Origin of the sequence: Nostoc sp. LEGE 12447, assembly GCF_015206985.1 — a bacterium.
Classification (GTDB): Bacteria; Cyanobacteriota; Cyanobacteriia; order Cyanobacteriales; family Nostocaceae; genus Nostoc.
This window is the reverse complement of record NZ_JADEXT010000004.1, coordinates 115,343-230,685: the sequence shown is the minus strand read 5'-3', so window position 1 is coordinate 230,685 and position 115,343 is coordinate 115,343. Positions and strand designations below refer to the sequence as shown.

Here is a 115,343-nt window from a genome sequence, read left to right as displayed (position 1 = left end):
AATTCGCTTGAATTAGAAATATTATCTTTTCGTAATGTGCTATCAAATATAACTTTGCGAGATACAGAAATAATCCTGGATTTCGTTTGATCCCTAAACAGAAGTTCAGCATCAATTAATTCCTGACTAAGTTCTGAACTTGATTTAAAATTATTCGCACCAAGGTAATAATCAACGATCGCCATCTGTGCTGGTGTAGTCTGAGGTTGAGGCTCGGCGAAAAGCGACTTTAAAGCTAATTCTCTATCAGGAGGTGTGTATGCAATGTCATGCTTTAGTAGAGCTTCACTTTCTGCTGTGTAAGTACTCTCAATTGAATTTAGGTGGAAGTAAGAACAACCAGATTTGATGGAATAAAATATGTGTGTTCCTAGCTCATTGCCACAAGCATAGCGATACATGGAACAAAGATGATAAAAACGGAATAAAAAATTGGGGTCAAAAACATGTCCAGCAGAAACTATTTGTATTCCTCTTTTTTGAAATGGAATATGCCTACCTAAGTTAAAATCTTTCCAGTACAGACATACTGTCACAGGTTGATATTCATCATCAAGATGTATTAGTTTTTCTGCAAGGGCTTCAAAGTCCATTTGAACTGTAACATAACCAGTAGAGTGAGAAGGAAAAAATATAGTTCCACTTCGCTTAGGTTTTGGTTCTTTTTTCAGAATTTCTGTTGCATATAAAAATGGTGATGCTGCTGGGATAATCTTTTTTGTAGTTTCACAGTTTTTAACTGCGTTAATATATACATCTTCTCGATAACTTGGATAACAATATATATTAAGCAAAGGAGATTCTATCTCTGCTTGCCATAGATGGTTGTTGCTCAGATCCGGTCCATGTACCAATAAAACTTTTAGTGGATATTTTTCAGAAAAATTTACATATTTCTTAATAGTAAAGTCCATACCATAGAAAGAATTTCCGAAAAATACTTCATGAGTTTGTAATGGTCTTTCAGCACATAGCCGATTTAGGTCTTTTTGACTGGCAAGTACATCTTCTATAGTTAACATTTTAAACTTCCGTATTTTAGTATTCAATTAATTGAAAAAGTCCTAGTTTGCTAATATATATAAAAAAGTTTTGTTCTCATATTTACAACAAAGTAGGGCAATTTTCCTAGCTTATAACTAACTTACCCAATCCCATCTGGCTGGTGTTCCCTTTTTGACATCTTGTTTGATTTGTTTGCCAAGGAGAAAGTCATAATACTTTGGTGGTAAACCAAGACCAGGACGTATTGCTTTCAGATTCTCCGAGGTAAATATATCTCCCTTCTTCATGTCTTGGGTAATGTAGAGTGATCGCCTAAAAGCCAAAGATGCTTTCTCAGCTTCCGTCGGCCCGTAATTTATCTTGCCCAGCGCTTGCCAGGCTTTTTCAGTTTCAACAACTAATTGATGCATTTCTTCTGGCTCCATTGAAAAAGCAGAATCAACGCCACCATCAGCCCGACAAAGGGTAAAGTGTTTTTCAATGAATGTAGCTCCTAAAGCAACACCCGCAACAGCAACACCAATCCCCATTGTGTGATCCGATAACCCCACCTGTAGATTGAACAAATCGCGTAGATGGGGGATGGTCAGCAAGTTAGTATCCTTTGGTATAGCTGGATAAGTACTGGTGCATTTGAGTAGTATCAAATCCTGACAACCAGCTTCCCGTGCTGTACGCACTGTTTCGTCTAACTCTGAAATTGTCGCCATACCAGTAGAAATAATCATCGGTTTACCAGTGCTGGCAACTTTGCGAATTAGAGGTAAATCAGTATTTTCAAAAGAAGCAATTTTATAACAAGGTACTTCTAGAGATTCGAGAAAATCTACAGCAGTAGTATCAAAAGGAGTACTAAAACCAATTATTCCCAATTCTTTACAGCGAGCAAATATAGGTTTATGCCATTCCCAAGGTGTATGAGCTTCTTGGTATAACTGATATAGTGATTTCCCAAGCCATAAACTCTGAGGATCTTTAATATAAAATTCACCCTCGTCTATATCTAAAGTCATTGTGTCGGCAGTATAAGTCTGGATTTTTAGACCATCTACCCCAGCTTTTGCCGCTGCTTCAACAATTTTTAGAGCTACTTCTAATGATTGGTTGTGATTTCCAGACATTTCTGCAATCACAAAGGGTAGATGGTTAGCACCGACTTTTTTCCCTGCAATGTTAATTTCTCGCATTTTATTTTGCAACTGGAGTTTTATTTGTATTTGACTAAATCAACTACCTCATGTTCTCCTAATTTGGTTTTTCCCATATTTTTAAAACCAGCTTTTAAAAAAGCTTTTATTGATATTTTATTATCAAGTTTAGTATAAGCATGAATTACATTAGTCTCTGAATCTAAAAATAATTTTTCACATCCTAGATTAATTAGGTAGATACCATATCCTTGATAACGAAATTTTCTATCAATACTAATGGAAATAATGGCTTTATCGCCCTCTAGTTCATATCGAATTTGACCAATAGGCACATCATTTCTATCAAGGCCGATGTAGACAATAGAAGTAGGAGAGTACAGTCGTGATTGGAACCATTGAGCATGATGTTCCCAAGGTATAAGTTCTGTAGAAAAGGAAACAGCCCGTACTTCTGGGTCATTTGACCATTCCCACAACAAACGACAATCTTCTTGGTACGCCAAGCGTAATTTTAACAACTTGGCCTCTAGATGCTTTAATACGCGCTTACTTCCTTCGCCATCTACTAACTCTTGACCGCATCTAGTCATTTTTACTCGTGTATGTACAGCTCTTAATAAATGAGCAACCGCCGACGCTATTTCAGCAGCAGAAACATCCTCATGCCAACCAAGATGAATAGATACCCCCATTTCATTTAATTTTTGTGCGATCGCTCGTTGGTTTTCAGCTAAAATTAAAATCAAACTGGGTAAACCCATAAAAGCCAGTTCCCAACAAGTGCTACCACCAGCAGTTACCGCCAAATCAGCCCAAGCCATTAACTCAGGCATATTTGTAACATTTCTTTCTATCTGAATTGGAAACTGCAATGCTTGTGATGCTAATTTCAGTTGTTCATAATGGGGATTATTTCCTCCGACAACAACCACAACCTCCAGCTCTTTAACTGATAGTAGCTGTAAGCCTTCAATCACTTTGAAAGTTACATTATCTGAGTCAGCACCTCCCATTGTAATTAATAGCTTACTGGCTATAGTTGGGTTTATTCGTTGCCATCCTTGCCACTGCCAAAACTCCTGCCGTAATAATGTGTAACACGTGCCAAGTAATAATTGGGTATAAGGTTCTCGATTTATATACAAACTCTCATGAGCAGAAATATTTTGATTTAAGACAATATCAGCATAGTAATGTTTTGCTTGTCCATAATCATCAATAAATAATAAATTCAAACCATAGTATTTAATAATACGTTGATATTCCGCGTTAAAGTGATAGCCATCTATTACAATCCATTGACAATTAAACTGCTGTGCCAGATTTGATACTTTGTGAGCATCTTCATTACTTCCCGGCAAGGAATTTAAGTAAACAACTTGTATGGATTGTGATATTAATCGAGACGCTAAAACTGATGCTTGATCATTTATATAGAAAACAACTTGCCCTTGATTTTTTTGCCAGGACTGAGCTAAAGCAAAACAGCGCATTAAATGACCTGTACCAATTTCACTTGAAGCATCTGTACGAATTACCAAATTCATTTAAGGCTTCCTTGCTACCAGCAACATATTCGATGAAAGTTGATTTTCTGATAAAAAGTTCTGGAAAGCTTCGCCTTTGCTTTCCCACTCATCTATTAATATTTGTTGTAAAAAAGGTTGATTAGTTACATCAAACTCACCAGAAATAATTTTGTTGCGTACTAATTCAGCATCCAGCTGACCTGGAGTTTGTTTCTCAATAACTTCAAAACCATAAGATTCTAACAAAATAGTTAAAGATTGAAGATTGAACAAATTAATATGTTCATTATCTATAGCACTAGAGATATTGCCTAAAGTTGCTATATCAAAACCCTTGACATTTGGACAAGTTAAAATAAATATTCCTCCTTCAACTAGAAATTCATAACACTTCAATACAAATTCTTTAGGCGAGAATAGATGCTCGATTACTTCAAAATTAACAATTACATTAATTCGATTATTCCCAAAATCAATTTGTTCTATGGGTTTTTCAATTACCTCTATACCACGGTGACGACAAGTTTCAGCTAGATCCGGAGTAGGTTCTACTCCTAACACTCTTTGGAAAACACCAGTTTTTTTCATCTCTTCGCAAAAAATACCAAATCCTGTCCCAACCTCTAATATCGTGTCTGTTAATACATTAAATCTGTGGCAAATATCAATAACTTTTTGTACTCTTGGCTTGAAAATTCTTTCTCTTCTTGTTACTTCAGAAGCTGGAAATATATATTTATTCCAATAAGCATAATTTTTTGAGTATTTATAATACTCCTCTAGATGTTCCGGTCTAGGTCTTGGATTAGCGTAAACTGTTTCACATTCTCGGCAAGTCACAAACTGAATACCGTACTTTTCATAAATGCGATCGCTGTTTATTGAACAGCAAGCAGGACAAGTGACAGAGATAAAATCATTTTTGTGTTTTAGTAAAAGATTTATATCATGAGCTAATAGTTCAGCTTGTCCTGCTAATAATTCTTTTGGGCGAATGTCTGCTTCTTTAAACATAACTATTTAACTTTATTAATTAAGCAAGTATTAGTCCGTTATCTTTAACTAATTTAAAAAAATCTTCTTGATATTGATAATCTTTCAAATAGTAATATGTTGGTCGGCTATAAATAAATTTTTTGTAACTAAGAACATGCTCATTATTGGTACTACAAGCAATAAAAATTGCAAATTTCTGCTTTGAATCTGGTATTGAATCTACAGCACATTTGGTTGGTAAAGAGGCTTTATGGTTAATACGAAAATCAAATAAAACCAAATCACCAGCCTTACTTGGAATTGAATGAATATAAGGCGGTGGCGTGATTTTTGACCAAAAATCATGCGCTGTACTATTTGTTGATAGATCAGGATATAAATGAGAACCTGGAATAACATCAAGTCCACCACCATACTCATCATTATCTTGAAGATATATGGCTGCTTCTAACATTAAGTAATTAGGTTCCCATTGAAACTGAAGTCCTTGAGCTTCTTGTGATGTTGTATCTTTATGCCAAGTTGAATAAAATGATTTTTGCGCTGCAATTTCAGGAAGATAAACGAAGTTTGTTCCTAATAAAGACTTTAAAGCAGAGACTATAGATTGATGTATAAGTAGCCATCTAAATTCTTGATATCTATTACAAATATCATTGCGTACATTATTGTTATCTCCTTCAAACTTGATTTTCGAGTTAAACAATTTGATCAGAGAAGTTCTTAATTCCCTTACTTGCTCTTCTTTTAAAACAGATGGTATGAGTAGAAATCCATCGTTATGAAACTGTTCTATCTGACTGTTATTAAGCATATTTAACTTTGTATACCCTGTATATAAGTAATCACTATTTTTTACACGCTTTTTTTAGAGTTTTTAACTCTGATGAACAGGCTCATAAGCTGATGGTTCTCCCCAAATATTATCTTTTACCCACTGTCCGTTTTCAATGCGCCACACACGGCGATCGCGGAAGGTATCACAAATCTGGTCAAATTCTTCTTCAGTCATATTCACATATTTCAGCCACCTCTCTAAGTCTCGATATGGCTTAACACGATCGTATTTACGTACCATTTCAATACCTTGTTCACGAGTCATAAGGCCTGCTCTGATATCCTTGCAAGCATGATCAGAACCACGTCCGTAGCCAAACTTAATGAATTTTAGGTAATCATGAATACCGTTTTCATGCATATCATCCAGGTTGGAGATTGTTCGATATGTACGCTCAAAAGGCTGCTGTGCTGAACGCCATCCATAAAATTCCATAACTGTTTTGGTGTGTTCGTTTGCCTCCCAGTTGACGAAGTTACTGAGATAAATACCCCGTGCACCTACTTCATCAATCTCTTCATCCGATGGATATTTTGCCCACAATAAGTCTTTGCCTCTTAAACCTTCTTTTAGTTCTGGATGCCCAAGCTTTTCCAAACCTTCATCTGTGAAATCATACCAGTCATACCCCCGCAAGGCGTGCTCTAAGCGAAACTTTGCTGTAAATTCCACAAGATCATTGTAAGAATACATCCCTCCTAAATCCATGAAGCCATGCTCACCCCACAAAATTAATGGCACTTTATAGCGAACTGCTACTTGAATAGGTACTGTAAAAATGCCGCAGTGCCCATGCCAATTCATATCACCCTGTAGCTTAAAACCAATTCGATTCATTTTAATCAGAGTATCTACACTGGGGCGAACAATTATGTGATCGCAATCAAATACCTCCCGCATACGGTAAAGATTGTATTCACCTTCAGGTAAATAATTGTTGCCGTGATAAGTTACTAAAAGCGGCTTTAGACCTAATTCCTTAACAGCAATGTGAGTCTGAAAGTAACTATCTTTGCCTCCACTAACTGGGATAACAATGTCATAGTTACTATCACTACGATACTCATTAGTAAGTTCTTTTAACCATTGCCAGCGTTGCTCCCAATCTATACTCTTTTTCTGATCGTGGACACGACATCCAGAACAAACACCATATTCATCAAAAGTTAAAGGACTAGCGCTAAGTGCGGGATAAACGCATTTTGTACAATATTGAATTGCCATAATTTCTTTAACCTTCTGCTTTTTTATAACCGAACTTCAACACCAGCCTTAGCTAATGTCCGCTTTCCTTCTCGATCTGACAATTCCTTAAAATGCCAGATATTAGCGGCAGCAACCGCAGAAGCACCAGCTTTTATGCCTTCGACATAATGCTCATATCGACCAACGCCACCACAAGCAATCACCGGAATTCTAGTGGCAGAAGTAACTGTATTGATGAGTTCTAGATCGTAACCTCGCCCGGTACCATCTCTGTCGATACTATTAAGTAAAATCTCACCTGCTCCCAGTCTTTCTACTTGCCTAGACCAATCTTCAGGTTTCATACCTGTAGCTTCACGACCACCATTAATAAAAACCTCTGTTTCTCTATTAGTATGCCGCAGCACATCAATGCTAATTACTATTGCCTGACTACCAAATATCTTTGCGCCTTCGGTAATCAATTCTGGATTCCGCACTGCTGCCGTGTTAATCACAACTTTATCAGCGCCTCTACTAATGGCTTGGCGCATCTGCTCAACCGTACAAATTCTTCCCCCCCATGTCAGAGGCATAAAACAAGTTTTGCTTACTTCGTCTAAGATTTGTAGAGGTTCTGTTAATCCTTTTACTTTGTGGTCATCCCGACGCAAGTCGTATTGATCATGCCTACTAATATCTAAATAAATTAACTCATCAACATTCCATTCATTAAAGCGTTGGACTTCATATGTAGGATTGCCGATAATTTGATGAATTTTAAATAACTCACTGCGAACCAATAAACCATTTTTCAATAGTAAAATAGGTATAAGACGTTTCTTAAGCATTGTTTATAAATTTTCCATAAACAAAATTTCTTAAAACTTCCAGCCCAGCCTTTTGGCTTTTTTCAGGATGAAATTGAGTTGCATAAATGTTACCCATTTCAATACTAGAAATAAACTCTGATCCATGAGAAGTAAGTGCACTGCATATATCCATCTTTTCTGGAATAAATACATAACTATGTACAAAATAAAACACTTGAGAATTTCCTAACCCCCTATAAAGACCATTTTTATTTAAAAAATAAACATCATTCCATCCAATATGAGGCACTCTAATGCTACGTTCATTACTTTTTAGGCGATTAACGGTACCTGGAATCCAGTTTAACCCTTTGTGATAACCATGCTCTGTTCCAGCGGTAGCTAATAATTGCATACCCAGACAAATTCCTAAAAAGGATTTCTTCTTTTCTATTACTTCAGTTTCTAAAAATTTTATCCATCCACCAGATTGAAGATTTTTGATACCATCACTAAAAGCACCAACACCAGGCAAAATTATATGGCTGGCTTCGCATAAATCCTCTGGATTATTGGTAACAAATGCATGACATTCAATACTATTAAAAGCATTAGCAACCGAACTTAAATTGCCCATTCCATAATCAATTATTGCAATTTTACTTTGATTCATAAAATAATCTATAATACTTTTTCCATTAAGAACCAATTTGTATCATCCCAATATAAATTCATTTTTTTCCAAAGAAAACCATAATCTAAAACTAATAGTTTGTTTCTGTGATATTCCATAATTTCACTGGCAAAATCACGTTTAAATAGCTTACCTGTATTACCTCGGTAATTGATCTCTACAGGTAAAGTACTATAATACTCATTAATCAAAATATATCTACAAGAAATATCATATATTTTTTGATAAACTAGTGGAAGTTCATCAGGATTAATATGAATTAAAACACCACAGGTGAATACTAAATCAAATTGTTTATCTGTCTCAAATTCTTGAATTGAACCTTGTCTAGCTTGTACACCTGGGATTCTACCTAACTCAGCAATTGCTGTCTCATTTAACTCAACTCCAGTTAGTTGAAAATTACGGCTCAGATTAGCAATAGCCTGAAGATTATGACCTTGGTTAGCACCCAGTTCACAAATTGTTTGGACACCGTAAGTTTTCTGTAAAACTTGAGCAAAGAATGCTTGACGTTGTTCTGGCAATATTTGGTTTCTTGCGGTGTACTCAGTCCCAAATTCTCCTTCCCAGAATAATTCCTGTTCTGTCTTATATCTCATAATTTAGTTCTATTCACTACCTGTAATTGTTTCTGCTGTACATGAGCATTGAGTTTTACTAACTCTGGTTTTGCTCTTAAAAGACTCAGTACTTCATTAGTTGAAAAAATTTTTCCTTCCTGATATAAATCTGTATAAACTGCTTCTATTAATTTCCAATCTTCTTCGGTATCCAAAGTCCAGCGATAATTAGATATATCTTCATAGTTTGTCTGGTTATGTAAAGTACATCTTTCGAGTTGCTCGTATATGTAAGGCGTAACATGTTCCCTTTGGTATGGTTTTTGTGCTTCTAAAAATGCTTTTTCTAAAGACTCAAACATAAAAATTTCTGCGTCTAAACCACGAGGATAGCTACGATTTAAACAATTACTCAAGTACTCTATTTGTAATCCTTCAAGTGTTTTATTGTTGAAGTATTCCAACATTTGTGATAGCAGTTCAGAGTCAAACAATGGACAGTCAGAAGTTACCCTCACTACCACGTCAGCGTTATATTGTTTAGCTGCTAGATAATAACGCTCTAAAACATCTTCTTCACTTCCCCGAAACCACTTTGCCCCCCATTTTTCTGCTTCTTCCACAATCACGTCATCTGCTAAAGATGTAGTTGTTGCCACAATCACTTCATTAACTAACAAACAAGCTTGAACCCGATAAATTACATGTGCCAAAATAGTCTTGCCACAAAGTTCTTTCATCACCTTCCCAGGTAGACGAGTAGATCCCATACGAGCTTGAATAATTGCAACAGTTTTCATAGAAAAATCCTTTGCAGTGTCCTTACCACCCTATCTTGGTCTTCCTGGGTCAAGCTGTAGTACAAAGGAAGGGAAATTGCTTCCTGGTAATACTTCTCAACTTGGGGAAAGTCACCCCAGCGGAAACCTAATTTTTGGTAATAAGGCTGTATATGAACGGGAATATAATGCAAATTAACGCCAATCTCTTGTTGACGAAGTTCTTGGAATACCTGCTGATGAGTTTTACTAATCTTATCCAGCTTCAGCCGAATCACATAAAGATGCCTGCTAGACTCAGTATCTGGATGTTGCCACGGCAGCATCAATGGCAAATCTTGTAGTAGTTGATTATAGCGGTTGGCTAAAAACCAGCGACGTTCTACAAACTCATTCAGTCGTTGTATCTGACTAGCGCCCAATGCTGCTTGGATATCGGTCATGCGATAGTTGAAGCCTAATTCCAATTGTTGATAATACCAAGCTCCATGAGATTCTCCTTGCATCAAATCTGAATTGCGAGTTATTCCATGCGATCGCAATCTAATCAATCTCTGATATAACTCCTCCTGATTTGTTAAGACCATACCGCCTTCACCAGTTGTAATAATTTTTACCGGATGAAAGCTAAAAACCGCGATATCGGAAAATTGGCAGGAACCAATAGGTTGTGTCTGATAGCTTCCGCCAATTGCATGAGAAGCATCTTCGATAATTTTGAAACCATAACGCTGTGATAAAGCAGCAATTTGTTCCATTTCACAAGATTGCCCTGCAAAATGCACGGGTATTAATACTGTAGGCAAACAACCTTGCTTTTCTGCCGAAGTCAACTTACGTTCTAATTCATCTATGCTCAAATTGTAAGTATTTGGGTCAATATCAACAAAGTCAACTTTTGCACCACAGTAAAGTCCACAATTAGCTGAGGCAACAAAGGTATTTGGTGATGTCCAAAGAATATCTCCTTGCTCCAAACCAGCAGCAAGACAAGCAATGTGTAATGCAGCTGTTGCACTAGAAACCGCTACGGCATATTTCACTCCACAGTAGTTAGCAACAGCTTGCTCAAATCTCTCTATCGCTGGACCTTGAGTAATCCAGTCTGAGCGCAAAATTTCAATTACAGCATCAATATCTTGTTGACTGATATCTTGCTTTCCATAAGGAATGTAGTCACTCATTGCTTCAGCATATCGAGTAGTTGGAAACCTTTTAGCCATTCTGTATTTATCTCTGAGCTATACTCAAACTCTTCTGGAACAGGGATTCCTTTTTCACTTAAAGCATTGCAAGCGTAATCTACAGTATGAGCATATTCAATAGTTGGTCTAATTACATAATGATCGGTAAACTCAAATACTAAATGTGAAACTTCAGAAGAAAACATTGCCTCATGTAGCTTTTCCCCTGGTCTAATACCAACAATTTTAATTGGAACTCCCGGTGCAAGTGTTTCAGCTAAATCAGTAATTTTCATTGAAGGAATTTTTGGAACAAATATTTCTCCACCATGCATTCTTTCAAAACTGTTAATTACTAAATCTACACACTGTTGGAGGGTAATCCAAAAGCGAGTCATCCGTGGATCTGTAATAGGAATCTCTGTGGCTTTTTCTTGAATCAGTTTTTGAAAAAAAGGCACTACTGAGCCTCTGGACCCAACAACATTACCGTAACGAACAACAGCAAATCTGGTTTTCATTGTTCCAACAATATTATTCGCTGCAACAAAGAGTTTATCAGCAGCTAGCTTGGTTGCACCATAGAGATTAATTGGATTAACTGCCTTATCTGTTGAAAGGGCAATCACCTTTTCTACTTCTTGATCAAGAGCAATATCAATAACATTATTTGCTCCATGAATATTAGTTTTAATACATTCCATTGGGTTGTACTCAGCAGCAGGGATATGCTTGAGTGCCGCAGCATGAATAACATAATCAACACCCCGCATTGCCAGACGTAACCGATCGCGATCGCGCACATCTCCAATGAAATAGCGCATCGCTGGTGCGTTAAACTCCTGCGCCATCTCATACTGCTTCAGCTCATCACGTGAATAAACTATGACTTTCTGAGGCTGATATCGGCTGAGAATCGTTTTCACAAATTGCTTGCCGAAGGAGCCTGTACCACCAGTGATTAGAATCGATTTGCCATTAAACATCTTGTATTTCTTTGTAATCTCAAAATTATTATTTTCCAAAAATATTTAAGTGAAATTGTTACTTAGATTTTGGTTGTTTATTTGTGCTGCGATCGCCATTACCCTGTTGCTTCTTAATCTGCTCTAATACAACTTTGTAATCTTGTCGTTCAGGGTGCAACTTCACCAGCTTCTCCAAAGATTCCATTGCACCCTTAGCATCCTTCAATTGCAACCGCAGCAAAGACAGTTTCTCTAAAGCAAGTTGGTTTTCTGGTTCCCGTTGTAAAACTAACTCGTAACCCTGCGCCTGTTGCTGTAATACTGACTCAGCAGAAACAGACGCAGTTGCTGGCTTAGGTTGGCTAGCCTGTTGGATTGCTGGAATCACTGCAAATACCGTAGACCCAAAAAACGAGAAGATAGATACTATTGTTAAAATCTTCTGTCGCCGCTCAATCTGCTTTTTGCGAGCGATTAGGTATTCTTCCCCTGAACCAGGCATGTATTAATTATTGCTGTGGTAAATAGTTAGGTATCAGCAACCCTCCCGTTTTGAGGATACCCATCTGCTCAATAGAAACTAACATCTTGGCTAAAAATTTTTTACACAAACTTTAAACGCTGACTCTGAAGACGAGTGAATTTTATGGTAAGCCCATGCTGTACAAACAATTTTGCTATGCCGTCGCTCCCATCGTTCAAGCAAAAACCTCTCCCACGCCTAAACAGAGCCAAACCTCCAGGTCTTATTCTTTAGTCGAAAAATTAAAATTATATAAATATTTGCGATGATTCTGCCTAATGTTCAGATGTTTGCGATATTCTAAATAACATTTAAATAAACAGAAACAGAGGACATTTCTACTAAACTGCAAATTTCCCTTGTCAGGCAAAAACTTTCAAACTACCCCGTGTCATTGTGGGCTGTTCAAAAAGCAAACATATTATAGAATTTTCCCAGCCGTCCTCAGTCTCGGTCTCACTACTTAGCGCAACTTCCAAAGGGACTAATTATTTTCGCAGGTGTTCACAACAGATATCTTACAAAAGGTACTGTTGCACTCTAGTGCTTAAAGGGTAGAAGTTAAGGGGAAAAATAACACGGGGAAAGGTTAAAGGGAAAACAGAAGCATCCTTTATCTTTTAACCTTACCCTGAACTTTTGTCTGGTTTCTGCAAAAAGTTTTAGGACTACTTGGTAGAATTGGAGTTTTGTGGTGGTAATTACCGTACAAAACCGAATTTACCAGTAATTTAGTAGAGTTTGTTATGGTATAGTTAAAAAGTTAAGACTGGCTTTACCAAAATTACATCACTCTACGACCCGGCAACAATTGCAGAATGGGAAGCAGTTTTAATTAAGTATTTACCAACAAAATCTGAATTCAATCGAGGTTATGACTCAGCAAGTGATTCACCCGATGGTGAAATTGCAGCGCAACGTGCAATCACTCATAGAATCGAATATTATCAAGCCAAGTGATAGCATCTGGAAAATCGCTTTGCTCTATGGTAATGAATGGCAGCACTGGAAACAGGAACTGCTAGACTTTGGCTTTAGTATGCAAGACCCAGTTAGTGAACTGCTAGCTGTAGAAACTTGGGATGAAGAATAGGCAATAGGCAATAGGGAGTAGAGATTTTTAATATTCACCACTCACCGTTTCCCATTCCCCATTCCTCATTCCTCATTCACCATTCCCTAAACTTTACAACCAGCTAAGGCCGCAGCTAATTCCTTTGCAGTTTGATAACGATCGCGTGGCAATGGTTCTGTAACGCGATCAATCACATCTCTTAATTGGGAACTGATGGTGGGAACTTTTGCCACATCAAACCTGAAGTTGCGCCCCTTTTGGCGGTAATACTTAAACGGGTTTTCGCCTGTGAGCAGAAAAATCAGCGTTGGCCCAATTGCATACAAATCAGATTGAGTCAAAGGTTGTCCTCGTTCTTGTTCAGGAGCGCAATAACCTTCTGCACCAATCCGGGTACCGGGCGCTGTGCCAATTTCCTTAACTGCGCCAAAATCCAGTACTACTATGCGATTTAGTGAACTTCGCACCATTAAGTTGGCGGGTTTAATATCGCGGTGAATTAGTGGAGGCTCTTGGCTATGAAGATATTCTAAGATATCGCAGGTTTGGATCATCCAAGCGATCGCTTGGCTTGGCGTAACTGGCCCATTTGTATAGACACGTTTCTCTAAATCTTGTCCGTGGATTAATTCCATTGCCAAGTATTTTTTTCCGCCTTCGACAAAGAAGTCGTAATACTTGGGTATTCCCGGATGGTTAAGGGATTTGAGAGTATGCGCCTCCCGCTCAAATAATTCTTGAGCTTTGGCAATTTTTGCCATATCAGCATTCATTTGCTTCAACACCAGCAGTTGTGGGATACTCCCAATCTGACCAGCCCCATCCCAAGCGAGATAAGTAGTACCCATACCTCCTTGTCCGAGAGTTCGCAACACCTGATAATGGCGAATTTTCTGTTGTACTGAAAGAGGTTGACCGCAGTGGATGCAAAACAGATTGTTTGGGGAGTTACCTTCATGCGTACAAGTGTATTGACCTTGGGCTGAATAGACTGTTGCAACGGCGTTTTCTTCTGTTCCTTGTATTTGTTGTGGCGATCGCAAACCAGTTTCCAGTACTGTTACCTCCTGAATTTGGAATTGCAGTATTGGGCCTCCTTGTGCTAGTTGCAAAAGGGAATTATCTGGTAACGGACTCTGAATCACAAGGACACCGTTAAGGAAAGTCCCATTTGTACCCTGACTAATCAGCCGCCAACCACTGCCATTGTCGGCAGAATCAACGTGTCTCAGTTCTAAATGATGCCGCGAAACTAAACTGTCAGTTAAAACAACGTGATTATCTGTTGCTCGACCAATCCGAATTATGGAAGAGTTCTCAAAGCACCACTGCTGGAGGGGCGTTTTCTGTTGCGGTTCTAAGAGAGTCAGACTAACCACAATACAACCTACAAGGTAAATGGATTAGGGAGTGGGCATTGGGAATGGGGTATTGGGCAAAACAGTTCCGTTAGCGGTAGCGGGGCGTTTAGCCCGTGAAGAGTTAGGAGTTACGAATTTTCCCCCTGCTCCCCATGCCCTATGCGCCATTCCCCATTCCCAATACCAATTTATTTTTAACTTTCCAAATTTGGGCGTACTTTTGCCCGAATAAGTATACCAGTAATGTTGTCGTGACCATTGTATTGGTTTCCTAAATCAATTAATTTTGTAACACCTTGTTCTAAGTTAGCGCCGGAACTAAGTAAGGGTTCTAAATGAGTCTGCCAATGGGTTTCTAGTAAATCATTATCTGATAGACCGTCCGATGCCAAAAGCAGAAGAGTATCTTCATTAATCTCAAAAAAGCCTACATCAGGATTAATCGAATTTTCATCACGAGGCCCCAAAGCTTGGGTTAGTTGGTAGGCATCCGGACGGGCGTAAGCTATGCTTGCTTCCACTCCTCTGGTAATTTCTCGTTGCCCAACTTCATGATCTACCGTGACTTGTTCTAGTCCCCTCTTACGCGTCAAGCGATAGAGACGGCTATCTCCCACATGAGCAACTGCTGCTTGAGTATCTTGAATTAAGAGCATTACCAAAGTTGTACCCATACGCCCTACTCCAGAACGGGCATCTTGTTGATTGAGCTTGTAAATCGCCTCATTAGCTAAATACACAGCCTCACGAATGCTATCTTCTGTTGGCAGTTGATTGGCAATCCAGTGTTCTTGAAAGTATTGCCGTAGGGTGTTGACTGCTAACTCACTGGCTATCTCACCGCCAGCATGTCCACCCATACCATCGCAGAGAATATACAAACCATGCCCTTCCAGAACTCGACTTTTAGGGAACTCCAACTTTTGGATTTTGGTTTCAATACCAAAGTAGTCTTCATTATGATGACGTTGACGACCTACATCTGTGCGTCCTGCATCTTCCAAGCTACTTAACTGCATCGCCAGCACAACAGTTGGCATATCATCTTTGCTAATGATGATATCTTCTGGTTCATCTGATTGTGGCATAGTGGGCACAGTAGTATTGTTCTCCTTTATTGGGGGCAAAGTTGCGGTTCCTAGTGCTTCTAATTCAATAGAGATTTCCTCCAAACGCGATCGCAATTGTGCGGTGGTGTGAATCTTACCTACATCTAAATCTCCCAACATCTGGACTACAGAGCCAAATTGAGTGCGTTGAGACTGCCTAAATAGTGCTTGCCAAACTCGCCCCAAAGCTTGAATGGTTAACGGCTCTTGTGGAATAGCAGATGTTTGGGCTTCGGCATCTTCTGGCGACTCGCTGACAGACAGAGAACTTGATGATTCCACATACAATCTTTGTAGCGCCAGCGTTTGGTCTTCATCCAATCGCAAATTTGATAAATCTAAAAGGCTTTGACGACAATTTACTGGTTCCAAAAATGCCCAAAGTTGGGTCATTTGATAACACCAGTGCAAAATTTTTAACGAACTTGTTGTCTCTTCTTGCCATAAGTCAACTAAAGGCTGCCAATTTGAGCGGTCTTCAATTATTACTACCTGCATATCCCCTTGCTGCCATGCATCGTGAATCAGTGGGATCTCGCGCCCACTTTGGGAGTGTAAGGCAATATAAGGTTTCGCAAGGTCAGGAATTCCACTTGCATCTACTGATGGCGTTAGTAAATCTGATTGCTGACTTGCTAGTATTGCCTCAATTGGTGATATTTGATACGGCTGGCAGTCTAGAACTCTCACACCTGTAACAGTAATGCTGGTAGTTTCCGTTTGGGTAGGTAGCGGATCTAACAATTGATAGCGCTCTTGAGAGTCTAAATAAGAGCCTAATGCATGAGAACTAAGGGATAGAGGAGATGACGAGGATATTGCTTCTTCATCTTCCTCTAATCCCACATCTTCCTCATCTGTCTCTACTCCCAAAGCTTCCCCAATCGTTTTTTTAGCAATAATTGCCCAAAACACTGTTCCACATTCCGTGCCACAGTTGTGACAAAGTAGTGCATTTACAGGTACATCTTCGGCGCTGCATTCAGGACAAACTTTGTGGGTCAGGGATGTGCCACAGCTTTGACAGAATTTATTGCTTTTGGGGTTTTCAAATTTACACTGAGGGCAAATCAGCATAGTGGAAGTTCCTTTATTCGCGCTCCAAGGTGCTTCTAGCCACTAAGATCAAAGGTGCCACAATTGGCTGTCCCTGACTAAAGTAGACCTACAAGAGATTGTAGTTTATCAATGAATTTTGGTGGCAGTATTAATTGTGACGCATATTAGATAAATATTTAATATATTGGCAACCAATTGCTTATGAATGGGGAATGGGGAATGGGGAATGGGAAATGGGAAATGGGAAATGGGGAATGGGGAATGGGGTCAGAGGGAGACAAGGGGGACAAGGAAAATAACCATATCCAATTCCCTATTCCCTATTGTCAAGAGTTTGGCAATTGAGGGGGTTCAGCGTTAAACCATTTTTGATAAATTTGCTTGTAAGTTCCATTGGATAACAAAGTCTCTATACCTTTGTTTATTGCATCTAAATGGGGAGAGTCTTTAGGTGTAGCAATCCCGTAGTATTCTTCAGTAAGGAGATCGGCAACAACTCTGATGCCTTTGAGGTTGCCATTTTTAATCGCATACAAAGTTGCAAAAGCATCGCTAACCACAGCGTCAACGTTGCCATTGAGCAAGTCTTGGAAAAATTCTGGCCCAGAATTAAAAGTACTAATTTTGGCATTGGGGATGGTTTTGGCAAAATCTGCCCCAGTGGAACCAATTTGTACAGCGATTTTTTTACCTTTGAGACTGTTGAAGTCTCTGATATTTTGGTTGTCTTCGCGGACAGCGATCGCTAGTCCGGCTTTAAAATAAGGTCGTGAAAAAGCAATTGTTTTCAGGCGTTCGGCGGTAATGGTGATTCCGCTAATTGCCGCATCAACTCTTTTAGCTTGCAAAGTCGAGATCATGCCATCAAAAGGTAGACTTTCAAACTTGACTGCAAAACCTGCTACTTTAGCGATTGCATTCATCAAATCAATATCAAAACCTTCCAAGTCCCCGTTAGCCTTTTGGATTTCAAAAGGGACAAAGGTGGGATCTGTCGCCACTCTAAGAGGTATAGCATCTGAGTTATTAGTAGGATAGAAATTTTTACAGGCAATAATCAGTAGCAGACAGCCTAAGCTTAAAATTAGCTGCTTCCACTTGAGGTTAAATAATTTCACTGTAGTAATTCCGTTCTATCAGTCAAGATTCACGATAGTTGTCATGATGTTATAAGAAAGAATACATCCGTCAGCAGCCACAATCCACCATGAATGCTGGGCGACTAACGAAAGTTTCAGACCCCCACTCTCGTTAAAAGTTGAGATCAGAGGAAGCTTCCAATCTCGGTTTTCGCCAATTACCTTCTTGTGTGTTCTGTACTCTGACTTCCAATTTTTAACTACTTATGGTTTCTACAACCCCTGCTTACCGAATTACTGATTTGTTCGCCGAACGCGCAAAGAACCTTGCACCACCAACTTACGGTACAGAGTTAAGCAAAATCGTCACCGTCAGCTTTGCCTACGGTCTAGCCGATCCAATTCTCTTTCCTCACACTGACTTGGCTGCTGCAAGCGCCGTTGTGCTGGCAGAAGAGGCTCCGATCGCTCTCAATTACGGCCCACCTTCTGCTCAACTGTATGAGCAAATTATCCTCCGCTTGCAGGCGAAGGGAATTGCCGCCGATCGCGATCGCCTAATCATTGGCTACGGTTCTGGTCAAATTCTCGGCTTGCTACCAGATGTGTTTGTGGAACCTGGTGATGTAGTAATTGTGGAAGGGCCAACCTTCTTGGGAGTAGTTACCAGATTTGTCCACGCTGGCGCACGCATAATTACCATTCCTGTGGATGAGTTAGGGATGGATGTAGATGCACTAGAAGTAACATTGAACGATTTAAAGAAACAGGGTATCCGACCCCGATTTATTTATACTATTCCCACCTTTCATAATCCCACAGGTGCTACTATGCCGTTATTTCGCCGCCAAAAACTGGTAGCATTAGCGGCTGAGTATGGCGTTCTAATCGTGGAAGACGATGCTTATAGCGATTTGCGCTTTCGAGGAGAAACTATGCCCACCTTGGCAACTCTCGACCAAGAAGGGTGGGTATTATATGTGAGTACCTTCTCGAAAATTATTGCGCCCGGTATCAGGTTGGGATGGGCTTGCGGCGACCCAACGATTATTGAGCGGCTGGCGATGTTCAAAAGTGAGGGGCCTGTGGGGCCATTTGTCAGCCATGTGGTCGCTCGCTATTGTGCTACAGGGAAACTAGAGAATCACATTCAAGAGCTAATTGCCTGTTATAAACATAAGTGCAATTTGTTATTAGAAGCGATCGCTCAAGAGTTTCCCAGTGATGTCGTTGCTCTGCGTCCTGATGGTGGCTTCTTCGTTTGGTGTAAATTGCCACCAGATATCAGCGCTAAAGCACTTCTGATGGCTGCCAGTGAACACGGCATCAGTTTTCTGCCAGGGACTCGCTGCTACGCCAATGGACAAGGGGATGATGCCATCAGGTTAGCTTTTAGCTTTCAGCCAACACAGAAGATTGTTGAGGGAATCGCTACATTAGGATCGGTATTGCGAGGATTGAGGTAATTCGTAATGACGCTCTCTATGAGATGCTCTTGCTAGCTTGCTTCTCCCAAAAATCGAGATTTGGGACTTGTTAAATATCAACCCAAATCTCAACTACAAGAGACTTTGGACTTATCTCCACACCCCAATACTTTTCGGTTAAGGGGGAAAGGGTTTGAATTTCCCTTTCCCCATTACCCTTTAACCTTTCCCCAGACCAAAAGAGAGATTATTGGGTTTAACCGAAAAGTATTGCTCCACACCCCACTTGACATTTTAGCGATCGCTTTAAGTTGTCACCAATCTAGGCAGTATAAGAACGAGGAGATTAGCCCTTTTAAGGTGGGTAAAAATATTGGTCAACCAATTCTTTTTTAACCTCTTTTCTCTGTGTTCTCTGCGTCTCTGTGGTAGATAAATTACTTTTAAACCGCAGAGACACAGAGAGCGCAGAGAGAAGAAAAGAGATTTTACAAGTCACCTTGAAAGGGCTAGAACTAGGAGATTTAGTTATTGACCAAATACCAATTTTGTAGCGCCAACCGTTGAATTTCGCGCCAGGGGATATTATGTTTTCTGGCTAATTCTGCACAATCTTCATATTCTGGCTGCACATTGGCAATAACTTTCTCTGGTGATTGTCCATTCCATGCTACCTTGACACGTACTTTGCCATATTCAATTTCCACTTGTTGAATTTCCCGTTGTAAAATGGCGCGTTGCTGAGTTGTTCGCCGAATACCCAAAGTTGTAGTTTCACGGAATATAACCGATTCACAACTGAGTAAATTTTCTGGATGACAAATTACAGTCAGCAAAATCCCTGGACGGGACTTTTTCATACCGATCGCTTGGGTAAAAACATCCACTGCACCAGCAGCAAACAAAGCCTCAAAAACATAGCCGATCGCTTGCGGATTTAAATCATCAATTTGGGTTTCTAGTACCGAGATAGTTTCTAAATTTGAGCTAGTATCTTCACAATTGCTGAAATTTGACTGTAAACTTGCGCTTTCGCCCAGCCAGAGGCGTAAAATATTGGGAATTGGTAAATTTATGGTTCCTGCTCCCAATCCTACCTGCTTGATAGCGATCGCGGGTGGTGAACCAAAATCTCTTACCAAAGTAGTAGCGATCGCAGCTCCTGTGGGTGTCACCAGTTCTCTATCAATGCCATTGCTATAAACTGGACAACCCCGCATTTCCCAAAGTTTTAATACTGCTGGTACTGGTACTGCCATTTGACCATGTGCAGCCCGAACAGTACCGCCACCAGTGGGAAACGCCGAGCAGTAAAGCAGGGGCCATCCTTCGTCATTACTCTCAATCCCCAACCAATCTAGCCCCAGGCAAGTACCCACAATATCTATGATCGCATCTATCGCACCCACTTCATGAAAATGAACTTTTTCAGGGGAAATCCCATGCACCGCTCCTTCTGCGACTGCTAGCTGTCGGAATACTGCCAAACTCCAAGCTTCTGCCCGTGATGGCAACCCCGCTTTGAGAATCATCTGCTCTATTTCTGGCAAGTGGCGTGTGTGATGGTGATTGTGTTCGTGGTCATGGTGGTCATGGTGATGGCGATCGTGTACTAAATCCACATGAACTTTAGTCGCCTGCTGACCATTCCGTTGGACAAGTTCTGCTCTTAACTGATATTCCTGTTCAATTCCCAATCCATTGAGCTTTTCAATTAAATACTCCACAGGAACACCCAAACTTACCAAAGCACCCAGGCACATATCACCAGAAATTCCTGTCGGACATTGAAGATAAGCAATTTTATTCATAATAAATTAGTCATTAATCATTAATCATTAATCATTAGTCATTAGTCATTAGTCATTAGTCATTAGTCATTAGTCATTCTTTCCTATCCCCAGTCCCTAGTCCCCAATCCCTCTATGGCAAAAATTTTCTCAGTTCATCCGGATAATCCTCAAGTTCGCCGAATAGAGGAAATAAAGTCGGCGCTTTCTAGTGGCGCAGTCATGCTTTACCCTACTGATACAGTTTATGCGATTGGTTGTGATTTGAATGCTAAGTCGGCGGTAGAACGAGTGCGGCAAATTAAACAGCTAGCAAATGATAAACCACTGACATTTTTATGTCCCTCACTTTCAAATGTGGCAACTTATGCCTTCGTAAGTGACACAGCCTATCGGATTATGAAACGCTTGATTCCAGGGCCATACACGTTTTTGCTCCCAGCAACTAAATTAGTACCGCGATTGGTGCAAAGCCCCAAGCGGAAAAGTACTGGAATTAGAGTACCAAACCATACTGTGTGTTTGGAGTTGCTGGCAGCTTTGGGCAATCCGATTATTTCAACTTCAGCACATCTGCCACCAGATGAAGCAGATAACGGCATGATTCGGATAGATCCAGAAATTGTTCAGTCGCGGGTAGAGCTATTTGACCGTTTGGACAAGTTGGTAGACATAATTGTAGACACTGGTGAAGAACCTACTTATGAAGTCTCTACCATCTTAGATATGACCGGAGACGAAGCAGCAATTATACGGAGGGGTTTAGGTTGGGAAGCAGCAGCAGCATGGGTATAAGAATGAGACTTCACACGCACACCTCTCCGTTTCGGAAATTGTGATAAAAGCAACTCCAGTTTTTAAATTGTCATATTTAAACGTGATGTCTACGACGGGCACAGATGCAATAACAGGATGGTGGTAATAGTAGGTACAGCAAGGGATTTGACAACTTTGAGAAAATGGTGGGTACTCATGTACTCGCGTCAATGTGGTGGCTTGTGAAAAAACCGACACATTGGCATAACTGTAACTCTCTCGTATTTCCTACAGTTTTATATATGAGCTTTAGATGTGAGCATTATATGGGGCAAGTCTTAATTGATAAATGCCCAAAGATTCACAAGCCTTGGCCTGCCTTAATTGCTGTGTCTGCGTTGTAATTACGGTGCAATACTACTCCCTGGAAAAGTCATGAAAGCTAACGTCATCAATCTACCAAACTCTACACCCATTTTTGAAAACCACCTTTCGACCGAAGAATTTTCAGACAGCAGCGAAACCTTGATTGAATTGCTGTGTCAAGAAATGCAAGCACAAGTGAAAGCAGCACCCAGGTGCGTAGAAGCTTTAGCAAACCGCATAGCCGTAGAAGTAGAACGCATTTGCGATAAAAGCTCGCGTATCCAAACATCTGGGCAAATCAAATCCTGGCAGATTACGCTGGGAAGGCATCGGATGCAAAAGTGCTTACGTTACTACCAACTAGGTTCCAAACAAGGGCGGGTGGAATTACATAGTAATTTGGGTGCTATGGTTTACCGCCATGTAACTTTATCTGGCTCAGAGTTGGGCTTTGATGCTCGTTACAGCCTAATTGAAGATTTTTTACAAGCATTTTATATCGAAGCTATCAAAGCTTTCCGCAGAGAAAACGAACTACCTGACGATCACACACCGCGTACTCAGCTGCAATTAGCTGAATATATGGCGTTTACAGAACAGTACGCCAAACGTCGCATCAATTTACCTGGTGGTGCAAATCAGCAATTAATTATCTTGCGGGCCCAAGGTTTTGCTCGTCGTCAGCCGCAAGAAACTACCGTGGATATTGAAATGGCGGTGGAGTCTGCTAAAGGTGAAGAAGCAGAATCTTACCAGCGTAACTCGGCGGTGCAACAGTTGCGATCGCAGATGATTGCCCAAACTAATTTCGATCCATCTGAAGAGTCAGAACGTGATCGCGTCATCACTGAATTGATGAAATACCTGGAGTCTCAAGGTCAATCTGACTGTATGAACTACCTCAGCCTGAAACTTCAAGACCTCTCAGCCCCAGAAATTGACCAAATTCTCGGTTTAACCAGCCGTCAGCGCGATTATCTCCAACAACGCTTTAAATACCACGTAGAAAAGTTTGCCAAACAACATCACTGGCAATTGGTACATCAATGGTTAGGCGCGGGTTTAGAGCAAAAGTTGGGTTTATCTTCCCAACAGTGGGAAATCTTTGTGAATCAACTCACAGAACAACAACAGCAAATATTACAGTTAAAAACTGCAAGGCAAACTGACCAAGCGATCGCTAAAACCATCAAATGCACCCCCAAACAGTTACAAAAGCGCTGGACTCAACTGTTAGAACTAGCATGGTCTATCCGCAACGGTCATACTGAAGCACAAACAGGTTGAAGCTAAGGTGAAATAACCAAAAAACATTATCTAAGCTTATGACTGGGACGAGGAGCGCGAATTTAGCTTATACACTAAGTACAAAATCTCATTAATTCGTAGTGAATTCTTTGCGTGCCTCTGCGCTTCCCTCTGCGCCCCTATGCGTTTAAATTTCACCTTCAATTCGCCACGATCTTCCACAAATAACTCTTATCTGAATTACTAACTTGTACCTCATCCAAATTATTAATACATTTGTATTTCTTTAGTACAAAAATACCAATAATTTCCGATTTTTTACCCATTAATCCAACCTTGTTTACGTCATAATCAAAAATTCATATTAAGAAACTGACCCTTTTTTACTACTTCTGTGAAATCCTATAATTAGTAGGACTTTTGGCAGAGGGATTTAGGATGGCTCTGACTCAAGGCGGACGGGCAAATAAGTCGGGGAATATTTTAGAAGGAAATGTTGAAGCAATCTTAAATGGACATAATTATTTCCAAGTAGGGAACTATGTTCCAAAAGAATTTATACTAAATGCTGCTTTATTACCAAAGCGCTATGGAAAAGAAGTTTATATTGGAACTGGGATTTATCATACCGATTTGAAGGTTGATTTTTATGTTGTTGGCTCACCTGCAATGCCATCTGGTTTAATTTTCGAGTGCAAATGGCAAGAAAGCCCCGGTTCTGTCGATGAAAAGTTTCCTTACTTGAACATGAACATCCAGAACTATTACCCTGCACCAACTATCGTCATTTTAGGCGGTGAAGGTATGCGAGAAGGTGCCAGCAAATGGCTAAAAGCAAGAGTTAATGATAACCATAATTTATTAGCAGTTTATAGCTTAGACAGATTTATTGCTTGGGCAAATAAAAATCTTTAAAAGATGTAATTAATAGTTCGTCAATCATGCCTCTATTTTTTATATTGGAGTTAATTGATCGGGCTGCTTTGATTTTGTAGGTTTCAAAATTGATATCTGTATAAATATTACTAATAAATTCGCTATCAGAATTACAGACCATAACTTTAACACCACGACTTGCCAACTCTGCACAAGTATCTCTTAAAAGTTCTTGGTCTTTTTTACTAAAACAATTTTGACTATAAGCGGTGAAATAGCTAGTATCACTTATAGGATGATAGGGTGGGTCAAAAAATACAAAGTCATCACTGCTAGTTGCATGATTTAGGACTTCTGTAAAATCTGCTTGTTTAATTTCTGCATGAGAAAGCGCTTCTGATGCAGCTTGTAGTAAAACCTCAGAGCAAATATTGGGATTTTCATATCTGCCTAAAGGCACATTGAATTTTCCCTGTGAATTGACTCGATAAAGACCATTAAAACAAGTCTTATTCAGATAAATTAGACGAGCTGCTTTTTCTAGATCAGTGCCACCAGAGTTGTTTCTGACACTATAATAATAATCTTTATTATGTCGAATTTTATGCTCTTTCAATAGAGAAATTAATTCTTCAACACGATCTCTAACACAACAATAAGTGTTAATTAATTCGGCATTAATATCAGTTAAAGTTGCTGTCTTTGGTTGGAGATAGAAAAAAACAGCACCACCACCTAAAAATGGTTCATAGTAATTTTTATAACTTTTGGGAAAATAAGGAATGTATTGCTGTATCAACCTACTTTTACCCCCTGCCCACTTCAAAAATGGACGCGGGCTAGTTTCCTTGGGGATTTGAATTACCATTTACTTGCGATTTAACTGAAAATAATCGTGACTAAATAAAGCCAATATAACCGACGAGGCATATTTTATATTAGCTGGCTAATTTTCCGGCTGCATAGATTACAATTGAGTTGATAAAGCATATCAAAACAAACGTAAGTATATAACAAGGCAGTTTAGATTCAGATGTTTGACGGATTTTGGGATAACGTCTTTCGCTACCCCCGGTACTTAATTACTATCGTCTTAGGGCTGTTTTTGAACACCTTTGCGCCATTAGTGCCACTGTTGAAGCGCCCTGTTACCTTAATCGCCCTCTTAGGTTTATTTGTGAGCAGCCTAGTCTTTCTTACTTTCACCCTACGGGCAATGCTGGGCTTGAGTGCAATCTAGACTAGCGCTATATCGGGGCTATGCCCTACAGACGGTTGCTCTTGGCGTTGCTTTCGCTAAGTACTGTCTACCCAAATTGCATCTATTTTTGTCGTACAACCTCTGTCAGGAGGCGAAATTTTTATGGCTACAAATCGCCGGGTTTCCCGCGTTGCAGAATTGATCAAACGGGAAGTTAGCCAAATGCTGCTCAACGGCATTAAGGATGACCGTGTGGGTACAGGAATGGTAAGTGTGACTGATGTTGATGTTTCTGGCGATCTCCAACACGCCAAAATCTACGTCAGTATCTATGGTACAGATGAAGCTAAGGTAGAAACAATGGCAGGCTTAAAGTCAGCCACAGGTTACGTCCGCAGTGAACTTGGGGCGCGGGTACGGCTACGTCGTACACCAGAGGTCATCTTTCTCGAAGATCGTTCCATAGAACGCGGTAACAAGGTACTGGCACTACTAAGCCAACTCAATCACGATCGTCCGCCAGAAAATCTGTTAGCAGTAGAAGACAGCACAGATGAAGATGATGAATCATTTAGTGAATAAGTAACTTAAATAACAATGTAACTTCAGAACAATTAATCTCAGCAAATCCGCCAAACAGTTTACAGACGTGACTAGATCGCGTCTGTTTTAATGTAACCATAACCAACTTCAGCGGTCGGTAGTTGCATCTATACGCTTTATCAAGAAGGGGAAGGGGGAAAGGTAAAAACCTCGCCCGCAAGTGGCGCGAAATAATCCAAATTTTATGAGGAAGGTAAAAACCTCGCCCCTTGTGGGCGACCTGTTCATCCCTTTCCCCTTGCCCCTTTTCTCCTTTTTTTTGTTTGCCTTGGCTTTCGTCTTGACTCTGTTAGGACTTATGCAAAACTACACGCGCTAGAGGCAATACTCTGCAGTTACTCCATTGGAGAATTCGTAAAGTAGCCGCTTCTCTAGAGATGCTCCGCGTAGCTAGTAGTCTGCCAACCCAAAAATGCGCTTGTGAGGACTGGGAAAGGGGAAAGGGAAAAGGGTAAGGGAATTTAAACCCTTTCCCCCTGCCTCCTTCCCCTTTACCCCGCCAAGTTCCCTTGGCGTACTACTAGGAGCATGCGTCTACATAAATTGCCACTAACTGAAAATTATGGTTTTGGCTGTACCCTGCGAGAAGCTAACGCAATGGTGGCTTCAAATCTTAGGGATTGAATCCCCAACTGATTTGCTCCTCCTGCCTTTACTCCACCCTTCTACAGATGTTGATCAAAAGAAAACTGTGTAATATTAGTGCTGAAAATAACTAAGCAATTGCAATTTTACTTAAGAAATTGTTAACAGATGATAGGGTAAAAGCCTTCGTAGTGTATTTTAGCCGTTATGTTTTGCAACAGTTTATACCGTAGTATCTGACAAATATTCTTGTGTTGTTTACCCTTAGATAAATACCAGCAGTTCTAGATCCGGCTTTAAGGTGATTATTTGATATGTAAGCGATTGCAATATGAATTCTTACCACCCAGCGAATCTTGCCTAAATACAGTAATGGCAATACTTTCAGACTTGTTGCATAAAAACCATACAACCGCCATAGCAGGTTAAGTTAACTACTCGGAATTTTTTTTGTAAAGCAGATTTTTGATAAATGTCAGGATTCGTTGACTTTCTTAACATTTCTTGAGATAATTTCAGGATATCTAGCGTCAAAATAAAAATAGTTCCGTATAGCAAACTACAAAATACTAGCCACAAGTCTAATTTCTGTAATGTTTGTTCCTAATTATTAACGGGAACACTATCGTAAGTGTTAATTTGTGAGTAAAAACCATGAGTGTGAATACGGTGCCTTCTATCAATTACTACTCTCTCGATTTGATTCAAGACGAAGCACGTCGACTGGTGCAAAAGGGAATGATTAGCCGACAACAGCCAATATATACCCTCTGCCAATACATTCCAGCGAGAGAGTGGGTTTGTGTTGAATGTGAATTAGAGAAATGTGACTTTTTATTGCGCGATCGCATTGGCGACCTAATTGGTCGTGAACAGTGGGACAACGACTAAATCAATGTTTGATTTCGGGTTTGGGGTTGGGGGTTAATTTTCGATGTGTGGATGTCACAGTCAACGATCCTACGCCCAATTTGGGGGATAATCTCTGGTTTTTAATGAGCATTGCCCCATACAAAATCTTGCGTTTTTCATTAACACAGAAGCATTGGAGTCTTAATTTATATAAGTTTTCAAGTTAAAGAAAGCATCAGAACTATTTTTTCTATATATCTGGTGCTACAGCTTGAGTTTAATATGTAAATTCGGTGAAGCTCCTACATTGATCCGATAGAAGTGTAGGAACTTCACTTTTGACTCGCAATTGACAGCATCGCTTACTTTAGGGAAGCGATCGCTTGCTGTTCAAAGGTAGAATCCGTCTGGAAAAGTTTGCTCAGTCGGGCTAACCAACACCAGTTGCGACAATAGAGGAAGCCTCCGCAAGTAACTGGCTCAATTTTCGCAAAATCCCAAATTTGTATAGGATTATTTGTTAAAAAATCTCTAAAAGCAGAGAAAAATTATATAAACGATTATCCGACCTGCTCTAAATATTGATTAATGTCTTCAATAATACGGGTAAGTTCAGCTTCAGTAGTCAAGCGGATGTTGACGTTGCGGACAGTGAGCAAAACTTTGGCTGAGAAAGGCGTTGGCCAGATATTAGGATTACAGAAAATTTCTAAAAATACTTCACCCGTATAACGATATTCCATTGGAGGCTGGGGAGTGACTTTACCACCGCCAGGAGTGGGTTTAGCGGCGATAGCTTTCAGGCGCTCCATCAGTTTATCTGTCGCTGTCTTTAATTCTCGTGCTGCTTGGGGTGAAAAACTGAAGGAGACAGAACCTTCAATTAGGTTCAATGTTAGAGGAATTGAAGACATAAGTTTTTATTAAAGCTTATTGATAAGTACTAATCTTACCGGAAGAAGAGACGAAGCCGCCGAGATCGACGGCGGCGAAGCCCAATTTTTTGAGGATGCACCCCAGCGCTGATATTGTCGCCAGACAGATTTACACGATCGGATTTTTCTTGGTTCTGCTTTATCAGGCTGAAAAGCCACCATCAATCTTCAGGCTTGCACCGGTAATGAAACCAGCTTCTGCACTGGCGAGATAGGAAACCATCTCGGCGACTTCTTCTGTTCGACCATACCGTTGGAGGGCAATCATACTTTTCATAGTGTCGGCAAAGGGCCCTTCCGCCGGATTCATGTCAGTGTCTATCGGGCCGGGTTGAATATTGTTCACCGTGATGCCACGAGGACCGAGATCGCGGGCAAGACCGCGTGTGAAGCTTGCAATCGCACCCTTGGTTAAAGCGTAAACGGAGCCGCCAGCAAAAGGCATTATGTCACTGTTGACGCTGCCAATCATAACGATCCGTCCGCCCTCACCCATGTGGCGGACAGCCTCCTGAGTTGCAACAAAGACACCCTTGATGTTAACCGCGATCAGCCGATCAAAATCATCCATTGAGAATTGATCGATTGGGGCTAAAGTGGCGACCCCCGCATTGTTCACAAGGATGTCAAGACGACCAAAGGCTTTCACTGTATCGGCAACAGCGTTTTTTACGGCTTCGACATTGGCACTGTCGGCGCGAAGAGCCTTGGCTTGACCACCTGCCGTTTCGATGGCAAGCACCACCTCGTCGGCTTTTTGCGGCGAGCTAGTGTAGGTGAGGGCGACTGCTGCACCATCGTTTGCGAGACGTTTGGCGATCGCTGCTCCCAGACCGCGTGAGCCGCCTGTTACCAATGCCACCTTACCTGTAAGTTTTTTGGTACTCATAATATTCGTGATTGAAACTTGCCGTCTGAGGAAAATTGGCCTTTGGAATTATATGGCTCAAGTTCTCACTCAAACTCGTAAGAGGATTAAATTTTTACTCATCCCTCTGGCTTGTTAATTTATTTTTAGCGAGGGGAACGCGAAATCTTACCTCTAGGTTTACTAATTATTCCAAAACCTGTAAATATTTTTCGATTTTGCTGCTCAAATTTTGATCATTTTTTGAATGAAGCACAGGCTTCTTTATCCTTGTAAGGTAGTAAATAAAACTCATTCACTCATCAGTTATCCTAAGTAAGTACACACCACTGATGGTCGTTATAGTATCTCTGGATACAATTTTGTTTGGAGTAACTAGATGTAGAAATAACAAAATTAATTAAAATATTTCTGGAATTAATGCTAAAAATATGCTGTTATTTATAAAGGCAATTACTAATAGCTATAAAGCTTGTAGCTGCTGTTAATTATAAAGAATCTCAACAGAATAGTATAAAAAATAGAGTCTATAGAGAGACTTAATTCTTACTGCGTAAGACTTTGATACATTTTATTTGTGTTTATTTATGTTTTGAGTTCTACATTAGAAGTCATAGAACTTGATGTGATAAATTATCTATGCTTTACGATAACCGCGCCGAAGTGCGAAAGGTTTTAATTATTACCCTACTGCTCAACCTGTTTGTAATGGGATTGAAAGCACTTGTGGGTTACTGGACAGGTTCGTTGAGTTTGCTAGCTGATGCCTTGCATAGTGTGACAGATAGCGCCAACAACGTTTTAGGATTAATTGCAAGTAAATTTTCTTCTCCACAACCCGATCGCGAACATCCCTATGGACACAGCAAGTTTGAAGCTGTGGGGGCTTTAGGAATAGCCTCATTTTTAGGAATAGCCTGTTTTGAAATTCTGCAAGGAGCAATTGAACGAATTCTCAAAGGTGGTGGTGAACCTGTGAGAATATCGCCACCGGAGTTGTGGTTATTACTAATTGTGCTGGGCGTGAATATTTTTGTGGCGTTTTACGAACGTTCTGTGGGTAGGCGGGTAGGTAGCTCAATCCTCATAGCTGACGCGACACATACCATGAGCGATATTTGGGTGACAATCTCTGTAATTGGCGGCTTGATCGGAGTTTGGCTAGGTTATCAATGGATGGATTTGGTGTTAGCTTTTCCTGTCGCCTTGTTGGTATTTTGGAGTGGCTGGTCAGTTTTAAAAGAAAATTTGCCTTGGCTTGTGGATCAAATGGCGATCGCACCAGAAGCAATTCATGCGATCGCTACTTCTGTTCCAGGTGTAATTAACTGTCATGATATTGCTTCTCGCGGTGTTCTTGGTCGTCAGGTATTTATTGAAATGCATTTAATAGTAGATGCACCAGACGTAGAAACCGCTCACCACATCACCGAAGAAGTAGAAAGCCGATTAGAAGAAAGGTTCCGTCCAGTCAGGATTTTAATTCACGTAGAGCCACCAGCATATAAGTCTGAGCAAATTAGCTTTGAAACTGGAGCAAAGTAGTTTCAGCAATTCCAAATCAAGCCCTATTCATTTAATGACCCACAAATGACTGCATCTTTGCGTTAATTCTTATAAGAAGCAACCAAATCAGCAACGATCGCAACTAGTTCTCCTGGATCGACTGGTTTAGGCACGTGAGTCTGAAAGCCTGCTTCCAGCGCACGGCTACGATACTCGCTATCACCATAAGCAGTTAAAGCGATCGCAGGGAGTTTTTCCCAAATATCAGGCTTCAGCGCCCGGATCTTGCGAATAAGGGTGTAGCCATCTTCACCAGGCATAGCAATATCACAAATTAAGACATCTGGCTGCAACTCAGGTAGTACTTTCAATGCTACCGCCGCCGATGGAACTGCCATAACGGTGCCTCCATCAGCTTCTAAAACGGTAGTAATGTAAAAGCGGCTATCGTCATCATCATCAACTACAAGGATGTTTAAGCCAGCAAGGGGGAGAGGAGGTTCCATAACATCTCCATAAATGTTTATCAAATGAAAGTTATTTCTAATGAGCTGCTGGTTTTTGTCTTTTACCACACCCTTGGTAATTTTACTGCGATCGCGCCTATTTTCCTAGACAATAATTCAATTTTTCTAGCCACCATCTAATTGATGGTTAATTATTCGCTGGAATTTATAATTCTTGACTGGATAAAATTATATTTGTGTTTAAATTCATTTTCACAAATAATTGTTTTACAAAATTATTTGGATAATCGCTGCCTATTTTATTACAAAAAACTTGCGATTTTGCTGGGACTTTTCAATTTAGCAAGCATGGCATTTTTAACATCTAAATTGTATAAATTAAATCAAGCTCTTATAGGGGGCCATCTTGTCCGCCATAACTATTTAAGTTAAATGTAGAGTAGCTTACCAAAGCTATAGCCAAAAAAATAGACAATGCCAAAACTCAAAACGAGTTAGCTCGGCATTGCCATTTAAAATATGTGAATCTAAATTACTGCAAAGAACATGAAGAATCGGAAAGAGTGATGAGCCTTTTAGTTAACTCAACTCAAAACTTAATTACTCCCACTCAATGGTTCCAGGCGGCTTAGAGGTGATGTCATAAACCACACGATTCACCCCTTTTACTTCATTCACAATCCGCGTAGAAATCACTTCCAGGACATCGTAAGGCACTCTCGCCCAATCAGCAGTCATGCCATCTTCACTGGTAACAATTCGCAAGACGATGGGATAAGCATAAGTACGTTGATCGCCCATAACGCCAACACTACGGATTGGCAGCAATACAGCAAATGCTTGCCAGAAATCATGATACATACCGCGTTGGTTAATTTCTTGCCGCACAATCAAATCAGCATCGCGCAAAATATTTAACCGCTCAGATGTAACTTCTCCCAAAATGCGAATTGCCAAACCAGGTCCAGGAAAAGGTTGTCGTTGGACAATTTCTTCTGGTAAACCAATGGAACGCCCAACTTTGCGGACTTCATCTTTAAATAGTTTCCGCAGTGGTTCCACTAATTTAAATCTTAAATCTTTGGGTAAACCGCCAACATTGTGATGGCTTTTAATTTTCACCGCTACCCGCTCACCAGTTTGGGGATCAACATTGGTGTCAGCAGATTCGATGACATCTGGATAAAGAGTCCCTTGAGCTAGATAGTCAAAATGACCAAGGCGCTTGGAGGTTTCCTCAAATACATTGATAAATTCGTGTCCGATGCGGCGGCGTTTTTCTTCAGGATCTGTAACACCAGCAACCTTAGCTAAAAAGCGATCGCGGGCATTCACATACTCTACAGGAATGTGAAACTGCTCTTGGAACAGCTTTACCAATCGCTCTGGCTCATACTTTCGCATAAAGCCTTGATCGATAAATACACAAGTTAGTTGCTCGCCAATGGCTTTATACAGTAAGAACGCCAGGGTAGAAGAATCAACTCCCCCAGATAGTGCCAAAAGTACTCGCTTCTCGCCAACTCTGGTGCGAATTTCCCGAATTGCCTCTTCAACAAAAGCCGCAGTTGTCCAAGTGGGTTCGCAATCGCAGATATGGTAGACAAAATTACGAATTAATGCTATGCCACCAATAGAATGCACCACCTCTGGATGGAATTGAACGCCGTAAAGTTTTCTTTCGTGGTCAGCGATCGCAGCACAGGGGGTATTTTCTGTATGTGCCAGCAATTCAAACCCTGATGGCATTTGGGTAACTGAGTCTCCGTGACTCATCCACATCGTGGTACCATCTTCAACATTAGTGAGCAAATCTGTGGGATCATCAATATATAATGAGGCTTTGCCGTACTCACCTCGGTCAGCCTTTGCAACTTCGCCACCGAGTTGGTTTACCATTAGCTGCATCCCATAGCAAACACCCAAGACGGGTATTCCTAAATTCCAGATTTCAGGATCGCAATGAGGAGCGTTGTCACCATAAACCGAACTCGGTCCACCAGAGAGGATAATTCCCTTGGGATTGAGTTGGCGCAATTGTTCAGAAGTAGTGCGATAGGATAAAACTTCAGAGTATACTTGAGTCTCGCGGATGCGACGGGCAATCAATTCAGAATATTGAGAGCCGAAGTCCAGAATTATAATTAATTGGCGATCAAGTCGCCCAACATTTTCCAATGTTTGGGGCGCTTGTTCTGTCGGTAGAGTCACCACTGTATTCATGATGGAAGTGTTATGTCTGTTAAGGATAGATGCTTTATGGTCTATGGTGATGCTATTATTCAGCCTGCTTAGGCTGATAATGGTATAGAATCCCTAGACAAACGCGAGGTTATGTGCGTTTGTCTAGTCCCGGAGCTAGAGATGATATGAAAACGATAAACTTACCCTAGAGTGGTTACTTAAAAAATTATTTATTTGGATTGTTTACGATTATTCATAATAAATTAACATAATTTTCCCATTAACAGACCAGCAGTTTTACTCTTCACGATAATTTTGCGATCGCGATCAAAGAGAATTGAGCCACAGACTGTAACCTCTGTGCCCCTTTCACTATGGCTTTGAATGTATTCTTGGGAACGAACATCGATAGTTTCGGCGATCGCACTGTAAACTTGATTTACCCAATCACTACCAGTTGCAGCATCTAGCGATTTTAGATATATTAGTGCTGCTTCGGCGGTAGGACTATTAAATATAGCTTGGATATCTGGTGATTTTAAACCTGCGATCGCACAGTGCGCTGCCAAAATTTCTCGCCGTCCATCAGCCAAGTAGTGATGGGTGTGAAAAATCCCTCCAGCCAGTTTCATCAGCTTACCGTGATAGCCAAATAATAAGATTTCTTTCACGCCTAGTACATCAGCTTCTACTAACATTGGGCCGAGCCAGTTAGCAGTTTTGACCAATTGTTCGGGATTAATCCCTAGTTTACGCGCTAAATCTAGTCCATTCTCGCCGATACAGAAAACTAAACTCTCAAAACGACTAGCTTTATTTTGTAATTCCGCTCGAAAGACTGCAAGCTGATCTGGTGTACTCAAAGGTTGAGAAATGCCGGTTGTGCCTAAAAGCGAAAGTCCTTCAACCACACCAAAAGCAGAATTTGAAGTCCGAACAGCTAGCGATCGCCCTTCAGGTAGAATAATCGTCACCGTGATTTTTTCCCCCGGTGCTAGCATCCGTTGCAAGTTTTCTTTTAAAAGCCTTTGAGCATAAGCATAAATAGCAGGTTTGTCATCAGCATTCATCTGTCTGCCAATCCCTTCCCCACCTTTTATAATTACAGTTTCCCCCTCTTCTCGCCATTCCACCAATGCCCAAATCGGTGTATCTTTAGTCAGGTCAAGATTATCACCAGGATCGCTGCGAGTTATTGCTAAAGCCGTGTTTTCAGATAATCCTGCTACCTGTTCAATTGGGATTTCGGCGATTTGAGCTGGTTCAATCAAATCTACAGACGCTAAAGTTAGGGGTTTGCGATCGTGTAACCAGTGTAAAGCTGCAATAGCAGCAGCGCACGCAAAGACGGGAAGTGTGTATCCAGAACGGGACATTTTTTAAATTTCAAAAGTTAAAATAATTCTTCAAAAATAAAGACAGTTTTAGATAGCAATTTAGACCACAAATGTAGCTTACTTCCTTGAGGGTAGCATTCCCGCTCACCTCCCGAACTCAACAAAGAGACTCAATACGGTCAGCGTGCAACAGGCTTGTTAGACCGTGTTTACTTTGCTGAGTTCGACGCGACCGTTTTCAAATACTTGCACCATTAGCTGATAACCCTCCATCAGGGACATCCCAACGAGTGGTTCTGAATCAGCCTCATCGACCGGGATTATCAAAATATCTCCATCCCAAACTAAAACTGCTTCATAGACATTGAAAACGCATTCACTCCCATCTCCGAGAATGGCTCGCCCTCGCCTCTTCCATCTCAGATTCAACTGAGCGATCAAATCTGGAGGCAATGAAAGCCAACCGTTAAAGCCTGTGTCTACGATCGCATCTTGTGTGTAAATTTTGCCATCTGAACCACAGATTGAAATTGAAATAATCGGTTCCAAATCCACGTTAACGATTCCGGCGATCATACGGCTTTTTTCGTGCGTCCGCCGAATCGACGAACATGGCGAGAACCAATGCGGACAATCCAGATTTGAGCGTCTGGGTTACGGGCTTCGAGGCGATCGCAGGCGGCGATTTCACTAGCATCGACTTCAAAAGCTCCGGTTTCGATGTCGATCGCCACAATCTTGCCATGATTATCTGCTTCAACCTGTGAACGCACCTGAGATTCATAAATCTCATCGCCACGTCGAGCGAATTCTTCTTTGCTGTAGCGGGGTTGGTGAACTGTCATAGAAATAGCCTCGTGTTCACGCCTCTAATTTTTCTATTTTAGGCTGTCAACCATTTTATCAAACTGGGCGATCGCTCTATCACAGTCAGTCGTCTATAGTCAGTTAGACTCCCACTTCTGATAAAAGAGCTTCCATAGCTTCCCAAGAAATTCCTTGTTGAATATAACGGGGTGCTTCAGGATTATAAGGACTGGCTACTCGATCAATATTGAGGATGTTTGCCCCATCTGGCAAAACTGGTACATCTGCATCAAATGCTGTGGGGCGCATCAAAGAACTGGAAAAGCCTTTGAAAATCGCAATTGTATCTTCCTCATCGGCAATTTCCACTGTTACAATCAAGACTTCTTTGGGGCGTTTAGCGGTGTATTGTTCTAGCCGCTTACCAATGGAATTCATTTTTTTACATTAGGGGTATGTGACGTAGCAACATTTACTGTGGTGTGGCTGAACGTCCCTGCTTGCCAAGCTTAATCAGAACAAAATAGCTTAAGTAAACCACATAAATTACTAAACTAGTTATCCCAAGAAAACCTAAAAACTCAGCTTTGCTATTAGCATGAAAATATTCTTTGAATAATAACGGAATCTCAAACCAGACGCGACAATAAGCAGTCTTCATCACACTGGCAGAAAAAGCACAACCCAAAAATGGGATCAACGCTAGTGTACCTAAAATACAATAAACAGTTGTAGCCCAGCGCCAAGAGGTAAAAATAAATTTCAAAACTCCACTGGTTTGATATTCAATTTCATCATTGATATCTACCCAGAACCACAGTGAAATTGGGATTAAAATCTGAGCCATCAATCCAGAGATAAAGCTAACTGGATACTGGGCAATCATTAAGTAAATCGTGATTGCCACCAAGCTTGATACTTTCCAATATATAGTCAATAAGCGTTGTATACTTTCTGCTTTTTGCACAAATGCCCAAATTAAAAGAATTAATGGAATAATTACCAGAAATAATACTGCCAGTCGGTAATCAATCCAGATGAAAGGGCGAAACCAAACGTTATAGTCCATAGTTTTTCTCAAACGATAAATAAAACAATTTAAACTAAGAGCAAGTATCCATAACTGACAAACTTGTAAGCTATTAGCTAGCTAGTAGTCTATCTATATTACAAACAGTTTAATCAAAGCACAAAATCTAGCCTCAAGATTGCGCTCTAACTTCTTGGTGGAAGCAAGTGGCTACCCAACTTATACCATTTCACGCAGTTTCTACTATAAACACGTTTGTAGGGGCATACAGATGTACGCCCCTACAACCAATTTATGCCTTGCAAAGATTTTTGGAAAAATTTTTAAATGCTAAGTTGTTTAATTTACTTTCCTAAATCTCTCAATTTGGCAAAAAAACAAGCAACTTAAAGATCCTCAACTTAGATTTACACTTACCTGTAGTAGCGTCAGGGAGCCTGTTAAAAGCCCACCCAGCAGCTATATACTTGATACTCGCAGACAAAACCCCAATTTTTTTGGGTGTAAAGGTTTCCTTTTAAGATAAAAATTCTCAAAGCTTAACCCTTATACATCCGTAACTCCAGATATTTCACCAATTTTTTGCCCATTGGAGAAAATAATGAAAACGGGAGAGTACGGTTTTAGCCGGAAGTAGCGTAAAAGTGCGAAATCTCAGTAAGTAAATCTTGGTTGCTTGCTGACAAACGAACAAAAAATTCACTTGTTTAAATTTCTAGTCGTCATAAACCCGGCATTCAATTGCATCTGGGTTGTCATCACAATACTGTTCTAGAGAATTTTTGGGCTTGCTTTGGCGCTTGTGGGAAGCTTCGGCTTGTAATTCTTCTACTGCATCCCAAGCAGCAGCACATTCTGGTGAACCGCTACCGTTAATGTCACAGACAGTACGCGCTTGTTCTACTTCTTCTTGGATTTTCTCTTGGATGTCGCTTGTTGCTGTTTCTTGGATGTTGGTCATTGCTTTAGTCTCGTTGTGTGTTGTTAATACTAGTATAGAAAAACTTCAGAAATGGCAGATTTTAGCTTGATTACTAACCATTCTAACTATTCAGTTCATAAGTTAGTACTTTAGCCTATTGATTTATAACCAATATAGTAAACTGCCGCATCTATAATGCATTCATCTTTATGTTTTAAGATTTTGTGGGATTAGTACCATAGATAAACAATCATACAATATATTTAGATGCATCTATTCGGGAATGACAACCCCAGCTTCTTGGATGGAGGAGACAAAAGGCTGGCACTAATTCTTGTAGGATGCAATTTTTCCCAAAATAAAAATAAATCAAAATCTACTAGCACAAAAAGAGAAAGAAGCTCAAAACTCATGGCAGACCAAATGCAGTGGGCAAATGCCCTATCAACCCGTCATTCTTTAGAAGCCGCCGTTACAGATGTGGTGGAACGAGCTGTCTCATCGTTAACAGCACCTGCGGATCTAGGACTGGTATTCATTTCGTCTGCTTTTACAAGTGAGTATTCCCGATTGTTACCCTTGTTAGCTGAGAAACTTTCTGTACCAGTGCTAATTGGCTGTAGCGGTGGAGGTGTGATTGGGACGACAGTTGACGGAGAAACCCAAGAACTCGAAGCGGAACCAGCTATTAGCTTGACTTTAGCACATCTTCCAGGGGTAAAAGTTCAAGTTTTTCATGTTGTTGCTGAAGAATTACCTGATTTAGATAGTTCTCCAGATGCTTGGGTTGATTTAATTGGTGTGCCAGCATCACCGACACCCCAGTTCATTTTGCTGTCTAGTTCTTTCGCTTCTGGAATCAACGATTTGTTGCAAGGGTTGGATTTTGCTTATCCAGGATCGGTGATCGTGGGAGGACAAGCTAGTGGTGGGGGTATGGGTGGTCGTGTTGCCCTATTTTGTAATGAGAGTGACGGCGAGGAATGTCAAAGCCTTTATCGTGAGGGCACTGTTGGGATAGCTTTGACTGGCAATATTGTTTTGGAAACGATTGTAGCCCAAGGATGCCGACCGATTGGCAAACCGTTGCAAGTTACAAAAGCCGATCGCAATATCATCTTAGAGTTAGATGAGCAAGTGCCGCTAGTGGTGTTGCGAGATTTGATTGCTAGTCTGAGCGAACACGAACGAACTTTAGCACAGCACTCTCTGTTTGTTGGTGTGGCGATGGACGAGTTTAAGCTGGCTTTGCAGCAGGGAGACTTTTTAATTCGTGGTATTCTTGGGGTCGATCCAACAGCTGGAGCGATCGCAATTGGCGATCGTGTTCGTCCTGGTCAAAGGCTACAATTCCACCTACGCGATGCCCAAGCCTCTGCTGAAGACTTAGAATTACTCCTCCAAAGTTATCAAACCCAACGAGAATCTGAACCCTCTGCCGTCGCTGCCTTAATGTTTGCCTGTCTGGGACGAGGCGAAGGACTCTATGGTAAACCCAATTTCGATTCTGAACTATTTCGCCGCTACCTCAGCGATATTCCTGTAGGTGGCTTTTTCTGTGGTGGTGAAATCGGCCCTGTTGGTGGCAGAACCTTCTTACACGCCTACACTTCCGCATTTGGAATTTGTCGCCAGAATCAGTTATGAGTTATGAATTAAACTCCTCATTCCCTAGTAATACTATCTGATTTGTGAAAATTTCCAGTGTCTAAATCCCTGACTTCTTAAAGAAGTTGGGGATTTAACTTTTTACGGATGATTTATGACTGTTTAGCATTTAACTGTATTTCTATATTTGCAGATATATATCGATATAAACACTCTGAATACTTGTCTATATAGACAAATATATTTTTTGTATAGGCTAGTTTAAATATTAATTTATACCTTGTATTATCTAACAAAAAGCTTGATGATTGATTGAGAAAAGACATAGCTATAGGTTAGCTAATAACAATGTCAATATAATTCATTATTTTTTCTGATTCATTTCCCGAAAATATCTGATATTTCTCTGAATTTTATTCATGTCGGAGTTGAAATAATCCAATGCTAGAAGGATGGATTCAAATTGCATTAACGCTGTTAATTATAGTAGCGATTACTCCATTTTTTGGGCGCTATATGGCTCGTGTATACCTAGAGCAGAGTACTTTTCTCGACCCAGTTTTGAATCCGGTTGAGCGAGTGCTTTATGCTTTAGTTGGTGTTAAAGTCAAAGAAAATATGACGGGTTGGCAGTATGGGCGAGCAATCATTTACAGCAACGTAGTCATGGGATTGCTACTTTTCTTTATCATCATGAGTCAAGGATGGTTGCCCCTCAATCCCACGGGGATAAATGCCCCAACTTGGGATACAGCGCTGCATACTACCATTTCCTTTATTACTAATACCAACCAGCAACATTATTCTGGTGAAACCTACATGAGCTATGCCAGCCAAATGTGGGGACTGGGCTATCACATGTTCACCTCTGCTGGTACTGGTTTGGCAGTAGGAATTGCTTTTATTCGGGGATTGACGGGTAGATCGTTAGGCAACTTTTATGTAGACCTAATTCGCTCGATTACCCGAATTTTGTTGCCTATTTGTATTGTGGGTGGGATTGTGTTGATAGCTGCTGGTGTTCCCGAAACTCTGGCGGGTGCAGTTGTATTCCCTACCTTGGAAGATCCGAATATTAGTCAAGCGATCGCTCGTGGCCCCGTTGCCCACTTTGAAATTATCAAGCAATTAGGGGAAAACGGCGGCGGCTTTTTTGCCATCAACTCGGCACACCCCTTTGAAAATCCTAGCGGATTTACTAACTTAATTCAAATTGTGGCCATGCTTTCGATTCCTACTTCCCTAATCTACACTTATGGGTTGTTTGCGAATAACACTAAGCAAGCCTGGTTAGTCTACGGAATGGTGGGCATCCTTTATGTAATATTTATTATCGTTACTACCATTGGTGAATACAACGGCAATCCGGCTGTGAATGCACTGCTGGGTAGTCAGCAACCAAATCTAGAGGGTAAAGAAGTCCGGTTTGGTTGGGCACAATCTGCACTATTTGCGGTAAGTACAACCGGCACCATGTGCGGCGCAGTCAATAGTTTACACGACTCTTTCATGCCCAACGGTGGTTTTATTACGCTTTCTAATATGTTCCTGCAAATTATCTGGGGTGGACAGGGTACTGGAACCGCTTATTTGTTTGCTTACCTGATACTGACTGTGTTTGCTACAGGGCTGATGGTGGGGCGCACACCAGAATTTCTCGGACGCAAGATTGAAAAGCGTGAAGTTGTACTTGCTAGCTTCTTGATTTTGCTAGTTCACCCGATCGCCATTTTGATTCCCGCAGGAATCGCCTTGGCATTTCCCGATCAACTATCAGGAATTAGTAATCCGGGCTTTCACGGCTTTGCTCAAGTTATCTACGAATATGCCTCAGCTGCTGCGAACAACGGTTCTGGCTTTGAAGGTTTAGGCGATTCACAACCGTCTCCTTTTGCAATATCTACAGGTACAACAACAACTTTAACCGCTTTGTGGTGGAACTTAAGTACCTGCTTCAGTTTACTAGTTGGACGTTATATACCAATTTTAGGTTTGCTGTTCTTAGCAGATAGTATGTCTCGCAAGCAAGCTGTTCCTTATACCACTGGTACATTACGAACCGATACTGGACTATTTACAGGCGTTACCACAGGCGTAATTTTAATCCTGGGCGCACTCACATTCTTCCCAGTGCTGGCATTAGGCCCGATCGCTGAAGCCTTTTTTATCGCTAAAGGCATCGGCTAGGGAGTGGGGAGATGAGGTACAACGCCTCATTCCCAATGCCCAATAATGCCCAATCCCCCATTCCCAAAATTTAATATATGCCAATTACTACTGATTCTCCTTCGCCTCGTATTCCATCTGGAACTCGTGATTCGCGTAAGCACACCCCCAAAACAGATATGCGGGGACTTTACCAAAGAGCAATTCGTGAGTCATTTGTCAAACTCGATCCGCGAATTACTGTCAGAAACCCAGTTATGTTTGTTGTTTGGGTGGGGACAATTGTCACCTTTCTTGTTACCCTTAACCCAAATCTGTTTGGCACAGTTCAGGCAGATATCAACCAACAACGTCTGTTAAATGGGTTGATTACCTTCATTCTCTTTTTCACCCTGGTTTTTGCCAACTTTGCCGAAGCTGTAGCTGAAGGACGTGGTAAAGCACAGGCTGATTCACTGCGATCGACGCGATCGGATACGATCGCTAACAAAATCCTCCCTGATGGTTCGATACAACAAGTCAATTCTACAGAACTGCGGCGGGGCGATTTGGTCAAAGTGATTGCAAACAATATGATTCCCGCCGACGGGGATGTGATTAAAGGCATTGGCTCAGTAGATGAGTCTGCAATTACTGGGGAATCGGCCCCGGTATTGAAGCAACCAGGTACAGATATTGCCAGTTCGGTGACAGGAGGTACACGCCTACTCTCAGACGAATTGATAATTCGCGTTAGTGCCGATCCTGGTCAAGGCTTTATCGATCGCATGATTGCCCTGGTAGAAGGCGCACAACGCACCAAGACTCCCAACGAGATTGCTTTGACAGTATTGTTGGCAGTGCTAACGCAAGTGTTCTTGATTGTAGTGTCAACCATTCCCCCCTACGTGGGCTATATCGCCACCTTTATCACCACTGCCTTTGGTGCTGAGGCCGGAAACAGTTTGCGGGCGGGTGCTAGCGTTGCGATTCTCATCTCGCTACTGGTAGCTTTGATTCCCACAACTATCGGTGGTTTGCTCAGTGCGATCGGTATTGCAGGGATGGACAGGGTTGCCCAATTCAATGTCATTGCTACCTCTGGTCGAGCAGTAGAAGCCTGCGGCGACATCAACACCTTGGTGCTGGATAAGACGGGTACAATCACCTTGGGGAACCGGATGGCTGATGAGTTTATTCCTCTGGATAATCACTCACTAGAAGATGTGGCGCGAGTCTCTCTAGCTGCTAGCTTGTTTGACGATACGCCAGAGGGCAAGTCAATTGTGATCTTGGCAGAGAAGTCCCAGGCTGCGGTAGACTTCAACATCGACAAAGCCGAAGGTGTGGAATTTACCGCCAAAACCCGGATGAGTGGCACAAATCTGCCTGATGGTAAACAGATTCGCAAAGGAGCGGTGGATGCCATTAAGGGATTTGTCCGTTCTCGTGGCGGTTACGTTCCTGATGATATAGACGCAGCTTATGAGCGAGTTTCTCGGTTAGGCGGTACACCTTTAGCTGTTTGCCAAGATGACAAAATTTATGGTGTGATCTACCTCAAAGATATTGTCAAACCTGGTTTGCGGGAAAGATTTGACCAACTCCGCCGGATGGGTGTTAAGACGATCATGCTCACTGGTGACAATCGAATTACCGCTTCGGTAATTGCTAAAGAAGCTGGGGTGGATGATTTTATTGCCGAAGCGACTCCAGAAGACAAAATTGAGGTGATTCGCTCCGAACAATCTCAGGGTAAACTGGTGGCGATGACTGGTGATGGTACTAATGATGCCCCTGCTTTGGCGCAAGCAAATGTGGGTGTGGCAATGAACTCTGGGACGCAAGCTGCCAAAGAAGCTGCTAACATGGTGGATTTAGACTCTGACCCCACAAAGTTAATTGACTTAGTAACCATAGGTAAACAGTTGCTAATTACTCGTGGAGCCTTGACAACATTTTCCATCGCCAACGATATTGCCAAGTATTTTGCAATCATTCCGACTATTTTTGCGGCGGCTGGAATCGGCGCACTGAATATTATGGGATTAAAGAGTGCCCAATCTGCGATCGTCTCGGCGCTGATTTACAATGCCTTGATTATTCCGGCACTAATTCCGCTAGCACTCAAAGGGGTAAAGTTTTTACCTTTAACAGCAGATCAACTGCTACGTCGCAACATCTTCATCTATGGCGTTGGTGGCATCATTGCTCCTTTTATTGCCATCAAACTAATAGATATTATCTTACCTTTGTCTTAATTTACTATGAAACCCGTTCATATCCGCCGCACTATCCTTGCATCCCAAGTAGTTGAAGAAATAACTGATATCTGGTGTCAATGGCGCAGACAAAAGCTGCCACTGTATTTATTCCTGGCGATGTGTTTCAACCTAGTAGTTGCACCTCTAGTCTATGCGGCTACTGGCGAACAACTTTCCCGCAGTCAATCTTGGGGATTGGGATTGTTAGGAATGGTGACGTTAGGACTTTCTATCTATTTATTTTTTGTAATGTTTGTACCGGAGAAATTCTAATGAGTTTTGCACGTGAAGCTAGCAGAGCTGTTCGTTCTACCTTGGTACTCTGGGTAATCGGTGCGATTATTTATCCTTTTGCGATGATTGCCATTGGGCAGATTGCGTTTCCGTTTCAGGCAAATGGTAGTTTACTGAAAAATAGCACAGGCCAAGTTGTGGGTTCTGCTTTGATTGGTCAACCCTTTACTAGCGATCGCTATTTTAACAGTCGTCCCAGTACCACCAGTTACAGCACAGCCGATCCCAAAAAGGATGATGGGGGAGTTTTGAAAACTGGGGTTTCTGGTGCTAGTAACTTGGCTCCTAGTAATCCCGCATTACTCGAACGCATCAAAGGTAAAGATGACCCAGATCCAAGTAAAAAAATTGAAGGCGATCTGACTCGTCTGAAAGCAGCAGGTGTGCAGCCGACTGGCGATCTAGTCTACACCTCTGGTTCTAGCCTTGACCCTCACATTACCCCAGAAGCTGCGATCGCGCAAATTGCACGAGTAAGCAAGGCACGAGGATTTCAGCCAAACCAACTAGAAACTTTGATTGCCCAAAACACAGATGGACGCTTTCTCGGCATCTTTGGTGAGCCTGGAGTTAATGTGTTGAAGCTGAATTTAGCTTTGGATCAGATGAAGAAATAAATTTATGGGAAATAGTAGAGACGAGGAATTTTGCGTCTCTACTGTTCAGAATTATCTCAGACTCATTTTTTATGATTAATATTGAAAGCCTCAATATCTCGTATTAATGAACAGCGTAAGCAGTTACTGCAATTGTTTCCTAAAAACTCATCGAGAGTATTTTATGGGTTAGAAGCCGAGTTTTTTAAACAAAATTTTTCCAAAATTATTGATGATGTCATTAGCCAATGTCATGGTTCTTTAAAAATATAGCTAACTCTAGTTCAAATCTGCTACTCTTACAAAGATAAAAAGGATTTACCGCAAATAAGAGTCAAGAATAAGAAGATAAAGTCAAAAAATGGCGCAAAATTGAGCGGAATTCAATCATAAACTCTTAATCTGGCAAACAAAGCATAAGCAAGTCTTTACGATTCTTCATCCGTAAAAATTTTGTCAGATATGGCTTAAGTAACAGCAATCTGATAAGATTTCAAATTAAGTAGAATAACTGCTTGTTATCTTTTTCTTTAACCCATTGATTTCGGGTATTTTTTAGGAAAGGAAAATAAAGAATGTCTCATCTATTGTGGAAAACTCTGGTACTAAGTCCAGTAGTTTTGGGAGTGACGGTGTTGGTTTCCGCTAGGGCTATAGCTACTGAAGTAGCAGGCTCCTCTGAAGATATAAAGGCAAAAACTGCTCAGACAGAAGCACCAATGTCTTCTGATGCTTCAACATTTATTCAAACAGAGCAACCAAAAGTTAATCAACTATTGGTTGCCCAAAAGACTGATGATAATCAGGTTTTAGAAGAGGTTAACCGCTACAGCACCGAGGGTAAGAATCAAAATTCCCTGTCTCAAGTCACATCAGTTTCTCAGTTTTCTGATGTACAGCCGACTGACTGGGCGTTCCAAGCTTTACAATCCCTGGTTGAACGCTACGGTTGTATTGCTGGATACCCAAATTCTACCTATCGTGGCAATCGGGCACTGACTCGTTATGAATTTGCCGCAGGTTTGAATGCTTGTTTAGATCGGGTTAATGAACTGATTGCAACAGCGACTGCTGACTTGGTAACAAAACAAGATTTGGCTACCCTCCAGCGTTTGCAAGAAGAATTCTCGGCAGAACTAGCAACTTTGCGTGGTCGAGTTGATGCTGTAGAAGCACGGACTGCTGAACTAGAAGCAAATCAGTTTTCTACTACAACCAAGCTTGTGGGTGAAGCTATTTTTGCTGTTAGTGATATTTTTGGCGGCAACACTGGCGATGCTAATAATACTGTTTTCCAAGATAGGGTACGTTTAGACCTGCAAACCAGCTTCACAGGTAAAGACGTTTTACACACCCGTCTTGCAGCTGGTAATGCACTAGCCTTTAATCAAGTGGATAATGCTGGTGTTCCTATCAATACTGCTGAAGGTACACAAACTTTTCAAATCGGTAGCAGTGTTAACAACAGTGTCAATATAGACTGGTTAGCATATTACGTACCCATAGGCCCAGTTGAAGCTTACTTTGCGGCTACTGGAGGTATTCATAGCGATTATGTTGCCACTAATAATCCTTACTTTGAGGACTTTGATGGTGGTAATGGTGCTTTGTCTAGCTTTGCTTCTGAAAGTCCCATCTATCGGATTGGTGGTGGTGCCGGTGCTGCATTGACTATACCTTTTAGTAGCGGTGGCAGCTTTTTCAAACCAAGTTCATTGACTGTTGGTTACTTGGCATCAAATGCTAACAATCCTGGAGCCAATCAAGGTTTGTTGGAGGGTAACTATGCGGCTCTTGGACAGTTGAACTTTAGTATTGGCGATCGCTTGGCGATCGCTGCTACCTACGTTCACGGTTATCATGGTGCTGGAGGCGGGAATTTATTTGATCTAGGCGGCGGTTTGGGTAGTGCTAACCGCGTCGTAGGTACTAATCAAGCTAACACCCTAAGTACCCTCAGCGCATCTTCTAGTAATTCTTACGGTATAGAAGCAGCCTTCAGACCCAGCGACAAACTTTCAATTAGTGGCTTCGTTTCTTACCACGATATCTCAGGCTTTGGTGCTGGTGATGATTATGAAGCTTGGAGCTACGGTCTTGGGGTAGCCTTACCTGACTTCGGTAAAAAAGGTAACGTTTTAGGTATTTTTGCTGGCGCAGAACCATATTCGTTTAACCGACCAGGTTTTGTTGGTAATGATATCCCTTATCACTTTGAAGGCTTCTACAAGTATCGCGTGTCAGATAACATCTCAATCACCCCTGGTGTCATCTGGTTGACCTCTCCTGGACAAAGCAGCGCTAACGACGATGCAATTATCGGTACTCTGAGAACAACTTTCACCTTTTAAAAGATTTGGTGAACACAAGTCCAATCTAGGAAAAGGTTAAAGTGCAAGGGGGAAAGGTGAATTTAAATCCTTTCCCTCTAACCGAAAAGTTTTGTATTTAGGTTGAAATAGCTTTCCTGCTGTCTGGAGTATATAGATAACTGGAAGAAATGCCAGGACAAATGGTTTACTAATCCAGACAAACTTTCAAATATCGGTACGGAAGCTACCATTTAAAATTACATTATTAGTCTCTATATGAAGATACTGGATGTCTCTTGACTTACTTAGTCTTGTAGAGTGCCAGACATAGCAGCAAATATGATTCGACATCCAGCTTAAGGGCTGTGATATTATGGGAGACTGCTGCATACATTTAGAAAAACTAGCAATTGAATCAATCATGGCCCTGACGCAACTGCGGAAACAAGAAATAATTTCCAATTACCAAGTTCACGAAACCGACACTGGTTCGGCTGATGTCCAAGTTGCCATGCTAACTGAGCGCATCAACCGCCTCAGCGAACATCTCCAGGCAAATAAAAAAGACCATTCTTCTCGACGGGGACTGTTAAAGCTAATTGGTCAGCGTAAGCGTCTTCTAGCCTACATATCGCAGGAAAGCCGTGAAAAGTATCAAGCTTTGATCGCTCGCCTCGGTATTCGTGGATAGGGACTACTGCTTATGTCTGCTGAAGAATCTGAACGCAGTCGCTTGCCCTTTGAACCAAACAAAAAGCGCCAAAAACCCGCAAAAACTCAAAGTAAACCAGCAGCACAGCCACAAGAATCTGGCAAACAGGCTGATAAAAAACTGACTTACACCAAACAAGAGATGGCTATTCCTCAAGTAGTCAGCCAGAGGATGATCCGACGGGTAGCTGGTTTCTGTGGCGTACCAACAGCTTTGGGCATTAGTGTCCTGGTTGTTAGCTATCTGCTTGCTATCTACTCCGACATCCAACTAGCTCCCATCGCCGTGTTATTGGTGAACATGGGATTATTTGGTTTGGGGGTCTTAGGCATAACTTATGGCGTTCTCTCTGCCTCTTGGGATGAAGAAAGAGTCGGAAGTTTGCTAGGTGTGGGTGAGTTCAACACCAATTGGGGACGAATGGTGGCAGTTTGGCGCGAAACGCGGCAAAAAAACTCATAATTAAAGGCGCTCAGGTATTAAGTAACTGCGGTATTGGGTAAATAAAAGAAGTGAATGTTGAAGTTGAAATTTTATAACTTCAACATTGCTAATTAAAATTATATAATCTTTTTATACCTACATCCAGCTACCCAGTAGTAAAACTACTGACTGAGCGCTATAATTTTGTCTATTTATTTTGTAAATAAATTTTGTTTTTAACTATTCGTAATTAGGGCAATAGGCAACAATAAAGTTAGCCCATTTACAGAAAATTTTACTCAATTAATCAGGAAATTTCACATGATTATAGTAATGAAAACTGGTTCCCCAGAAGCGGAAATAAACCGCATTGATGAGGAATTAACTAGCTGGGGGCTAACTCCAGAAAAAATTATTGGTCAACATAAAGTAGTTATTGGTCTTGTAGGTGAAACCGCCAGCTTAGATCCATTACAAATTCAGGAACTTAGCCCCTGGATTGAGCAGGTGTTACGGGTAGAGCAGCCTTACAAACGAGCCAGTCGCCAATACCGTCACGGCGAAGCTTCGGAAGTAGTAGTTAATACTCCTAATGGAGCAGTGGTATTTGGTGAACATCAGCCTTTGGTAGTTGTTGCAGGCCCCTGCTCAGTAGAAAATGAAGAAATGATTGTGGAGACAGCACGGCGCGTCAAGACGGCTGGAGCAAAATTTTTGCGCGGAGGGGCATATAAACCCCGAACTTCACCTTACGCCTTCCAAGGACATGGCGAGAGTGCTTTGGATTTATTAGCAAAGGCGCGGGAAGTCAGTGGACTAGGTATTATTACAGAAGTGATGGATGCGGCTGACCTGGATAAAATTGTCGAAGTTGCTGACGTGATTCAGGTAGGAGCAAGAAATATGCAGAATTTCTCCTTGCTCAAAAAAGTGGGAGCGCAGCCGAAACCAGTTCTCTTGAAGCGGGGAATGGCAGCTACTATTGAAGATTGGTTGATGGCAGCCGAGTATGTTTTGGCATCTGGCAATTCCAATGTAATTTTGTGTGAAAGGGGAATACGCACCTTTGACCGCCAATATACGCGAAATACGCTGGATTTATCGGTAGTGCCAGTGTTGCGGAAACTGACTCACCTGCCAATTATGATTGACCCCAGCCACGGCGTAGGTTGGTCTGAGTTTGTGCCTTCAATGGCAATGGCTGCGATCGCAGCTGGCACAGATTCTCTGATGATAGAGGTTCACCCCAACCCTGCCAAAGCTTTATCCGACGGTCCCCAATCTGTGACACCAGACCGTTTTGATAAATTAATGCAAGAATTAGCAGTCATTGGTAAAGCGGTAGGACGCTGGCAGCAACCAGTAGTAGCTCTAGCTTAAAATTCAGTTGCAACTTCTTGCTGGGCATAAATAAATTAAAAGTTTGTAGTCAGGACTAAAGTCCTGATAACTCTGAAGAGGCGATGAATAGCTCACTACAAACTAAGTTTTTATATGTTTAATTATGCCTATCTAAACCTCGTCTACCTTGAGAACCGTAGTTTTGTGGATTGGGTGCAGCGATCGCGTAACCCAACATAAAATTTGGTGGTAATGTTGGGTTGCGTTTCACTCCACCCAATCTACATAAATATATCTTTTAAAAAACTCTAGGTTTCAACATAGATGAGGTTTATCTATCTATTTATTTTAAATATGAAATAATGCCCCTTTAGAAATATCCTAAAGGGGAATTTTTAAACACTAACAAAATCTATGGAAAAAGAACTATACAATCAATATTGATAGGCAATATTTTTTGCATTTGTAGGTCTTTTTATCTTCTATATACATAGCGAGCAGGTATCCATCGACGACCACGATTTGTCTGCACCCAACGTCCAGGAACCAGTATCCTTCTTCTCGCTTGAACAGGGGTATAAACCCTAACTGGCGGTGATCTTCTGATTACTCTAACTGGAACTGGCCGCCTAACTGGCCATCTAGCCTGTGCATCGGCTTGGGAAGGAATAAAGGTAACAGCAATTGGTAAAATCAGTGCTGCACTGGCAAGCATTCTTTTAATACTCATTCGCAAACTTTCCTTCTATGGTGTAGACATCAAAGAGATTAATTTTTTGCAAAATCTTAATCTCTTTGACAAGTAAATAATAGGACTGAAAATAGATATACACTAGTGAAAAAGGTAATTAGTTAAACCATGACTAATGTCATGGATAAAAAATATAAAAATAACTCTGCTTTTAAAGAAAACTATTTTTACATAGTGGCAGTGCCCACCTTATCTTCGCCATCTAAAAAAAGGGATGGGTATTTTGCCCATCCCAAAAAATTCACTTTGACTCAATAGCAAAACTTTTATTGTACTGGTGCGGTGGGGAAAGCACCAGGTTGTACAGCGACGTTAAGATTCTGTCCATTGCGACGTAATTCTAAGCGCAAATCCCCCCCGATTTGGCTATTTTCTACTACCTTTTGGACACTGTTGGCATCTGTGACTGCTTGCCCGCCAAGCTTTTGGATAACATCACCAGCACGTATTCCTGCTTTAGCAGCTGGTGAATTTGGCACAACTTTGACAACTAATACACCTTTATCTTCATCCACACTCAAACCGCTATTGGGATCTGAGTTGATATTTTGTTTCATCTGAGGTGTTAATCCCACCATTTGAATTCCCAGGTAAGGATGTTCTACTTTGCCTGTAGCTATTATTTGACTGGAAATGCGTTGTGCTGTGTTGATGGGAATAGCAAAGCCTAATCCTTGTGCCCCCTGGATGATAGCTGTATTCATGGCAATTACTTGACCACGGGAATTTAGCAGGGGGCCGCCGGAGTTACCGGGGTTAATGGCTGCATCAGTTTGAATATACTCTACTCGCTTATCGGCAGCGCCGATTAGATTGCTACTGCGTCCGGTAGCACTGATGATTCCGGTAGTTACTGTATTATCTAGCCCAAGGGGGTTGCCGATCGCGATCGCCCATTCTCCTGGTTGCAGTTGATCTGAGTTACCTATGGCTACTGAAGGTAGATTCTCTGCTTGAATCTTGACAACAGCGACATCGGTTAATTCATCTTTTCCTAACACCTTACCTTCCAAGGTGCGCCCGTCCTTGAGCGTCACTGTCACTGTATCAGCACCATCTACCACATGGGCGTTAGTGAGAATCCGACCATCGGCACTGATGATAAAACCTGAACCAGTACCCCGTTCTACCCTTTCTTGTGATTGTGGCAGTTGGGAACCAAAAAAGCGGCGAAAAAGCGGATCGTTAAATTCATCTGGTATCTGGCTTCTTACTGTTCGGGAAGAATTAATTCGTACTACAGCCGGCCCGACCTTTTGCACAACTTGGGTAACAAAATTAGGATCTGTAGCAGCTGATACTGGAGGAGCGGCATTTACGCGACTCACTCCCAAATTAGATGCACTCTCAGACACCTGCTGAGAATGTCCAGCCATGTAGCCACCGACCAATGTCATACCTGATCCCAGCAGCACCAGCGATAGAGAGGCGGCAGCCTTTTTCCAGGGTGCTTGATGATGGTATTTGGTATCAGCAGTGTTGGATAAAATGCTATTTGATGGGTGTTCTCCATCACGAGATTGGTTTTGCATTGCTGTCTGGAAGGATATTTAGATGTATTACTAATGTAGATATGATTTGTGACAGTTTTGTTGCAGGGGTATTGCGTTGTTGTGAAAGCTTTGGTATTTTACTAAACCTTATTGGAATATACTCATTCGTAGGGTTACACAGTTGTCATGCTTTTCAACTTAGAGCCAGAGCGGTTTCTAACCAACAGTTTGACGTTAAGTTAACTGCGTGTTTTATACCATGTGTGAAGGAATGAAAATGCCACAGGGGAAAATCTTACTGGAATCTGGCACTTTATGGACAAGTGTTAAAGAACGAACTGAACATGCTTTACAATGTGGGGCGTTACTGTCGATTCCGACAGAATTTGAATTTATCGAACAGGATGGAGTGCGCTTTTTAGTGCGGATTTTGTCTAATCTGAATCGTAAAAAAGCAGCTAAGGAGAAACAGGAAAAACAATCTGCTGTCTCTGGTCAAGAGTTTAATCCTTTTTTGCCCTACGAAGAAGATTTATTTGTGGCGGATATCTCTGATACTCATGTATGTATTTTAAATAAATATAATGTTGTCGATCTTCATCTGCTAATTATCACCCGTGCCTTCGAGGAACAGGAAAGTTTGCTGACTTTGGAAGATTTTGCCGCTATGTGGGCGTGTTTAGATGATTTCGATGGTTTAGCATTTTACAACAGTGGCAAAAATGCAGGTGCTAGCCAGCGACACAAACACTTACAATTAGTGCCACTACCACTTGTACCTTCAGGGCCGCAGATACCTATTGAACCTCTACTGAGGGCAGTACAATTTCAGGACTCGAACGCAATAGCAAAACTTCCTTTTGTAAACGCTTTTGCGCCACTAAATCCTGATTGGGTGCGATCGCCATTTACAGCAGCCCAAGCAACATTAGAAGTTTATCGCAGTTTGCTAGGGGCTGTGGGTTTAGATGCAAAGCAATTGGGTGCTTACAATCTGTTAGCGACACGAGAATGGATGTTGATTGTACCGCGATCGCAGGAGCATTTTCAGTCTATCTCTGTCAATTCATTAGGATTCGCTGGTAGTTTGCTAGTGCGAAACGCAGGAGAAATGGAAATTATCAAAGCCCAAGGGCCGATGACTATCCTCAAGAATGTTGCTATATCCTAATATTGATTAGTCATTTGCCCAATATTAAATTGGTGAAGCCTCTAGTTGACGACTGTTAATTTTCTCTCTAGGTCGAATAAAAAGCCGTGGATATACTCTTCAGTCCATTCGGCACCATAGAAGCGTTTAAACATACCTCGTGCTGGGTCTTTTTCAGCCCGATATCGTAGGTATCGCAGTTGGGCTTGCTCGATGGCTTCTAAATTTTGGGAATCTGTTACAACTTCTGCCTGCTCTACAAAATCCAGATAAGCTTTTAAATAGTCTTTAAAAGCGGCAAACACCTGAGTTTCTACTACAGCAGTTTCTTGGGGACGAGTCCACAGAAAAGCGGGAGAGAAAAAAGGCTGTGCTTCTTCTGGGAAATCTCCTCCCCAAGATAGATGCTGTTGATGGGCGTGGAAAATGGGCAGAATTGGTTCAGTATATTTTGCCTGATATGCTGAATCATCCCGAAATAGGGGCTGCATATCCAAAGCAATTAGGTGTCCTCCTGGTAATGTCACCAGATCCGCCCCAAAAAAGGGTAAATCGTAGTTGAGGCGGGGGAAAATCACAAAATTCAGCACTTGCAGCGAATTACCACCCTGGACATGAGCAGCACGAATTTGCCGTAATTTTGCGGTTTGAAAGGCGTAACTTGTGGTGACAACCTCTTCCTGATTTTTGCCCTTACCCACAACAGCACTTTTGAACTCAAACCCAGTGGGGATAGGATAGGGTTCTAAATCCAAGCGTGATCGCATGTAGGCGATTGCATAATCGAGAAATGGCTGATATAGTGTCACTTCGCTTCGCTCCAAATTCATAATCCCAATGCCCAATGCCCAATGCCCAATGCCCAATGCCCAATTCCCCATGCCCAATCCCCGTTATCTTTTACTTGCAATAACTGCTAGAGGAACGGCATCTTCAAATAAGAATTCATGGAGAAAACGCTCCGCCCATTCATGACCAAAGTAACTGCTAAACAAACCAGATGCTGGATCTCGATCTGCACTATATTGGTCATAGTCTTTTTGGGCTTTGACAATCCGTTGGATATCTTCTGGATCGTGAAGCGCTTGGGCATCTGCTAGCATTTGCCAATACAAGTTTAAATAATCTTGGAAAGCTTCAAAGACTCGCGTTGAAACTGTTTCAGCATCTGTTTTGGCAAACAAGAGGTACTTAGAAAAATACTGGTTGGCATCGTAAAACTTCATTTCTAAGTTTTGCGCCAAATCCGGGTATTTATTATGGAGATATTTTAGCGGAGCTATATATTTGTTTTGATAATCTTCATCCTGAAACAAAGGCTGAAAGTCAAGCACAATTAGATTTTTGACTTTGCCAAAGGATAAAAAATCAATCCCTAACAGAGGTAAATCGTAGTTATGACTAGGATAAATCACGCTGTTAAAAATTTGGGCGCTTTCCCCGGCATCAATATAGGTATAGCGAATTTTCCGCAACTCTTGAGATTGGTAACACCAACTGCGAATAGTTGCAGGGTTTCTGCCGCGATCGCTAACTTTGAATTCTAAACCAGGGGGAATTACCCTACTTTGTAAATCAAAGCGCTTAAATAGCTCTTTTTCTAAAAATTCCAGGAAAGGTTTATACATGGAACATGATTTGTTAACCCTTGCATGAAAATAAGTGATGGCAATCATACACGTCTCATTTATGAGAAACAAAGCAACATTCCTTAATGGGGATTGGGAATTGGGCATTGGGCATTGGGTATTAGTTATTTTTCCTTATCTCCCCATTCCCCATTCCCCACTAATGCCTGGCATGATTAGCGATCATTTGCTCTAGAAGTTCTTGGGAAACACAGCGACGTTCAGAACAATAAGCCATTAAGTTGACACCGTTCATCATTCGCACGGTACTAACCCTGACACGAAAATCATCAGTAACAAACCAACAACGTTCTTGACCTTGGTTATTGTCATAGTCAGTATCAATCGTCAGAACTCCATCATCGGCAAACCGATACCGACTGACAACGGGAATGCTCTCAACATAACCTTGGTTACGGATCAGTTTTCCAGAACGCCTCGTTTCGTCGGGAATATCAACCAAAATGGCAGCATTATCATTAGGTAGCCTGGTGTCTAAGTTAGCCTGCCATGCAAAACTCGCACCGCCTGTTGCTTTAGTTGGGTCTATGCCTTGGTCTTTACAGACTTCTTGGACTTTAGGATCGTCCTTTTCCATGACTTTAACGATCAAATTCGACTGCCCAGACTCATCCGCCGCCGAGTCAAAATGGTGAACGGAACGTTCCGTAAACCATGTACCCTCACTTTTACGGAAGAAGTCGATCATTGACAAGGGCGGTATTAGATGCATCTGTTTTAAAACCTCTTTTTATCAAATTTTGCCGTTAGTGAATACTGAGCAATGAGATGAAGTCCCAATTTCGCTAAAGTGTAGAATAACTCCAAAAGTTATATTTTTATCAACTGATGACAAATAGTGAAATTCAACTTATCACTAGCGAACGCCCCAGTCCAACTCCAGAAATATTAACAGCCCTCAAAGCCGGAAACCATTTGGATTGGGTCGATTTGTACCAATACAATCTCAGAGAAGTCGATTTACAACAAGCTAATTTGAGCAAAGCCAAGCTACTAGGAGCCGACCTCAGTGAGCTAGTCTTGAGTAATGCCGATTTGAGTGGCGCAGATTTGCGAGGCGCTAATCTGCAAGGAGCCGATTTGAGTGGGGCTAATTTGCAGGGAGCCTATTTAAACCGTGCGAACCTCCAACAAGCCAATCTCAGTGGCGCAAATTTGGAAGGAGCCAAATTGCAAGTAGCACGTTATGATACACATACGAAATGGCCCCAAGAATATAACTACAAAGCTTCGGGAGCTGTAGGTCCGGGTGCTAATCTCAATGGTGCTTTTCTTAACACAGCCTCTTTACGAAACGCAGATTTACAAGGTGTTAATCTGCGTGGAGCCTACCTAAGTGGCGCTGACTTGACAGGAGCAAATTTGCAAGGTGCGGCTTTAAGTGGCGCTGATTTGACGAAAGCTTATTTGACTGGGGCTTGTTTGCGGAATGCTCGATTGACTGGAGCCGATTTGCGGGATGCAGACCTGCGAGCAACTGACCTCTGTGATGCAGAGATGGAGCATCTTCAAAGTATCGCTGGTGCAGATTTTACTTTAGCCCAAGGACTCACAGAAGCAACTAAAGCTATGCTTAAAAGCCGCCCATATTCAGAACTTGACGTTTGGAACGCCTACACTCGCACAACAACTCGTGAGAGTTTGAGTGCTTGATCGTGGCAATTTTAGATTTTAGATTTGGGATATCAATATCAAGTTCGCTTAATTACTTGATAATTCAAAACTCCCCGCGTCAGCCGTCATTACAAGTACTTATCCGAACATAGTATGAGTGCAAGACGCGCTCCTAGTGGGCTAAATAAATCTAAAATCCAAAATTTTTTTGTTGTTCTGTAGTGACTTTACAACAGTTGCCAGTTCTTTTTTAAGAGTGCTAAAAACGTAGCGTATCCTTCAGAAAAACCCGGTGGATCGGGTAAAGCATATTGGGGAAATTCTTTATACGATCGCCAGGCTTCCGAAGCTTTATGTCGCAAATGTAAAGCAGATTCTGAGGAACCTGGTGGTCGCCAAGTCATTTGACCAGTTTCTATCTCAGTCACAAATGCCTCCTCATCTCAAAAAAGTTGATCTTTTCTTCCAGATTTTGGCAGATTACCCGGATATTTTGGTCAAATTTAAGGTAAAAAAACATCTTGCCTATTGTTGAAATAAATTTTATCACAAGATTCGGCACAAGCCCATATCGCTATTGTGGCAACAAGTCTTCTAAAGCAGCTCCGACAACTCGGTGATCCTCATCCTGTCTAAGTTGGTTCAGGGCTGCTTTTGCTTCCGGCTCGTCAAAGCGTTTGAGGGCATAGCTAACTCGCACGCGCATCCGCCAAGATTCATCATTCACTAACGTTAGTGTTTGGGATAGTGCCGCAGTATGTTGGCTAGAATCAGCTAGTAAACCGAGTCCATCAACAGAGGATTCCTGAACTGTGAAATCTTCATCTTTTAAACCTTGAACGCAGATATCAAATAGTTCTTCAGGACAATTCATTTCAGCGATCGCAGCTAAAATGCTCCGCTTAACTAGCCAGTGGTCATCTTGATAAAATGCCATAACTAGATGAGAAACTGCAACTCTGCCAAATAGCGATAAAGAATTTGCCGCCTCTGCTCGCACGTTGGGGGTATCATCAAATTTCATAATTTGCATCAAAGCAGCAAAGGATTCTGCTGATTGTTGATTACCCAAACCCCTGGCTACAAAAGAACGCACCAAAAATTCTGAGTCATGAAGTTTACTTGCTAAGAGAGGAACTGCAACTTCTGATTCATAATCATTGAGGGCTGCGATCGCCTTCAAACGAGAGTGAAAATCTGGGTTCTTCAGTTCAGTTTGGATTTGAGCGATTTCCATAGGTGCATTTGGTAGAGCTATCTTTACTTTATTTTACAGATGTCAAAAAATAGCGATCGCATTTGGGAAGATTTAACGCAATACCCTAAACTCTTAACCAATGACTCAATTAAGCGAAACCGTCAAAGAATTAATCGCCAAAGCTAGAATTATCAGCTTTGCTGAGTGGGAACAGTCTCATTCCAAAGCCGCTATCGCCATATTTCAAGCTGCGGATGATGCTTTCCGTTATCTGAGCGACGAAGATTTATTACAGATTCAAACCAAGTCATCCGATAATTCTGAGTTGATTCCTATTGCTGTGTTGTTACGCGCTCGCGCCGCCGAAATTGTTGATGAAGCTAGAGAGCAGGTTTTGACAACCTATCCTGAAATTGTCCAGCCTGAAGGTGGTCTTTATCCGCCTGAACGCGCCCAAGCTTGCTGGCGAGATTTTTGGCATTTTCTCCGTTGTATTACTTATGGCATAGCAGGTGGACACGCTGAGTATACAAATCCCACAGGACTGCACTATATGAACTTACTCTATCAGGAATTACAAGTTCCATTAGATGCAATGCTCTTAGGTTTAAAAAGCATTAAAGCTGCTAGTTTGAAACGCTGCCCAGCCAATCAGCAAGAAATTCTTAATCCCTATTTTGACCATTTAATCACCCAACTGGCTACTTTTCAAATTCGGTAAGGTAAGTGAGCGTGAATAATTCAAGGTTTGTAGTCACGGTTATAGCTGCTTACTAAGAGCCAATTTAATTGAATTTACATTACGTAACATAGTTTGATTTATTCTTGCCCACTTACCAAGATTAACTTTGGTGAATCGGCACTATAAATACTCTTGCTCAAGGGAAAACAGCAATACAATCGCCTGCATCCCAATCTCAAATCAAATTCTAAAAACAAGCTTAAATTTATCTAAAGTATTATCTAACTTAACAAAATTTAATAAATATGGTTTCGGCATCGTATCAGAATGTGTAAAGGTATTTAATGATGTAAAAACTTAAATAATTAAAACTAATAAGGATTTAAAGTCTCTATGACCTTTCCTTTGTCACAAAGATGTAAAGTTTTTTAACATCTGCTGAATTCCTTCTCATAAAATCTAGTTGTTAACTGGGAGATAGTTTAAATAGCTTTTAGACCAGCATCATGATTAGGATTTGCTCAATTCTGCCGTCAGTTGTCATATACAAAGATATCTAACGCACTTTAAAAAAATAAAGTTTTACACATGCTAGTCAGTAGCAAAAATAACTGACAACTGAGGCGAAATTCTACCCCCATAAGGGGTAGAATGCTCAAAAATTTCATTTAATTTACGTTTTTAGGGAGATACTTCAATGTCACTGTGGGCTATTGATTCACCTAATGTTGAACTGCGTCCGAACACCAGCGAAAGTGAATTACAAACACTGATTCGGGCGGTTTACAAACAGGTTTTGGGGAATGCTCACTTGCTAGAAAGTGAGCGCCTAGCTACTGCTGAATCGCAATTGCGCGATCGCAAAATCAGCGTCCGCGAATTCGTCAACACTGTTGCGAAATCAGAACTCTATCAATCTCTGTTTTTCAGTTCTTCTTCCCAATATCGGTTCATTGAACTAAACTTCAAACACTTGCTAGGTCGTCCTCCTGCCGATCAAGCAGAAATTGCCGAACACGTCCGCATCTACAACGAACAGGGCTACGATGCTGAAATCGAATCCTATATCGATAGCGAAGAGTATCAGCGGAATTTTGGCGAGAATATTGTTCCTTATCCTCGCAGCACTAGCTCCCAAATAGGAATTAAGAATGTTACCTTTAACCGCACCTTTACCTTATTGAGAGGAGTAGCAAGCAGCGATAGCGATCGCAAAGCTAAACTAATCAGGGATATAGGTGCAAATTTACCCACATCTATCAAGGCTCCTGCTGCTGGTTCTAGTGTAAGCAGCACCAGCAAACGCTTCTTGATTAAGGCAGTCAAAGGTTCAGCTAGTCTCCGTACTCGTCTGGGCAACCTTGAATATGTAGTTAACTACAACCAACTGTCTGGACAAGTGCAAAACATTCATACAATGGGCGGCAAAATCATCAGTATTACTGAAGTTGCTTAAGTCGGTAAGTAGGGAGTGAGACTGGGGACTGGGGATAGAATAATAACCCTAACTCCTCAATACGGTTCGGTTAAAGGGGAAAGGGACTCATGTTTTGAATACATCCTTTCCCCTTTACCCCTTGCCCATTTCCCAGACCACAAGGAAAGTGAAAAATGCTTATCCGAACCGTATTGCCTAATTACTAACTCAGCAGGGGCTAAAAGCCCCGCTATCCATGTATAGCACTCCCAAATGCAGTTTTAGTCAAGGAAGCTAGTATATAGACAGGGAGAATAACTATTTAGCCAAGATATTTCTTGGACTGTAGGCTACTTTTTAAAATCACTTTTCTAATGGAAATTACTGAATTCTTTGAACTTTCAATTGGGCGATGGCGATCGCAACGTAGTGGTCATCATTTAGCATTCGCTCACTTTGAACAAGTGCTGTCTAACATTGACATTGAGTCTCTATCCACCGACGATCCGGCGGTATTAGCAATTTGTCAATTGTATGACACCGACCCCGCCAGTATCACTCACCCCTTTCGGATGACTTGGAAAGGTGAGTCAGACTGGGACGATAAACCAATCTCTGGTAGTACCGTGCTGGTGCCAATTCCAGATATAGAAAATCCTTCTAGGGGAAAACTCTTACGCGACCAAGGATACGCTGAAACAATTCCAGCAGTGGGTAAATACCACTTGAGTGAAGATGGGATTTTTACCCTGCTGACGGAGTATGAACATGCTGCTGCTGAAGAGCGAATTTGGTTTGCCACACCAAATCTGCGATTTCGGGTAGCGACAATTAAAACCAGTGATGGTAAAGGTGTGACAACAGCTTCCTTTTCTTCAGAGATTCGCTCTTTGTCTAGTTCAACCAGTTAGTAATATCAGGTTAAAACATAAAAGGAATCATCTAGTTTTGTCACTACTGAGGTTGAATATGACAATAGCACCCAGTGAATCTAGCACCAACGCTAGTGATTTACTCACCTTAGCCTGTTGGATGGCAGGAGATTTTAGCAACTACAAGCAATCTTTTGCAAATCCCCAACTTTACGCCCACATTCACATTTTTTTCCGTCCTTTACCGATTGAATTTTTTTCTGCCATCGGTTTTTATTCAGAACAAGCTTATGACCACGATTTATGGACACCCTACCGCCAAGGAGTACATAGACTGGTAGATTGTGGCGATCGCATTTATATCGAAAATTACAGCTTGAAAGACCAGATGCTTTATGCAGGTGCGGCTCGTGAATTAGATATCCTCAAAACCATCACCCCAGATTGTATCGAACGGCGTTATAACTGTTCGATGGTTTTTCAACGAGAGGGTGAAATGTTTCGGGGTAGCGTGGAACCGGGTAATCAATGTCTGATTAACCGCAATGGCTGCCAGACATATTTAGTCAGCGACGTAGAAATAACCGAGCATACTTGGATAAGTCTAGATAAAGGTATGGATATTGAAACCCACAAGCAGATATGGGGGTCAACTGCTGGGCCTTTGCGATTTGAGAAACGGGAAAGTTTTGCTGATGAATTACTTGCAGTGAGAGCATTATGTTGATTCAGCTTGAATCTGTTAAATATAAAATGTTACCTCCACAGGCTGAAAAAAAGATGCGCTGTTGGATTCGTAGCCGCCACTTGATTTGTTCCGGTAACTTTTTTATATTCGAGACATTAGAATATACGACCATTGAAAGATTCTCTCAATGTGTCGCTTCTTTAGGAGGAACAGTAATATCCGTTGACCCCATTAATAAAATCTGGATGGGCGATCATCGCCAAGTAATTTTATATCAGGCTAAAGCTAGTTTACATACTCCTCATCATACTTTGAAACAATACTGGATAAAATACGGTGGTTTCTACACTAGATTTGATGAGCGTGCTTAGAGTGACTTTCCTACAGAAATCATTCTGACGTTTTGAATTTTAAATACTCCCCAAGGGGGTTGACGGCTAATTGTTAATGTTTAATTGCTAATTATTTACTATGATTAGTTGTTACTTATTAACAGTTAGCCGTCTAAGTTTGTTAGAAATACGTACTGTACACAAGAATCCAATACTGCATAAGGTTTTGCCTAACAAATAAATTTTTATTAATCATTCTTTGATAGTAAATAAACCTGGACTGTAGGGGCAATTTATGAATTGCCCCTACAGATATATCTCGCATAAATATTGTAAAAAATTATACCATGTAGACAAATATAAATTATCTCTAATTGATGGTGCAATGTTTACGATGGGCTACGCCTACGCAGGCTTTTTTATGTCTCGAAGCAGCACACCTTATGCAATATTAATTAACGACAACAAGAGAAAACTAAATATTTTATTATAAACGATCACTAAATCCTTTGAGTAACTATTAATTTTTCTTGAGAGTAAAATCTATAGCTGACAAATACATTTAATTACAGAGAAAATAATATTCGTCTTTGATTGATAAGTATTTGGCAATTTGGCAGCTAGTGATTAGAGTATTTTGATATATTGCAGAAATTACCAAGATGTTTTTACTTTTTATACAGAAGACGGGCGTTAGCCCGTCTTTTTTGTTGTTAATTGTTTGGCATTTTGACATTAAATTATAATTAAGTTGTGATATATTAGCTAGAATGCAAATGATTGAAACATTAAGAATAAGCTCAACTAGCATTCTTTTTGTTCATATTATTTGTTTGTCTTACAACCTATTAAGTTTTATTTGTGCTGTTTTTTGCAGAGTCCAAGGTGTATTGCCACTTTCAAGCTATTTAGACGGGATAAACTATCCCGTCTTTTATTTTGTTTACTAGTTGAAAAAATTGCTTTCATGCAAGTTTTGCATGTAAAAATATTTTGAGTTGTTTTACTATCTTTAATATCTAAATTAATCTGCCATAGCTTCTAACATCTGGCAGATTAATTTTATATTTGAAGTATTTAATGATACTAGGAAAATACCCTATCAGGTTTGAGGATATTTGCACACATCCTATAGGAAGATGCCCTATGAATATAATAATGAGTAAATTAATTCGGGATGTTGTTATGCACTGGATTTATATAGAGGTTTGGCTCACCGCCAAACCTTTTTTTATATCTCCAGAACTCACACAAAAATCGCCAAAAACTTGAATTTATCAGATGGCCCTCTCGTCTTATATGCTGTAAGCTCTACAATGTTTGTCTGCAAGCAAAATTAAAAACTAAAAGTACTCCGCAGAATGCCGATGGTAACTGAGTCGTTATCTGGTGTATTACCAGGCTGCAAGAGATGAATTATTCCTGGTGTAATGCTAATATTATCTGTTAGCTGGAAACGATAAAATGCCTCAATTTGAGTGGTAGTTCCTGGTTGTCCACCTGCACGTCCTAAACCAGTATTAATAAAATCAGGGACATTATTCCCTAGAGGTAGGTCGCTACTAGTGATTTTAGGAGGTTGACCGACATAAATTCCCCCCAAATTTCCTTTAGCAAATAAATCAGGGAAATTCATAAACACCATATAATTCGTCGTTTCTACATTTCCCGATTGCCCAGGAATGTAAGATTTAGTATAACCACCCCACGCACCTGCGCTAATGCGAGGTGAAATTTGCCAAGTGACAGTCGCACCCACGGCATTAGTTTGCAAAGGTGCTGATTTTCCGGTAGTGGTATTAACTGTAGTTAAGCATTCATCACCAACAAAGGTTAGCAAACAACCATCCGAAGAATAATTGTTGACGTAATACAAGCTTAAATCTAGAGTGTCAGTTGGTGTTAGCAGCAATTGCACACCAGTAGTTGTGGTTCCATCGAATAAACCGCTACTGTTACCGGGATTGCCTGGTTTATAACTAGTATAAATTGCCTGCAAACTAGCGCGTTTAGCAAATTGCCAATCAATAGCTATACCGCCGTGACCGTATCCCATATTTAAAATTGGGTTTCTTTGGGCAAAATAAGACAGCGGCCCTGTTGCAGCACTTTCTACCCGATTGGGGCCTCGGAAAGCAGCAGGCATACTTACGCCTTCTGTTCCCACCATTATTGCTAATTTATCCGTAACCAGCCAATGAAAATTGAGGTCACTTACAATCAAGCTATCTGTAGGAAATTCGTAGCCAAGTAAAACATCATTCCGGGAAACACTATTGGTAAATCTAGGCGAAGTTGTTCCGTTACCATCTATAAGACCTGTAAACAAGTAACTACTAGGAGTGATTTGACTAGTCAAATATAGTTGCGCCAAGGATATGACATTAATGTTTGTCCCGCCATCATCTGTATCTTTTTGTCCATCTCTAGGATTGACATCACCACGATTGCTAGTCCGTCCTTGAATACCAACTATTAGTAGTCCACTGAGTTTGGTTGTTCTTGAGAATTGATTTGCTTCAAGTTCGCCAGTTCTGGCTTCTAAACTATCGACACGACCCCGCAAAGTTGCTAATTCAGGGGCAAATTCTGATTGCAATTTTTGTAATGTTGCTAAATCTTCGCGGGTGACTAAATCGCTGGTGGCTGTAGTGATTAATTCGTTGACTCTATCTAAACAAGCATTCACACCGGCGGCGAATTCATACCGAGTTAAGGCGCGATTACCGCGATAGCTACTATCTGGATACCCTGCTATACAACCATAGCGTTCCACCAAAGACTGTAATGCTTGGAATGCCCAATCATTGGGTTGTACATCTTTGAGTTGAGAAACCGATGTAACTTGTGCCATCGGATTTATGGGGGAGAGGGGAGGAGAATTTAAATCTATACTCTCCTGCGCCTGAGTCGTTTCTGTATTGATGTACTCTTGTGCTGATGCTTTTTGGGCAACTCCATTTACTCCCGCAATGAGTAACCATGCGAGCATCCAGGTTTTGCGATGACTGCGGCTAATAAGTATACCTTTCAACTTTTTACACTCTGCTCACATACTTAAGTGAAGAGTGTATGCGCTATTGTCTAGCGTTCACATGGGAAAATTTACGTATTTTGTCCAAAATTAGACTTAATCTTTCTGGGCAACTTCTGAAAGGACGAGTATAACAGGGTATTGGGTATTGGAGACTAGGTACTAGGTACTGGGAACTGGGGACTGGGGGACAAAGGGAATTAGAGCCTCGGTCATACTTTGAACTGGATTTATCAACCTCAAAGACTCAAATCTCCGACTCCAGTCCCCAATCCCCAACCCCCAGTTTTTAATCCCCAATCTATGGCAAATCGTCCACGCAAGCTGACACAAAAAGCCTCTAAACAAAATAAACCTCATACAGGTGTGATGAAACGCATCGCTAAAAAACCCCAGAAAAAGCTCAAAGGGGGAAGTTGGTTGTCGTCAACGCTAGCGATCGCAATTTTGTTGAGTAGTGCTAGTCTAATTATGGTTTTCGCCTGGATTAGCGTTCTCTTCATCTTCAATCCAGACCAGGTAAGCTGGCTAAATAAAATTTTACCCGCATGGGCACAAATCCCCCTTGGCAACCACGAACGCCCCAAAACTCTCAAACAAATTCAACTCGATTTGAGTCAAAAAAACCAAATATTTGGCGAAATTCTGCCTTTACGTCAAGATGCCAAAGACTCTTTTTTACTGCCAGTTTGGCAACAGCGTGCTAATTGTCAATCAGATTGTAAAAAACTTGTGGAACTCAGGGTTTACGAGCTATCAGAAGAGTTAGAGTTTAAATCTCAGTCCGAAAATTACTACTATTTAGCCACTCAATTACCTATAACTGGGCCAGAAGAATCCTCTGTGATTTCACCCTCACTTGATGAAACATCAGAACCCCAAGATATCAGTGTTCCCCTACCTTTAACTAAAGTGCAACGCTTTGATGCTGGGACACCATCACCAGGGGTTTGGTTTAATTTGCAGGGTCAACGCCAACCAGGAACTGGTGCTTATGGTCAAGTTGTATACTACAATCCACAACGCACCAATTTACTACAAATGTTGTCTTGGACAAGTCCCAACGGACAATTACCCAGATGGCAGCAGGTAACTGGTGATGGTACAAAAGAGTTAGTTGTCGATCAAACTATAGGCTTAGAACCGCACTTACAGGTTTACCAAGTCAAGCCTGTGAAGTTATTCCTCAAACCAATTGAATTAGAGGCGATTACCCTCAAATCAGCAGCCCTCAAAGATTCTGCATACCAAAACGCCCTGTCAATTGCCCGTAGTGGACTATGGACACCAGCCTTTGAATGGTTGAAATTCATCAAAAAACAGCGCAAAGGAGTTTTTCCAGGGGTGGCGCAAGCGCAAATGGATTTGATTCGCTTGCATTCCCAACTTACTAAAACCCAAGCCCAGAAAAAATGGGCAAGTCCTAGTCAAGAAGTGCTAGCAGACTTGATTGATGGTCGCTGGGAGAAAGCATTACAGGTGTTTGAAGCGTCGCCACATAATACCCAAGAAATTGCGACTCTACTCAAAGCCGATAAAAAACGGTTGTGGAATCGCACAGCCGCAGCGTTGCGGGTGAACCCAAATAGACTGGATGTGCAAGCTTGGTTCGCTTTGATTTTGGCTGTTCAGCAGGGAGAAGAACACGCTAATTCCTGGTTAAAGACGCAACCAAAAATTACAAAAGATAATCTTGTCTATATTCAAGGTCTATTAGCAAGACTCAATAGTGAGGGTGCAAAGTCGCAAATATCCTCTACTCACCCTAGTCAGATTGTTGGTACAGTGCAACCAATTACTCAAGTTACTAGCAGTGAGTGGCTGCAACCAAATTCCTTAGCAGACTTGAAACTCACTGATAATCAAGTTTGGTATCAGGTAGAGGTGAGTGCATTTAATGACGGTAAAAGCTGGCTAAATTCCCCCTTTGAGAATTTGAACCCACCTAAAACTTCCGCCGCCAAATTTTTATGGAAAACTTTGGGAATCATTTCTGACCCGGAAATCCAGATTATAGTCTGGTTGCCAAATGGAGAACAAAAAATTACTATAGTCGCTATCAAAGCAGTGCAACTACAGGGTAAAGTTTTGCGCCTATTGGCTGCGGGCCCAAAAATTCCAGAGAATCAAAACGATGTTCTTCAACCCAAACCTCTAGCTTTGACAAATGCAGCACTGGAATGGGTACAACCATCTCCCATCACTCTAAAAGAACTGCATCAACAAAATCCCCAAGGGGTGAAGGTAATATTATCGAGTGTCTGGCAATCTTTACAGCAATCCGGTGAAGTTGCGGCTGGTGCTATTCCTACCTTTGAGCAGATGCAGGAAAAGTTGGGTGATTGGCCCGTTCAAGTGATTGATTTAACAAATAATGCTCAACCAGAAATAATACTGACTATCTCAGCAGCAGCAATAGCATCCTTGAATCAGTCTTCACCTGAAAATCAGGCGGAAAATACAGAACAACGCCGCGACCGGACTATAATTTTGTCCGATCGCAATCAAGTCATTTACACTGATTTTACCAGAAATGACTTACAAAGACTCTCTGCGATCGCCAAGCTTTCAGACGTGCAATCTTTAGCTTTATTAATTGAAAATGCTCATAACTACAGTCTGAGGCGCTGGTTAGAGAAAAATCAGCGCTTTGAATAGCACGCCCTCTAATCAAATTTAAATTAAAGAGGCACTGGCAATCGCTATCTCCAAAATTGACTTATTCTTTTTGGTTAGTTTCGGCTAGACGTTGGTTCTTCAGGTTTTCCAACTGCTGCAACAGAGAGTCTACTTCTGCTTGTAAATGCATAAATTTAGCTTGCTGATCGTCTTGATAATAAGACTTGGTTAGCTTACTCACCCAGTTAGCCTGGGACTGGCGATCGGAAACACTAGATAAACAAGTAGGCATCGCTAATTAAATCCACAATTTAACTCACACCATTAGAAATATTATAATAATGCTCTTTTAAGCTTTATTAAAATATTGTATATTTTTCATTAATTACTCTAATGGATTTTAGGTTCAATCATAAGAGACGGCGAGTATCATGGCTGTGTTCCAAACAGAATAGTGCCCTAAGTGTGCAAAGCTTCCGCCCACTTGACGATACTTAGCAATACTTAAATTGATTAGCCTGTCAATTATGGTTGTATGAATTATTATCGCTCTTTTTAGGGAATTTACGCAGGAATTATATGTAGACTATATCAAGAATTCTGCTAAATTATGAAAAATTGAGGACTGACACAGCAAAGATTTCCCCAATCCCCTTAAAAATATGCCTTTTTAATATCCACCTTTTTTGGCAGTAGCCTTGGGCAAGGACTCGTCCAAGGCTACTGCCAAGGAGAGACAGCACATTGCCTATTTAACTGGTATTCTAAATAAAAATGGCAAGTGAAACACCTGCACCACAAAAAATAATATTCTATAAGTAATATTCTTTTGGAATTAAAGAGCTGGGACAGGGCAAAGAAAAATTCACTTTCTTCCTCTTCCGCTTCCATCTGCCACTTTCTCTAAATATCGAATCCTTAACATTAAGAAATTTTAAATCCTGTGACTTTGAGCCTGTCTGTTGCTAAATCTCATCGCCAACCCTGGCCCGGACTGATAGAAGCCTATCGCCAATACTTACCTGTCAGTGAAAAAACCCCGGTCGTCACTCTTTTGGAGGGCAACACACCTCTAATACCAGTGCCAGCGATCGCAGAACGTATTGGCAGACAAGTACGGGTTTTTGTAAAATATGATGGTCTGAATCCTACCGGCAGCTTCAAAGACCGGGGGATGACTATGGCAATTTCCAAAGCCAAGGAAGCAGGAGCAAAAGCAGTAATTTGTGCCAGCACGGGTAACACCTCAGCCGCCGCCGCCGCTTATGCAAGGCGTGGAGGGATGAATGCCTTTGTATTAATTCCCGACGGTTATGTAGCACTGGGCAAGTTAGCCCAAGCATTACTGTATGGTGCAGAAGTATTGGCAATTAAAGGGAATTTTGACCAAGCGCTAGAAATTGTCCGCGAAATGGCCGAAAGCTATCCGGTAACTTTGGTAAATTCCGTCAATCCTTACCGCCTAGAAGGGCAAAAAACTGGAGCCTTTGAAATCGTCGATGCGCTGGGTGATGCCCCAGACTGGCTGTGTATCCCTGTTGGCAATGCGGGAAATATCACAGCATATTGGATGGGGTTTTGTCAATATCATCAAGATGGCAAGTGCGATCGCTTACCCCGAATGATGGGATTCCAAGCCGCAGGTGCAGCTCCATTAGTACACGGTCAGCCCGTGGCGCATCCCGAAACCCTAGCGACAGCAATTCGCATTGGCAACCCTGCTAGCTGGGAATTAGCGATCGCAGCCCAAACCGCAAGTCAGGGAAATTTCCATGCCGTTACCGATGCAGAAATTCTCGATGCTTATCGACTTTTAGCATCATCAGAAGGTATCTTCTGCGAACCTGCTAGCGCCGCTTCTGTAGCCGGATTATTGCAGGTAAAAGACCAAATTCCTACAGGAGCGACAGTGGTTTGTGTCCTCACAGGCAATGGTCTAAAAGACCCAGATACAGCCATTAAACACAATCACAGTCAATTTAAACAGGGGATTGCAGCAGAATTGGGCGCAGTCGCCGAGGCAATGGGATTTTAAGTAACCTGGAAATACCAGCGATTGTAATATCTAATGTAAAAATTGCGTAGGCAAAGCCCACCGGAGGTATCGCAGGCAATATTTTTTAGTCTGGCGAGTGTCAAAATAATCCCAAATTGCCAAATGATTGCGATAGATGAATTCACACTAAGCAAGATGCAGCAAGGCAATCCCCAATCAAAAATCAAGAATCTAAAATCCAAAATGGTATAATCCTAAAGAATTTTTAATCAGCTGGTTGATCATTTTAATAATCACCAACAAACAAAAGGATACAAGCCCCTAAATTTATTTATGGGGATTATTAATTTTGAATTTTGAATTTTGAATTTGGAGCGAAGCGACATGACTCATTCTACTGATATTGCCACCTTAGCCCGATGGATGTCAGCTGACTTTAGTAATCAAGAACAAGCTTTTGAAAATCCGCCTTTTTATGCCCACATTCGTGTGTGTATCCGTCCCCTTCCCTTGGAATTGTTCTCAGGAGTAAGTTTGTTTCTCGAACAAGCTTATGATTTTATGCTCAATCAACCCTACCGGATGCGGGTAATGAAATTGATTCCGGCAGAAAACCACATTGCTATTGAACACTACACCGTTAAAGAAGAACAAAAATTTTACGGTGCATCTCGTGAACCCGAACGCCTCAAAGAGTTGTCTGTTGACCAACTGGAAAAAATGCCAGGCTGCAACATGATTGTAGAGTGGACAGGTAAGAGCTTCAAAGGCAGGGTCGAACCTGGTAAAGGCTGCATTGTGGTTCGTGACGGCAAAAATACTTATTTAGATAACGAATTTGAGATTGACGCTAAAGAATTTTTCAGCCTCGACCGAGGAAGGGATTTAGACACTGATGAGCGTCTGTGGGGTTCCATCGCCGGCCCATTTCACTTTGTCCGATGGGCGAATTTTGCCGATGAAGTCAAAGCTAATTAACGCACTACATGTTCAAAGTAAGCCGTTTGTGGGTAGATGTTGATGAACGTGTATTTCACGACATTCCCACTTACAACTGTTAATTTCTTGATTGATATTCTTAAAAGTAGTGTCGAATAGGTGGTCTGAAAGACGCTCCTAGCAAGGAAGCACAGGTTAAATGCTAAATTATCACAGAAATTTGGATTAGCGATCGCTAATCCAGATATAACGAAAACCTGGATGGTGACACAAGACTACCAGAAACATCCAGTTAACCCACTATCTCTACCTCACAATCTTGTGCTACTATTGTTAAGCTGACCCTATTGCCTCCTTAAGATATCAAACTAGTGGGCAAAAAGTCATTATATTGTCGATGTGGCGGCATAGCCAAGTGGTAAGGCAGAGGTCTGCAAAACCTCCACCCCCGGTTCAAATCCGGGTGCCGCCTTAAGGCTTTCAGCCTTTTAGGACTTCCAGAAACAACACAAAACACATTTTTGATATTCAAAGTGATATTCAAAAAAAGGGTAGCTTGACTTATTAAGGATAAATAGACATCCAAGTGATATCTAATAATGAAGTCCCCTAAGTTACCAGTTACTCTGTCCTATGGTCTCTATCAAAAGCTCAAATCGCTTTCAGCAGTTAATAACATCTCTATGGCCGCTCAAGTCAGATACCTCATCAGTCAAGCCAGTTACCCTCAAGGAACTACAGGCGGGTCTACAGGAAGTCAGAATATCAATGATTTAGATGCGTTCCCCCTGTCCTAATCCCCAGTCCCGAACAAATAAATCAACGCTTCTACTAGAACTTGATTTTGTTCATCTGTGCCAACAGTAATGCGTAATTTATCATCTAGCCCAGGCTGCTTGAAGTAACGGATTAAAATTCCCTGTTCTTTCAGTTTTTGATAGAGATATTCTGCGTTTTTTTGTGGAGGCTGTACTAGCAAAAAGTTAGTTTGGGAATCCCAGATATGAAAACCTAATTGTTTCAAGTCTGTTGATAGCTGATTCCGCGATGCTTTAATCTTTGCCACACAAGCATTTTTATAAGCTTGATCGGTAATAGCAGCCTTGCCAATTGCACAAGCGATCGCATCGATATTATAGCTATCCTTCACTTTAAACAATCCCTGCAACAGTTTAGGATTCGCCACTCCAAATCCTAATCGCAGTCCAGCCAACGAGTAGCCCTTAGAAAGGGTACGAATTATGATGACATTTTCGTATTCCTTTACCAAAGCCAACGCATTCTCTTCAGTAAAATCTATGTATGCTTCATCAATCACCAAAACTCCAGATAACTGGCTGGCTAATTGGCGCAGCTCGTTAGTTGCTACCAGATGCCCCGATGGACTATTCGGCGATGCAATGAATGTGACAGAACCATTGGCAGCAACCAGTTCTTCCAAAGGTAAACTGTAGTCCTCACTGTAGGAAATTTCAATAATTTCCGCAGCCTGCATTTCTGCCAATGTACGATATAGCACATAAGTTGGCATAGGATAAACTACCTTCTTTCCAGGTTCTGCACAGGCTCGAATTACTACGCTCAACAATTCGTCACTACCATTGCCTACAATAATCCAATCGCTAGGAACTCCTAAAACTTTACTTGCGGCTTCTCGAAATTCCCCGCCGAAAGGTTCTGGATATCGCCGCAACCACTCTTCCTCAATATTTTGCAGTACAGCTAGTGCCGCAGGGGAAGGAGGATAGGGGTTCTCGTTGCTGTTGAGTTTAATTATCTGTGTACCGCGTTGGGGCTGCTCACCGGGAACATAGCTAGCCATTGCATCAACATTAGAGCGAAAGTAATTAGTCATAGGGCATTGGTTGTGTATCTTAAGCAAATTTCAACCCACAATTTCTGACGATATCGTATTTTGTCGTTTACAAAATACGGCTTTAGGATTTACATACTATACAGAGGTATGTTGTAAATCAACGTAAATACGTCATTTCAAGTGTTTATTAATCATTAATTGATGTTGAAAGAGGCAGGAGGCAGGAGGCGCAAAATGGAAAAGGGATTCAAACCCCAACCAAATTGTAAGCGCCGTGTAGACGGCGGGGTTTTAAACCCTTGTTCCCTTCTCTTCTCTACGAGAGGCTACGCCAACGAGACGCACTCGCGTTCGGTCACGGGCAGGAGACAGATAGCGTAGCGTAAAGCCTGCGGCATAGCTACGCTTAGAGCGAGTCCGCGAGCGTCGGGCAGTTTTCCTCCTGCCTCCTGCCTTCCTTGATAAATAAACGCACGTCGTCGGGGCAATTTATGAATTTGCCCCTACAGGGGAAGTATTTGAACGCTTATTTCCCCTCAAAAATGTTTAGATATCGTTAGAAAATAGAACTAGGGGGCAAAGGAGCAAGAAAAGAATAACAATATCCAATGACCAATGACCAATGACCAATGACAAATGACAAATGACAAATCATTACCGATATATTATTTTTTACAAACCCTATGGCGTTCTCAGCCAATTTACAAAAGATGCTCCCACACATAGCACCCTGAAAGATTATATAGATGTACCTGATGTCTATCCTGTAGGACGCTTAGACTGGGATAGTGAAGGATTACTGCTGTTAACAAATGATGGACAATTGCAACATCGCCTTGCCCATCCGCGTTTTGGTCATAAACGTACTTACTGGGTACAGGTAGAGCGAATTCCAGATGAAGATGCGATCAAAAGGTTGCAAACAGGCGTAAAAATTCAAGATTACCGCACTCAACCAGCACAAGTTAGGCTCTTATCAAAAGAGCCAGAGCTACCTGAACGCACCCCGCCAATTAGATTTCGTAAAAATGTACCGACAGCTTGGCTGGAAATGACTTTGACAGAGGGAAAAAACCGTCAAGTCCGGCGCATGACTGCGGCTGTTGGGTTTCCGACTTTGCGACTGGTTAGGGTCAGCATAGCCCACCTACGATTAGATGACTTACAATTGGGTCAATGGCGCGACCTCACTACATCTGAACTCCAATTTATTTCTGTTTAGAGACGACAGGAAAAGGGCTAAGGAGCAAGGGGAGATCAGGGAATGAGAGGGAAAAGGGGGCAAGGTAAATAACCATACTCAATTCCCGATTTCCAATCTTTGCGATCGCTATCTTAATTAAAGACAGCTTAATATACATTGGTTTGATAGGAATACCGGAGTTTCTAAAAAAACTTCTTGCGGGCTTTTGTAGAATATGTGATACTCTACATCTATAAAGAAAACACGGTAGTTCTATCGTTTTACCGTAGTTTAAAAGGACAGGATTCATGCAGCTACTATGGTTCATCCCAACCCACGGCGACGGACGTTACCTTGCAACTGCTACAGGTGGAAGGGCAGTAAGCTTTCCCTATCTGCGGCAGATTGCCCAAGCGGTGGATGACCTTGGTTATACAGGGGCATTACTGCCCACGGGACGTTCTTGCGAAGATGCTTGGATTGTAGCGTCAACGCTGGTATCGCTGACACGACAGATGCGTTTTTTGGTGGCGATTCGTCCCGGCTTGGTATCGCCTGGAGTAGCGGCGCGGATGGCGGCGACTTTTGATCGTCTCTCTGGAGGACGCTTGCTGATTAATGTTGTGACAGGAGGCGATCCCGTAGAGTTGGCGGGAGATGGCTTGCATTTGGATCACGATCAGCGCTATGAATTAACAGATGAATTTTTGACAGTATGGCGAGCGATCGCTAGTGGAGAACAAGCCAATCTTCAGGGCGATTATCTCAATATTCAAGATGGGAAACTGCTGTTTCCACCTGTTCAAAAGCCATATCCACCTTTGTGGTTTGGCGGTTCCTCTCCTGTTGCTCAAAAAATTGCTGCCAAGCACGTAGATGTCTATCTAACTTGGGGCGAACCACCGGCGCAAGTAGCCGAGAAGATTGCATTAGTTCGCAGACTTGCAGAAGCAGAAGGCCGGACTTTGCGGTTTGGGATTCGTTTACATGTGATTGTGCGCGAAACCGAGAGTGCAGCCTGGGATGCAGCCAATGATTTAATTAAATATGTTGATGACGAAGCGATCGCTAAAGCCCAAAAAGCTTATGCCCGGATGGATTCAGTTGGACAACAACGGATGACTCAATTACACCACGGTAATCGTGAGGCTTTAGAGATTAGCCCGAACCTCTGGGCAGGAGTTGGTTTGGTGCGGGGTGGTGCGGGAACAGCCTTAGTAGGCGATCCCCAAACTGTAGCGGCCAGAATGTTGGAATATGCAGATTTAGGTATTGAGTCCTTTATCCTCTCTGGTTATCCCCACCTAGAAGAAGCTTATCGAGTCGCAGAACTTCTATTTCCCCATTTGCCCTTAGAAAATCTGCCAGCAGTAGAAAAGCAACATGTCTTGAGTCCATTTGGCGAGATTGTGGCAAATGAAGATTTCCCTAAGCAGCATAAAGAGAAAGCCACATCCATATCCTAGTAAAGTTTAGGTTATTGGTTATTCCCCATTCCCAATTCCCAATTCCCCATTCCCATTTAATACATAGGAGTTTAATTGAATGACAAATATTTTAGCGATCGCAGGTAGTCCAACCCATCCATCTAGAACTTATGGTTTGGTCGAATACAGCGCCAAGCTTTTACAACAAGAAGGCTTGGATGTAGACATTATTTCAGTTCGGGATTTACCTGCTGAAGATTTAGTTTTTGGACGATACGACAGCCCTGCTTTAGAACAGCCAAAAGCTTTATTAGCAAAAGCAGATGGTGTGATTATAGCCACCCCAATCTACAAAGCTGCTTACACAGGAGTGCTAAAAACATTTCTAGATTTGCTCCCACAAAAATCATTGACAGGTAAACCCGTATTACCAATTGCCCTTGGTGGAACGATCGCTCATTTATTGGCAATTGAATATGCTCTGAAACCTGTATTATCTGAATTAGGAGCGCGGCATATCTTAGCTACTGTTTATGCAGTAGACAAACAAATTCAACGACAAGCTGATAACAGTGTCGTCTTAGATGAAGAAATTGACCAAAGGCTCAAAGATGTCCTCAAAGAATTTGTTAAAGCTGTAGCTTATGATGCCGCCGCGCCTCAAGAATTGGTTCATGCCAATTAAATAATCAAGTTTATACCTCCGTTTACTTGTAGCAGACGGGTAATTTCTCCCCATCTGCTACCTTTTTTAAAAGTTAATCAAATTAGCATAAAATTCTATTAAAATAACAACCTGACTGTCTCACCACTTTGCATCTAAGTTTAAAAAATATTTTTTACAACTAATTTAAGATTGCTATAGATATCAAAATTGTCTCCTAACTCTACCCGTAGTAGATTAGTTAATTTAACTAATCTACTATTTTTTCTTTTGAGATTTTAAAATTGCTATCAGGATATGAGAAAGTTTACCAATAATATAGGTTGGATAAAGCTAATACCTTACCCAACCAAAGCGTGATCGCTCTTAATAAGCTAAAAAACATCTAATTTGCATAATCGAATTAAATATAACTCTTGTGGGGTGGGCGTACTGGACACATTCTTCAGTGCAAGTCACACAAGCATGAGTTTGTCTTTGTTTGGGCTTGCAGCTAGGAAATCTTTATGAGCCTGATTATTAATTTCCTATAGGACTCATATTTGATTTTTGAAAAAACCCTGTACAACTCAAAAGCCTTCTTTCCTATTGCCTCTTGCCTTCCCACCCTACGCCAACAAAAAAAAGCGGATTCTTATATTAGTCTTCTTTTTAATTGAATAGTTAGTTATTGTCTTCCACAACGACTATTTAGAAGCTACACGCAACCCATATTTGATATCTTATCACTGTTACAATGCCTGCTAACGCAGATAAATAAACTAGATTGTGAAGTTGAAATTTTTTCAACTTGCTTCGGAGCTTTTATTTCAGTAAATAGTTGAATTCCTTGATTAAAATTAAATTTACTTTCATCAGGCTTTGCCATCTTTTGATAAGTTAAACCTAATTGATAATAAGCTTCAGCTAGATCGCACTTAGCACCTATTTTATCCAACAGTTCGATTGCTTCTCTATGATGAGCCAGGGCTAATTCAAAATCTGCTTTTTGTCGATTAATTTCTGCTAAACCATTGAGTGTCTTTGCTTTCACCTGCATATAGTGGCTTTCTTCAGCAAAATTTAAAGCTTGCTGTAATATTTGATTTGCTTGATAAAACTCTCCTAAATTGACGTATGTTTGACCCAAAATTTGCATGAAATAGACAAATCTCCCAGTCTGTTCTACCAGCTTTTCGTTCGTAATATTCTGATAAGCTACATCTGCTAATGCAAAGGAGGCATCACGCAAACCTAAATAAGAATACACCAAAGCTAAACAAACTGATGCTTTCTCTGCCCAGCGATGATGCTCAGTATTTTGGGCTAAGTAAATTACTTGTTGAAATAAATTTGCGGCTCCCTCTAGTTCCCACAAATCTATTTTGTAAAGACCAATACTTAATAAAGAATCTACCTCTAGCATCCTCAGATAGTAAACTGGATGTTTATTTTCTGGCTGAGGTATAAGTGATTTGAGTGCTTGGGTTGCCAGAGTAATAGTCTTTTCTTGACAAGCTATCGCTTGACTAATCTTACCTGTTATCCAATATAAGTCGCCCAGTATATTATAGAGTTCACTGAGGTTTTGGTTATTTTCCAAATTGTTAACAACTTGATTGATTGCCGCCAGTATCGGTTGAATTAAACCCATCCGATACAACGTACTACCAAGAGGCAAAAATTGCTGCCATTGATTATTTCTGCTTTTTAAAATTACCTTACCTGCTAACTCAAACTCATTAATTTCTATATAATGATAATATGCTTCCAGAGCTTGCAAAGCATCTTTAAAGGTTTCAATTTGTTTAATACTAGCTGTCCAAAATTCTGCGGCTTTGTGATTGGCAATTTCCCATTCATCGCTAGGGCGTAAACGTGCGATCGCTTCTTTCCGAATCACCGGATGCAACCAATATTCGCCTTTTTCGCACTCTACCAAAGACCGATTTCTCAAGGAGACGATGATTTGGCGATGTTGATCGGGTGGAACATCCCAAAGTAAACAAAATAACCCTTGTGATGGGATAGTAGGTATATCTTGGTAACGATAACATCCCAAACGACAAAGTAAGCGATATGCTTGGGGGTCGAGGACTTGCAAACGATTGATTTGACTAACCGCTAAATTTTTTAAGTCGGTTGCTGCTAAAGGATCAGCATGATTTTCTTGCCAATAAAGAACCATGTCACCGCCAAAATCCTCCTGAATCGAACCGCAGAGAATTCCCATTGCTTTAGCATTACCGCCATAAGTGCGATGCATGATTTGCAAGGTTGGTGAGTCGATGGCTAATCCCCGGTTGCTAAAAAACTGTAGCCATGCGCTTTGATCCAAACCAGGAAGCCGATAGTGATTCACATTCAACCCAGGTTCACAAAGGCGATCACGGCTGGTAATCAAGGTAACAGATTGCACCCTGGCATCAGCCAACACCCGCAATAGTTCTACATAGTTGCGGTGAGAAGCAATCAACCTACCTTGTTGATCTAATGCAGGTTCCAGATTGTCAATTAACACCCCAATCCGCCGATTGTGGAGTTCGCGCTTGAGTCGTCCCAATGTAACCCCAAATTCTACCCCAGGTTCTTGATCAAAATCTTGTTTGAGCCATTCCTCTACTACTCGTTCGGCGGGGGTGATATTTTGCGTTTCCTTCGCCATCAGCAGTTCCAAAACCAAGTCAAATTCTTGATGAAGATATTGCTGCGCTAGAGTAGTTTTGCCTAAGCCTCCCTCACCTTGGATGACAATGACCTTTGATCCTTGATTTACCAAAGTATTCAGGTGAGCGATCGCTGCTGCTCGTCCAATAAAATTGGTATCCTCTAATTTTGGGGTGGGATGTGGCGATCGCGAGTAATCAATCAGACTTGATGATATTGCAGTCGTTTTTCTCAGAACCCGTTCTAAAGTAGCGCGACAATTACTTTTGGTTATCTTTTCTCGCAATACTTTAGAAAGCAGCTTCCATAACTGAGAACCAGCATCCTTGGCGTGTCCTTCGGTACAACCGTAAGAATGAGCGATATCTAAGTATTTTCTACCCAACCAAACTTGCACAAGAATCACTTTTTGCAAATCGCTCAACCGTTCCCCAGTCTGAGGGGGAATTGTGGCATCTAACCATGCTAATGCTGCTTCAGCGTCCATTGTGTAACGACAAGGATAGTTCAGATTTTAGGGACAACTATAAATTACTCTACAGTTATGTTGCGGGAGTTTTCGGATAAGATTCTGTAAACCCGACTTTTTTCCCGACTTTTGCAAACTTTATTCAAAATTCAGCCGCAATTTTCATTGCTTCTTGTGAGTGCAACTAAGAGGATGTTTGAAAAGTTATTAGTGATGTATCAAATCCTTTTAGATCCCCCTAAATCCCCCTTTTTAAGGGGGACTTTGATCCGGTTCCCCCCTTTTTAAGGGTGGTTAGGGGGGATCAACAAGTGTCTAAAATCACAGCCAAATACTTTTCAAACAACCTCTAATGGAGTCTCTTGCAAAAGCTAGTTTACCGACCCAAGAAATTAATTCAGCATCACCAGTTCTTTAATACGTTGTCAATTAACTCAATCTTGTAATAGTCAAAATTAATGTTCCACGATTGTTAAAATACATTATTGGAACATCATTGGCATAACAAAACAACTCCCCACTTGAAGAAGCTTTATATTTCTCCAATTTCTTCCCAATTAAGAACTCTTGTTCACCAGACTGGCCAATATTCCCAATTAGGGAAAACCAGTTTTCGTTTGGTTTTCTGCGGAACATCTCAGCCCAACGTAGCCACGGTTTTGTATACCCATCTGCATCACTTCTAATCTTGGCATCATACCAAAACTGTTCTCCTTGTACTTCAAACTTATAACTTGCTCCTATTTCTAGAAAAATACCAGTGGCGTTCCAGTATTTCTGAGCGTCTATTATTGTTTCTGATGAAGAGCCAATTTGTAGTTTTGTCATTTTTGTATTAATTTTACATAATTGTAACGATAGAACCGGAACTTCACTTATTACATACGAATAATCACTTGCCGAAGAAAAAATATTAAGGAGATAAGTTTAGAAATTTGTATTACTTAAATGCCTTAAATAATCTTTTTTTAACCTCTTATTAATTTGAAAAACTTACTCTTCCTAGATAATTGAGGCTAGCTATTTACAACAAATTAAGCCTCATTCAAAATATCAGGGAGTATACATTGAATCTATCGAGACGTCAGTTTTTTACTTTGGCAGGGGCATCTGCTACAGGTGCCGTCCTTCTATCTCCTTTGCAAGCATTCTATGCTAAACCCGCGATCGCTGCGGGTCCCTACGGCAATTTAGTGTCCGACCCCAATGGAGTATTAGATTTGCCAGCTGGATTCACTTACCGCAGACTGTCCGAAACAGGCCAAACGATGAATGATAGTTACCTAGTACCGGGTGGTCACGATGGTATGGGTGCTTTTGCCGGGTCTAATGGCAATACGATTCTAATTCGCAATCATGAACTCGGTACTTCTGGCAACGGTGTGGGCGCTCCCAGTGGCAGCAAGTACAACTCAAATGCAAGGGGCGGTTGTACTAAATTGGTTGTTAATTCTTCCCGCAACCTGCTAGAACATCGGGGTGTCCTGGCGGGAACTATTCGCAACTGTGCTGGTGGCCCTACGCCTTCAGGGTCATGGTTAACCTGCGAGGAAACTTTTGAAAGCAATAACGGTAAGAAGCATGGTTATGTGTTTGAAGTTCCCAGTAGTGCAAATACTTTTGTCACTCCCGTCCCACTAACCGCTATGGGGCGTTTTAATCACGAGGCTGCTGCTGTAGACCCCAACACAGGGTATATCTACATGACAGAAGACCGGAGTGATGGGCTGTTCTACCGCTTCATTCCCAACCAAACCAACAACCTGAGTGCTGGCGGCACGCTATACGCTTTAAGGATTACAGGGTCATCTGGAATTAACACAGCTACGGGTTTCCCAAAAAATACACCTAGGGCGGTGAACTGGGTACAGATTAGCAATCCTGATCCCACATCTGATACTGTCAGAACAGCAGGGTATAACAGCGGTGCCGCCAGATTTTCAGGTGGGGAAGGCATCTTTTATGGCGGTGGTTATGTCTACTTCACTTGCAAGAGTGGTAGTAGTTCTGGAAATGGTCAGATTTGGCGTTATTCGCCCGCTAATAATACCGTTGAGCTATATATTGAACCAAACAATTCTGGTGTACTAGATAATCCAGACAATATTATAGTTTTCCCCAACCGGGACATCTTCCTCTGTGAAGATGGGGATGGAACGGATTACATTCTGGGCATTACTCCCAGTGGCAGTCTTTATAAGTTTGCTAAAAATGCCCTCAACACATCAGAGTTCGCCGGAGTCTGCTTCTCCCCCGATGGTCAGACGATGTTTGTCAACGTACAAAGTCCAGGAATAACCTTTGCTATCTGGGGGCCCTGGTAACGCTACCTCCTATTTCAGTGTCTAGTCAGGGGAGAGAGCGATCGCCCTGGCTAGGCTCAGACAGCGATATTTTCTATAACCAACTTTTTCCCCGACTTTTGCAACCCCATCACATAAAACTGCCGACTTCAGCCGACTGACAAAACGAAGTGCGATCGCTTAGGCTATTGGGCATAGAGATAAAAATTTAAGTATAAAAATATGCTTAACACCCTCAGCCCAATCACAGAAGACTTAGCAGGTCAAAGCTATCCCAGTCCTCATTACTTGCAAATACAGCACCGCATTCGTTCACTCATAGACAGATATATTGCAGTCGAAAAACTACATGAACGTCTGCAAGATTTACCGTTACAGTTTGCCAATCCCCAACCGCGTCCCTGGAAACCCGTTGACTGGCAAACAATTAACCGCAATCAAATTATCGGCTTAGATGCAGAGGTATTTTTATCTATATTGATAGGTGCAATGGATACAGAAGCACCAATTCGCGGCTATACCCAAACAAGTCGGCAATATTTAGAAAAATTGCATCCTCAAATGGCTCGGTTTGTTGGTGGAACTGTCGGTAAAGATGGCGAACTGCTGGAACTTGGTTTGTGGGAAAAGGAAGAACGTCAGCACACACCAGCATTAATCAAAATCTACACCCAATTGACAGGCGAGAAAATTACCCCAAAATTTCGTACTGTTAGAAGCTATCTTCCCACAGATGACGCTCACGAAGACTTATATCGCCACGGCTTACACCGCATTGCCACAGAATACGGTGCAACCTGTCTTTATATTTGGTTGATGGCTCACACCACTGGCGCACTCCAGGATGTTTTAGAGGAACTAGCACAGGATGAAATCAACCATACGACCAAATTCTGGGGGTTTGGAGTCTGGACTTTCCCTGATACTGGCTTGATGCGAATTGGACGCACACTCATCAAAACGCGATCGCAAAATTATCAGCGCAACAACCTCATGCGTACCCTCCGCCGCATGATGGCTACCCTCAACTGGAATGCTTGGTCATTGACTAACAAAGCAACTCTCCTCTTCACCTTCACCTATACAATGCGTCGTCTCTGGAGTTGGAACAATAGCCTCACACCAGAGTATTTGCAAGATTTATTTGAAACTACCTATTAGTAAAAACAAAGGACAAATGACAAATAACAAATCAAAATTACCCAGCGATTTAAATCCCCAAAAAATACCCCAACATATCGCCGTCATTATGGATGGTAACGGAAGATGGGCAAGCAGTCGAGGATTACCGCGCATTGCTGGACATCGCCAAGGAGCAAGTACGCTTAAAGAACTATTGCGTTGCTGCAAGGATTGGGGAATCAAAGCGTTGACAGCCTACGCTTTCTCAACAGAAAATTGGCAGCGTCCTATTGAAGAAGTAGATTTTCTGATGCTGTTGTTTGAGCGATTATTACATCGCGAGTTGGCTCAGATGCATCAAGAAGGTGTACGAATCTCCTTTATTGGAGATTTATCGGCTTTACCCAAGTCTCTACAAACGGAAATGGAGCGTTCAATGGCAGAGACTTTGAACAATCAAGCAATCCACTTTACTGTTGCAGTCAACTACGGTAGCCGCAACGAAATTACCAGAGTTTGCCGTCAAGTAGCTCAACTCGTGGAACAAGGCCAACTCAGTGCTGAACAAGTGAATGAAAGTCTTGTAGAACAACACCTCTATACGGCAAACACTCCAGAACCCGATTTGCTGATTCGTACTAGCGGTGAAATGCGATTGAGTAATTTTCTTTTGTGGCAAATGGCGTATACAGAGATGTATTTCACCGATATTCTTTGGCCAGATTTTAATCGAGAAGCATTTCATCAGGCTTTGTTGAACTACCAAAGTCGCGATCGCCGTTTTGGTCAAGTTAAAGCTTCACTGTCAGCTTAGGGTATTTGGAAAACCTCTCTATTAAATTTTCCCCTTCCCGACGCGGGAAGGGGACTAGGTTTTTTGCTGCTATCAAGCATAAAGTAAAAGCACCCACAGTACCAGGATGGTATATGAGCGCTAATAAATTAAAACATTATTGAGGATAATCTATCTGCTATGACAGACCGAAGTAACTATAAGAATAGCAGGCGGTGGGTAAATAAACTGCAAGGGTAGTTACAAATGTTTTGTTAAAAATACTACTTACTGTAAGGTGTTGCTTCTTTTGCAAAAATATGGTAAATTCCGCTCCTAGTTTAAAAATTTTCTGTATGCGATCGCTATAAAGCTTCTCTTGGATGAAACTGGTTAACAACCGTAAGAGAACTTATTTGCACCGTTTGCCTCCCGATCTTACCTGTACTCCAATCGATCTGCGATCGCAGTCTCTTAATTTTTTTGAATAAATTATTCTTTGGTAGGTATTGAGCCGAAATCCTGATACTTTTGGCGAAAGTGTTACAACTAATAGCTGCAACGGTAGATTGAAGGTTTGAGCTTACATAATACTTTCAAATACAAATATGTATTACATTTGCTAACAGTATCAAGCTCAATATCTATATTCTTCATCACAAAATCAGACTTAAGTAAGTTGATGTTAAAAAAACCAAGTATGTTACGAGACGTAAATATGCTTAAAACCCTTACTAATGACCAATAACAAAGGCAAATGACAGCCTTAGCCAGTTAGCTTTAATTTTACCGACCTACCTATTAATTATTATTTTGTCAATATAGCAATCTGATTTTAGATTTGAACAGAGAAAATTTGTCAGGCTTATGAATCAGGCATCCTACGGAGCTTGCTGTTCAAAAACCATTCATTATTTACTATAGTAACTATAAAAACTATCAATATAATTTTTTGTTAATTCTTTCCAAAAATAGTATTTACTATAATTTAATACTTGCGATATAAGCTGATGTTCTGGTAAGTCAATTCAGAAAAAATCCTGATATCAAAAATTTAAAGTTGACAAGATTCTCTTGCTAAAACTACTTTAAATTTACTTATCAATCAATTTTAAAATCGCAATTAATTTTTCCCTATTTTATCGGTGTTAGGAGTTATGATGGCAAAATATCTACTAGCTTCTGCTAGTGGGATGGGGTTTTTGTGTTTAATTGCCGGGTTGTCACCTGTGCAAGCCCTTCCTAGTTTAGAAATTGCAGATAAAAACGTAGCTGTTAATCAAGATGATGGCAGCTATCAAAAAAATGATTCTTATCAAAGCAATTTAGCAAACAATATCTCCAGTCAATTGCTGATAGCTAATGATAGTCAAAAAAATTTCCCCTCAGTCAAGCAACAGCAAAATAATCAAGATTTAGGAGTAGATTCTGCTGTTAAGTTTGGACAGACAATCACAGCACAATCTGCAAGCTCATCTCCATCCTCAGACAAACTTGCACAAGTAACATCCGTATCCCAATTGTCTGATGTACAGCCGACTGATTGGGCTTTTCAGGCACTCCAATCTTTAGTTGAGCGCTATGGTTGTATCGCAGGTTATCCGAATCAAACCTATCGCGGTAATCGGGCGATGACTCGCTATGAATTTGCTGCTGGCTTAAATGCTTGTTTAGACCGAATCAACGAACTGATTGCGACTGCAACTGGTGATTTGGTCAAGAAAGAAGATTTAGCCGCGTTGCAGAAACTACAAGAACAATTTGCGGCGGAATTGTCAACATTGCGTGGTCGAGTAGATGCTGTAGAAGCTCGCACAGCAGAACTAGAAGCAAATCAGTTTTCTACTACGACCAAACTCAATGGTGAGGTAATTATTGCTGGTGTTGGTGCTAGTGGTGGCGCTCCTAATGATAGTGACCCGAACATCATCCTAGTCAATAGAGTGCGGTTAAATCTCACCACTAGCTTTACTGGTAAAGATTCATTAATTACTGGATTACAAGCTTATAACTTTTTGGGTGGAGCCGATGGACAAGGTAGCCTGCAACAAAGTTTAGGATTAGCTTCACCTCTTTTAAGTTCTAGTAGCGCTCGTACCAGTTTTGAACCGCAATTTCCGGGGATAAATGTCAATACTTTGTCGAGTGTTGGCGCAAACAGTGTTCAGCTTTACAAATTACTGTATATCTTTCCCGTCGCTAATAAATTAACCTTGTTTGCGGGAACTGCGGCGGAAACATCAGATGCTTTCCCAGCAATTACGCCTTTTTATGGTGAAGGACAAGAGTCAATATCTCGTTTCGCCGGCTTAAATCCTGTGCTACGGATTTCTGGTGGGACTTCAGGTACTGGTTTAGCATCGGCGGCGGGCTTTATTTATAGTATTTCCCCGAATTTGGATTTACGAGCTTTATACGGTAGTGTAAATGCCAATTTACCCCAAAAATCTGCTAGTGAGGCACTACCAGGAGTTTCTACTACACCTTTGGGAGGAGGTTTATTTAGTGGTAGTAGTGTTATTGCCGCACAGTTAACCTTCAAGCCCAGTTCTGACCTAGATATTGGTCTAAACTATGCCAATAGTTATCATGAAATCAATATTTTAGGTACAGGATTAATTAGTGCTGATATTGGTGCTTTAGCTGGTGTTGAGGCTGGGACACCCGTCAAACTCAACTCTGTTGGGGGTACGGTTACATGGCGATTGTCTCCCAAAATAGCCTTATCTGGCTATGGTGCAGCACTATTTGTTGATGCTGCTTCAAATAGCGTGAATGCTTCCACCACCTTTACAAGTTGGATGGCGGGAGTTCACTTCAGAGATTTATTCAAGTCAGGGAACACTGCTGGGATTCTTTTTGGTCAGCCGCTTTTCCGTAGTGATACTGGTGGTTCTGCTCAACTTACCCCCACAGGCGAGAATCGGGCCACTCCTTACCATTTAGAAGCCTATTATCGCCTTCAAGTTAGCGATAATATCAGCATTACCCCTGGTGCGTTTGTTCTCTTTAACCCAGAAGGTAACAGCAACAATGAGACTACGACTGTAGGCGTACTTCGCACTACTTTTACCTTTTAACAATAGCTCCAAATAGCGCAAATATCCTCCAAAAAGTAACACTCCTGAAAAGGAGTGTCGAGGATAAGATAATCACTAATAAACAAGTAGAAATTTGGTGGACGATTATCGAATAATAATATTGTCTTTTTGCCCAAAATCTTTTATGCAAAGCTGGTGAGATACTTAGGTTCGCTACGCTAAGAATAAAGTGCGTAGCCCATCATCGATATCGCCACACACATAACCTAATTGTTTCTTTTACCTGAGTTACCAGGTTGATTTGAAAGTTGGTGCTTTTGTATAACCCGCTCAATCTGGCAAGTCACTGCATTTATTCTGTATTTAACCTTATCAAAATCAATATTTACCCAAATATAGGCTTTGTCAGGTCTTTCTTGCTTATTATTCATATATTGCTTTTATTGTCAAGATATTTTGTTATATCTATACAATATAGCCATCTCTATTTCTAAACTACTTTCTCTAGACGTATAAGTAAATATGCTTAATATTTACTTAAGATTTTATCTGCTAGAAGTTCAACCACTATTCACTAAAAGAGACGCGACATTTCGCGCCTCTAAGAAGCAAAACCCAAATTCTAAGTATTAGCTTAAATCTTTGTTTGTAGATATTGCACCAACTGGGGTGCTTGCATCACTCCCTCTATCCTATCCACAGGTTTACCTTGCTTAAACAATACTAAGGTTGGGAGAGAGGCAATTTTGTACTCAGTAGCCAAATCTGTGTATTTCTCTGTATCAATTTTTACAATTCGTAGGCGATCCTTAAGTTGGAGATTGACTTGCTCTAAAATTGGCACCATCATTTGGCATGGGCCACACCAGTCAGCGTAAAAATCTACTAATACAGGTACATCAGAAGCAGACAGCATCTCTTCAAAGCTGTTAAATTCTTTTTTAGTTGCCATGTGACACACGCCGATTTTCAATTGTTTGTTTCAATAGTAATTCTTAGTAAATAAAATCGGTACAAGTTTATGGGTTTTGTTGGGAAAATATTAGATTACTCAATATAGATTGATTTAGCCGCAAAAATCTTAAATATTTATAATAAAATCCATATATCGTGTGTGTTTGTGTATATGGATTAGATATGTATTTAAACCTATCTTAGCTGCCTAAATAAGGTAAGTTAGCACAATAAAATCATAATATGTAAAGAAAAATGAACTAGGCTAAAACCCTTATAACTATTGCCTTATCCCAAAGCTAAATACAAGGTATAGCTTATCTATAAAATATCTAATTTGCAGGATGACAGCAAGATTCTCACCCTAAAGAGTGAGATTTTATCTAGACAATATTCAGATGTTCCCTAAATCACCATAAGATAATTAGCGCGGTATTTCTAAGATTGAGGAACATTAAATGACATTATTACAAGGTAAAGTCGCAATTGTCACAGGTGCATCACGAGGAATTGGCAAAGCGATCGCAATTGAATTAGCTTCACAAGGAGCGATCGCAGTTGTCAATTATGCTAGTTCGAGTGCTGCGGCTGAGGCAGTTGTTACAGAAATTACAGCAGTGGGAGGTCAGGCGATCGCTATCCAAGCAGACGTTTCTAAAAGCGATCAAGTCGATGCACTAGTTAACGCCGTCATGGAAAAGTTTAGCCGTGTGGATATCTTAGTCAATAACGCAGGGATTACCCGTGACACACTGCTTTTGCGTTTAAAGCCAGAAGATTGGCAAGCTGTGATAGACCTTAATCTAACTGGTGTTTTCTTATGTACACGCGCCGTCAGTAAAATCATGCTCAAACAGCGATCGGGGCGAATTATTAACATTACCTCCGTTGCTGGGCAGATGGGCAACCCAGGTCAGTCCAACTACAGCGCCGCCAAAGCAGGTGTAATCGGCTTCACCAAAAGCGTTGCTAAAGAACTGGCTACTCGCGGTATTACCGTTAACGCCGTCGCCCCTGGCTTCATCACTACCGATATGACCAGCGATCTCAATAACCCCGAAGATATCCTAAAATACATCCCCCTCGGTCGCTTCGGTCAGCCCGAAGAAGTCGCTGGGATGGTGCGCTTCCTAGCCGCCGATTCCGCCGCCAACTACATCACCGGACAAGTTTTTAATGTCGATGGCGGAATGGTCATGGCTTAAATAGTGCTGAGTTAAGAGTTATTGCAAGGAGGCAGGACAATACTTTTCGGTTAAACCCAATAATCTCTCTTTTGGTCTGGGGAAAGGTTAAACGGGAAAGGGGAAAGGGTTTGAATTTCCCTTTCCCCTTTCCCCCTTAACCGAAAAGTATTGGGAGGTAGGAGACAGATAGCGTAGCGTAAAGCCTGCGGCATAGCTACGCTTAGAGCGAGTCCGCGAGCGTCGGGTAGTTTTCCTCCTGCCTTCATCTGAAGAGATATATACGTTGACACACAACATAATTCTTCTGTAGAGTGAGTGCGTAATACCGTTTCACTTTCAGGTTGATAGAAATAGACCGCAGGGGACAGAATTAGAGACAAATCTATTTGTATCAAGCATTTCGTGAAATGGTATCAGCCCTAATCTTTTAAGATTAATCTAAAACTGAATGAAAAATATTCCCTAGCAAAGATGACTAACTCAGCACCAAGTCGTTTGAGTGAACTCGCCAAACTGTTTTTTAAACTTGGCGTTATCGGCTTTGGCGGCCCGGTTGCCCATATTGCCATGATTGAAGATGAAGTGGTTAAGCGTCGTCAGTGGTTGACAAGGGAGCATTTTCTAGATTTGCTGGGCGCAACTAACCTAATTCCTGGGCCAAATTCCACAGAAATGGCTATCCATATAGGATACATCTATGCAGGTTGGCTGGGGCTGATTGTTTCAGGTGTCTGTTTTATCTTACCTGCGGTTCTAATTACTGGGGGGTTTGCTTGGGTTTATGTTGCCTACGGCACTTTACCTCAAGTAGCTCCGCTCCTTTATGGCATAAAACCGGCTGTTTTAGCAATCATTATTAATGCCCTCTGGGGGTTGGCAAAAAAGGCTGTGAAAACTCGCCAATTGTTAGTGATTGCTTTGGCTGTAGCGTTGATAACATTATTATTCAAATTAAATGAAGTAATTGCCCTATTAGTTGGGGGATTGCTGGGTATGGTTTGGTTACATTCTGGTGATAAAAACGACAAACCAGGAGATAAAGCCAACTTTCTAATTGCTAGTCTCACCACAGGCGCAACTTTAAAGGCATCAACGGTTGTTGCTGCATCGGTAGCTAGCGCATCTACTGCAACCAACGTTTCTTTGTGGCAGTTAGGTTGGTTTTTTCTGAAAGTAGGTAGTGTCTTGTTTGGTGGTGGCTACCTTTTGGTAGCTTTTCTCCAAGGAGGATTAGTTCAAGAATATGGCTGGCTGACACAACAGCAGTTACTAGATGCGATCGCAATTGGTCAATTTACTCCTGGGCCAGTACTTTCCACTGCTACATTTATTGGTTATATCATTGCCGGTATTCCTGGCGCAATTATTGCCACAATCGGAATTTTTCTACCTTCTTTTGTTTTCGTTGCTGCCCTGAATCCCTTAATTCCCCGCTTACGGGCCTCTTCTTGGAGTAGAGCATTTTTGGATGCTGTGAATGTTAGTGCTGTAGCGCTAATGGTTGTTACTACCCTGCAACTTGGTGCAGCCACCTTAACATTACCACAAGCCCCATTTGTAGATTTTCTCGGCTTGGCGATCGCGATCGTCTCAGCCATTTTAGCTATTCACTTCCGCATCAATGCTGCATGGCTAGTCTTTGGCAGCGCTTTGATTGGATGGGGCGCTACACTCTTGGGCTACACTCGTTGAAATTGCATATTTTATCAAAACAGAATTCTGGAATCATACGATTTCTTGGTGAGGCTGCGCCAAATTTTCTTGGCTTCTTCTTTCTTTGTATCCTTCTCTGACGAGACGCTGCGCGTAGCTTGCTTCTCCGTAGGAGTATGCGACCTTTGCGGTAGTCTGCGGCAAGCCGCTTCTCTTCGAGAGGCTTCGCCAACGCGTCTACGTTCCTCACATAGTTTGGCGCATCTTCATACAGAATTAGTATCATGACCTTCGCCAGAGCTTCTTAAACAAGCCAAAAATATAGATATACTAAATCTTGCTTTCAAAGTATTTTCATGTGATAATCACCATTAACTCCGGTAATCTAGTAAAGTTACAGTAGTTTATTGATAGTTGAACAATTAAGTTTTTATCTGTTTAGAGACTATAAGCATGGTAGTAGACATACCAATTTCTAGCTTAAGGGGTGCTATCTAGAAAAAGTCTGCTACTTTGTGTAGTAGCAGACATCATATTTGAGTTTGAAATTCTAAATATTTAAAGATCAATTATTTGTGCCAATTTTTATCTATAACTTCCATTCCATAATCTAAATTTTTCAAGGTGAAATATGTCAATTCAAAACACCGTATCTAATTGGGAAGAACTATTAGAAATTGCTCAAAAAAGTACCCCAGCTCGACGGGTGCGTAGACCAGGGCAATCCCCTTCCACCGCTCCCATTCCTAGCAGTCTTGATAAACTACCACCAGATACAGAACCGCCAGTATTGCTCTACCGCGATACTAACTCTTGGTGTCCATTTTGCGAACGGGTTTGGTTTGCTCTTGAAGAAAAAGAAATTCCCTTTGCAACAGAGTTTATCGACTTGACTAACAAGCCTAAATGGTATACAGATTTAGTTCCCACAACCCTTGTTCCGGCTGCCAAAATTGAAGGAAAGTTAGTCTATGAATCTAAAGAAATTCTGTTAGCATTAGAAGAAAAATTTGGTTCAACTTTGCTTCCTGAAGACCCAGAGGAAAACGCAGTTGCTAGGCAGTGGCTTGAAGAAGCTGAAAGCAATGGTGTGAGAGATATCGCTTACAAATTCCTCCGACAAGCTCCTGAAGATCCAAATGAATTAGCAAGCTTACAGACAGCTTTTGAAGCTAAATTAGACGAACTTGAGCAACTTCTAGGAAAATATTCTGGCCCCTACTTTTTATCTACATTTAGCGTGGTAGATATTACCTATAGCCCCCATTTAGATCGCTTGGCGGCTAACTTACCTGTTTATCGGGGATATCACCTCAAGGGAAATCCTCGGTATCCTCGCATTAACGCTTGGTTTGAAGCACTCAAACAGCGTCCTGCCTATCACCGCGTCAAATCGGATGATATCACCAACAATTTACTTCTACGTCGCCGATGGGGTGTGATACCAATCAGCAATCCTTTGCCCCCAGATCCAGCACTTAGCCAGGAAATCCAATTTAGGGCAGAGGCGGCTGAGAGATTGGCTGATAACCGAGAAGTTGCTTTAGGAGATATCCTGAAAAACTCCGGGGTGCAAGCATTGGCGGTTAATGGCGACACAACAGCCGTTAAAGAAGCGGTTGATTTCCACCTTAGATTGCTGGCTGACTATCTGATTAATGGCAACGGTGCAGCATTACCGTGGGGGCGCGTGGGCGGTCAAGACAACGCCGATCCGACTGTGGCTGCGGTTGGAGCCATCACACTCGCCTATGTGAGAAATCGCATCTGTGCGCCACGGGATATGAGCGCTGGTGCAGCAACTGCATTCCGGGCAGCAGCAGATAAGGTGTTGGCATCTCTTTATTAGCGATCGCTACCGACAGGTTAAGAGGATGTTCGAAAAGTCCTTTTGTCGGTATCAAAAGTTTTAGATCCCTCTAAATGCACGCCAGATGCTTCAAGTCGGGCATTGCCCGCTCAACGCAGTGCAAAAATAACTTTTGCAAGATGTCTATTACTTTAAAGGTAGAAAAATTTGTAAATTTGTCCCTTTTTTTACTACACTTCTGAGACTAATCTGACCACCGTGAGATTGAATTATTTGTTGAGCAATAGCTAACCCTAAACCGAATCCTCCGGTTTTGCGAGAGCGTTTCTTATCTACCCGATAAAATCGCTCAAATATATATGGCAAATCATTTTTAGGAATCCCAATTCCATTATCTATAACTTGAATTACAGCAGAATGAGACTGAGTAAATAAATGTAACTGCACTTCTCCTCCAGCAGGAGTATATTTACAAGCATTATTAACTAAATTTACAACTGCTTGATAAAGCAAGTTAGCATCACCAAGCACAGTTACACTGTTATTAGGCAATTTAGAAGTTAAACTAATATGTTGTGCATCTTGGTGTGTGACATAATCATTTTTTATCTGCAAAAGTAAACTGTTGAGGTCAATTTCTTTTAGCGATTCGGTGGGTAATTGACCTTGAGAACGTGCTAAAAACAGCAGATTAGTCACCAGAATACTCATTGACTGGCCGATATCAAAAATCTTTTGGAAGCGTTGACGCTGCACCTCAAGGTCGGTAGATTTAGACAGAAAGCCAAACTGAGCATTGCTAATAATTGCTGTCAAAGGCGATCGCAATTCATGGGAAGCATCAGCTGTAAACCGTTGCAGGTGATCGTAGCTGTGGCGAATTGGTTGCATCGCTAGTCCTCCCAACCACCAACCAGTTAGGGCAATTGCACCCAAGGTAATCGGCACTGAAATCGCCAAAACTAGCCGAAATTCAGCTAAAGCACTTTCAATAGATGTGATTGGCATCGCTGCTTGCATATAACCAATTAATAAACCATCCTGGTAAACAGGCAACGTTACCTGACGCAGCCATGCTTTATCATCGGTTTTGATAGTATCAAATCCACCTAGTACCGAAAGGCGATCGCTCGGAATTTTACCAAAAAATTGTACTAGTTGCTTTCGGTCATCATACCAACTTGCATACACTAGTTGACTATCTGGCAATGGTTCTACCATACTTCCCAACAATGGGACATGTTCTAAGTCTAGCTGGCGGCGACCATTGTATAGTTCTGACTTCACATTCGCTGCCATCACACTGGTTTTTTTATACAGTAATATATCCAGTTCCTCTAACTCATCGATGACTTCCACATAGTAAACTACCGCCGCAAACCCAATTAAAATACTACCCATTGTTAGGGTGAACCAACTTGCAAGATTACGACGGCTACGATTAAACATACAGCAGTTTTCTTTTGTATGAGGTACAAAGTCACTGGTTTTGAGGCAGGAGGCAGAAGGCAGGAGGCAGGAGGGAGAAGAATAATTTGATTTGTGAATCCTTGGTTCTGTACCTCATTTAGCTGCAAATTGCTGTAAGTAAGTTGGCACAATAAAGTCAAAATATATAAATAAAAATGAACTAGGCCAAAACCCTTATACCTATTGCCTTATCCCAATGACAATTATTTACGCCCACTTACTTAACTTGTCATTGATTGTTGAAAGAAACATTTCAAGGCTTCTAATTATCAATTTAATTATTGGGGATTTAAGCGATAACCCATACCGTAAACTGTTTTAATCCAGTCTGCTGCACCCAATACTTGCAAGCGCTGCCGCAACTTGCGTACTAAGACAGTTAAAGCATTGCTTTCTGGTTCCATACCCCACTCCCACAATGCCTCTTCAATCTGGTTGCGATTTAAAACCTGATTAGGATGACGCATCAGGTATTCTAATAATTTTGCTTCACGAGGAGATAATTCGACTTTTACGTGACTTCGTTCTACATTTAATTCAGCTAAATCCAATTGCAAATCTGCTACCCGTAGACTATCTCCCTGCCAATTGGGGACTCTCCGCCCCAAAGCACGCACCCGCGCCAAGAGTTCCACTAAGTCTGCGGGTTTGACTAAATAATCATCTGCTCCCGCATCTAAACCCATAACTTTATCAGGCGTGGTGTCTTTAGCTGTCAATATCAACACTGGTGCAGTTTTACCAGAGAGACGATACTGGCGACACAGACTTAAACCGCTAATTGTCGGTAACATCCAGTCTAAAATTAATAGATCGTAATGTTTTTGGGATATCAGCCACTGTGCAATTTCCCCATCTTCCGCAGCATCTACAATATATCCAGCTTCCGATAGAATACCTTGTAATGGCTCTAATTGTTCAATATCATCTTCTACTACTAATATCCGCATACAACCTTTGATGTAAATTCATTACAGGGGAATTTCACGCACTATATTAATAAGAAGGAAGTCAATTTTCTCTTATATGTTGTATTAGTACTATCTCAGGTTGAAAATTTAAAGTGTTCTACCATAAGGCATATCATGAATGCGCCAATAGATAGTTTTTGGTATTTATCACTTCGTAACTATCAGACAAATTAGTATTATGTGTAAACTAGAAAATAAAATATTATGCCTTATTTAAAACCACAGATTTTACTAATTATTTTACCTATGATATTGCTAGGGATTGCCTTTTGGACTGGTAGTGATTTGTTAACAAAAAAAATATTAGGATTATCCTATAGGACGCTGGATAAGTTGCAAGCTGATACACTACCGCAGGTAGAGCTAACACTTAATTTTACAGTGGTTGAGATGAAAGTAGAGAAAGAACAAAAATTTACTCAAGTGAAAATTAAAACAGCAAATTCTCTGCTAAAAAGGTTAGAAATTGAAATTCCTAACTCCAACTTTCCAGAAGTAGCGATCGCACAAAAGTTTGGACTATATCCTCAACAACAAGAACTGAAGCTTAATAAACAAATACAAGTAAAAATTCCTGTGATTTTAAAAGTAATCAAAGCTGAAATTGAAAAAAAGCAAGGACTTAGCTTTATTGAGGTTAGAACCGCTAACAATACTCTACGAAAGTTAGATTTTGTTCTACCGGTAACTGAGATTAATATGGTAGAAGCAATGACTGCTAAATTACTAAATCTGTCTCCTGAAGAAGTCAGAAAGCTAATACGGTATCAAGTTCAAAATCAATCTTGGTTAAAATCTAAAATAAAGAAAGCCGCTAAAACTGAAATAATTTAAAATACCAATAACGAGTAAATTAGTAGAGACATATTAGTCAATACAGTTCAGAGAAGACCAAAACACTTGTAGAGACGGCGATTTATCGCGTCTCTTTGAACCGTATTGACATATTAGTATAGGGGCGCAAAGTGCAATTTCGCGTTTCTACTAAAGTTGATTCCGCGCTTTGAGTTGCAGATATCGCTCAACTACCTGATCGGCAATTTGATTTGCTGGTGCATCTAGTACTAATACACCTTTTTGTTTCAATTGAGCATAAGCTACTTGTCTTTGCATTAATAAATCGAGTGACACTGCACGGGCATAAGCCTCTGTAACATTATCTGTAAAAGTGTGTGCCAAATGGTCAACTTGTGGATCTCGCAAAGTAACACAAAATGGCAGATAGCGAGGCGCTAACTTGGAGAGTGCAGCCAGGAGTTCTGTAGAAGCGGTGACATCAACTAAGTCGGTAATTACGACTACAAGCGCCCTGCGAGTTTGACGCTGCACAACATTTGTTACCGCCCCCAAATAATCAGATTCAAATAATACTGGTTGAATTGGAGTGAGGCGATCGATTAGCTGATTCAAATGATTTTGACCACGTTCTGGGGGAATCCACGTGTGCATCTGGCGGTCAAATACACCAACACCCACGCGATCGCCTCGATGTAACCCCGCCAATGCTAAGGATAAAGTTGCATTCAAACCCCAGTCAAATCGCTGCAAGTTCTGCACCTTTGCAGTCATCAACCGCCCGCGATCGAGCAAGATTAGTAAAGTTTGTTCCTGTTCTGGTTCCAGAACCCTCACCAGTGGCGTTGCATTCCCATAAGCCCCAACCCGACGGGCGGTAGCTTTCCAATCAATAAAGCGCAAATCGTCACCAGTGCGATAATTCCGTAGTTCGGCAAACTCTGTACCAATACCAGTTTTACGAGATTGGCGCATTGATCCTGATGATTGCAATGTCAAACGAATTGTGAGCGATCGCAATCCCACCAAATCAGGATAAACTTTCACTGGCAAACTTTGGGGAATTTGCCAATCATCCCAAGCTAATCCCCAAACTCCCAACTGGCGGACTTGAATATTTCCCCAAGGAAACTCGCCGCGCTGTGTCGGGTTGACCGTATATGTCAATTTCTGAGTGGTATTACTGGGAATAATAGCTCGGTGTGTGGCTGCTGATACACCAAATCCTGTTGGGTAGTAATCGCAGATTTCAATTAAGGCGTTGGTATTTGGCGATGTTACTTTTAAAATTACCGGATTATCCCGCCCAATGGATAATCTGGATGGTAATTCGCGGGTAATTTGTACGCGAGAACGTCGCACCTGCAAGCCATCTGCAACCATCAATCCCAGAATTATGGCATCAAATAACACAATGATGGCGATGGTTACTTGAATGCTGAAAAAAAGGTATATGATCGGGGCGATCGCTATACCTAAAATTAGCAATAAATAAACTCGTTTGGAAGGAAGCATTTTAGAAATTAGGAGAATGACGATTAGTTTAACCTACGTCATCATGGGCAAAGCGATTAAAGAGGAAATCTAAGGCATAATTACGTAGTTGGTAGTATTGTGGATCTTCCATGATGCGGGCGCGATCGCGGGGACGAGAAAAAGGAATTTCCATAACTTCGCCAATTTTCGCGTGTGGGCCATTGGTCATCATTACCAATTTATCTGCTAAAAATAGTGCTTCGTCGATGTCGTGGGTAATCATCAGCACTGTACAACGATTATCGCCCCAAATTTTTAACAGTTCTTCTTGTAACTCTTCTTTGGTAATGGCATCCAGCGCCCCAAATGGTTCATCTAAAATTAAAACTTTCGGGCGAATCGCCAAAGCACGGGCGATAGAAACCCGTTGTCTCATCCCGCCGGACATTTGCATTGGTTTCTTTTCCATTGCATCAGCCAGTCCCACCATTGCTAAATGATCGCGGACGATCGCTCTTTTTTCGGCTTGTGGTTTGTTGGGATAAACGGCGTTAACAGCTAAGTAGATGTTTTCAAAAGCAGTTCGCCAAGGTAACAGGGCATAGTTTTGGAAGACAACCATTCTGTCTGGGCCTGGCTTGGTGATTGGTTCTCCTTCTAGTAATACTTGACCGGAGGTGGGAAAGTTAAAACCGGATACCATGTTTAACAGTGTCGATTTGCCACAGCCAGAGTGACCGATGACGCAAATAAACTCGCCCTGTTCAACGTTGAGGTTAACGCCGTCGAGTACGGTGAAGGGGCCTTTCTTTGTCGGGTAGACTTTGGTAACATCTTTAATTTCTAGGAAAGGTCTGCGGGTGGTGGTTGCAGCTGCGAATGGTTTTCCTAGTGTGCTTGTAGCTGTTGAGTTGCGGTTTTGCATGGTATTTGGGTATTGGGTATTGGGGACTGGGGATTAGGGGTTGGGGACTACTCCCTGCAACCTAGAGGTTTCTTAATGGAGTTCAGAGGTTCATTAACGGAGTTCAGAGGTTCATTAATGGAGTTCAGAGGTTCATTAACCGAGTTCAAAGACTCATTAATGGAGTTCAAAGACTCATTAATGGAGTTCAAAGACTCATTAATGGAGTTCAGAGGTTCATTAACGGAGTTCAAAGACTCATTAATGGAGTTCAGAGGTTCATTAACGGAGTTCAAAGACTCATTAATGGAGTTCAGAGGTTCATTAACGGAGTTCAAAGACTCATTAATGGAGTTCAAAGACTCACTAATGGAGTTCAAGAGATTTTTAACAACTAAAATTATTTAATCTTGTGGGGTGGGCGGGCAAGACCGCCCACCCCACAAGAAGTAAGATGTCTTGGTTCTCCCACTCCTTCTTTCTCTCACCATTCTTTTATGACGCGAGTCTCCTTCTCGGTGCATCGAGAACAACTTCCGCTATTGAAAAATCACGTTTAATTTTTAAGTTGTTGAGATAAGCGATCGGATCGTCGGCGTTAAAGGGAGTACCATCGAACAGTTTGATCGGTTGGCGAATATAGCTAATATCCAAACCTAATTCTCGTGCGGCGGTGCTAAAAACACGCACGCGACACACCCGTTCAACAACTTCTACCCAATTTCTGGGGAAAGGAGTGTCACCCCAACGCGCCAATTGACTCATAATCCAAATTTGTTCGGTGCGACTGGGGCGGTTGATGGCAGAATCAGAATAAAACTGGTGATGGGCATAGTCTCGCAACGGATGGTTTAAGTCACAAGTGAGACTATCTGGATCTTCGAGTTGAATGTATTCTAAATCAGTGCTGACATAATCTCGCCCTGCTAAAATTTGGCGAATTTCTTGGGTATTTTCGGGATTTGCACAATATACGCAAGCTTCTAACAAAGCTTTGGTTAAGGCGATATGCGTATTTGGATAATTTTCTGCCCAATCTTCGCGCACACCAAGAACTTTACCGGGGTGTCCCAACCAAACTTCTAAGTCGGTAGCAATAGTAAAGCCGACATTTTCCACAGCAGCGCGGTAGTTCCAAGGTTCTCCCACGCAGTAACCATCAATACTTCCGGCTTTGAGGTCGGCTACCATCTGCGCCGGGGGAATGGTTTTCATATCCACATCGCCATCCGGATCAATTCCACCAGCCGCTAGCCAGTAACGCAGCAGCAAATTGTGCATTGATGCGGCATGTACTACTCCCATTGTGTGCCGTTGTTCGCGGGTGCGAAGCAGGTATCTTTTGAAATCTGATAAGGTTTGCACACCTTGGTCATAAAAGTGTTTTGCCAAGGTAATGGCGTTACCGTTGCGAGTCATGGTGAGGGCGGTGACAACGGGCAGAGGTTGGTTATTATGTCCTCCCAAGGTTAACCACATTGGCATTCCTGAAGGCATTTGAGCCGCATCTAAGTAACCACCACTTATGCCATCTTCTATACCCCGCCAGCTACTTTCCCGCACGAGGTTAACTTCATCTAAACCATGTTTGAGAAAGAAGCCTTTTTCTTTAGCAACTGCTAAAGGGGCGCAAGCTGTCAGTGGTAAAAAGCCAATTTCTAGGTTAACTTTTTCTAATCCATGACGGGCAACGTCGGCAGTTTTCCGCGCCCGAATTTTCTTGATGCGCTTCTGCTGATTGAGGAAGTAAATCATCTCACTCCGTAAGCTGTAATAGCTGGGATGTTCTACTACTTCCATCCGCTTTCGGGGTCTGGGAATATCCACTTCTAAAATGTCACCAATTTTAGATTCGGGGCCGTTGGTTAGCATCACGATTCTGTCAGATAACAGCACTGCTTCATCTACATCATGTGTAACCATCACGGCGGTAACTTCATTTTCTTCGCAGATTTGCATCAGTTGTTCTTGCAAATTGCCGCGTGTGAGTGCATCCAATGCGCCAAAGGGTTCGTCAAGTAGCAGTAATTTGGGACGAATTGCTAAGGCGCGGGCGATCGCAACTCGCTGCTTTTGTCCACCTGATAACATTCCCGGTTGTTTATCAGCATGGGGACGCAAACCCACCATATCAATATGTTTTTCGATAATAGCGTTGCGTTCGCCTGCGAGTGAACCTTTCATTACTGAGTCCACAGCGAGGGCAATATTTTCTCTTACCGTCCGCCAAGGTAATAGCGAATAATTTTGGAAAACCACCATTCTGTCTGGGCCGGGTTTGGTGATTCTTTGTCCTTCGAGAGTGACAATACCCTCAGTTGGCAAATCCAAACCCGCAATCATATTTAATAAGGTGGATTTACCGCAACCGGAGTGACCAATAAGAGAGACAAATTCTCCTTTTTTAATTTGGAGATCGATTCCTTTGAGGGCGATATATTTGCCACCACCAGTTAATTCAAAAACTTTATCAATTTGGTCAACAGCTACAAACATACTCATTTGTCCTTTGTCATTAGTCCTTTGTCATTAGTCTTTTGTCTTTCGCCATTAGCCCTTAGTACGTGGTCATTAGTCCTTAGCTTTCTACAAATGACCAATGACTAATGACTAATGACTAATGACTATTTTTGCTCTGCTGGTAAAATCTTGTTTTGAAGCCAGCCCATCGCTTTATCTAGAAGCAACCCAACAACACCGATATAAACTAGAGCCAAAATTACTTCGCTGACGTTGTTATTTTGATAGGCATCCCAGATAAAGAAGCCAATTCCGACAATACCGGACATGACGATTTCGGCGGCGATAATCGCTAACCAAGCTAAACCGATCGCAATTCTCAAGCCGGTAAAGATGTAGGGTAATGCCGCCGGAATCAAAATATTAGTGAAATATTCTTTGCGGCTAAGTTGCAGAACTTTAGCGACGTTGTTGTAATCTTGGGGAATTTGGGTAACGCCGACAGCAGTGTTAATTAAGATGGGCCAAATGGCGGTAATGAAAATTACGAATAAGGCTGCGGGTTCGTTTTGTCGTAAAGCTGCTAAAGAAATCGGAACCCAAGCTAGAGGTGGTACTGTCCGCAGTAGTTGAAAGATGGGGTCTAAAGCTTTGGACATGGTTCTATTGACACCAATCAAAATGCCCAAACCAATACCAACGATCGCAGCTAGGGTATAACTGATCGCAACCCGTTGCAGACTAGCGAGAATCTGCCAAAATAAACCTTTATCAAGCCCACCCCGGTCATAAAAGGGCCAGAAAATGAGAATCCAAGTATCTTGAACAACTTGTATTGGCCCTGGTAATGTGGCTCCGGGAGTCCAGGCGAAGAGTTGCCAAATAATGAGGAAGATTGCGATCGCGATCGCTGGTGGTATCAGGTCAGGAAATTGCTTTTTCAGGCTGGATATAAAGCTATTACTCAATCTAGGGCTTGCAGGGCGTTTTTGAGCTATTGTCATGATGTTGTATTCTCCGCAAATTTTATTTGTTATTTGTCCTAGACGCGATGAATCTTTAGACACGATGAATCGCGTCTCTACAAGAGATGAATCGCGTCTCTAAATACTGACCTTCTTGATTTTGAGACTCTTCAAATATTCTTCTGGCTTTTCGGGGTCAAATTTGATGCCATCAAAAAACTCTTCTACACCACGGGATGTATTTGTGGGAATATCAGCAGAGGCAATCCCAGCTTCTTTGGCAGCTTCTTTCCAAATATCTTCGCGGTTAACTCTGTTAATAAGTTCCTTAGCTTTAGCAGCATTATTGGCAATGTAATCTTTTGGCAAGAATCCCCAGCGAACGTTTTCAACTATGAACCATAAATCGTGACTCTTGTAAGGATAAGAAACATTACCTTTTTCATCTTTCCAGTAGTAAGCAGCCATTGATTTATCGTCAATTTTGCGACCATCACCCATGTCATACTTACCTTGGTATGGATCGGCCAGAATTTCCGGTGAAGGAAGATTGAAATAATTCCGTCCCGCGAGAATTTTAGCGGCTTCTTTGCGATTATCAAAATTATCTAACCACTGTTGGGCTTCCATAATTCCTTTTAAAATTGCTTTGGTAGCCTTGGGATTTTTATCAACCCAGTCGCCTCTCATGGCAAGATATTCTTCAGGATGATTTTTCCAAATTTCTGCGGTTAATGCTGCTACGTAGCCAATCTTGTCTTGCACCAGGCGATAAGGCCAGGGGTCGCCTGTACTAAAGGCATCCATTGTTCCTGTTTTCATGTTGGCCACAGTTTGCGCTGCTGGTACTGTGAGCAATTTGACATCTGCATCTGGATCTAAGCCGCCTGCTGCTAACCAGTAGCGAATCCATAAATCTTGGTTGACATGGGGAAAAGTGAATGCAGCAGTGAAGGGTGTTGAAGATTTTAATTCCTTAAATAAAGACTTAGCGCCGGCGAGTTGTAAGCTTATACCTTTGCCTTGGTGCTTGCTGGCGATCGCAATTCCATTTCCATGTGTAATTAACTGACATAATACATACATGGGAATTTTTTGATTACCCTTGGTGATTAAACCTTCTGAAATTAAATGTGGCATTGGCATCTGCCATTGACCGCCATCTATCCCACCACCGGCAGAACCAATTTCTACGTTGTCTCTGGCTGCACCCCAAGAAGCTTGTTTGGAAAGACCAACATTAGTCATGCCATACTTTGCAAAAAATCCTTTTTCTTTAGCAATAATTAAAGGAGCCGCTTCTACAATGGGAATATATCCTAGCTTGACTGTAGTAGTCTCTGGTGTTTGTTCAGGGCTAATATTAGCAACCGATTGAGCAGTTGGTTGTACTTGGTTGCTTCCACCAGTCAGGTTATCAGGAGGATTACCCAAACAGCCTTTGAGGAATACAGCACCCGCAGATGCTCCGGCTGTGAAGATGAATTTGCGGCGAGAAATTTGATTAAAAAATTCTGTCATAAATATCTCCTGAAAATGTAAATGTTATTTTTTATAGCTATGACAATTTAGGCAAAAAACCTTGGTTTCTTGCATTATTAATGATTAATCAAGCTATATTTGACCAAGCGATCGCAGCCATTTCATCAATGAAATAGCTACCTATATAAGAACTCGGTTAAATTATTGGCTCTGCTTTTATAGTGTGGTGCAGAGGTGTCATTCACCTTGTTGAAATCAGTTTACAGCCTTTGAAGCCGAAATTGTTAACTTGGAGTCGCGATTATTAAACAAATATTAGATTGGATGTATAAGTAAAAATTTATCTATTATCCTTAACTATAGTAATAATTTTTAATATATCAACTATTCTTTATGAAGACTATTATGTTTACTTTATGATTGACTATCTTCACTTCTTTTGTAACTTAATTTTAGTAGTAATTTGTTATCTATAAGTTTTTACTTATCACAACCATTATGTTATCTCTATAATTTAAGAGCGCATTGCGATGAGAGTGAGATGGTAAGGCTGGGAAAGCTGTAGACCTAAGTAAACACCCCAAATAGGGTATTTCTTATCTAGCGATCGCAACTATCTGCCATTTCCAACACCACGAATAAACCCCGTCTCTTTAAGCAGCAGCCGTAGTTCTGCGTGACGAAGTTTAGTGTCCTTGTTGTTGTTTTCCCACATATCAGAAAAGAAGTCTTGCATCAGCGCAATGATGCCACGGTACTTGACGATGCGATTTTGTCACCCTCTTCTAGTCTTATAGACATCTGTAGGTGTCAGCGTCCAAATATGAAAATTTGAATTCATCTTAAACGGAAGTTCCCCATTTATTCTTTGTTATTCTCTTATGTAGAGGCGATTTGACTTTATATATCCTCATGCTTTCGGCAGAGGATAACTGTTATAGCAAGATGTAACTTAAAGGATTAGAGGCTTCAATATCTCACCAACCGTCAACATTATCTAAAACTTGTAAAGGCTTACTCTAGAATGAATTTTTTTAAAGAATTGGTAATAGTTTTTTACTAAAACGATAACCTTTTGTTAGGTATCAAGCATTGTGCCGAAATTAATCAAAAGACTTATATTGAATTTAAGCAATTATTACACTGTATAGGTTAGTCAATTCGCTACTTTTCAAGACTTTTCGCTTTTTCTTGAAGAAAAGCAAGCGTTTCTAAGGCAGAGAACGTTGACAAATATCTCAGCACAATAGAAATCTGCGATTTGAACTCTCATTTATAGTTTGACTGGTTGTCATTCCAAGTCATAGGAGTGCTATGGATTTTCCCACCTTAATTTCAGCACTGACAGCAGCTGCAACCGCATTGATAACAGTTCTGCGATTCATGCAGGAAACAGAAAGCACAGGAGAAACTTCAAGGACAAACGGAAAGGAAAGACCTCTGCTACCTATGAGGAAATTCCAAACGGCATTTTTAGCTAGTGTAATAGTTGTTGGCTTGTTGATGGGGGTGGTACGAACTTTAGGAATATTGCAATCATCGGAGTTGGTGGCCTTCGATCATTTGATGCGATCGCGGCCTTTTGAGCAACCAGATTCTCGTCTACTAGTAATCACAGTTAACGATGATGATCTAGAATATCAAGCTCAGAAAAATATGGAGAGAGGAGCCGCATCACTATCAGACCAAGCACTTCAATCACTTTTGCAAAAATTGAATCCGCATGAACCGCGAGTAATTGGCTTAGATATCTGGCGTGATTTTAGTGTCAATACAAAATTCCGATTTTTAAAACAACAACTCAAGCAAAACAATAGCTTAATTGCTATATGCAAGGTTAGAGGTATAAAATCTCCTCCTGAAATTCCAGTAGGACAAGAAGATCAACGTCTTGGTTTTAGTAATGTCCCCGAAGATACAGATGGAGTGATTCGTCGCCAATTCTTAGGTATGCCGCCTAGCGATCAGTGCAATACAGATCAATCATTTAGTCTACGGGTCGCACTTCGTTACCTAGAAGCGGAAAATATCTCACCAATCCAACAGACCTCAGATGAGAGTTTGCAAATTGGCAAGGTGATTTTCTCAAAGTTAGTCTCAGATGCTGGTGGGTATCAGTTAGGAGAGAGAGAAGCGCGAGGCTACCAGATTCTCCTCAATTACCGATCGCTGAAACCTGATGAATTAATTGCCCAGCAAATAACGCTAACAGATATCCTTGAAGGTTCACAAAAAGCTAAATTACCAAGTCTCGTCAACGATCGCATTATTCTTATTGGTACTAACGCTCCAAAAAGTTTTGGGGATTTACACATGACTCCCTATGATACAGGAATGCCTGGAGTGTTCATTCAGGCACACATGGTGAGTCAAATTATTAGTGCTGTGTTAGATCAGCGCCCCTTGTTGTGGTGGTGGCCACAGGCGCTAGAAATTATCTGGGTTTGGCTTTGGGCATTCTTCGTAGGGATATTGATTGAGTACTGGCGATCGCCAATTAGCAGGGCGCTAGTTGTGGGTATAGCGATCGGCATTTTATATGGACTATGTTTTTTAGCTTTGACGAAGGGTGGTTGGTTGCCACTTATACCCACGGCACTTGGTTTAATGCTAACTGGAGTCTGCGTAGTAATTGCCTTACCGTATGTGCAAATTACTTCTACCACTTCTACCATTCCTACTAATAGTTGATAGTTTTTAGAGGAAATTATGAGCATCAAGAAGTTAATGTTTTCCAAATATTCTCTTGTTATCGCTCTGTCTTGTGTCATGTCTAGCTTGACTATCTACCCCATATCAGTAATCGCAGAATCTGCTAACTCAACCATAAATTCCCCCTTTCTTGTAACACAATCATCTCGCAGAAAAAAGCTAGATTTTTCTTCCACAGGTAGACCGAATCGACAAACAGATGCTGCTAGTCGTGGCAATTGTGACGGAATAAAAACAACAGAGTTAACTGCTTTAGTGCCTAAAAATACAGGATTTACAGTCTCTGAGTATCCTACGTTTTGGGTTTATGTTCCCAATGACCCAAAAGATATCAGATACGCTGAGTTAGTATTACAGGATGAAGCTGAACAAAAAACCATAGAAAGAACTCGATACAAACTGCAATCAACACCAGGAATTGTTAGTGTTAATGTGCCATCAAAACCCCAAAATGCACTCAAAAATGGCAAAGTTTACAATTGGTCTTTTCGGATTGTATGTAATAGTGGAAATAGTTTTGATGTCGACGGAACAGTGGAACTAGTAAGTTCGAGTTCTGCTGCTACTAATGATTACCAAAGCTTGTTAAATAATAAGATTTGGTATGATGCCTTGAATAATTTAGGTGAACGTCGCCGTCGCAATCCACAAGATCCAACCTTAAAACAGGATTGGGCTGATTTATTAGAAGCTAACGGTGTTGGTTTGGAAAAACTTACTCAAGAGTCTCATTTTGGGACGGTAATTCCCCAAAATTAAAGCCAATTTCCTACTAAAACAAAGGGGGCCCAGTAATAAGGGCGTTCCCATTTTTTATCGGGAACACGATTGTTTAAAAGTGCTAATTGAGCTTGCCGGAGAGCTTCGGCTTTATTGACATTTTTTCTACCATTGGTATGAACTAATTCACGATAAAATTCACTCATGAGTTCAGATGTAGACTCATCATTTACTGACCACAAGCTTGCTAATGTACTCCTTGCACCTGCTCGCACAGCAACACCAGCTAGACCTAAAGTGGCTCGACTATCTCCTGTTGCTGTCTCACAGGCACTAAGGGCAAGTAGTTCCAGAGGAATTAGTTGATTTCCTTTACCTACTCGCAGTAGATTATCCAAGTCTTGGATCTTAATCAGGCGATCCCATGAAGCAATAAAAGTTTTTTCGGGATCGGAATTAAATTCTCCATGAGTTGCTAAGTGAACAATATTAAATTTGGCAGTTTCTAGAAGCTGTTGCAATTTATTTTTGGTAAAATCTTTATCTAATAATTTTTTATTTTTAGGCAACTCATGCTGAATTTTTGCCAATTCATTAGGTACGAACTTAAGTGGATGAAATAGCTGATTTTCTTCTTTAATAGTAAGTTCTTGACTTATACCAGCTAGTATGGCATTTAAGCTAACATCTGCCAAAGGTCGCGGACTAATAAGTTGAAGACCAGGTGTGAGAACTAGGGCATATTTTTGCACTAAATATTTCTGACTAGCTTGGTCATAGAGGACTGCCATAGGAATATTTCGTAATATACCATCCAATACAAATACTAAGCTTTTAACTTTACTATTAACTAGCTTGGATTGCACTGGTTTAATTAACCAATCGTATGTCTGTTGAGATAATTCCTGAATTTCATAAGCAAAGCGTGTTTTATCGTTGAGACGTTCTATTAGTTGTGTTAAGTTGTCTTTTAATTGTTTTTGGGTAACTGTTGTAGTGTAGTGTTCTAAATTTTCTTGTCCCGGCAATTTGAGAATTATCTCTAAGCGATCTGGCAAGGTAATTGTATATAAAACTGCTGCCGCTGGAGTAGCTTGATCTACTACTTGATCAATCTGTTGGGGTTTAGCTTGAATGCACGCATCTCGAAAGTAATCATCCAATTCTGCTAGTTGAAGTGCTTCAATTGCATCACGAGCTTGTTTGAGGTTGGTTTGGTGAGAATTATTAGTCTGTAACAGTAAATCGACAAATTCCCGATAAACTGGTGCTACACTATCTCGAAAAGTGTATTGTACCTCTGGATTAATTACAGTCAAGTCTTTACGCAGTGACTTGAGAGTTTCTACTGCGGCTGTGTAAGCAGCGATCGCTCCTTGTTGGTTCTTTTGAATTTGCCGCAGTCGTCCTAATTGCCATTGCCAACGATAGGCAATATGCGGTGCTTCAAAGGCTGAAACTAGCTGTAATGCTTGTTCGCTAGACCTTTGAGAATTTGGTATTTCTCCAATTTCTTGGTAAACTCCACCTAAATAACCCAAAGCGTAGGCTTCTGCTTGCTTGTCTTGCAAAACTTGAGCCTGATTGTGTGCAATGGTGACAATTTTTTCAACATCTTCCCATGTAGGAATCAGTGTAGGTGGCAAGGTATTATCGCCAGTGCTAATTGTGTTTTTTTGGGTTACTCCACACTGTTGAAGTAGGGGAGATGAAAATTTGGATACTTCTGGATTTACTGCTGATTTTAGACAAATGAGATTTTGCGCCAAATTTATTTGAGCATAGATAGTTTTGTGGCTAATAGGCAATTTATCTAGTTGGGGTTGGATTTTAGGGAGTAGTGTTGATATATCAGACCATTGTTGAGTCTGGATTAAAAGACTGAGTAAATTCAGTTGTGCCTTGGTGCTAGTGTTGGCATCGGTAGAAAATTCAGCTTGGTGATAGCAGGCTGCTGCTTGTCTGTATAGTTCAGCAGGAGTATTATTTGCTCGTGCTATGCAGTCTTGAGATGATGTAAATTTAATTGGCGTGGAAATGGTTTCTATTTGGGCTTTTTGATTACCTAATACAAAAGCTATATTACCTAAACTAAGGTAGCCAGCAGCCAAGTTTTGAGTATCATCCAATTGTTGTGCTAATTTCAAACATTCTGCCAAAACCATCTGGGATTGTTCACTTTTACCAATGACTCGCAGAACATCACCGAGACTACGTAATCCCAAAACTTGTAAAGATGCCAACTTTCCTGTGCTTGGGAGTTTCGTTGTTAGGTTTTGTAGCTGTTGTTTTGAGATATTAAGGTCTTGATGCTCAAGTTCTAAAGCTGCTAGTAATGTTTCGCAAGCTTGGCGATAAAGCCCTAATTCTTGCATTGCCTGAGCTTGGTTAATCTGATTCTGGGTGAATCCTTGTTTATGACCGATGTTCTTATATATATCAGATGCCTGTTGCCAAGTTTTCAGGGCTGCTTGCGATCGCCCCACTGCTAATTCTAGCTGTCCTTGAATATCGAAGGTTTGCGCCTGGATGCGACGTTGCGTTGGTGTTTGTGTCTGGGTTTCTAGAAGTTTAAGACTAGTTGCGATCGCCTGCTTTGCTTCATCCCACTTACCCAGTTGTTGCTGTGTAAGCGAAAGATTACTCAAAGCCATTGCCTGATTGAGATTATCCCCTTGAGCAGCAAAAGCTTCAGCCGTTTGTTGCCAAACTAAAGCCGCCTGCTCAAACTGTCCGGTAGTGTAGAGTTTTTTGGCTTGTTCTACCAGTTGTAAGGGATTTTGCTGAGTTTGAACGATGATAGATGATGCAGAGACTTGGTGAGCGATCAGGGGAATGCTCAAGGAGAGGAGAAATAAAAGTATTAATAGGATGAGCGATCGCGGTTTAGTTACTGTATGCGATCGGCTGTATACTCTCTTGACTAGATTCTGCAATCTCTGAACTAGGTTAGACAGCTTGGCATACATATTCTGCCTTCTTTATCAATATTTTCTAGAACTTAATAGGCTACAGACGCAAACCTGGAAATCTAGATGAAATCTGACTTTCTTAATTACGAATTACGAATTAGTTCAAGGTACTGGACAAACATCTGAATTAAGGGGACGTTGCGAACCTGTGCCTGTGGGGTCGTAGGCTGTGAGCATCACCTCACCATTTTTGTCGAATATCCATCCTTGAGTAGGCACAATTGGTTTAGAAACTGAAGATTTAGTTTTTTCCTCTGCGCCTCTGCGCCTCTGCTCCCCTGCTCCCCTGCTTTCCGCAAGTGCAGGCTCGACTAAATCAACTCGCACAGCATCACTGCTAGAAGCTTCATTGGGGCTAGGTGGTAAGCCACCACGTCCAGTGATGATAAATTTACTGCCCACACCCCGTTGACATGGATTTTGGGAAATTAGCGTAGCAGGGTCAACAACCGTTTGAGGCAAGTCCAGCAACCCTTGAGATGGGTCAACTGTAGGTTGGTTAAGAGTAATTTCACCATTAAGTGTGGGAGAAATTTGAGAGAAAGCTGTAATATCACTGCGTGGAGTCAATTTGTTGCGAATTTCTAGCCCAAAGACTTTTTGTGCATTAATCTTAATAACTCCACCTTTACCTCCCAAGGAATTGGCAGTGATATTGCTATTTTCACTAGGAATAGCTACTAGGAAGTTTGTATCTAAACTAATGTTACCACCTTGACCAAAACCACTATTAGTACCTGCTGTGGTAGAAATTTGACTGCCTCGACGTAGCAGAATCAAGTTTGCTATTTGCAGTTTAATGTTTCCACCATCTTGAGAAGCAGCTTCGGCATTAATGGCAGATTTATTTATTAAGCCAATAGTATTGGCAAATATAGAGATATCACCTGCTATTCCTTCTCCAATACTGCGACTGCTTATACTTGCACCATCTCTAACATTTAACTGCCCAGTTTTAATACTTAAGTTTCCCCCACGACCTGTACTACCAGAACCAACTTCAGCACTCAATTGACTCTGAATTTCTCCATTTGGAGATGTCCCAACTATTTCTATAGATTCATCAGCATAGATTTGCAATTTACCGGCATTGCCTTTACCAAATGTTACAACAGACACTTGTCCACCATCTCTAACACTTAAGTTCCTAGTCTCAATAGTCAAGTCTCCACCAGTGCCTTTGCCTCTAGGAGTGACACTCGCACTTAAGCGACTTTCTCCATATTCTGAGTGGATACCTACAACTTCCACTAAGTTTTTAGCTTTGACAAACAACTTTCCAGCATTACCCTCACTGCGAGTAGATACTGAAATCTGTCCCCCATCTCGGATACTTAAATGCTCAGTTTCAATAGTTAAATTTCCACTATTTCCTCTAGCTATGCGTTCGGAATTTCCAGGTATGCCAGTAGCATCAGGAGAAGGATCTGTAACTTCAGCAAATATACCTGTACTAAAGTAGTTATATTTTGGTGTCTCAAACACTTCTATATTAGAAGCAGAAATTACTAAGTTTCCAGAGTCACCATTGCCAAAAGTAGAGACTTGTATTTTGCTTCCATCACTGATACTTAAGCGATTGGTCTGAACAGTCAATTGACCTCCTGTTCCTTGACCCTGCTCCCCTATACGGGTTATGTTGACTTGAGCAAACAAGCCGCTAGGAAACTTTGGATTTTCTTCTTTAGCAGCCCTAAGACTTTCTCCACTCAACTCTACTGAATCAGAAGCACGAATTGTTAAATTGCCTGCATTTCCTATACCTGATGTAGAAGTTGATACTTGTGCCCCATCTCTAACTCTTAATCGTCTAGTTTCGATGGACAAGTCTCCCCCTTGCCCTTTAGCTCCAGGGTTAACTTGAGATGCCAGGAAACTGGGGTTTTCAAAAGCATCTGTGCCTACAACTTCTACTAAGTCCTTTGCTTGCACAGATAAATTACCAGCATCTCCTTGAACAAATGGGGAATAAGTAGAGGTTGATAGTTCTGCACCATCTTTAACACTCAAGACTTCAGTCTTAATCGTTAAATTACCAGCTTTCCCTTGTCCGTATGTAGAAGATTCAATATAAGAGTTATCAGTCAAAAAAAGAGAAGCAACTGTAATTTTGATATCACCTGCATTGCCTATAGCTACTGCTGGCACTGAATTAATTATGGAGCTATCATTTGCCAAGGTAACTGCACCTGTGGCATTTATTTCTATATCTCCTGCTTTACTGTTAATTAAACCAAGTTCTGATGCTATTCCTGCAATCAGTTTACTAGCTTCCAAAATAGTTACATCTTTGGCATTAATGGCAATACTACCACCCCCTCCAGCACTAACATTTACTTGCGCTTTGTTAGCAAGCTTCACATCTGCTTGTTCTATGTGCTGAGGAAAGGTAAAAGCTAAATTCGTGCCATCAACTTGAAGTTCTACTGTTCCAGATTCTCTCAAACCTCCTAAAACAACTTGCCCCCCTGCTGCCGTCAATCTTCCCTCATCCAAACTAATGTCTCCACCTACAAGAGACAACGTTTTCCCTGAAGCGACCTGAAGCCCCACATCATCAGCTACAGACTGATTAGTAATTCTCCCCGGATTTTCCCGAAACTGCAAACCAATGGGGATATTAACCGTCAGCATGGATGGTGTTTGTGGGTTAGTAGCACTAAACTCAAAATCGTTGTCAAATACTAGACTGTTGGCTGTACTAGCAAAAAAAGAACCGCCCATCAACAAACGAGCATTTGGCCCAAATATAATTCCGTTGGGATTCATAAAAAATAGATTGGCGTTACCATCAGCAACACCAAGCGTTCCGGATATATTAGAACGTCTATCCCCTGTAACCCGACTAAAAATATTTTCAACTCCAGCCGGATTGGAAAATAACGCTGCTCGTCCTTCATCTACATTGAATTCCCGAAAACTATGAAAAAGGTTCGCCCCTCGACGCGCACCGCCATTAATTCGGTCAGTGTTAGCATTCAAGTTGACAACTGACTTTTCAGCACCGAGACTATTATCAGGAATAATCTGCCCTTTGGCGGTGTCCATAGAAGACAAACACCCGAATGTGACTAGGGGTAAGGTGATGAGAAAAAGCGATCGCCTCAGTCCTTGCATACTCTCCAACCTCTGGAATATTAGTTAGGAAGGCGATGGTAAATTTCAACTATTTCACAGAAGGTTGATTAATGCTGAGATTGAAAGTTTAGTTATCTAATAAAAACATCCAATCAGTCAGATATTCACTACCAATGAGAATTTTTCCCCACAACTCAAATAACAAGATTGAACACTTACGCATCGTACATCTGTACAGTAAGTAATATCTATATCTCCTCCATCATTCTTTAGTCTCATCCCACTTCTGTTCCTTTTGATAGAGATTAATCTCCAAATCTTGTTTTTCCTTACCTTGATAACGTCTCTCAACAAAGTTTTTTGTGATTAAAATAACTTGATTAAAACGATTTAACATTGATAGAAAAAGACAATCCATTTTCTTGCAATGAATTGTTACTGCCATCAACACCAATCAATGGTACTCCCCAGTCAAGGCGCATATTTAGCCAGTCTGACATTTGCCACTGCAAGCCTAAACCTGTTGACAGCAAAGTATTAGAATTTAGCTCAGAGTTTGCGGAACTATTCCAACCAACGCCAAAATCAACAAACGGAGTCAGGTGTAAAACTCCTTTAATTTCTGGTACTCGTAAAATTGGTAATTGCACCTCAGCAGATAAAAAAGCACCGTTGTCAGTTAGTAGTAAATCTTGGCGATAACCCCGGACACTCCCCCAGCCTCCGATCGCAAATTGTTCTAAAGGTACAAGTTGGCGTATCGTCAATTGTAAATCTGAGCGTACTACTAGCAATGTTTCTGGAGCCAGAAGTCGAACATACTGCCCTTGTCCCCGCCAGTAGAAAAAACGACTATCTGGCGGCTGATTATTAATTGTGGAGTTAAACGCACCTATCCCTAGATTGAATTGTGAACGAAGGGCAAATACTTCTGTAGAATTGCGACTTGTCCATTCTTGAAAGAATCGCAATGCAGAAATGCGAGTTCTGCCATTATCATCAGCACCAGGGGAAATGGGAAAGTTTAATCCCAATAGAGATGTCTTACTTTCTTGCTGGGAGAAAGTCAAACCTAATGCAAATTCTTGTCTGGGTGTTTGCAATAAAGGCTGACGTAGAGTTATTTCTAAAGATTGCGAATCACCTAAAATATCCAGGCGGTCAAAAGGTGGTTCAATTACCTGAGTGGTGGTTGCGCCATATCCTATTTGCAGCGTACCATTTCGGGGATTAATGGGAATGGTGTAACTAATATCGTAGGAATTACTACCATCACTATTGCTGTAAGTTGCCCTCAGTTTATCCCCCAAGCCGAGTAGATTACCTTCACTCAATCGCAATCCCCGGCGAATGCTACCCACACTTGGTGAGCGACTATTATCAACAAAAAATTCTTCCTCTAAAGAATCAGCCTCCTTGACAGTCACTTTCAGGAGGCTTAACTCTGGACTTGTCCCTGCAGATAGTTCGGCAGAAATATTTTTAATCAGAGGGTCGAGTTGTAATAATTGTATGGCTTGCAACAAGCGATCGCGATTTAAAGGTCTGCGGGCTGCGATCGCTAACCGACTTTTGATATACCCTGGATTTAACCGACTTGTGCCTGTTACCTGAATCTCTTCTAAGCCACCTTCCACAATTTGAATTTGGACAATACCTTGGTCTTTCGGAAACCTTTGATCGGCTGGAATGACTGCACCAGAATTGATATAACCAGCATCTATATACAATTTGCTAATAATTGCCTCTACTTGTAGGAGTTCTGTAAAGGTAATGGGCTTACCGATAAATGGCTGAGTTATTTTCGCCAATTCTTCATTACTGAAGGCAGTATTGCCGAGAAATTCAAACCCTTTAATGACAATCGTCTGGGGTATTTCTGGTAGTTTTGGCGGTGTAGGTAGACTGGGGGTTGGTGTTTGCAGTAAATCTTCGTCAGCAGGTGGCGGGATTGGCTTTGTCGGCTGTTTGGGGATTGTCGGCCTAACTGGGGAGGGAATTTGAGTTAGTACAGCGTTGGGTTCTTCTTCTACTTTCCAATTCACAGTAGAACTAGCAACAGACTTAGTAGCAGTGCTAGCGATCGCTATGGCAACTGTACCAAGTAACCATATATTTTGCCAAAATCTCCGAAATTTTTGCCTAATCTGATTTTTCATCGCATAGGAAAGCTAACGACACTAAGCTAGGCTCTTTGACTGAATCTCAGTCAGGCAAACTGGGTTAGGCGCATCAAAAATCTATCGTCTAGACCTATTATTTCCGTAAATTCTGACAGCTATTTCATCTATCTATTAGTGGATGAAAATTTATTAAAAAAACTTGTTGAGTTTAAAATAGGGGATTGGTTTATAGATTTGACTGCAACCCCCTAACTATCTAATTGTTATTAAGTGGCATCGTCAGATTAAAAACAAGAGAAATAGTAGCTATGTTGCAATTTAAATGCTGATTAGCTTACCACTTCAATTAATGATTGCAAAACATCCTTGACTCAAGACGCGATGAATCGCGTTTCTACAACGCAAACAATTGGGAGTAGTTTACGTAGTGTATTCGGCGTTAATCTTCACGTAGTCATAACTCAAATCACAACCCCAGGCTTTACCTACACCATAACCATTGCCAACATTAACGGAGATTAACACCGTATCCTGTTGCAGATAAGCACCTACCGATGCTTTTTTCAAATAAGCACTTGCTGCTGCACGGTCAAATTGTAGAGGTTGTCCATTTTCTAACATTAAGAAATTTCCTAGCTTAATTTGCAGATTTTCTTGCTCAAATGGCACACCTGCACGTCCGGCGGCGGCGGCGATGCGTCCCCAATTTGGATCGCGTCCAAAGATTGCAGATTTAACTAAGGATGAACCAGCGATGGTTTTGGCAATTTGACGGGCTGAGAGTTCATCATGAGCGCCAGTCACTTCCACTTCAATTAGACAGGTTGCACCTTCACCATCACGAGCGATCGCTTTGGCTAAATGCTGGCAAACTGCTGTTAACATCGCCTCTAATTTCTCTGCCTCTGCGCCCCATTCTATAATTGCTGGGGTACGAGATTGACCATTTGCTAAGGCGATTAAGCTGTCGTTGGTACTAGTATCACCATCCACGGTAATGGAATTAAAGCTTCTATCTGCCGCCCTTGCTAACATTTGTTGCCACAGGGCTGGGGAAACCACAGCATCACAAGTAACAAATGCCAACATGGTTGCCATGTTGGGGTGAATCATGCCAGAACCTTTGGCAATACCACCAATTCGTACTGGGCGATCGCCTACAATTGTCTCTAAAGCAATAGATTTTGTTACCAAGTCTGTAGTGATAATCGCCCCAGCTGCGGCATCTGAACCTGTTGCTGATAGTGCTGCTACTACCTTGGGAATCCCGCTTCGCAAAGCATCCATCTTAATTCTTTGACCGATCACGCCAGTGGAAGCCAATAAGACAGATTCAGACGAGATGTTTAGTGCGTGAGCTATTGCCAGAGAAGACTCTAGGGTATCAAGGTAGCCTTGATTACCTGTAGCGGCATTTGCTTGTCCAGCGTTGCAAAGGATGGCACGAGCGCTAGGTTTGGCTTGCAAGCGTTGGCGACAATATTCTACACAGGCAGCTTTAACTTGACTGGTGGTGAATACACCAGCTGCGATCGCTTCCACCTCTGAGAATATCAAAGCTAAATCTGGCAACCCCGAAGGTTTCAACCCTGCGGTTATTCCCGCCGCCTGATACCCCCTTGGTGCTGTGACACCACCTGTAATTTTTTGCCAATCTGCCATTATTCTTCCTTACAACTATCAGGTTGGATAGGTCAATTTGTGCTTTAAAAAAGTGCGAAGAGACGCGATTACTCCCGTCTGTACAAGAGTTATGAGTTTTCCCCCAGTTCCCTTGCTCCCCAATTCCTAATGACTATTATGAGTTTATTTGCTGATGGCAATAATAATGCACCAGTTGGCGATTAGCATAATTGTTTTACCTTTCTTATGACGAAAGACAAATATGAAAAAAGAGAGCAACTTGAGTCGCTCTCCAGATCATTACGGAGCATCTTTTACTCACAGTATATATTTGATTATCTAATAGTTAATACTTACTTATTAAGATTTTTTCTAAAATTTTAATGAAGCTGCTCCGTAAATACCACAGACTAGATAAAAAAGAGAGCTACTTAGGCAGCTCTCCAGATCATCAGGGTGCATCTACTTACCACACTATATCATTTTAGGTATGCGGGTAGTCACCAGTTTTTATATGAAGATTTCATGAAGAAACACCGAGAAAATACTTACTTTAGGTATGGGACATTGGGCATTGAAAAGAGGCAGAGGGGCAGGGAGCAGAGGGGAAAACTCTTCTCCCTTACTCCCTGCTCCCTACTCCCTCACCCTTGAAACCTGCTTTGACAGACTACTAAGCATTCAGTTTCTTTTCTACCAATTCGTTAGTCAGCTTGGGATCGGCACGTTTGGCTGTTTTTTTGAGA

General features: G+C 41.4%; 97 protein-coding genes and 1 tRNA gene (2 of these 98 running past the window's edge). 44 read left to right on the top strand and 54 right to left on the bottom strand.

The window, feature by feature from the left end; genetic code table 11:
* The 13 genes from IQ274_RS07705 to IQ274_RS07645 form a co-directional block, all read right to left on the bottom strand.
* A protein-coding gene (locus IQ274_RS07705; RefSeq protein WP_194141871.1) for a glycosyltransferase crosses the window boundary here: on the bottom strand, positions 1 to 1,022 show its beginning. The gene continues 3,061 nt to the left of window position 1, outside the view; the window shows 1,022 of its 4,083 coding nt (coding positions 1-1,022); its start codon is at positions 1,020 to 1,022; its stop codon lies off the left edge, out of view.
* A 117-nt stretch (positions 1,023 to 1,139) separates the two neighbouring features.
* Positions 1,140 to 2,192: a pseudaminic acid synthase gene (gene pseI, locus IQ274_RS07700; RefSeq protein ID WP_194141870.1), complete on the bottom strand. Its 1,053-nt coding sequence runs from the start codon at positions 2,190 to 2,192 to the stop codon at positions 1,140 to 1,142.
* A gap of 20 nt (positions 2,193 to 2,212) precedes the next feature.
* Positions 2,213 to 3,703: a UDP-2,4-diacetamido-2,4,6-trideoxy-beta-L-altropyranose hydrolase gene (gene pseG / locus IQ274_RS07695; protein ID WP_163929968.1), complete on the bottom strand. Its 1,491-nt coding sequence runs from the start codon at positions 3,701 to 3,703 to the stop codon at positions 2,213 to 2,215.
* The gene (locus tag IQ274_RS07690; protein WP_194141869.1) at positions 3,704 to 4,699 is read right to left on the bottom strand and encodes a class I SAM-dependent methyltransferase; all 996 of its coding nucleotides are present in this window, start codon (positions 4,697 to 4,699) and stop codon (positions 3,704 to 3,706) included. It lies immediately after the preceding gene.
* 19 nt (positions 4,700 to 4,718) lie between these two features.
* The gene (locus IQ274_RS07685) at positions 4,719 to 5,495 is read right to left on the bottom strand and encodes a phytanoyl-CoA dioxygenase family protein (RefSeq protein ID WP_163929972.1); all 777 of its coding nucleotides are present in this window, start codon (positions 5,493 to 5,495) and stop codon (positions 4,719 to 4,721) included.
* 63 nt (positions 5,496 to 5,558) lie between these two features.
* Entirely contained in the window at positions 5,559 to 6,743 is a 1,185-nt protein-coding gene (locus IQ274_RS07680; protein WP_163929974.1) for an N-acetyl sugar amidotransferase, read from the bottom strand.
* Between the two features lie 23 nt (positions 6,744 to 6,766).
* Entirely contained in the window at positions 6,767 to 7,555 is a 789-nt protein-coding gene (gene hisF / locus IQ274_RS07675; RefSeq protein ID WP_163929976.1) for an imidazole glycerol phosphate synthase subunit HisF, read from the bottom strand.
* On the bottom strand, positions 7,548 to 8,189 hold the full coding sequence (hisH, locus tag IQ274_RS07670; protein ID WP_163929978.1) for an imidazole glycerol phosphate synthase subunit HisH: 642 nt from the start codon (positions 8,187 to 8,189) through the stop codon (positions 7,548 to 7,550). Before hisH ends, hisF begins: the two co-directional genes overlap by 8 nt.
* An 8-nt stretch (positions 8,190 to 8,197) precedes the next feature.
* Positions 8,198 to 8,812, bottom strand: coding sequence for a pseudaminic acid biosynthesis-associated methylase (locus IQ274_RS07665; RefSeq protein WP_163929980.1), 615 nt, complete (start codon positions 8,810 to 8,812; stop codon positions 8,198 to 8,200).
* The gene (locus tag IQ274_RS07660) at positions 8,809 to 9,573 is read right to left on the bottom strand and encodes a cytidylyltransferase domain-containing protein (protein ID WP_163929982.1); all 765 of its coding nucleotides are present in this window, start codon (positions 9,571 to 9,573) and stop codon (positions 8,809 to 8,811) included. The genes IQ274_RS07665 and IQ274_RS07660 overlap by 4 nt, the downstream gene beginning before the upstream one ends.
* Complete coding sequence (pseC, locus tag IQ274_RS07655) at positions 9,570 to 10,775, bottom strand: UDP-4-amino-4,6-dideoxy-N-acetyl-beta-L-altrosamine transaminase (protein ID WP_228058085.1); 1,206 nt, start codon at positions 10,773 to 10,775, stop codon at positions 9,570 to 9,572. Before pseC ends, IQ274_RS07660 begins: the two co-directional genes overlap by 4 nt.
* Entirely contained in the window at positions 10,733 to 11,722 is a 990-nt protein-coding gene (gene pseB / locus IQ274_RS07650; RefSeq protein WP_163929984.1) for a UDP-N-acetylglucosamine 4,6-dehydratase (inverting), read from the bottom strand. Before pseB ends, pseC begins: the two co-directional genes overlap by 43 nt.
* A gap of 58 nt (positions 11,723 to 11,780) precedes the next feature.
* The gene (locus tag IQ274_RS07645) at positions 11,781 to 12,206 is read right to left on the bottom strand and encodes a tetratricopeptide repeat protein (RefSeq protein ID WP_163929986.1); all 426 of its coding nucleotides are present in this window, start codon (positions 12,204 to 12,206) and stop codon (positions 11,781 to 11,783) included.
* A gap of 895 nt (positions 12,207 to 13,101) precedes the next feature.
* On the opposite strand from IQ274_RS07645, the gene IQ274_RS07640 reads away from it, so the two are divergent.
* Positions 13,102 to 13,320, top strand: coding sequence for a DUF4327 family protein (locus IQ274_RS07640; protein WP_012407469.1), 219 nt, complete (start codon positions 13,102 to 13,104; stop codon positions 13,318 to 13,320).
* An 86-nt stretch (positions 13,321 to 13,406) separates the two neighbouring features.
* Here IQ274_RS07640 and IQ274_RS07635 read toward each other — a convergent pair whose 3' ends face one another.
* The 3 genes from IQ274_RS07635 to IQ274_RS07625 all read right to left on the bottom strand — a co-directional run bounded on the left by IQ274_RS07635 (position 13,407) and on the right by IQ274_RS07625 (position 17,949).
* Positions 13,407 to 14,681 (bottom strand): protein kinase domain-containing protein, encoded by a 1,275-nt coding sequence (locus IQ274_RS07635; protein ID WP_194141868.1) that lies wholly within the window; start codon positions 14,679 to 14,681, stop codon positions 13,407 to 13,409.
* A 176-nt stretch (positions 14,682 to 14,857) separates the two neighbouring features.
* A complete protein-coding gene (locus tag IQ274_RS07630; RefSeq protein ID WP_163929990.1) occupies positions 14,858 to 16,849 on the bottom strand; it encodes a serine/threonine phosphatase in 1,992 nt (663 codons plus the stop codon).
* Between the two features lie 308 nt (positions 16,850 to 17,157).
* Positions 17,158 to 17,949: a transporter substrate-binding domain-containing protein gene (locus IQ274_RS07625; RefSeq protein WP_163929459.1), complete on the bottom strand. Its 792-nt coding sequence runs from the start codon at positions 17,947 to 17,949 to the stop codon at positions 17,158 to 17,160.
* A gap of 227 nt (positions 17,950 to 18,176) precedes the next feature.
* On the opposite strand from IQ274_RS07625, the gene IQ274_RS07620 reads away from it, so the two are divergent.
* The gene (locus tag IQ274_RS07620; RefSeq protein WP_194141867.1) at positions 18,177 to 19,376 is read left to right on the top strand and encodes a PLP-dependent aminotransferase family protein; all 1,200 of its coding nucleotides are present in this window, start codon (positions 18,177 to 18,179) and stop codon (positions 19,374 to 19,376) included.
* Positions 19,377 to 19,861: 485 nt separating this feature from the next.
* Here the strand turns inward: IQ274_RS07620 and larC are convergent, their stop codons facing one another.
* Positions 19,862 to 21,148, bottom strand: coding sequence for a nickel pincer cofactor biosynthesis protein LarC (gene larC / locus IQ274_RS07615; RefSeq protein WP_163929461.1), 1,287 nt, complete (start codon positions 21,146 to 21,148; stop codon positions 19,862 to 19,864).
* Between the two features lie 114 nt (positions 21,149 to 21,262).
* On the opposite strand from larC, the gene IQ274_RS07610 reads away from it, so the two are divergent.
* The 3 genes from IQ274_RS07610 (at position 21,263) to IQ274_RS07600 (ending at position 24,412) form a co-directional block, all read left to right on the top strand.
* Positions 21,263 to 21,922 carry an L-threonylcarbamoyladenylate synthase gene (locus IQ274_RS07610; RefSeq protein ID WP_163929462.1) on the top strand — a complete coding sequence of 220 codons (660 nt, stop codon included), beginning with the start codon at positions 21,263 to 21,265 and terminating at the stop codon, positions 21,920 to 21,922.
* A 396-nt stretch (positions 21,923 to 22,318) separates the two neighbouring features.
* On the top strand, positions 22,319 to 23,536 hold the full coding sequence (locus tag IQ274_RS07605) for a HetZ-related protein (protein WP_163929463.1): 1,218 nt from the start codon (positions 22,319 to 22,321) through the stop codon (positions 23,534 to 23,536).
* Positions 23,537 to 23,935: 399 nt separating this feature from the next.
* Positions 23,936 to 24,412: a PD-(D/E)XK nuclease superfamily protein gene (locus tag IQ274_RS07600; RefSeq protein ID WP_163929464.1), complete on the top strand. Its 477-nt coding sequence runs from the start codon at positions 23,936 to 23,938 to the stop codon at positions 24,410 to 24,412.
* Here IQ274_RS07600 and IQ274_RS07595 read toward each other — a convergent pair.
* Positions 24,384 to 25,241, bottom strand: a complete 858-nt coding sequence (locus tag IQ274_RS07595; protein ID WP_163929465.1) for a DNA adenine methylase — start codon at positions 25,239 to 25,241, stop codon at positions 24,384 to 24,386. The genes IQ274_RS07600 and IQ274_RS07595 overlap by 29 nt on opposite strands.
* A 165-nt stretch (positions 25,242 to 25,406) precedes the next feature.
* On the opposite strand from IQ274_RS07595, the gene IQ274_RS07590 reads away from it, so the two are divergent.
* From IQ274_RS07590 to IQ274_RS07580, 3 genes are all read left to right on the top strand, one after another.
* Complete coding sequence (locus tag IQ274_RS07590) at positions 25,407 to 25,613, top strand: DUF751 family protein (protein WP_012407479.1); 207 nt, start codon at positions 25,407 to 25,409, stop codon at positions 25,611 to 25,613.
* A gap of 123 nt (positions 25,614 to 25,736) precedes the next feature.
* Positions 25,737 to 26,156: a 30S ribosome-binding factor RbfA gene (gene rbfA / locus IQ274_RS07585; RefSeq protein ID WP_114082051.1), complete on the top strand. Its 420-nt coding sequence runs from the start codon at positions 25,737 to 25,739 to the stop codon at positions 26,154 to 26,156.
* 1,260 nt (positions 26,157 to 27,416) lie between these two features.
* Positions 27,417 to 27,653: a DUF4327 family protein gene (locus IQ274_RS07580; RefSeq protein WP_012407481.1), complete on the top strand. Its 237-nt coding sequence runs from the start codon at positions 27,417 to 27,419 to the stop codon at positions 27,651 to 27,653.
* A 521-nt stretch (positions 27,654 to 28,174) separates the two neighbouring features.
* Here the strand turns inward: IQ274_RS07580 and IQ274_RS07575 are convergent.
* Positions 28,175 to 28,528, bottom strand: a complete 354-nt coding sequence (locus IQ274_RS07575) for a hypothetical protein (RefSeq protein WP_194141866.1) — start codon at positions 28,526 to 28,528, stop codon at positions 28,175 to 28,177.
* Positions 28,529 to 28,691: 163 nt separating this feature from the next.
* Positions 28,692 to 29,438, bottom strand: coding sequence for a 3-oxoacyl-ACP reductase family protein (locus IQ274_RS07570; protein WP_194141865.1), 747 nt, complete (start codon positions 29,436 to 29,438; stop codon positions 28,692 to 28,694).
* Between the two features lie 618 nt (positions 29,439 to 30,056).
* Here IQ274_RS07570 and IQ274_RS07565 point away from each other — a divergent pair.
* On the top strand, positions 30,057 to 30,962 hold the full coding sequence (locus tag IQ274_RS07565) for a cation diffusion facilitator family transporter (RefSeq protein WP_163929468.1): 906 nt from the start codon (positions 30,057 to 30,059) through the stop codon (positions 30,960 to 30,962).
* A gap of 62 nt (positions 30,963 to 31,024) precedes the next feature.
* On the opposite strand, the gene IQ274_RS07560 is transcribed toward IQ274_RS07565, so the two are convergent.
* The 8 genes from IQ274_RS07560 to IQ274_RS07525 all read right to left on the bottom strand — a co-directional run bounded on the left by IQ274_RS07560 (position 31,025) and on the right by IQ274_RS07525 (position 37,709).
* Complete coding sequence (locus tag IQ274_RS07560) at positions 31,025 to 31,429, bottom strand: response regulator (protein ID WP_012407485.1); 405 nt, start codon at positions 31,427 to 31,429, stop codon at positions 31,025 to 31,027.
* Positions 31,430 to 31,990: 561 nt separating this feature from the next.
* Positions 31,991 to 33,613, bottom strand: a complete 1,623-nt coding sequence (guaA, locus tag IQ274_RS07555) for a glutamine-hydrolyzing GMP synthase (protein WP_194141864.1) — start codon at positions 33,611 to 33,613, stop codon at positions 31,991 to 31,993.
* A gap of 224 nt (positions 33,614 to 33,837) precedes the next feature.
* Complete coding sequence (gene cbiD, locus IQ274_RS07550; RefSeq protein ID WP_194141863.1) at positions 33,838 to 34,950, bottom strand: cobalt-precorrin-5B (C(1))-methyltransferase CbiD; 1,113 nt, start codon at positions 34,948 to 34,950, stop codon at positions 33,838 to 33,840.
* Between the two features lie 159 nt (positions 34,951 to 35,109).
* Positions 35,110 to 35,487 carry a clan AA aspartic protease gene (locus tag IQ274_RS07545; protein ID WP_194141862.1) on the bottom strand — a complete coding sequence of 126 codons (378 nt, stop codon included), beginning with the start codon at positions 35,485 to 35,487 and terminating at the stop codon, positions 35,110 to 35,112.
* Complete coding sequence (locus IQ274_RS07540) at positions 35,484 to 35,756, bottom strand: hypothetical protein (RefSeq protein WP_194141861.1); 273 nt, start codon at positions 35,754 to 35,756, stop codon at positions 35,484 to 35,486. Before IQ274_RS07540 ends, IQ274_RS07545 begins: the two co-directional genes overlap by 4 nt.
* Positions 35,757 to 35,859: 103 nt before the next feature.
* Positions 35,860 to 36,156, bottom strand: a complete 297-nt coding sequence (locus IQ274_RS07535; protein WP_194141860.1) for a hypothetical protein — start codon at positions 36,154 to 36,156, stop codon at positions 35,860 to 35,862.
* Positions 36,157 to 36,190: 34 nt separating this feature from the next.
* A complete protein-coding gene (locus tag IQ274_RS07530) occupies positions 36,191 to 36,787 on the bottom strand; it encodes a DUF3177 family protein (RefSeq protein WP_114082059.1) in 597 nt (198 codons plus the stop codon).
* Between the two features lie 676 nt (positions 36,788 to 37,463).
* On the bottom strand, positions 37,464 to 37,709 hold the full coding sequence (locus IQ274_RS07525; protein WP_012407493.1) for a Calvin cycle protein CP12: 246 nt from the start codon (positions 37,707 to 37,709) through the stop codon (positions 37,464 to 37,466).
* A 372-nt stretch (positions 37,710 to 38,081) separates the two neighbouring features.
* Between IQ274_RS07525 and IQ274_RS07520 the strand changes: the two genes are divergently transcribed.
* From IQ274_RS07520 to aroF, 9 genes are all read left to right on the top strand, one after another.
* Positions 38,082 to 39,317, top strand: coding sequence for an FIST signal transduction protein (locus tag IQ274_RS07520; RefSeq protein ID WP_194141859.1), 1,236 nt, complete (start codon positions 38,082 to 38,084; stop codon positions 39,315 to 39,317).
* A gap of 402 nt (positions 39,318 to 39,719) precedes the next feature.
* On the top strand, positions 39,720 to 41,465 hold the full coding sequence (gene kdpA, locus IQ274_RS07515) for a potassium-transporting ATPase subunit KdpA (RefSeq protein WP_194141858.1): 1,746 nt from the start codon (positions 39,720 to 39,722) through the stop codon (positions 41,463 to 41,465).
* Between the two features lie 77 nt (positions 41,466 to 41,542).
* Entirely contained in the window at positions 41,543 to 43,684 is a 2,142-nt protein-coding gene (kdpB, locus tag IQ274_RS07510) for a potassium-transporting ATPase subunit KdpB (protein ID WP_194141857.1), read from the top strand.
* Positions 43,685 to 43,690: 6 nt separating this feature from the next.
* Positions 43,691 to 43,960: a potassium-transporting ATPase subunit F gene (locus IQ274_RS07505; RefSeq protein ID WP_193948046.1), complete on the top strand. Its 270-nt coding sequence runs from the start codon at positions 43,691 to 43,693 to the stop codon at positions 43,958 to 43,960.
* On the top strand, positions 43,960 to 44,598 hold the full coding sequence (gene kdpC, locus IQ274_RS07500; RefSeq protein WP_163929480.1) for a K(+)-transporting ATPase subunit C: 639 nt from the start codon (positions 43,960 to 43,962) through the stop codon (positions 44,596 to 44,598). The genes IQ274_RS07505 and kdpC overlap by 1 nt, the downstream gene beginning before the upstream one ends.
* Positions 44,599 to 45,152: 554 nt before the next feature.
* Complete coding sequence (locus IQ274_RS07495) at positions 45,153 to 46,928, top strand: iron uptake porin (protein WP_194141856.1); 1,776 nt, start codon at positions 45,153 to 45,155, stop codon at positions 46,926 to 46,928.
* A gap of 382 nt (positions 46,929 to 47,310) precedes the next feature.
* Entirely contained in the window at positions 47,311 to 47,580 is a 270-nt protein-coding gene (rpsO, locus tag IQ274_RS07490; RefSeq protein ID WP_041565894.1) for a 30S ribosomal protein S15, read from the top strand.
* Positions 47,581 to 47,592: 12 nt separating this feature from the next.
* Complete coding sequence (locus IQ274_RS07485) at positions 47,593 to 48,063, top strand: PAM68 family protein (RefSeq protein ID WP_163929483.1); 471 nt, start codon at positions 47,593 to 47,595, stop codon at positions 48,061 to 48,063.
* Between the two features lie 282 nt (positions 48,064 to 48,345).
* A complete protein-coding gene (gene aroF / locus IQ274_RS07480; protein ID WP_194141855.1) occupies positions 48,346 to 49,404 on the top strand; it encodes a 3-deoxy-7-phosphoheptulonate synthase in 1,059 nt (352 codons plus the stop codon).
* Positions 49,405 to 49,840: 436 nt separating this feature from the next.
* On the opposite strand, the gene IQ274_RS07475 is transcribed toward aroF, so the two are convergent.
* A complete protein-coding gene (locus IQ274_RS07475; protein WP_179072321.1) occupies positions 49,841 to 50,095 on the bottom strand; it encodes a hypothetical protein in 255 nt (84 codons plus the stop codon).
* Between the two features lie 287 nt (positions 50,096 to 50,382).
* Positions 50,383 to 51,648 (bottom strand): HhoA/HhoB/HtrA family serine endopeptidase, encoded by a 1,266-nt coding sequence (locus tag IQ274_RS07470; protein WP_194141854.1) that lies wholly within the window; start codon positions 51,646 to 51,648, stop codon positions 50,383 to 50,385.
* 238 nt (positions 51,649 to 51,886) lie between these two features.
* On the opposite strand from IQ274_RS07470, the gene IQ274_RS07465 reads away from it, so the two are divergent.
* On the top strand, positions 51,887 to 52,780 hold the full coding sequence (locus IQ274_RS07465; protein ID WP_194141853.1) for an ATP adenylyltransferase family protein: 894 nt from the start codon (positions 51,887 to 51,889) through the stop codon (positions 52,778 to 52,780).
* A gap of 41 nt (positions 52,781 to 52,821) precedes the next feature.
* On the opposite strand, the gene IQ274_RS07460 is transcribed toward IQ274_RS07465, so the two are convergent.
* From IQ274_RS07460 to IQ274_RS07450, 3 genes are all read right to left on the bottom strand, one after another.
* On the bottom strand, positions 52,822 to 53,589 hold the full coding sequence (locus tag IQ274_RS07460; protein ID WP_175586610.1) for a phycoerythrobilin:ferredoxin oxidoreductase: 768 nt from the start codon (positions 53,587 to 53,589) through the stop codon (positions 52,822 to 52,824).
* 63 nt (positions 53,590 to 53,652) lie between these two features.
* On the bottom strand, positions 53,653 to 54,387 hold the full coding sequence (locus tag IQ274_RS07455; RefSeq protein WP_163928633.1) for a 15,16-dihydrobiliverdin:ferredoxin oxidoreductase: 735 nt from the start codon (positions 54,385 to 54,387) through the stop codon (positions 53,653 to 53,655).
* A gap of 160 nt (positions 54,388 to 54,547) precedes the next feature.
* Positions 54,548 to 55,120, bottom strand: coding sequence for a phycobiliprotein lyase (locus tag IQ274_RS07450; RefSeq protein ID WP_194141852.1), 573 nt, complete (start codon positions 55,118 to 55,120; stop codon positions 54,548 to 54,550).
* 116 nt (positions 55,121 to 55,236) lie between these two features.
* Between IQ274_RS07450 and IQ274_RS07445 the strand changes: the two genes are divergently transcribed.
* A complete protein-coding gene (locus tag IQ274_RS07445; RefSeq protein WP_163928631.1) occupies positions 55,237 to 56,061 on the top strand; it encodes a pentapeptide repeat-containing protein in 825 nt (274 codons plus the stop codon).
* Positions 56,062 to 56,249: 188 nt separating this feature from the next.
* On the opposite strand, the gene IQ274_RS07440 is transcribed toward IQ274_RS07445, so the two are convergent.
* Both IQ274_RS07440 and IQ274_RS07435 read right to left on the bottom strand, forming a co-directional pair.
* Positions 56,250 to 56,450 carry a hypothetical protein gene (locus IQ274_RS07440; protein WP_163928630.1) on the bottom strand — a complete coding sequence of 67 codons (201 nt, stop codon included), beginning with the start codon at positions 56,448 to 56,450 and terminating at the stop codon, positions 56,250 to 56,252.
* A 146-nt stretch (positions 56,451 to 56,596) separates the two neighbouring features.
* Positions 56,597 to 57,259 carry a HEAT repeat domain-containing protein gene (locus tag IQ274_RS07435; RefSeq protein WP_163928629.1) on the bottom strand — a complete coding sequence of 221 codons (663 nt, stop codon included), beginning with the start codon at positions 57,257 to 57,259 and terminating at the stop codon, positions 56,597 to 56,599.
* A gap of 100 nt (positions 57,260 to 57,359) precedes the next feature.
* Here IQ274_RS07435 and IQ274_RS07430 point away from each other — a divergent pair, with 100 nt between their 5' ends.
* The 6 genes from IQ274_RS07430 to IQ274_RS37265 all read left to right on the top strand — a co-directional run bounded on the left by IQ274_RS07430 (position 57,360) and on the right by IQ274_RS37265 (position 62,483).
* Positions 57,360 to 57,941, top strand: a complete 582-nt coding sequence (locus tag IQ274_RS07430; protein ID WP_194141851.1) for a phycobilisome protein — start codon at positions 57,360 to 57,362, stop codon at positions 57,939 to 57,941.
* Between the two features lie 658 nt (positions 57,942 to 58,599).
* On the top strand, positions 58,600 to 59,358 hold the full coding sequence (locus IQ274_RS07425; protein WP_163928627.1) for a phycobilisome rod-core linker polypeptide: 759 nt from the start codon (positions 58,600 to 58,602) through the stop codon (positions 59,356 to 59,358).
* A gap of 335 nt (positions 59,359 to 59,693) precedes the next feature.
* Positions 59,694 to 60,230, top strand: coding sequence for a phycobiliprotein lyase (locus tag IQ274_RS07420; protein ID WP_194141850.1), 537 nt, complete (start codon positions 59,694 to 59,696; stop codon positions 60,228 to 60,230).
* A gap of 58 nt (positions 60,231 to 60,288) precedes the next feature.
* Positions 60,289 to 60,918 (top strand): chromophore lyase CpcT/CpeT, encoded by a 630-nt coding sequence (locus IQ274_RS07415; RefSeq protein ID WP_163928625.1) that lies wholly within the window; start codon positions 60,289 to 60,291, stop codon positions 60,916 to 60,918.
* Positions 60,919 to 60,944: 26 nt separating this feature from the next.
* The gene (locus IQ274_RS07410; protein ID WP_416209830.1) at positions 60,945 to 61,250 is read left to right on the top strand and encodes a CpeR family transcriptional regulator; all 306 of its coding nucleotides are present in this window, start codon (positions 60,945 to 60,947) and stop codon (positions 61,248 to 61,250) included.
* Between the two features lie 1,107 nt (positions 61,251 to 62,357).
* Positions 62,358 to 62,483: a hypothetical protein gene (locus tag IQ274_RS37265; protein WP_265578522.1), complete on the top strand. Its 126-nt coding sequence runs from the start codon at positions 62,358 to 62,360 to the stop codon at positions 62,481 to 62,483.
* Between the two features lie 64 nt (positions 62,484 to 62,547).
* Here IQ274_RS37265 and IQ274_RS07405 read toward each other — a convergent pair whose 3' ends face one another.
* On the bottom strand, positions 62,548 to 64,203 hold the full coding sequence (locus tag IQ274_RS07405; RefSeq protein ID WP_194141962.1) for an iron uptake porin: 1,656 nt from the start codon (positions 64,201 to 64,203) through the stop codon (positions 62,548 to 62,550).
* Positions 64,204 to 64,548: 345 nt separating this feature from the next.
* Here IQ274_RS07405 and IQ274_RS07400 point away from each other — a divergent pair, with 345 nt between their 5' ends.
* The gene (locus tag IQ274_RS07400) at positions 64,549 to 66,903 is read left to right on the top strand and encodes a hypothetical protein (RefSeq protein WP_194141849.1); all 2,355 of its coding nucleotides are present in this window, start codon (positions 64,549 to 64,551) and stop codon (positions 66,901 to 66,903) included.
* Between the two features lie 61 nt (positions 66,904 to 66,964).
* Here IQ274_RS07400 and IQ274_RS07395 read toward each other — a convergent pair whose 3' ends face one another.
* Positions 66,965 to 67,156, bottom strand: coding sequence for a hypothetical protein (locus IQ274_RS07395; protein WP_163928624.1), 192 nt, complete (start codon positions 67,154 to 67,156; stop codon positions 66,965 to 66,967).
* 651 nt (positions 67,157 to 67,807) lie between these two features.
* On the opposite strand from IQ274_RS07395, the gene thrC reads away from it, so the two are divergent.
* The 3 genes from thrC (at position 67,808) to IQ274_RS07380 (ending at position 70,271) form a co-directional block, all read left to right on the top strand.
* Positions 67,808 to 68,899 carry a threonine synthase gene (gene thrC / locus IQ274_RS07390; protein ID WP_012407520.1) on the top strand — a complete coding sequence of 364 codons (1,092 nt, stop codon included), beginning with the start codon at positions 67,808 to 67,810 and terminating at the stop codon, positions 68,897 to 68,899.
* A 345-nt stretch (positions 68,900 to 69,244) separates the two neighbouring features.
* Positions 69,245 to 69,838, top strand: coding sequence for a chromophore lyase CpcT/CpeT (locus IQ274_RS07385; RefSeq protein ID WP_163928623.1), 594 nt, complete (start codon positions 69,245 to 69,247; stop codon positions 69,836 to 69,838).
* Positions 69,839 to 70,200: 362 nt separating this feature from the next.
* A tRNA-Cys gene (locus IQ274_RS07380) sits at positions 70,201 to 70,271 on the top strand.
* A 321-nt stretch (positions 70,272 to 70,592) separates the two neighbouring features.
* On the opposite strand, the gene hisC is transcribed toward IQ274_RS07380, so the two are convergent.
* Positions 70,593 to 71,654: a histidinol-phosphate transaminase gene (hisC, locus tag IQ274_RS07375; RefSeq protein ID WP_194141848.1), complete on the bottom strand. Its 1,062-nt coding sequence runs from the start codon at positions 71,652 to 71,654 to the stop codon at positions 70,593 to 70,595.
* Positions 71,655 to 72,258: 604 nt separating this feature from the next.
* Here hisC and IQ274_RS07370 point away from each other — a divergent pair.
* The 3 genes from IQ274_RS07370 (at position 72,259) to ssuE (ending at position 74,910) form a co-directional block, all read left to right on the top strand.
* The gene (locus tag IQ274_RS07370; RefSeq protein ID WP_163928620.1) at positions 72,259 to 72,837 is read left to right on the top strand and encodes an rRNA large subunit pseudouridine synthase E; all 579 of its coding nucleotides are present in this window, start codon (positions 72,259 to 72,261) and stop codon (positions 72,835 to 72,837) included.
* A 269-nt stretch (positions 72,838 to 73,106) separates the two neighbouring features.
* Complete coding sequence (gene ssuD / locus IQ274_RS07365; RefSeq protein ID WP_194141847.1) at positions 73,107 to 74,264, top strand: FMNH2-dependent alkanesulfonate monooxygenase; 1,158 nt, start codon at positions 73,107 to 73,109, stop codon at positions 74,262 to 74,264.
* 79 nt (positions 74,265 to 74,343) lie between these two features.
* Positions 74,344 to 74,910 (top strand): NADPH-dependent FMN reductase, encoded by a 567-nt coding sequence (gene ssuE, locus IQ274_RS07360; RefSeq protein ID WP_163928618.1) that lies wholly within the window; start codon positions 74,344 to 74,346, stop codon positions 74,908 to 74,910.
* Between the two features lie 676 nt (positions 74,911 to 75,586).
* On the opposite strand, the gene IQ274_RS07355 is transcribed toward ssuE, so the two are convergent.
* Both IQ274_RS07355 and IQ274_RS07350 read right to left on the bottom strand, forming a co-directional pair.
* The gene (locus IQ274_RS07355) at positions 75,587 to 78,022 is read right to left on the bottom strand and encodes a tetratricopeptide repeat protein (RefSeq protein WP_194141846.1); all 2,436 of its coding nucleotides are present in this window, start codon (positions 78,020 to 78,022) and stop codon (positions 75,587 to 75,589) included.
* A gap of 411 nt (positions 78,023 to 78,433) precedes the next feature.
* Entirely contained in the window at positions 78,434 to 78,832 is a 399-nt protein-coding gene (locus tag IQ274_RS07350; RefSeq protein ID WP_194141845.1) for a hypothetical protein, read from the bottom strand.
* A gap of 239 nt (positions 78,833 to 79,071) precedes the next feature.
* On the opposite strand from IQ274_RS07350, the gene IQ274_RS07345 reads away from it, so the two are divergent.
* The 4 genes from IQ274_RS07345 to IQ274_RS07330 all read left to right on the top strand — a co-directional run bounded on the left by IQ274_RS07345 (position 79,072) and on the right by IQ274_RS07330 (position 85,281).
* Positions 79,072 to 80,328 carry an alkaline phosphatase PhoX gene (locus IQ274_RS07345; protein ID WP_163928615.1) on the top strand — a complete coding sequence of 419 codons (1,257 nt, stop codon included), beginning with the start codon at positions 79,072 to 79,074 and terminating at the stop codon, positions 80,326 to 80,328.
* Between the two features lie 201 nt (positions 80,329 to 80,529).
* Complete coding sequence (locus IQ274_RS07340) at positions 80,530 to 81,468, top strand: ferritin-like domain-containing protein (RefSeq protein WP_194141844.1); 939 nt, start codon at positions 80,530 to 80,532, stop codon at positions 81,466 to 81,468.
* Positions 81,469 to 81,484: 16 nt separating this feature from the next.
* Positions 81,485 to 82,243 (top strand): isoprenyl transferase, encoded by a 759-nt coding sequence (locus IQ274_RS07335; protein ID WP_163928613.1) that lies wholly within the window; start codon positions 81,485 to 81,487, stop codon positions 82,241 to 82,243.
* A 1,118-nt stretch (positions 82,244 to 83,361) separates the two neighbouring features.
* Positions 83,362 to 85,281 (top strand): iron uptake porin, encoded by a 1,920-nt coding sequence (locus IQ274_RS07330; RefSeq protein ID WP_194141961.1) that lies wholly within the window; start codon positions 83,362 to 83,364, stop codon positions 85,279 to 85,281.
* Between the two features lie 227 nt (positions 85,282 to 85,508).
* Here IQ274_RS07330 and IQ274_RS07325 read toward each other — a convergent pair whose 3' ends face one another.
* Together IQ274_RS07325 and trxA are read right to left on the bottom strand one after the other, a co-directional pair.
* On the bottom strand, positions 85,509 to 85,673 hold the full coding sequence (locus IQ274_RS07325) for a hypothetical protein (protein ID WP_163928612.1): 165 nt from the start codon (positions 85,671 to 85,673) through the stop codon (positions 85,509 to 85,511).
* Between the two features lie 203 nt (positions 85,674 to 85,876).
* The gene (gene trxA / locus IQ274_RS07320; RefSeq protein WP_163928611.1) at positions 85,877 to 86,194 is read right to left on the bottom strand and encodes a thioredoxin; all 318 of its coding nucleotides are present in this window, start codon (positions 86,192 to 86,194) and stop codon (positions 85,877 to 85,879) included.
* 460 nt (positions 86,195 to 86,654) lie between these two features.
* Here trxA and fabG point away from each other — a divergent pair, with 460 nt between their 5' ends.
* From fabG to IQ274_RS07305, 3 genes are all read left to right on the top strand, one after another.
* Entirely contained in the window at positions 86,655 to 87,401 is a 747-nt protein-coding gene (gene fabG, locus IQ274_RS07315) for a 3-oxoacyl-[acyl-carrier-protein] reductase (protein WP_194141843.1), read from the top strand.
* Positions 87,402 to 87,854: 453 nt separating this feature from the next.
* Complete coding sequence (chrA, locus tag IQ274_RS07310) at positions 87,855 to 89,075, top strand: chromate efflux transporter (RefSeq protein ID WP_194141842.1); 1,221 nt, start codon at positions 87,855 to 87,857, stop codon at positions 89,073 to 89,075.
* Between the two features lie 592 nt (positions 89,076 to 89,667).
* Complete coding sequence (locus IQ274_RS07305) at positions 89,668 to 90,885, top strand: glutathione S-transferase family protein (RefSeq protein WP_194141841.1); 1,218 nt, start codon at positions 89,668 to 89,670, stop codon at positions 90,883 to 90,885.
* 147 nt (positions 90,886 to 91,032) lie between these two features.
* Here IQ274_RS07305 and IQ274_RS07300 read toward each other — a convergent pair whose 3' ends face one another.
* Positions 91,033 to 92,295: a sensor histidine kinase gene (locus tag IQ274_RS07300; protein WP_194141840.1), complete on the bottom strand. Its 1,263-nt coding sequence runs from the start codon at positions 92,293 to 92,295 to the stop codon at positions 91,033 to 91,035.
* Between the two features lie 299 nt (positions 92,296 to 92,594).
* Positions 92,595 to 93,266, bottom strand: a complete 672-nt coding sequence (locus IQ274_RS07295) for a response regulator transcription factor (protein WP_194141839.1) — start codon at positions 93,264 to 93,266, stop codon at positions 92,595 to 92,597.
* Between the two features lie 225 nt (positions 93,267 to 93,491).
* Here IQ274_RS07295 and IQ274_RS07290 point away from each other — a divergent pair, with 225 nt between their 5' ends.
* Positions 93,492 to 94,121 (top strand): hypothetical protein, encoded by a 630-nt coding sequence (locus IQ274_RS07290; RefSeq protein ID WP_194141838.1) that lies wholly within the window; start codon positions 93,492 to 93,494, stop codon positions 94,119 to 94,121.
* 150 nt (positions 94,122 to 94,271) lie between these two features.
* Here the strand turns inward: IQ274_RS07290 and IQ274_RS07285 are convergent, their stop codons facing one another.
* Entirely contained in the window at positions 94,272 to 95,597 is a 1,326-nt protein-coding gene (locus IQ274_RS07285; protein ID WP_194141837.1) for a DUF58 domain-containing protein, read from the bottom strand.
* A gap of 28 nt (positions 95,598 to 95,625) precedes the next feature.
* Positions 95,626 to 96,483, bottom strand: a complete 858-nt coding sequence (locus IQ274_RS07280) for a nitrate ABC transporter ATP-binding protein (RefSeq protein ID WP_163928603.1) — start codon at positions 96,481 to 96,483, stop codon at positions 95,626 to 95,628.
* On the opposite strand from IQ274_RS07280, the gene IQ274_RS07275 reads away from it, so the two are divergent.
* Complete coding sequence (locus tag IQ274_RS07275; RefSeq protein ID WP_228058083.1) at positions 96,478 to 96,870, top strand: hypothetical protein; 393 nt, start codon at positions 96,478 to 96,480, stop codon at positions 96,868 to 96,870. The genes IQ274_RS07280 and IQ274_RS07275 overlap by 6 nt on opposite strands.
* 87 nt (positions 96,871 to 96,957) lie before the next feature.
* Here IQ274_RS07275 and IQ274_RS07270 read toward each other — a convergent pair whose 3' ends face one another.
* The 3 genes from IQ274_RS07270 to IQ274_RS07260 form a co-directional block, all read right to left on the bottom strand.
* Positions 96,958 to 98,964 (bottom strand): nitrate ABC transporter ATP-binding protein, encoded by a 2,007-nt coding sequence (locus IQ274_RS07270; RefSeq protein WP_194141836.1) that lies wholly within the window; start codon positions 98,962 to 98,964, stop codon positions 96,958 to 96,960.
* A gap of 122 nt (positions 98,965 to 99,086) precedes the next feature.
* On the bottom strand, positions 99,087 to 99,926 hold the full coding sequence (gene ntrB / locus IQ274_RS07265; RefSeq protein WP_163928601.1) for a nitrate ABC transporter permease: 840 nt from the start codon (positions 99,924 to 99,926) through the stop codon (positions 99,087 to 99,089).
* A gap of 99 nt (positions 99,927 to 100,025) precedes the next feature.
* Complete coding sequence (locus IQ274_RS07260) at positions 100,026 to 101,408, bottom strand: CmpA/NrtA family ABC transporter substrate-binding protein (protein ID WP_194141835.1); 1,383 nt, start codon at positions 101,406 to 101,408, stop codon at positions 100,026 to 100,028.
* Positions 101,409 to 102,683: 1,275 nt separating this feature from the next.
* On the opposite strand from IQ274_RS07260, the gene IQ274_RS07255 reads away from it, so the two are divergent.
* Both IQ274_RS07255 and IQ274_RS07250 read left to right on the top strand, forming a co-directional pair.
* A complete protein-coding gene (locus tag IQ274_RS07255; protein WP_194141834.1) occupies positions 102,684 to 104,060 on the top strand; it encodes a CHASE2 domain-containing protein in 1,377 nt (458 codons plus the stop codon).
* An 18-nt stretch (positions 104,061 to 104,078) separates the two neighbouring features.
* Positions 104,079 to 104,840: a DUF928 domain-containing protein gene (locus IQ274_RS07250; protein ID WP_163928598.1), complete on the top strand. Its 762-nt coding sequence runs from the start codon at positions 104,079 to 104,081 to the stop codon at positions 104,838 to 104,840.
* Here the strand turns inward: IQ274_RS07250 and IQ274_RS07245 are convergent.
* The 5 genes from IQ274_RS07245 to gatB all read right to left on the bottom strand — a co-directional run.
* On the bottom strand, positions 104,837 to 107,770 hold the full coding sequence (locus IQ274_RS07245; protein ID WP_194141833.1) for a CHAT domain-containing protein: 2,934 nt from the start codon (positions 107,768 to 107,770) through the stop codon (positions 104,837 to 104,839). The two genes, IQ274_RS07250 and IQ274_RS07245, sit on opposite strands and share 4 nt — an antisense overlap.
* Before the next feature lie 105 nt (positions 107,771 to 107,875).
* Positions 107,876 to 110,890, bottom strand: a complete 3,015-nt coding sequence (locus tag IQ274_RS07240; protein WP_194141832.1) for a filamentous hemagglutinin N-terminal domain-containing protein — start codon at positions 110,888 to 110,890, stop codon at positions 107,876 to 107,878.
* A gap of 341 nt (positions 110,891 to 111,231) precedes the next feature.
* The gene (locus IQ274_RS07235; RefSeq protein WP_194141831.1) at positions 111,232 to 113,010 is read right to left on the bottom strand and encodes a ShlB/FhaC/HecB family hemolysin secretion/activation protein; all 1,779 of its coding nucleotides are present in this window, start codon (positions 113,008 to 113,010) and stop codon (positions 111,232 to 111,234) included.
* Positions 113,011 to 113,394: 384 nt separating this feature from the next.
* Positions 113,395 to 114,636: a bifunctional ornithine acetyltransferase/N-acetylglutamate synthase gene (gene argJ / locus IQ274_RS07230; RefSeq protein WP_194141830.1), complete on the bottom strand. Its 1,242-nt coding sequence runs from the start codon at positions 114,634 to 114,636 to the stop codon at positions 113,395 to 113,397.
* Between the two features lie 634 nt (positions 114,637 to 115,270).
* Positions 115,271 to 115,343, bottom strand: partial view of an Asp-tRNA(Asn)/Glu-tRNA(Gln) amidotransferase subunit GatB gene (gene gatB, locus IQ274_RS07225; protein ID WP_194141829.1) — the 3' end only. The gene runs 1,403 nt beyond the window's last position; the window shows 73 of its 1,476 coding nt (coding positions 1,404-1,476); its start codon lies beyond the right edge, outside the window; the stop codon is at positions 115,271 to 115,273.

What these genes read in the sequence shown, in the direction of transcription:
- pseI (WP_194141870.1), bottom strand. Translation starts at nt 2,192, where the DNA reads ATGCGAGAAATTAACATTGCAGGGAAAAAAGTCGGTGCTAACCATCTA.
- pseG (WP_163929968.1), bottom strand. Translation starts at nt 3,703, where the DNA reads ATGAATTTGGTAATTCGTACAGATGCTTCAAGTGAAATTGGTACAGGT.
- IQ274_RS07690 (WP_194141869.1), bottom strand. Translation starts at nt 4,699, where the DNA reads ATGTTTAAAGAAGCAGACATTCGCCCAAAAGAATTATTAGCAGGACAA.
- IQ274_RS07685 (WP_163929972.1), bottom strand. Translation starts at nt 5,495, where the DNA reads ATGCTTAATAACAGTCAGATAGAACAGTTTCATAACGATGGATTTCTA.
- IQ274_RS07680 (WP_163929974.1), bottom strand. Translation starts at nt 6,743, where the DNA reads ATGGCAATTCAATATTGTACAAAATGCGTTTATCCCGCACTTAGCGCT.
- hisF (WP_163929976.1), bottom strand. Translation starts at nt 7,555, where the DNA reads ATGCTTAAGAAACGTCTTATACCTATTTTACTATTGAAAAATGGTTTA.
- hisH (WP_163929978.1), bottom strand. Translation starts at nt 8,189, where the DNA reads ATGAATCAAAGTAAAATTGCAATAATTGATTATGGAATGGGCAATTTA.
- IQ274_RS07665 (WP_163929980.1), bottom strand. Translation starts at nt 8,812, where the DNA reads ATGAGATATAAGACAGAACAGGAATTATTCTGGGAAGGAGAATTTGGG.
- IQ274_RS07660 (WP_163929982.1), bottom strand. Translation starts at nt 9,573, where the DNA reads ATGAAAACTGTTGCAATTATTCAAGCTCGTATGGGATCTACTCGTCTA.
- pseC (WP_228058085.1), bottom strand. Translation starts at nt 10,775, where the DNA reads ATGGCTAAAAGGTTTCCAACTACTCGATATGCTGAAGCAATGAGTGAC.
- pseB (WP_163929984.1), bottom strand. Translation starts at nt 11,722, where the DNA reads ATGTTTAATGGCAAATCGATTCTAATCACTGGTGGTACAGGCTCCTTC.
- IQ274_RS07645 (WP_163929986.1), bottom strand. Translation starts at nt 12,206, where the DNA reads ATGCCTGGTTCAGGGGAAGAATACCTAATCGCTCGCAAAAAGCAGATT.
- IQ274_RS07640 (WP_012407469.1), top strand. Translation starts at nt 13,102, where the DNA reads ATGACTCAGCAAGTGATTCACCCGATGGTGAAATTGCAGCGCAACGTG.
- IQ274_RS07630 (WP_163929990.1), bottom strand. Translation starts at nt 16,849, where the DNA reads ATGCTGATTTGCCCTCAGTGTAAATTTGAAAACCCCAAAAGCAATAAA.
- IQ274_RS07620 (WP_194141867.1), top strand. Translation starts at nt 18,177, where the DNA reads ATGGTTTCTACAACCCCTGCTTACCGAATTACTGATTTGTTCGCCGAA.
- larC (WP_163929461.1), bottom strand. Translation starts at nt 21,148, where the DNA reads ATGAATAAAATTGCTTATCTTCAATGTCCGACAGGAATTTCTGGTGAT.
- IQ274_RS07610 (WP_163929462.1), top strand. Translation starts at nt 21,263, where the DNA reads ATGGCAAAAATTTTCTCAGTTCATCCGGATAATCCTCAAGTTCGCCGA.
- IQ274_RS07605 (WP_163929463.1), top strand. Translation starts at nt 22,319, where the DNA reads ATGAAAGCTAACGTCATCAATCTACCAAACTCTACACCCATTTTTGAA.
- IQ274_RS07600 (WP_163929464.1), top strand. Translation starts at nt 23,936, where the DNA reads ATGGCTCTGACTCAAGGCGGACGGGCAAATAAGTCGGGGAATATTTTA.
- IQ274_RS07595 (WP_163929465.1), bottom strand. Translation starts at nt 25,241, where the DNA reads ATGGTAATTCAAATCCCCAAGGAAACTAGCCCGCGTCCATTTTTGAAG.
- IQ274_RS07590 (WP_012407479.1), top strand. Translation starts at nt 25,407, where the DNA reads ATGTTTGACGGATTTTGGGATAACGTCTTTCGCTACCCCCGGTACTTA.
- rbfA (WP_114082051.1), top strand. Translation starts at nt 25,737, where the DNA reads ATGGCTACAAATCGCCGGGTTTCCCGCGTTGCAGAATTGATCAAACGG.
- IQ274_RS07580 (WP_012407481.1), top strand. Translation starts at nt 27,417, where the DNA reads ATGAGTGTGAATACGGTGCCTTCTATCAATTACTACTCTCTCGATTTG.
- IQ274_RS07575 (WP_194141866.1), bottom strand. Translation starts at nt 28,528, where the DNA reads ATGTCTTCAATTCCTCTAACATTGAACCTAATTGAAGGTTCTGTCTCC.
- IQ274_RS07570 (WP_194141865.1), bottom strand. Translation starts at nt 29,438, where the DNA reads ATGAGTACCAAAAAACTTACAGGTAAGGTGGCATTGGTAACAGGCGGC.
- IQ274_RS07565 (WP_163929468.1), top strand. Translation starts at nt 30,057, where the DNA reads ATGCTTTACGATAACCGCGCCGAAGTGCGAAAGGTTTTAATTATTACC.
- IQ274_RS07560 (WP_012407485.1), bottom strand. Translation starts at nt 31,429, where the DNA reads ATGGAACCTCCTCTCCCCCTTGCTGGCTTAAACATCCTTGTAGTTGAT.
- guaA (WP_194141864.1), bottom strand. Translation starts at nt 33,613, where the DNA reads ATGAATACAGTGGTGACTCTACCGACAGAACAAGCGCCCCAAACATTG.
- cbiD (WP_194141863.1), bottom strand. Translation starts at nt 34,950, where the DNA reads ATGTCCCGTTCTGGATACACACTTCCCGTCTTTGCGTGCGCTGCTGCT.
- IQ274_RS07545 (WP_194141862.1), bottom strand. Translation starts at nt 35,487, where the DNA reads ATGATCGCCGGAATCGTTAACGTGGATTTGGAACCGATTATTTCAATT.
- IQ274_RS07540 (WP_194141861.1), bottom strand. Translation starts at nt 35,756, where the DNA reads ATGACAGTTCACCAACCCCGCTACAGCAAAGAAGAATTCGCTCGACGT.
- IQ274_RS07535 (WP_194141860.1), bottom strand. Translation starts at nt 36,156, where the DNA reads ATGAATTCCATTGGTAAGCGGCTAGAACAATACACCGCTAAACGCCCC.
- IQ274_RS07530 (WP_114082059.1), bottom strand. Translation starts at nt 36,787, where the DNA reads ATGGACTATAACGTTTGGTTTCGCCCTTTCATCTGGATTGATTACCGA.
- IQ274_RS07525 (WP_012407493.1), bottom strand. Translation starts at nt 37,709, where the DNA reads ATGACCAACATCCAAGAAACAGCAACAAGCGACATCCAAGAGAAAATC.
- IQ274_RS07520 (WP_194141859.1), top strand. Translation starts at nt 38,082, where the DNA reads ATGGCAGACCAAATGCAGTGGGCAAATGCCCTATCAACCCGTCATTCT.
- kdpA (WP_194141858.1), top strand. Translation starts at nt 39,720, where the DNA reads ATGCTAGAAGGATGGATTCAAATTGCATTAACGCTGTTAATTATAGTA.
- kdpB (WP_194141857.1), top strand. Translation starts at nt 41,543, where the DNA reads ATGCCAATTACTACTGATTCTCCTTCGCCTCGTATTCCATCTGGAACT.
- IQ274_RS07505 (WP_193948046.1), top strand. Translation starts at nt 43,691, where the DNA reads ATGAAACCCGTTCATATCCGCCGCACTATCCTTGCATCCCAAGTAGTT.
- kdpC (WP_163929480.1), top strand. Translation starts at nt 43,960, where the DNA reads ATGAGTTTTGCACGTGAAGCTAGCAGAGCTGTTCGTTCTACCTTGGTA.
- IQ274_RS07495 (WP_194141856.1), top strand. Translation starts at nt 45,153, where the DNA reads ATGTCTCATCTATTGTGGAAAACTCTGGTACTAAGTCCAGTAGTTTTG.
- rpsO (WP_041565894.1), top strand. Translation starts at nt 47,311, where the DNA reads ATGGCCCTGACGCAACTGCGGAAACAAGAAATAATTTCCAATTACCAA.
- IQ274_RS07485 (WP_163929483.1), top strand. Translation starts at nt 47,593, where the DNA reads ATGTCTGCTGAAGAATCTGAACGCAGTCGCTTGCCCTTTGAACCAAAC.
- aroF (WP_194141855.1), top strand. Translation starts at nt 48,346, where the DNA reads ATGATTATAGTAATGAAAACTGGTTCCCCAGAAGCGGAAATAAACCGC.
- IQ274_RS07475 (WP_179072321.1), bottom strand. Translation starts at nt 50,095, where the DNA reads ATGAGTATTAAAAGAATGCTTGCCAGTGCAGCACTGATTTTACCAATT.
- IQ274_RS07470 (WP_194141854.1), bottom strand. Translation starts at nt 51,648, where the DNA reads ATGCAAAACCAATCTCGTGATGGAGAACACCCATCAAATAGCATTTTA.
- IQ274_RS07465 (WP_194141853.1), top strand. Translation starts at nt 51,887, where the DNA reads ATGCCACAGGGGAAAATCTTACTGGAATCTGGCACTTTATGGACAAGT.
- IQ274_RS07460 (WP_175586610.1), bottom strand. Translation starts at nt 53,589, where the DNA reads ATGAATTTGGAGCGAAGCGAAGTGACACTATATCAGCCATTTCTCGAT.
- IQ274_RS07455 (WP_163928633.1), bottom strand. Translation starts at nt 54,387, where the DNA reads ATGTATAAACCTTTCCTGGAATTTTTAGAAAAAGAGCTATTTAAGCGC.
- IQ274_RS07450 (WP_194141852.1), bottom strand. Translation starts at nt 55,120, where the DNA reads ATGCATCTAATACCGCCCTTGTCAATGATCGACTTCTTCCGTAAAAGT.
- IQ274_RS07445 (WP_163928631.1), top strand. Translation starts at nt 55,237, where the DNA reads ATGACAAATAGTGAAATTCAACTTATCACTAGCGAACGCCCCAGTCCA.
- IQ274_RS07435 (WP_163928629.1), bottom strand. Translation starts at nt 57,259, where the DNA reads ATGGAAATCGCTCAAATCCAAACTGAACTGAAGAACCCAGATTTTCAC.
- IQ274_RS07430 (WP_194141851.1), top strand. Translation starts at nt 57,360, where the DNA reads ATGACTCAATTAAGCGAAACCGTCAAAGAATTAATCGCCAAAGCTAGA.
- IQ274_RS07425 (WP_163928627.1), top strand. Translation starts at nt 58,600, where the DNA reads ATGTCACTGTGGGCTATTGATTCACCTAATGTTGAACTGCGTCCGAAC.
- IQ274_RS07420 (WP_194141850.1), top strand. Translation starts at nt 59,694, where the DNA reads ATGGAAATTACTGAATTCTTTGAACTTTCAATTGGGCGATGGCGATCG.
- IQ274_RS07415 (WP_163928625.1), top strand. Translation starts at nt 60,289, where the DNA reads ATGACAATAGCACCCAGTGAATCTAGCACCAACGCTAGTGATTTACTC.
- IQ274_RS07410 (WP_416209830.1), top strand. Translation starts at nt 60,945, where the DNA reads ATGTTACCTCCACAGGCTGAAAAAAAGATGCGCTGTTGGATTCGTAGC.
- IQ274_RS37265 (WP_265578522.1), top strand. Translation starts at nt 62,358, where the DNA reads ATGAATATAATAATGAGTAAATTAATTCGGGATGTTGTTATGCACTGG.
- IQ274_RS07405 (WP_194141962.1), bottom strand. Translation starts at nt 64,203, where the DNA reads ATGCTCGCATGGTTACTCATTGCGGGAGTAAATGGAGTTGCCCAAAAA.
- IQ274_RS07400 (WP_194141849.1), top strand. Translation starts at nt 64,549, where the DNA reads ATGGCAAATCGTCCACGCAAGCTGACACAAAAAGCCTCTAAACAAAAT.
- IQ274_RS07395 (WP_163928624.1), bottom strand. Translation starts at nt 67,156, where the DNA reads ATGCCTACTTGTTTATCTAGTGTTTCCGATCGCCAGTCCCAGGCTAAC.
- IQ274_RS07385 (WP_163928623.1), top strand. Translation starts at nt 69,245, where the DNA reads ATGACTCATTCTACTGATATTGCCACCTTAGCCCGATGGATGTCAGCT.
- hisC (WP_194141848.1), bottom strand. Translation starts at nt 71,654, where the DNA reads ATGACTAATTACTTTCGCTCTAATGTTGATGCAATGGCTAGCTATGTT.
- IQ274_RS07370 (WP_163928620.1), top strand. Translation starts at nt 72,259, where the DNA reads ATGACAAATCATTACCGATATATTATTTTTTACAAACCCTATGGCGTT.
- ssuD (WP_194141847.1), top strand. Translation starts at nt 73,107, where the DNA reads ATGCAGCTACTATGGTTCATCCCAACCCACGGCGACGGACGTTACCTT.
- ssuE (WP_163928618.1), top strand. Translation starts at nt 74,344, where the DNA reads ATGACAAATATTTTAGCGATCGCAGGTAGTCCAACCCATCCATCTAGA.
- IQ274_RS07355 (WP_194141846.1), bottom strand. Translation starts at nt 78,022, where the DNA reads ATGGACGCTGAAGCAGCATTAGCATGGTTAGATGCCACAATTCCCCCT.
- IQ274_RS07350 (WP_194141845.1), bottom strand. Translation starts at nt 78,832, where the DNA reads ATGACAAAACTACAAATTGGCTCTTCATCAGAAACAATAATAGACGCT.
- IQ274_RS07340 (WP_194141844.1), top strand. Translation starts at nt 80,530, where the DNA reads ATGCTTAACACCCTCAGCCCAATCACAGAAGACTTAGCAGGTCAAAGC.
- IQ274_RS07335 (WP_163928613.1), top strand. Translation starts at nt 81,485, where the DNA reads ATGACAAATAACAAATCAAAATTACCCAGCGATTTAAATCCCCAAAAA.
- IQ274_RS07330 (WP_194141961.1), top strand. Translation starts at nt 83,362, where the DNA reads ATGGCAAAATATCTACTAGCTTCTGCTAGTGGGATGGGGTTTTTGTGT.
- IQ274_RS07325 (WP_163928612.1), bottom strand. Translation starts at nt 85,673, where the DNA reads ATGAATAATAAGCAAGAAAGACCTGACAAAGCCTATATTTGGGTAAAT.
- trxA (WP_163928611.1), bottom strand. Translation starts at nt 86,194, where the DNA reads ATGGCAACTAAAAAAGAATTTAACAGCTTTGAAGAGATGCTGTCTGCT.
- fabG (WP_194141843.1), top strand. Translation starts at nt 86,655, where the DNA reads ATGACATTATTACAAGGTAAAGTCGCAATTGTCACAGGTGCATCACGA.
- chrA (WP_194141842.1), top strand. Translation starts at nt 87,855, where the DNA reads ATGACTAACTCAGCACCAAGTCGTTTGAGTGAACTCGCCAAACTGTTT.
- IQ274_RS07305 (WP_194141841.1), top strand. Translation starts at nt 89,668, where the DNA reads ATGTCAATTCAAAACACCGTATCTAATTGGGAAGAACTATTAGAAATT.
- IQ274_RS07300 (WP_194141840.1), bottom strand. Translation starts at nt 92,295, where the DNA reads ATGTTTAATCGTAGCCGTCGTAATCTTGCAAGTTGGTTCACCCTAACA.
- IQ274_RS07295 (WP_194141839.1), bottom strand. Translation starts at nt 93,266, where the DNA reads ATGCGGATATTAGTAGTAGAAGATGATATTGAACAATTAGAGCCATTA.
- IQ274_RS07290 (WP_194141838.1), top strand. Translation starts at nt 93,492, where the DNA reads ATGCCTTATTTAAAACCACAGATTTTACTAATTATTTTACCTATGATA.
- IQ274_RS07285 (WP_194141837.1), bottom strand. Translation starts at nt 95,597, where the DNA reads ATGCTTCCTTCCAAACGAGTTTATTTATTGCTAATTTTAGGTATAGCG.
- IQ274_RS07280 (WP_163928603.1), bottom strand. Translation starts at nt 96,483, where the DNA reads ATGCAAAACCGCAACTCAACAGCTACAAGCACACTAGGAAAACCATTC.
- IQ274_RS07270 (WP_194141836.1), bottom strand. Translation starts at nt 98,964, where the DNA reads ATGAGTATGTTTGTAGCTGTTGACCAAATTGATAAAGTTTTTGAATTA.
- ntrB (WP_163928601.1), bottom strand. Translation starts at nt 99,926, where the DNA reads ATGACAATAGCTCAAAAACGCCCTGCAAGCCCTAGATTGAGTAATAGC.
- IQ274_RS07260 (WP_194141835.1), bottom strand. Translation starts at nt 101,408, where the DNA reads ATGACAGAATTTTTTAATCAAATTTCTCGCCGCAAATTCATCTTCACA.
- IQ274_RS07255 (WP_194141834.1), top strand. Translation starts at nt 102,684, where the DNA reads ATGGATTTTCCCACCTTAATTTCAGCACTGACAGCAGCTGCAACCGCA.
- IQ274_RS07250 (WP_163928598.1), top strand. Translation starts at nt 104,079, where the DNA reads ATGAGCATCAAGAAGTTAATGTTTTCCAAATATTCTCTTGTTATCGCT.
- IQ274_RS07245 (WP_194141833.1), bottom strand. Translation starts at nt 107,770, where the DNA reads ATGTATGCCAAGCTGTCTAACCTAGTTCAGAGATTGCAGAATCTAGTC.
- IQ274_RS07240 (WP_194141832.1), bottom strand. Translation starts at nt 110,890, where the DNA reads ATGCAAGGACTGAGGCGATCGCTTTTTCTCATCACCTTACCCCTAGTC.
- IQ274_RS07235 (WP_194141831.1), bottom strand. Translation starts at nt 113,010, where the DNA reads ATGAAAAATCAGATTAGGCAAAAATTTCGGAGATTTTGGCAAAATATA.
- argJ (WP_194141830.1), bottom strand. Translation starts at nt 114,636, where the DNA reads ATGGCAGATTGGCAAAAAATTACAGGTGGTGTCACAGCACCAAGGGGG.